The organism is Streptomyces sp. NPDC005784, assembly GCF_042871525.1.
Classification (GTDB): domain Bacteria; phylum Actinomycetota; class Actinomycetes; order Streptomycetales; family Streptomycetaceae; genus Streptomyces.
The window spans coordinates 115,344-228,817 of record NZ_JBIAIQ010000010.1 but is presented as its reverse complement, the minus strand read 5'-3'; the positions used below and the strand labels follow the sequence as shown (position 1 = coordinate 228,817).

General features: G+C 70.0%; 104 protein-coding genes, 5 tRNA genes and 2 pseudogenes (2 of these 111 cut by a window edge). 78 read left to right on the top strand and 33 right to left on the bottom strand.

Annotated elements, in window-relative coordinates:
• From ACFYR3_RS19185 to cimA, 5 genes are all read left to right on the top strand, one after another.
• Positions 1-77, top strand: the end of a protein-coding gene (locus ACFYR3_RS19185) for an urease subunit alpha (RefSeq protein ID WP_389283960.1). It extends 1,600 nt beyond the left edge of the window; only the last 77 of its 1,677 coding nucleotides appear in the window; its start codon lies beyond the left edge, outside the window; the stop codon is at positions 75-77.
• 25 nt (positions 78-102) lie between these two features.
• Positions 103-1,140: an agmatine/peptidylarginine deiminase gene (locus ACFYR3_RS19180; RefSeq protein ID WP_389283958.1), complete on the top strand. Its 1,038-nt coding sequence runs from the start codon at positions 103-105 to the stop codon at positions 1,138-1,140.
• 15 nt (positions 1,141-1,155) lie between these two features.
• Complete coding sequence (locus ACFYR3_RS19175) at positions 1,156-1,746, top strand: TetR/AcrR family transcriptional regulator (protein ID WP_355856397.1); 591 nt, start codon at positions 1,156-1,158, stop codon at positions 1,744-1,746.
• A gap of 134 nt (positions 1,747-1,880) precedes the next feature.
• On the top strand, positions 1,881-2,960 hold the full coding sequence (locus ACFYR3_RS19170; RefSeq protein WP_389283956.1) for a TolB family protein: 1,080 nt from the start codon (positions 1,881-1,883) through the stop codon (positions 2,958-2,960).
• A gap of 308 nt (positions 2,961-3,268) precedes the next feature.
• Complete coding sequence (gene cimA / locus ACFYR3_RS19165; RefSeq protein WP_355856403.1) at positions 3,269-4,873, top strand: citramalate synthase; 1,605 nt, start codon at positions 3,269-3,271, stop codon at positions 4,871-4,873.
• Between the two features lie 122 nt (positions 4,874-4,995).
• Here cimA and ACFYR3_RS19160 read toward each other — a convergent pair whose 3' ends face one another.
• Positions 4,996-6,870, bottom strand: coding sequence for a lectin (locus ACFYR3_RS19160; RefSeq protein WP_355856406.1), 1,875 nt, complete (start codon positions 6,868-6,870; stop codon positions 4,996-4,998).
• A 305-nt stretch (positions 6,871-7,175) separates the two neighbouring features.
• Here ACFYR3_RS19160 and ACFYR3_RS19155 point away from each other — a divergent pair, with 305 nt between their 5' ends.
• Positions 7,176-10,217: a carbohydrate binding domain-containing protein gene (locus tag ACFYR3_RS19155; protein ID WP_389283953.1), complete on the top strand. Its 3,042-nt coding sequence runs from the start codon at positions 7,176-7,178 to the stop codon at positions 10,215-10,217.
• A gap of 69 nt (positions 10,218-10,286) precedes the next feature.
• Here the strand turns inward: ACFYR3_RS19155 and ACFYR3_RS19150 are convergent, their stop codons facing one another.
• On the bottom strand, positions 10,287-10,601 hold the full coding sequence (locus ACFYR3_RS19150; RefSeq protein ID WP_389283951.1) for a hypothetical protein: 315 nt from the start codon (positions 10,599-10,601) through the stop codon (positions 10,287-10,289).
• A 207-nt stretch (positions 10,602-10,808) separates the two neighbouring features.
• On the opposite strand from ACFYR3_RS19150, the gene ACFYR3_RS19145 reads away from it, so the two are divergent.
• On the top strand, positions 10,809-12,161 hold the full coding sequence (locus ACFYR3_RS19145) for a hypothetical protein (RefSeq protein WP_355856415.1): 1,353 nt from the start codon (positions 10,809-10,811) through the stop codon (positions 12,159-12,161).
• A 344-nt stretch (positions 12,162-12,505) separates the two neighbouring features.
• On the opposite strand, the gene ACFYR3_RS19140 is transcribed toward ACFYR3_RS19145, so the two are convergent.
• On the bottom strand, positions 12,506-13,126 hold the full coding sequence (locus ACFYR3_RS19140; protein WP_355856418.1) for a YceI family protein: 621 nt from the start codon (positions 13,124-13,126) through the stop codon (positions 12,506-12,508).
• Positions 13,127-13,417: 291 nt separating this feature from the next.
• Between ACFYR3_RS19140 and ACFYR3_RS19135 the strand changes: the two genes are divergently transcribed.
• From ACFYR3_RS19135 to ACFYR3_RS19125, 3 genes are all read left to right on the top strand, one after another.
• On the top strand, positions 13,418-13,915 hold the full coding sequence (locus ACFYR3_RS19135) for a hypothetical protein (protein WP_389283949.1): 498 nt from the start codon (positions 13,418-13,420) through the stop codon (positions 13,913-13,915).
• 251 nt (positions 13,916-14,166) lie between these two features.
• The gene (locus ACFYR3_RS19130) at positions 14,167-15,774 is read left to right on the top strand and encodes an acyl-CoA carboxylase subunit beta (protein ID WP_389283948.1); all 1,608 of its coding nucleotides are present in this window, start codon (positions 14,167-14,169) and stop codon (positions 15,772-15,774) included.
• 57 nt (positions 15,775-15,831) lie between these two features.
• Positions 15,832-16,026, top strand: a complete 195-nt coding sequence (locus ACFYR3_RS19125) for an acyl-CoA carboxylase subunit epsilon (protein ID WP_261709981.1) — start codon at positions 15,832-15,834, stop codon at positions 16,024-16,026.
• Positions 16,027-16,338: 312 nt separating this feature from the next.
• On the opposite strand, the gene ACFYR3_RS19120 is transcribed toward ACFYR3_RS19125, so the two are convergent.
• From ACFYR3_RS19120 to ACFYR3_RS19085, 8 genes are all read right to left on the bottom strand, one after another.
• Positions 16,339-16,920 carry an ATP/GTP-binding protein gene (locus tag ACFYR3_RS19120; protein ID WP_151472110.1) on the bottom strand — a complete coding sequence of 194 codons (582 nt, stop codon included), beginning with the start codon at positions 16,918-16,920 and terminating at the stop codon, positions 16,339-16,341.
• Positions 16,901-17,500: a DUF742 domain-containing protein gene (locus tag ACFYR3_RS19115; protein WP_356781714.1), complete on the bottom strand. Its 600-nt coding sequence runs from the start codon at positions 17,498-17,500 to the stop codon at positions 16,901-16,903. Before ACFYR3_RS19115 ends, ACFYR3_RS19120 begins: the two co-directional genes overlap by 20 nt.
• Before the next feature lie 95 nt (positions 17,501-17,595).
• Positions 17,596-18,009: a roadblock/LC7 domain-containing protein gene (locus ACFYR3_RS19110; protein WP_261709979.1), complete on the bottom strand. Its 414-nt coding sequence runs from the start codon at positions 18,007-18,009 to the stop codon at positions 17,596-17,598.
• A 10-nt stretch (positions 18,010-18,019) separates the two neighbouring features.
• A complete protein-coding gene (locus ACFYR3_RS19105; RefSeq protein ID WP_389283946.1) occupies positions 18,020-21,244 on the bottom strand; it encodes a nitrate- and nitrite sensing domain-containing protein in 3,225 nt (1,074 codons plus the stop codon).
• Between the two features lie 352 nt (positions 21,245-21,596).
• Positions 21,597-22,172, bottom strand: a complete 576-nt coding sequence (locus tag ACFYR3_RS19100; protein WP_028802395.1) for an ATP/GTP-binding protein — start codon at positions 22,170-22,172, stop codon at positions 21,597-21,599.
• Positions 22,153-22,551 (bottom strand): DUF742 domain-containing protein, encoded by a 399-nt coding sequence (locus tag ACFYR3_RS19095; protein WP_355842487.1) that lies wholly within the window; start codon positions 22,549-22,551, stop codon positions 22,153-22,155. The genes ACFYR3_RS19100 and ACFYR3_RS19095 overlap by 20 nt, the downstream gene beginning before the upstream one ends.
• Before the next feature lie 111 nt (positions 22,552-22,662).
• On the bottom strand, positions 22,663-23,076 hold the full coding sequence (locus ACFYR3_RS19090; RefSeq protein WP_266765867.1) for a roadblock/LC7 domain-containing protein: 414 nt from the start codon (positions 23,074-23,076) through the stop codon (positions 22,663-22,665).
• 9 nt (positions 23,077-23,085) lie between these two features.
• Entirely contained in the window at positions 23,086-26,832 is a 3,747-nt protein-coding gene (locus ACFYR3_RS19085; RefSeq protein WP_389283944.1) for a nitrate- and nitrite sensing domain-containing protein, read from the bottom strand.
• A gap of 603 nt (positions 26,833-27,435) precedes the next feature.
• On the opposite strand from ACFYR3_RS19085, the gene ACFYR3_RS19080 reads away from it, so the two are divergent.
• The 11 genes from ACFYR3_RS19080 to ACFYR3_RS19030 all read left to right on the top strand — a co-directional run bounded on the left by ACFYR3_RS19080 (position 27,436) and on the right by ACFYR3_RS19030 (position 33,847).
• Positions 27,436-27,624: a hypothetical protein gene (locus ACFYR3_RS19080; protein WP_355842481.1), complete on the top strand. Its 189-nt coding sequence runs from the start codon at positions 27,436-27,438 to the stop codon at positions 27,622-27,624.
• 182 nt (positions 27,625-27,806) lie between these two features.
• A complete protein-coding gene (locus ACFYR3_RS19075; RefSeq protein WP_355842478.1) occupies positions 27,807-28,583 on the top strand; it encodes a fumarylacetoacetate hydrolase family protein in 777 nt (258 codons plus the stop codon).
• Positions 28,576-30,045: a glutamate--tRNA ligase gene (gltX, locus tag ACFYR3_RS19070; protein WP_355842476.1), complete on the top strand. Its 1,470-nt coding sequence runs from the start codon at positions 28,576-28,578 to the stop codon at positions 30,043-30,045. The genes ACFYR3_RS19075 and gltX overlap by 8 nt, the downstream gene beginning before the upstream one ends.
• A 194-nt stretch (positions 30,046-30,239) precedes the next feature.
• The gene (locus tag ACFYR3_RS19065) at positions 30,240-31,772 is read left to right on the top strand and encodes a hypothetical protein (RefSeq protein WP_389283941.1); all 1,533 of its coding nucleotides are present in this window, start codon (positions 30,240-30,242) and stop codon (positions 31,770-31,772) included.
• Positions 31,757-32,476, top strand: coding sequence for a FlgD immunoglobulin-like domain containing protein (locus ACFYR3_RS19060; protein ID WP_389283939.1), 720 nt, complete (start codon positions 31,757-31,759; stop codon positions 32,474-32,476). The genes ACFYR3_RS19065 and ACFYR3_RS19060 overlap by 16 nt, the downstream gene beginning before the upstream one ends.
• Positions 32,477-32,511: 35 nt before the next feature.
• The gene (locus ACFYR3_RS19055; protein WP_355842470.1) at positions 32,512-33,246 is read left to right on the top strand and encodes an HAD family hydrolase; all 735 of its coding nucleotides are present in this window, start codon (positions 32,512-32,514) and stop codon (positions 33,244-33,246) included.
• Between the two features lie 90 nt (positions 33,247-33,336).
• Positions 33,337-33,408, top strand: a tRNA-Gln gene (locus tag ACFYR3_RS19050).
• Between the two features lie 43 nt (positions 33,409-33,451).
• Positions 33,452-33,524: transfer RNA gene (locus ACFYR3_RS19045), tRNA-Glu, on the top strand.
• Between the two features lie 62 nt (positions 33,525-33,586).
• Positions 33,587-33,659, top strand: a tRNA-Glu gene (locus tag ACFYR3_RS19040).
• Between the two features lie 14 nt (positions 33,660-33,673).
• Positions 33,674-33,745: transfer RNA gene (locus tag ACFYR3_RS19035), tRNA-Gln, on the top strand.
• A gap of 29 nt (positions 33,746-33,774) precedes the next feature.
• Positions 33,775-33,847: transfer RNA gene (locus tag ACFYR3_RS19030), tRNA-Glu, on the top strand.
• Between the two features lie 315 nt (positions 33,848-34,162).
• Here ACFYR3_RS19030 and ndgR read toward each other — a convergent pair.
• Positions 34,163-34,879 (bottom strand): IclR family transcriptional regulator NdgR, encoded by a 717-nt coding sequence (gene ndgR, locus ACFYR3_RS19025; protein WP_081219617.1) that lies wholly within the window; start codon positions 34,877-34,879, stop codon positions 34,163-34,165.
• A 191-nt stretch (positions 34,880-35,070) separates the two neighbouring features.
• Between ndgR and leuC the strand changes: the two genes are divergently transcribed.
• From leuC to ACFYR3_RS19005, 4 genes are all read left to right on the top strand, one after another.
• Positions 35,071-36,495: a 3-isopropylmalate dehydratase large subunit gene (gene leuC, locus ACFYR3_RS19020; protein ID WP_355842464.1), complete on the top strand. Its 1,425-nt coding sequence runs from the start codon at positions 35,071-35,073 to the stop codon at positions 36,493-36,495.
• 5 nt (positions 36,496-36,500) lie between these two features.
• Positions 36,501-37,094 carry a 3-isopropylmalate dehydratase small subunit gene (leuD, locus tag ACFYR3_RS19015; RefSeq protein WP_355842461.1) on the top strand — a complete coding sequence of 198 codons (594 nt, stop codon included), beginning with the start codon at positions 36,501-36,503 and terminating at the stop codon, positions 37,092-37,094.
• Between the two features lie 278 nt (positions 37,095-37,372).
• Complete coding sequence (locus ACFYR3_RS19010) at positions 37,373-37,603, top strand: hypothetical protein (protein ID WP_355842458.1); 231 nt, start codon at positions 37,373-37,375, stop codon at positions 37,601-37,603.
• A gap of 138 nt (positions 37,604-37,741) precedes the next feature.
• On the top strand, positions 37,742-38,377 hold the full coding sequence (locus tag ACFYR3_RS19005) for an HU family DNA-binding protein (protein WP_355842455.1): 636 nt from the start codon (positions 37,742-37,744) through the stop codon (positions 38,375-38,377).
• Between the two features lie 67 nt (positions 38,378-38,444).
• On the opposite strand, the gene ACFYR3_RS19000 is transcribed toward ACFYR3_RS19005, so the two are convergent.
• Positions 38,445-38,648 carry a hypothetical protein gene (locus ACFYR3_RS19000; protein ID WP_261708243.1) on the bottom strand — a complete coding sequence of 68 codons (204 nt, stop codon included), beginning with the start codon at positions 38,646-38,648 and terminating at the stop codon, positions 38,445-38,447.
• A 50-nt stretch (positions 38,649-38,698) separates the two neighbouring features.
• Positions 38,699-39,337, bottom strand: a complete 639-nt coding sequence (cofC, locus tag ACFYR3_RS18995) for a 2-phospho-L-lactate guanylyltransferase (RefSeq protein WP_355842452.1) — start codon at positions 39,335-39,337, stop codon at positions 38,699-38,701.
• Between the two features lie 144 nt (positions 39,338-39,481).
• Between cofC and ACFYR3_RS18990 the strand changes: the two genes are divergently transcribed.
• From ACFYR3_RS18990 to ACFYR3_RS18980, 3 genes are all read left to right on the top strand, one after another.
• A complete protein-coding gene (locus ACFYR3_RS18990; protein WP_356781719.1) occupies positions 39,482-40,252 on the top strand; it encodes a lysophospholipid acyltransferase family protein in 771 nt (256 codons plus the stop codon).
• Entirely contained in the window at positions 40,249-41,259 is a 1,011-nt protein-coding gene (locus ACFYR3_RS18985) for an NAD(P)H-dependent glycerol-3-phosphate dehydrogenase (protein WP_355842446.1), read from the top strand. The genes ACFYR3_RS18990 and ACFYR3_RS18985 overlap by 4 nt, the downstream gene beginning before the upstream one ends.
• Positions 41,260-41,376: 117 nt before the next feature.
• Entirely contained in the window at positions 41,377-42,534 is a 1,158-nt protein-coding gene (locus ACFYR3_RS18980) for a D-alanine--D-alanine ligase family protein (RefSeq protein ID WP_355842443.1), read from the top strand.
• A gap of 21 nt (positions 42,535-42,555) precedes the next feature.
• Here the strand turns inward: ACFYR3_RS18980 and ACFYR3_RS18975 are convergent, their stop codons facing one another.
• Both ACFYR3_RS18975 and ACFYR3_RS18970 read right to left on the bottom strand, forming a co-directional pair.
• Positions 42,556-43,065 (bottom strand): DUF3515 domain-containing protein, encoded by a 510-nt coding sequence (locus tag ACFYR3_RS18975; RefSeq protein ID WP_389283935.1) that lies wholly within the window; start codon positions 43,063-43,065, stop codon positions 42,556-42,558.
• A 20-nt stretch (positions 43,066-43,085) separates the two neighbouring features.
• Positions 43,086-43,319, bottom strand: coding sequence for an Lrp/AsnC ligand binding domain-containing protein (locus ACFYR3_RS18970; protein WP_328553205.1), 234 nt, complete (start codon positions 43,317-43,319; stop codon positions 43,086-43,088).
• Positions 43,320-43,525: 206 nt separating this feature from the next.
• Here ACFYR3_RS18970 and ACFYR3_RS18965 point away from each other — a divergent pair, with 206 nt between their 5' ends.
• Entirely contained in the window at positions 43,526-44,491 is a 966-nt protein-coding gene (locus ACFYR3_RS18965; RefSeq protein WP_355842437.1) for a thiamine-phosphate kinase, read from the top strand.
• 321 nt (positions 44,492-44,812) lie between these two features.
• On the opposite strand, the gene rpmB is transcribed toward ACFYR3_RS18965, so the two are convergent.
• A complete protein-coding gene (rpmB, locus tag ACFYR3_RS18960; RefSeq protein WP_355842436.1) occupies positions 44,813-44,998 on the bottom strand; it encodes a 50S ribosomal protein L28 in 186 nt (61 codons plus the stop codon).
• A 258-nt stretch (positions 44,999-45,256) separates the two neighbouring features.
• Between rpmB and ACFYR3_RS18955 the strand changes: the two genes are divergently transcribed.
• The gene (locus tag ACFYR3_RS18955; RefSeq protein WP_389283932.1) at positions 45,257-47,215 is read left to right on the top strand and encodes a DAK2 domain-containing protein; all 1,959 of its coding nucleotides are present in this window, start codon (positions 45,257-45,259) and stop codon (positions 47,213-47,215) included.
• 29 nt (positions 47,216-47,244) lie between these two features.
• Here ACFYR3_RS18955 and ACFYR3_RS18950 read toward each other — a convergent pair whose 3' ends face one another.
• Entirely contained in the window at positions 47,245-48,171 is a 927-nt protein-coding gene (locus tag ACFYR3_RS18950) for a DMT family transporter (RefSeq protein WP_355842432.1), read from the bottom strand.
• A gap of 81 nt (positions 48,172-48,252) precedes the next feature.
• Between ACFYR3_RS18950 and ACFYR3_RS18945 the strand changes: the two genes are divergently transcribed.
• Entirely contained in the window at positions 48,253-49,197 is a 945-nt protein-coding gene (locus ACFYR3_RS18945; RefSeq protein WP_389283930.1) for a LysR family transcriptional regulator, read from the top strand.
• Between the two features lie 146 nt (positions 49,198-49,343).
• On the opposite strand, the gene ACFYR3_RS18940 is transcribed toward ACFYR3_RS18945, so the two are convergent.
• The gene (locus ACFYR3_RS18940; protein ID WP_389283928.1) at positions 49,344-52,736 is read right to left on the bottom strand and encodes a tetratricopeptide repeat protein; all 3,393 of its coding nucleotides are present in this window, start codon (positions 52,734-52,736) and stop codon (positions 49,344-49,346) included.
• The gene (locus ACFYR3_RS18935; RefSeq protein WP_389283926.1) at positions 52,733-54,571 is read right to left on the bottom strand and encodes an HSP90 family protein; all 1,839 of its coding nucleotides are present in this window, start codon (positions 54,569-54,571) and stop codon (positions 52,733-52,735) included. Before ACFYR3_RS18935 ends, ACFYR3_RS18940 begins: the two co-directional genes overlap by 4 nt.
• A gap of 166 nt (positions 54,572-54,737) precedes the next feature.
• Between ACFYR3_RS18935 and recG the strand changes: the two genes are divergently transcribed.
• From recG to mutM, 8 genes are all read left to right on the top strand, one after another.
• Positions 54,738-56,954 carry an ATP-dependent DNA helicase RecG gene (gene recG, locus ACFYR3_RS18930; RefSeq protein WP_356781729.1) on the top strand — a complete coding sequence of 739 codons (2,217 nt, stop codon included), beginning with the start codon at positions 54,738-54,740 and terminating at the stop codon, positions 56,952-56,954.
• A gap of 68 nt (positions 56,955-57,022) precedes the next feature.
• Positions 57,023-57,610: a 16S rRNA (guanine(966)-N(2))-methyltransferase RsmD gene (rsmD, locus tag ACFYR3_RS18925; RefSeq protein WP_355842420.1), complete on the top strand. Its 588-nt coding sequence runs from the start codon at positions 57,023-57,025 to the stop codon at positions 57,608-57,610.
• Between the two features lie 26 nt (positions 57,611-57,636).
• Positions 57,637-58,116, top strand: a complete 480-nt coding sequence (gene coaD, locus ACFYR3_RS18920; RefSeq protein ID WP_261708304.1) for a pantetheine-phosphate adenylyltransferase — start codon at positions 57,637-57,639, stop codon at positions 58,114-58,116.
• 99 nt (positions 58,117-58,215) lie between these two features.
• Entirely contained in the window at positions 58,216-59,307 is a 1,092-nt protein-coding gene (locus ACFYR3_RS18915; RefSeq protein WP_355842417.1) for an ATP synthase F0 subunit B, read from the top strand.
• Positions 59,308-59,482: 175 nt separating this feature from the next.
• The gene (locus ACFYR3_RS18910) at positions 59,483-60,127 is read left to right on the top strand and encodes a DUF177 domain-containing protein (RefSeq protein WP_355842414.1); all 645 of its coding nucleotides are present in this window, start codon (positions 59,483-59,485) and stop codon (positions 60,125-60,127) included.
• Positions 60,128-60,129: 2 nt separating this feature from the next.
• Positions 60,130-60,303 carry a 50S ribosomal protein L32 gene (rpmF, locus tag ACFYR3_RS18905; protein ID WP_006139588.1) on the top strand — a complete coding sequence of 58 codons (174 nt, stop codon included), beginning with the start codon at positions 60,130-60,132 and terminating at the stop codon, positions 60,301-60,303.
• A 19-nt stretch (positions 60,304-60,322) separates the two neighbouring features.
• Positions 60,323-61,180: a ribonuclease III gene (rnc, locus tag ACFYR3_RS18900; RefSeq protein ID WP_355842411.1), complete on the top strand. Its 858-nt coding sequence runs from the start codon at positions 60,323-60,325 to the stop codon at positions 61,178-61,180.
• A gap of 287 nt (positions 61,181-61,467) precedes the next feature.
• A complete protein-coding gene (gene mutM / locus ACFYR3_RS18895) occupies positions 61,468-62,328 on the top strand; it encodes a bifunctional DNA-formamidopyrimidine glycosylase/DNA-(apurinic or apyrimidinic site) lyase (protein WP_355842408.1) in 861 nt (286 codons plus the stop codon).
• Between the two features lie 22 nt (positions 62,329-62,350).
• Here mutM and ACFYR3_RS18890 read toward each other — a convergent pair whose 3' ends face one another.
• From ACFYR3_RS18890 to ACFYR3_RS18875, 4 genes are all read right to left on the bottom strand, one after another.
• Positions 62,351-62,797: a helix-turn-helix domain-containing protein gene (locus ACFYR3_RS18890; protein WP_355842405.1), complete on the bottom strand. Its 447-nt coding sequence runs from the start codon at positions 62,795-62,797 to the stop codon at positions 62,351-62,353.
• A 130-nt stretch (positions 62,798-62,927) separates the two neighbouring features.
• Positions 62,928-63,761: an MBL fold metallo-hydrolase gene (locus ACFYR3_RS18885; RefSeq protein WP_355842402.1), complete on the bottom strand. Its 834-nt coding sequence runs from the start codon at positions 63,759-63,761 to the stop codon at positions 62,928-62,930.
• Between the two features lie 387 nt (positions 63,762-64,148).
• Positions 64,149-64,589 (bottom strand): hypothetical protein, encoded by a 441-nt coding sequence (locus ACFYR3_RS18880; protein ID WP_355842400.1) that lies wholly within the window; start codon positions 64,587-64,589, stop codon positions 64,149-64,151.
• A gap of 460 nt (positions 64,590-65,049) precedes the next feature.
• Entirely contained in the window at positions 65,050-65,607 is a 558-nt protein-coding gene (locus ACFYR3_RS18875; protein WP_389283922.1) for a hypothetical protein, read from the bottom strand.
• A gap of 398 nt (positions 65,608-66,005) precedes the next feature.
• Here ACFYR3_RS18875 and ACFYR3_RS18870 point away from each other — a divergent pair, with 398 nt between their 5' ends.
• The 3 genes from ACFYR3_RS18870 (at position 66,006) to ACFYR3_RS18860 (ending at position 67,694) form a co-directional block, all read left to right on the top strand.
• The gene (locus ACFYR3_RS18870) at positions 66,006-66,209 is read left to right on the top strand and encodes a hypothetical protein (protein ID WP_355842394.1); all 204 of its coding nucleotides are present in this window, start codon (positions 66,006-66,008) and stop codon (positions 66,207-66,209) included.
• A gap of 276 nt (positions 66,210-66,485) precedes the next feature.
• Positions 66,486-66,767 (top strand): hypothetical protein, encoded by a 282-nt coding sequence (locus ACFYR3_RS18865; RefSeq protein ID WP_389283920.1) that lies wholly within the window; start codon positions 66,486-66,488, stop codon positions 66,765-66,767.
• Positions 66,768-67,196: 429 nt separating this feature from the next.
• Complete coding sequence (locus ACFYR3_RS18860; protein ID WP_355842388.1) at positions 67,197-67,694, top strand: ATP-binding protein; 498 nt, start codon at positions 67,197-67,199, stop codon at positions 67,692-67,694.
• Here the strand turns inward: ACFYR3_RS18860 and ACFYR3_RS18855 are convergent.
• The 3 genes and pseudogenes from ACFYR3_RS18855 to ACFYR3_RS18845 form a co-directional block, all read right to left on the bottom strand.
• A pseudogene (locus ACFYR3_RS18855) lies at positions 67,691-67,993 on the bottom strand (IS630 family transposase); the annotation flags it as partial. The gene ACFYR3_RS18860 and the pseudogene ACFYR3_RS18855 sit on opposite strands and share 4 nt — an antisense overlap.
• Before the next feature lie 267 nt (positions 67,994-68,260).
• Positions 68,261-68,839, bottom strand: a complete 579-nt coding sequence (locus ACFYR3_RS18850; RefSeq protein WP_389283918.1) for a DinB family protein — start codon at positions 68,837-68,839, stop codon at positions 68,261-68,263.
• A gap of 105 nt (positions 68,840-68,944) precedes the next feature.
• Entirely contained in the window at positions 68,945-69,298 is a 354-nt protein-coding gene (locus ACFYR3_RS18845) for a putative quinol monooxygenase (RefSeq protein ID WP_389283917.1), read from the bottom strand.
• Positions 69,299-69,421: 123 nt separating this feature from the next.
• Here ACFYR3_RS18845 and ACFYR3_RS18840 point away from each other — a divergent pair, with 123 nt between their 5' ends.
• Together ACFYR3_RS18840 and ACFYR3_RS18835 are read left to right on the top strand one after the other, a co-directional pair.
• Positions 69,422-69,829, top strand: a complete 408-nt coding sequence (locus ACFYR3_RS18840) for a tyrosine-type recombinase/integrase (RefSeq protein ID WP_355842379.1) — start codon at positions 69,422-69,424, stop codon at positions 69,827-69,829.
• An 18-nt stretch (positions 69,830-69,847) separates the two neighbouring features.
• Positions 69,848-70,072, top strand: coding sequence for an integrase (locus ACFYR3_RS18835; protein ID WP_355842377.1), 225 nt, complete (start codon positions 69,848-69,850; stop codon positions 70,070-70,072).
• Positions 70,073-70,092: 20 nt separating this feature from the next.
• Here the strand turns inward: ACFYR3_RS18835 and ACFYR3_RS18830 are convergent, their stop codons facing one another.
• Positions 70,093-71,079 (bottom strand): CAP domain-containing protein, encoded by a 987-nt coding sequence (locus tag ACFYR3_RS18830; protein ID WP_355842374.1) that lies wholly within the window; start codon positions 71,077-71,079, stop codon positions 70,093-70,095.
• 153 nt (positions 71,080-71,232) lie between these two features.
• Here ACFYR3_RS18830 and ACFYR3_RS18825 point away from each other — a divergent pair, with 153 nt between their 5' ends.
• The 3 genes from ACFYR3_RS18825 (at position 71,233) to smc (ending at position 75,963) form a co-directional block, all read left to right on the top strand.
• Positions 71,233-71,514 carry an acylphosphatase gene (locus ACFYR3_RS18825; RefSeq protein WP_355842371.1) on the top strand — a complete coding sequence of 94 codons (282 nt, stop codon included), beginning with the start codon at positions 71,233-71,235 and terminating at the stop codon, positions 71,512-71,514.
• Between the two features lie 381 nt (positions 71,515-71,895).
• Positions 71,896-72,099, top strand: a complete 204-nt coding sequence (locus ACFYR3_RS18820; RefSeq protein ID WP_028802434.1) for a hypothetical protein — start codon at positions 71,896-71,898, stop codon at positions 72,097-72,099.
• 207 nt (positions 72,100-72,306) lie between these two features.
• On the top strand, positions 72,307-75,963 hold the full coding sequence (gene smc, locus ACFYR3_RS18815; protein WP_356781751.1) for a chromosome segregation protein SMC: 3,657 nt from the start codon (positions 72,307-72,309) through the stop codon (positions 75,961-75,963).
• A gap of 110 nt (positions 75,964-76,073) precedes the next feature.
• On the opposite strand, the gene ACFYR3_RS18810 is transcribed toward smc, so the two are convergent.
• Entirely contained in the window at positions 76,074-76,415 is a 342-nt protein-coding gene (locus ACFYR3_RS18810) for a DUF4326 domain-containing protein (protein WP_356781752.1), read from the bottom strand.
• A gap of 514 nt (positions 76,416-76,929) precedes the next feature.
• On the opposite strand from ACFYR3_RS18810, the gene ACFYR3_RS18805 reads away from it, so the two are divergent.
• Complete coding sequence (locus ACFYR3_RS18805; protein ID WP_355842362.1) at positions 76,930-78,348, top strand: sugar porter family MFS transporter; 1,419 nt, start codon at positions 76,930-76,932, stop codon at positions 78,346-78,348.
• A gap of 131 nt (positions 78,349-78,479) precedes the next feature.
• Here ACFYR3_RS18805 and ACFYR3_RS18800 read toward each other — a convergent pair whose 3' ends face one another.
• Positions 78,480-79,448: an LLM class flavin-dependent oxidoreductase gene (locus tag ACFYR3_RS18800; RefSeq protein ID WP_355842359.1), complete on the bottom strand. Its 969-nt coding sequence runs from the start codon at positions 79,446-79,448 to the stop codon at positions 78,480-78,482.
• Between the two features lie 284 nt (positions 79,449-79,732).
• Here ACFYR3_RS18800 and ftsY point away from each other — a divergent pair, with 284 nt between their 5' ends.
• The gene (gene ftsY / locus ACFYR3_RS18795) at positions 79,733-80,935 is read left to right on the top strand and encodes a signal recognition particle-docking protein FtsY (RefSeq protein WP_355842356.1); all 1,203 of its coding nucleotides are present in this window, start codon (positions 79,733-79,735) and stop codon (positions 80,933-80,935) included.
• Positions 80,936-81,084: 149 nt separating this feature from the next.
• Here ftsY and ACFYR3_RS18790 read toward each other — a convergent pair whose 3' ends face one another.
• Positions 81,085-81,747 (bottom strand): bifunctional DNA primase/polymerase, encoded by a 663-nt coding sequence (locus ACFYR3_RS18790; protein ID WP_355842353.1) that lies wholly within the window; start codon positions 81,745-81,747, stop codon positions 81,085-81,087.
• Between the two features lie 448 nt (positions 81,748-82,195).
• On the opposite strand from ACFYR3_RS18790, the gene ACFYR3_RS18785 reads away from it, so the two are divergent.
• From ACFYR3_RS18785 to ftsH, 6 genes are all read left to right on the top strand, one after another.
• Entirely contained in the window at positions 82,196-83,671 is a 1,476-nt protein-coding gene (locus ACFYR3_RS18785; protein ID WP_355842350.1) for a hypothetical protein, read from the top strand.
• A 436-nt stretch (positions 83,672-84,107) separates the two neighbouring features.
• Entirely contained in the window at positions 84,108-85,445 is a 1,338-nt protein-coding gene (locus ACFYR3_RS18780; RefSeq protein WP_355842347.1) for an ammonium transporter, read from the top strand.
• Positions 85,442-85,780: a P-II family nitrogen regulator gene (locus tag ACFYR3_RS18775; protein WP_261708276.1), complete on the top strand. Its 339-nt coding sequence runs from the start codon at positions 85,442-85,444 to the stop codon at positions 85,778-85,780. Before ACFYR3_RS18780 ends, ACFYR3_RS18775 begins: the two co-directional genes overlap by 4 nt.
• A gap of 38 nt (positions 85,781-85,818) precedes the next feature.
• Positions 85,819-88,275 carry a [protein-PII] uridylyltransferase gene (locus ACFYR3_RS18770; protein WP_355842344.1) on the top strand — a complete coding sequence of 819 codons (2,457 nt, stop codon included), beginning with the start codon at positions 85,819-85,821 and terminating at the stop codon, positions 88,273-88,275.
• A gap of 231 nt (positions 88,276-88,506) precedes the next feature.
• Positions 88,507-90,060 (top strand): signal recognition particle protein, encoded by a 1,554-nt coding sequence (gene ffh / locus ACFYR3_RS18765; protein WP_355842341.1) that lies wholly within the window; start codon positions 88,507-88,509, stop codon positions 90,058-90,060.
• Positions 90,061-90,203: 143 nt separating this feature from the next.
• Positions 90,204-92,138: an ATP-dependent zinc metalloprotease FtsH gene (gene ftsH, locus ACFYR3_RS18760; protein WP_355842338.1), complete on the top strand. Its 1,935-nt coding sequence runs from the start codon at positions 90,204-90,206 to the stop codon at positions 92,136-92,138.
• Positions 92,139-92,417: 279 nt separating this feature from the next.
• On the opposite strand, the gene ACFYR3_RS18755 is transcribed toward ftsH, so the two are convergent.
• The gene (locus ACFYR3_RS18755; protein ID WP_355842335.1) at positions 92,418-93,275 is read right to left on the bottom strand and encodes an SAM-dependent methyltransferase; all 858 of its coding nucleotides are present in this window, start codon (positions 93,273-93,275) and stop codon (positions 92,418-92,420) included.
• A gap of 201 nt (positions 93,276-93,476) precedes the next feature.
• Between ACFYR3_RS18755 and proS the strand changes: the two genes are divergently transcribed.
• From proS to ACFYR3_RS18665, 18 genes and pseudogenes are all read left to right on the top strand, one after another.
• Complete coding sequence (gene proS, locus ACFYR3_RS18750; protein WP_389283910.1) at positions 93,477-94,892, top strand: proline--tRNA ligase; 1,416 nt, start codon at positions 93,477-93,479, stop codon at positions 94,890-94,892.
• A 251-nt stretch (positions 94,893-95,143) separates the two neighbouring features.
• Positions 95,144-95,740 carry a hypothetical protein gene (locus ACFYR3_RS18745; RefSeq protein ID WP_389283908.1) on the top strand — a complete coding sequence of 199 codons (597 nt, stop codon included), beginning with the start codon at positions 95,144-95,146 and terminating at the stop codon, positions 95,738-95,740.
• A 388-nt stretch (positions 95,741-96,128) separates the two neighbouring features.
• Positions 96,129-96,548 (top strand): 30S ribosomal protein S16, encoded by a 420-nt coding sequence (gene rpsP / locus ACFYR3_RS18740; RefSeq protein ID WP_351123659.1) that lies wholly within the window; start codon positions 96,129-96,131, stop codon positions 96,546-96,548.
• Between the two features lie 2 nt (positions 96,549-96,550).
• Entirely contained in the window at positions 96,551-96,790 is a 240-nt protein-coding gene (locus ACFYR3_RS18735; protein ID WP_003973401.1) for an RNA-binding protein, read from the top strand.
• Between the two features lie 180 nt (positions 96,791-96,970).
• Positions 96,971-97,558 carry a ribosome maturation factor RimM gene (rimM, locus tag ACFYR3_RS18730; protein ID WP_355842326.1) on the top strand — a complete coding sequence of 196 codons (588 nt, stop codon included), beginning with the start codon at positions 96,971-96,973 and terminating at the stop codon, positions 97,556-97,558.
• Positions 97,558-98,379 (top strand): tRNA (guanosine(37)-N1)-methyltransferase TrmD, encoded by an 822-nt coding sequence (gene trmD / locus ACFYR3_RS18725; RefSeq protein WP_389283906.1) that lies wholly within the window; start codon positions 97,558-97,560, stop codon positions 98,377-98,379. Before rimM ends, trmD begins: the two co-directional genes overlap by 1 nt.
• 131 nt (positions 98,380-98,510) lie before the next feature.
• A complete protein-coding gene (gene rplS, locus ACFYR3_RS18720; protein ID WP_355842320.1) occupies positions 98,511-98,861 on the top strand; it encodes a 50S ribosomal protein L19 in 351 nt (116 codons plus the stop codon).
• An 80-nt stretch (positions 98,862-98,941) separates the two neighbouring features.
• Entirely contained in the window at positions 98,942-99,658 is a 717-nt protein-coding gene (lepB, locus tag ACFYR3_RS18715) for a signal peptidase I (protein WP_389283903.1), read from the top strand.
• Positions 99,651-100,724: pseudogene (gene lepB / locus ACFYR3_RS18710) on the top strand (signal peptidase I); the annotation flags it as partial. The gene lepB (ACFYR3_RS18715) and the pseudogene lepB (ACFYR3_RS18710), both read left to right, overlap by 8 nt.
• Complete coding sequence (gene lepB, locus ACFYR3_RS18705) at positions 100,627-101,568, top strand: signal peptidase I (RefSeq protein ID WP_355842315.1); 942 nt, start codon at positions 100,627-100,629, stop codon at positions 101,566-101,568. The pseudogene lepB (ACFYR3_RS18710) and the gene lepB (ACFYR3_RS18705), both read left to right, overlap by 98 nt.
• A 202-nt stretch (positions 101,569-101,770) precedes the next feature.
• A complete protein-coding gene (gene lepB, locus ACFYR3_RS18700; protein WP_355842312.1) occupies positions 101,771-102,544 on the top strand; it encodes a signal peptidase I in 774 nt (257 codons plus the stop codon).
• Positions 102,534-103,058 carry an NUDIX hydrolase gene (locus ACFYR3_RS18695; RefSeq protein ID WP_389283901.1) on the top strand — a complete coding sequence of 175 codons (525 nt, stop codon included), beginning with the start codon at positions 102,534-102,536 and terminating at the stop codon, positions 103,056-103,058. Before lepB (ACFYR3_RS18700) ends, ACFYR3_RS18695 begins: the two co-directional genes overlap by 11 nt.
• A 55-nt stretch (positions 103,059-103,113) precedes the next feature.
• A complete protein-coding gene (locus ACFYR3_RS18690; RefSeq protein WP_069765426.1) occupies positions 103,114-103,422 on the top strand; it encodes a DUF2469 domain-containing protein in 309 nt (102 codons plus the stop codon).
• A gap of 143 nt (positions 103,423-103,565) precedes the next feature.
• Complete coding sequence (locus ACFYR3_RS18685) at positions 103,566-103,937, top strand: YraN family protein (RefSeq protein WP_389283899.1); 372 nt, start codon at positions 103,566-103,568, stop codon at positions 103,935-103,937.
• Positions 103,937-105,562: a YifB family Mg chelatase-like AAA ATPase gene (locus ACFYR3_RS18680; protein ID WP_355842303.1), complete on the top strand. Its 1,626-nt coding sequence runs from the start codon at positions 103,937-103,939 to the stop codon at positions 105,560-105,562. The genes ACFYR3_RS18685 and ACFYR3_RS18680 overlap by 1 nt, the downstream gene beginning before the upstream one ends.
• The gene (gene dprA, locus ACFYR3_RS18675; protein ID WP_355842300.1) at positions 105,559-106,704 is read left to right on the top strand and encodes a DNA-processing protein DprA; all 1,146 of its coding nucleotides are present in this window, start codon (positions 105,559-105,561) and stop codon (positions 106,702-106,704) included. Before ACFYR3_RS18680 ends, dprA begins: the two co-directional genes overlap by 4 nt.
• A 270-nt stretch (positions 106,705-106,974) precedes the next feature.
• Positions 106,975-107,817: an RNA polymerase sigma factor WhiG gene (whiG, locus tag ACFYR3_RS18670; RefSeq protein WP_261708294.1), complete on the top strand. Its 843-nt coding sequence runs from the start codon at positions 106,975-106,977 to the stop codon at positions 107,815-107,817.
• A gap of 156 nt (positions 107,818-107,973) precedes the next feature.
• Positions 107,974-108,531 (top strand): helix-turn-helix domain-containing protein, encoded by a 558-nt coding sequence (locus tag ACFYR3_RS18665; RefSeq protein WP_355842533.1) that lies wholly within the window; start codon positions 107,974-107,976, stop codon positions 108,529-108,531.
• A gap of 278 nt (positions 108,532-108,809) precedes the next feature.
• Here the strand turns inward: ACFYR3_RS18665 and ACFYR3_RS18660 are convergent, their stop codons facing one another.
• Entirely contained in the window at positions 108,810-109,454 is a 645-nt protein-coding gene (locus tag ACFYR3_RS18660) for a M23 family metallopeptidase (protein WP_355842297.1), read from the bottom strand.
• A gap of 270 nt (positions 109,455-109,724) precedes the next feature.
• Here ACFYR3_RS18660 and rpsB point away from each other — a divergent pair, with 270 nt between their 5' ends.
• From rpsB to ACFYR3_RS18635, 5 genes are all read left to right on the top strand, one after another.
• Positions 109,725-110,672, top strand: coding sequence for a 30S ribosomal protein S2 (gene rpsB / locus ACFYR3_RS18655; RefSeq protein WP_355842294.1), 948 nt, complete (start codon positions 109,725-109,727; stop codon positions 110,670-110,672).
• A 96-nt stretch (positions 110,673-110,768) separates the two neighbouring features.
• Positions 110,769-111,605, top strand: a complete 837-nt coding sequence (gene tsf, locus ACFYR3_RS18650; protein WP_355842291.1) for a translation elongation factor Ts — start codon at positions 110,769-110,771, stop codon at positions 111,603-111,605.
• 183 nt (positions 111,606-111,788) lie between these two features.
• Positions 111,789-112,559: a UMP kinase gene (gene pyrH / locus ACFYR3_RS18645; protein ID WP_355842288.1), complete on the top strand. Its 771-nt coding sequence runs from the start codon at positions 111,789-111,791 to the stop codon at positions 112,557-112,559.
• A 173-nt stretch (positions 112,560-112,732) separates the two neighbouring features.
• A complete protein-coding gene (frr, locus tag ACFYR3_RS18640) occupies positions 112,733-113,290 on the top strand; it encodes a ribosome recycling factor (RefSeq protein WP_037625129.1) in 558 nt (185 codons plus the stop codon).
• Positions 113,290-113,474 carry the 5' portion of a phosphatidate cytidylyltransferase gene (locus ACFYR3_RS18635; protein WP_355842285.1) on the top strand. It continues 955 nt past the right edge of the window, so the window shows 185 of its 1,140 coding nt (coding positions 1-185); its start codon is at positions 113,290-113,292; its stop codon lies beyond the right edge, outside the window. Before frr ends, ACFYR3_RS18635 begins: the two co-directional genes overlap by 1 nt.

Below are 113,474 nucleotides of genomic sequence, written 5' to 3'. Positions count from 1 at the left end.
TGGTCACCCTCGACGGCGACCCGCTGCGCTCCGAACCCGCCGACTCGGTCTCCCTCAACCGCCTGTACTTCTTGTAATCGACACAGCCTCTAAGGATCACCCATGTCTGCTGCCGCCGACGGCTTCCGCATGCCCGCCGAGTGGACCCCGCACGAGCGCACCTGGATGGCGTGGCCGGGCCCCAACCCCACCTTCGACAACCCGGAGGACCTCGCCGGGTCCCGGGCGGCCTGGGCGGCGGTGGCCCGCGCGGTCCGCCGCTTCGAACCGGTCACCGTGGTCTGCGGTCCGGGCCAGTCCGCGGCGGCCGCCGAACTCCTCGGCCCCGGCATCGACACCGTCGAGCGGGAACTCGACGACGCCTGGATGCGCGACATCGGCCCCACCTTCCTCACCGACGGGCAGGGTCGACTCGCGTCCGTGGACTGGACGTTCAACGGTTGGGGCGCCCAGGACTGGGCCCGCTGGGAGCACGACTCCAAGATCGGTGCCGAGGTCGCGGACCTGGCGGGGGCGAAGACGTACGCCTCGCGGCTGGTCAACGAGGGCGGCGCGATCCACGTCGACGGCGAGGGCACCGTGCTGCTCACCGAGACCGTGCAGCTCGGCCCGGAGCGCAACCCCGGCTGGACCCGCGAGCAGGTCGAGGCGGAGATCCACGCCCAGCTCGGCACCCGCAAGGCGATCTGGCTTCCGCGCGGCCTGACCGGCGACTACCCCCCGTACGGTTTCGGCACGCTCGGCCATGTCGACATCGTCGCAGCCTTCGCCCGGCCGGGCGTGATCGTCGCGCACTCCCAGCAGGACCCCGCGCACCCCGACCACGAGGTGAGCCGGGAGGTCATCGGGCTGCTCAAGGCGCAGACCGACGCGCGCGGACGCGGTATCGAGGTAGTCGAGGTCCCGGCCCCGACCGTCCTGGAGGCCGACGGGCACTGGGCCGACTACTCGTACATCAACCACTACCTCTGCAACGACGGCGTCGTGCTGTGCGGCTTCGACGACCCGCGCGACGAGATCGCGGCGGGCATCTTCCGGCGGCTCTTCCCCGAGCGGACCGTGACGCTGGTGGACGCACGTACGATCTTCGCGGGTGGTGGTGGCATTCACTGCATCACCCAGCAGCAGCCGAAGGTCTGAAAACGGGAGTCACGGATGGCCGGTGCGCGGAAGAACGCGCCACCGCGCGAGGAGGTCCTCGCCGCCGCCATGGAGATGATCGCCGAGCGCGGTCTGGAGAAGCTCACCATGGCGGCGCTCGGCCGCGAGGTCGGCATGAGCAGCGGCCACCTCCTCTACTACTTCCGCTCCAAGGACGAGCTGCTGCTGCGCACCCTGGAGTGGAGCGAGGGCCGCCTCGGCGCCGAGCGCGGCCGACTGCTCGCCGCGCGCGGAACCGCCCGCGAGCGCCTGGACGCCTACGTCGAGCTGTACGTCCCCGACGGCCACCGGGACCCGCACTGGACCCTCTGGCTGGAGGTGTGGAACCACTCCCAGAACGCGGACGACGACGCCCGCGAACGACAGGTCGCCATCGAGGGCGCCTGGCACCGGGACCTCGTCGCGCTGCTCGCCGAGGGTGTCTCGCGCGGCGAGTTCCGCGCCGTCGACCCGGACCGCTTCGGCGCCCGGCTGCGCGCCCTGCTCGACGGCTTCTCCATCCATGTCGCGATCGGCCTGCGTGGCACCGGCCGTGACCAAGTCCTCTCCCACGTACGGGAGTTCCTCGACGAGTCACTGGGCTGAACGGTGTTCGCGGACGGTCGATCAGACATCCGGGTTGTACGTAATCGAACGCATTGACCCTGGGATCGCGGTGCGGTTGTATCCAGGTGCGCCCCTGGTGCGGGACCGGGGCGGACACCGTCCCGGGGGGCGACGTGAGGAAATCGACGTTGTGGAGCGCCGTCGCGCTGGCCGCAGTGTGCACGCTGACAGGCACGACCGCGCAGGCCGCGCCGGCCGGGATCGCGCGGGTCAGCACGGACACCGGGGGCGGCCAGCTGGCGGGCGCGTCGAGCGGCGCCACGGTCAGCGCCGACGGCCGGTACGCCGCCTTCCTCTCCGCCGACCCGACGGGCGGCTACGACACCCGTCTGTACGTGAAGGACCTGCGCACCGGCGCGCTGAGCCGGGTGCCCGAGGATCTGCTGTACACCACGCACGCGGTGATCAGTGCGAACGGCCGGCGCGTCGCGTACTCCGACGGCAACCGCTATCCGAAGCCGTACGTCTACGACCGCGCGACCGGAGAGACCCAGCTGCTGTGGCCCGCGCAGCTGCCCGACGACAGCCTGTACGAACTGGGCGAGGCCGCCGCGATCAGCGCCGACGGACGCCATGTCGCCTACACGATCGGCAATCGCCACGGTGACGAGTACGCGCGGGTCCTCTACGTCCGCGACCTGGCCACCGGCACCGACGAGCGGATCTCGCCGGTGCCGCCCACGGGCATGATCACCGGCGCCTCGCTCAGTGCCGACGGCCGCACCGTCGCCTACGGACTGCTCGTGCGCGGCGACCGGGGCGCCGCCGTCCAGATCTACAGCGAGAACCGGGACACGGGCGGGACGCGCCGTGTGGATACCGGGGACCCGGCCGGACTCGTCCGCCTCTCCACCGACGGCCGCAGGATCCTGTTCGACTCCACCGCGCAGGACGGGACGACGGGCGCGTACATCCGAGATCTGCGCACCGGCGCTGTCCGGCGGATCGCCGACACCGAAGCCGCGGCCGCCGACGGCACCCTGCGGCACGTCCTGCTGACCGAGGACACCGGCCCGGTGCTGCTCGACCGGCGCACCGGCGCACGGCGCTCCGCCGGACCGGCGGGATCGACCGCCCTGCCCGGCGCGGTGACCCGGAACGGCCGAGCCGTCGTCCTCGCCTCCACCGCCGAGGATCTGGTGCCCGGCGACACCAACGGCGTCGCGGACGTGTTCGTCGTACGTCCGAGCTGACCTTGTAGCCCAGTGCTCGCATCCTGAGACACCCTGTGAGCACGGGGGCGGTATGTGCCAGACTGCCCCCGTGCTCTCGTTCGCCACGATTATTGGCAGCAGGCGCGCCGGTCCGCAGTGACCGCCACGTACGACCAGGTACGGGCGGACACCGTCGTTCTCGACCCGCGCGCAGACCTCTCGCACCCGCGAGGGGTTTTTCGCATTTCTGGCCCACCATCAGCCGGGAGTGCAGCGCGAGGGATCATTGGGGGACGGTGGAGCCGGTCATTCCGGTAGACCGAGTTCAATACAGGAGCCTTGAGACCATGACGGAAACCAGCGAGCTCGACGATGCGTTCCACGTCTTCGACACGACACTGCGCGACGGCGCGCAGCGCGAGGGCATCAACCTCACCGTGGCGGACAAGCTGGCCATCACGCGGCACCTGGACGACTTCGGGGTGGGCTTCATCGAGGGCGGCTGGCCCGGCGCCAACCCCCGCGACACCGAGTTCTTCGCCCGCGCCCAGCAGGAGATCGACTTCAAGCACGCCCAGCTCGTGGCCTTCGGAGCGACCCGCCGGGCCGGTGCCAAGGCCTCGGAGGACCCCCAGGTCAAGGCACTCCTGGACTCGGGGGCCCCGGTGATCACCCTGGTCGCCAAGGCGCACGACCGGCACGTGGAGCTCGCCCTGCGCACCACCCTGGAGGAGAACCTGGAGATGGTCCGCGACACCGTCTCCCACCTGGTCGCCCAGGGCCGCCGCGTCTTCGTCGACTGCGAGCACTTCTTCGACGGCTACCGCGCCAACCCCGGTTACGCCAAGGCGGTCGTCCGGGCCGCCGCGGAGGCCGGAGCCGACGTCGTCGTCCTGTGCGACACCAACGGCGGCATGCTCCCGGCGCAGATCCAGGCCGTGGTCGCCACCGTCCTCGTCGACACCGGTGCCCGGCTCGGCATCCACGCCCAGGACGACACCGGCTGCGCCGTCGCCAACACCCTGGCCGCCGTCGACGCGGGTGCCACCCACGTCCAGTGCACCGCCAACGGCTACGGCGAACGCGTCGGCAACTCGAACCTGTTCCCCGTCGTCGCGGCCCTGGAGCTCAAGTACGGCAAGAAGGTGCTCCCCGAGGGCGCCCTGCGCGAGATGACCCGGATCTCGCACGCCATCGCCGAGGTCGTCAATCTGACCCCTTCCACCCACCAGCCGTACGTGGGGGTGTCGGCGTTCGCCCACAAGGCGGGCCTGCACGCCTCCGCGATCAAGGTCGACCCGGACCTGTACCAGCACATCGACCCCGAGCAGGTCGGCAACACCATGCGGATGCTGGTCTCCGACATGGCGGGCCGCGCCTCCATCGAGCTCAAGGGCAAGGAACTCGGCATCGACATCAGCGACGACCGCGAACTGGTCGGTCGCGTCGTCGAGCGGGTCAAGGAGCGCGAACTGCGCGGCTACACCTACGAGGCCGCCGACGCGAGCTTCGAACTCCTGCTGCGCGCCGAGGCCGAGGGCAAGGCGCGCACGTACTTCGAGGTCGAGTCCTGGCGGGCCATCGTCGAGGACCGCCCCGACGGCAGCCACGCCAACGAGGCCACGGTCAAGCTCTTCGCCAAGGGCGAGCGCATCGTCGCCACCGCCGAGGGCAACGGCCCGGTCAACGCCCTCGACCGCGCCCTGCGGGTGGCCCTGGAGACGCTCTACCCCCAGCTCGCCAAGCTGGAGCTGGTCGACTACAAGGTCCGCATCCTGGAGGGCAAGCACGGCACGTCCTCCACCACCCGCGTCCTCATCTCCACCTCCGACGGCACGGGGGAGTGGTCGACGGTAGGCGTGGGGGAGAACGTCATCGCCGCCTCCTGGCAGGCCCTGGAGGACGCGTACACCTACGGACTGCTGCGCGCGGGCGTGGAACCCGCGTCGTAACCCTCCTCGAACGCGGGAGGGGCGCGTGCTCGAACGCCGGAGAGGCCGAGAACCGCACCCCTCCGGCGTTCACCGCGCTTCAGCCCCTCCGGCGTGCCGGGTGTACCGGGCGTGCCGGACGGTTACTGGAGATGCCACTTCTGGTTGGCAGCCCCCGTGCACGACCAGATCTGTGCCCGCGCGCCGTTCGCCGACGAGTTGTCCGTGACATCCAGACACTTGTTGGCCGCCGTATTCACCACATCACCGGTGGCGGAGTTGTACGACCACTGCTGTGCGGCGGTTCCGTTGCAGTCGTACAACTGCACCTTCGCGCCGTCGGCCGTCGACCCCGATGTGACGTCGAGGCACTTCCCGAGCGAGCGCACCGATCCGTCGGTCTGGACCGTCCAGGACTGCGCGGCGGACCCGTTGCAGTCGTAGAGCTGGACCGCCGTGCCGTTGGCGCTCGAACCGCCCGCCACATCCAGGCACTTGCCGGCCAGCCCGACGAACGCCCCCGACTGACTGCCCCCGCCCGACTGCGTCCCGGACCAGGTGAACGTCGCCGACGTCTTGCCCGGAAGTGAATAAGTCGCGTGCTGGCCACCCCAGTTGATGGTGACCGACTTGGCGGCCGAGCCGTCGTTGTAGGCGATCAGCGCCTTCGACCCGTCCGGGTTGCGCCAGGCGACGTTCGGGACGGCCGAGGACGCCGTGGAGGCGATCCGCTGCGCCCCGGGCCGGACGAACTTCGTGAGATGCCCCATCGTGTAGTACTCGACCGTGTAGTCGACGGTCCCGCTCGCCCCGTCCCCGTTGTGCACGGTGATCAGCCCGGTGCAGGTGCCGCAACCCCCGTTGTGCGGGCCCTTGTTCTGGTCCACGGCGAGCGACCACTTGGTCACCGACTTCGCCCAGTTCCGGGTGTAGTCGACGATGTTGAGCATGTCCTCGCGCTGCTGGTTGGCGATCCAGGTGCCGCCGGAGTGCTCGGTCCCGAAGGCGTCGAGGCCCGGGTACTGGTTGTGCACGCTCGTCTGCTTGGTGACGTCACCGCCGTACCCGTGCCACGCTATCCCGCCGAAGTTGGGGTTCGAGCGGACCGCCGCGTCGTCGACGGTCTGCGCGGCGTAGGAGTCGTACACGTCCCAGTTCCAGTCGTGCGCCAGCACCTTCGTCGACAGACCGGACGCGTTGAGTTTCGGCAGCAGCTCGCTCTTCGTGAAGTAGGCGAGGCCCGAGGCGTTCCAGCTCATCGACGGATAGCCGGAGCAGCACGTCGGCTCGTTCTGGGCGGTCACGTACGACACGGGAACGCCCTGATCCTTGTACGCCTGAAGGTACTTGACGAAGTACGAGGCGTACGCGCCGTAGTCCTCCGACTTCAGCCAGCCGCCGTTCAGCGAGCCGCTGTCCTTCATCCAGGCCGGTGCCGTCCACGGCGAGGCCATCACCGTCAGGGCGGGATTGAGCTGGAGCGCCTGCTTGGTCAGCGGTACCACGTCCGCCAGGTCGTGCGCGATGGAGAACTGCGCCAGGTTCGGGTCGCTCTGCCCGGCCGGCACGTCGTCGTAGCTGTAGCCGTAGCGCGCGAGGTCCGAGGCACCCATCGGGTTGCGCAGGAAGGAGAGCCCGATCCCGTCCGTCGGCGAGAACAGTTTGCGCATCGTCGCGTCGCGGGTGCTCTGCGACAGCGCGCCGCTGCTGTTCATCAGCCAGGCCGCGGTGTCGGTGAAGGAGGCACCCCCGCCGGTGAAGGTCTGGTACCGGGTGTTCTCGTCGACGGTGATGTTCTCGCCGCTGCCGCCGCTGCCCGACTGGAAGGCGAACGGAGCCTGGGCCTGGAGCCCGCGTACGACATGGCGTCCGCCGTCGTCGTCCGTCGTCGTCAGATAGGTGGTGACCTGTTCACCGGCGGCGTGCGCGGGCGTGGCCGCCGTGAATCCCGCGGTGGCGAGCAGCCCGGCGACGATCAGCCGGACCGCCCGAGTGGATCTCCTGGTGGATCTCCTCATGGAGCGCCGCCCTTCTGGGGTGGGGGGGTGGGGGGCGTGCGAGGCGTGAGTAAATGACGACTGGGGGCCCACGTCAAGGGGTTGCGCGTTCATAGTTTGAAGGAACAACTGCCCTGATCCAGACGTGACTTGAGTGTGTACCGGTTCTGACGTGAAGTCTTGACGGGTTGCCGTGACGTCAGTTAACTCACGCCGTGATCTAAGTCGTAAGAAGAGCAAGTGATCACGAGAAGCACGTCTTCAAGAAGCACGTCATCTCAAGAAGCACGTCGTCCGAAGAACGTGACAGTCGAGGGGGGAACCCATTGACCGGGCTCGATCGGAATTCCGTACGAAGAACCGCTCTGCTGGCCGGTGCCGTGCTCATCGCCGGACTGCTGCCGCTCGCTTCGGCGGGAACGGCGGCGGCCGATGATCCCGCGCCCGTCCCGGTCGACCGCTTCGAGGGCGAGGTGCCCTTCGCGAGCCAGCCGGCCGACGGCATCTTCACCTGGGGCAGCGACAGCGACGACCCGCCGAATCTCGCCCTGACCGCACGGTCCGACGCGCCCGAGGGCGCCAAGGTCCTCACCGGCGACTACGACATCAGCGGCTACGGCGGGTTCACCCACGACTTCGCCGCCGGCCAGCCGGCGCACGACTGGTCCGCGCACAAGGGCATCCGCTTCTGGTGGGACGGCCACGACAACGCCAAGAAGATCGCCTTCGAGATCAAGGACGGCGGCGCCAACGGCGAGGCCTCCGAGCTGTGGACGACCTCCTTCACCGATGACTTCACCGGCTGGAAACAGATCGAGATCCCCTTCGCCGACTTCACTTATCGCACGGACTACCAGCCCGTCGGCGGTATCGACCAGGTCCTCGGCCTGACGCAGATGTGGGGATACGCCGTCACCCTCCCGGTCGGCGTCCAGGGGCAGTTCGCCATGGACGACGTCGAGCTGTACGGCAAGGCCGACCAGTCCCTGCGCGCCTCCGTCACCACCGACGCCGCCGTCTACCCGGTACGGGAGGGCGGCACCGCCGCCGTGCGGGTCTCCGTCGCCACCACCGGCTCCGCCCCGATCGACGAGCCCGTGACCGTCGGATACGAGAGCGCGGGCGGCACCGCCGAGCCGGGCAAGGACTACACCCAGGTCAAGGGTGAGATCACCTTCCCGGCGGGCACGACGTCCGGCGCGAGCCGCACCATCACGGTCCCGACCCTGCGTGACCGGTCAGCCGAAGCGGCCGAGACGATCCCCCTCAAGCTCACGGTGACCGGCGCCAAGGCCCCCGCAGAGACCCCGCAGGTCGTCATCGACGCCCACGGACTCCCGTACCTGGACCCGAAACTGCCCGTGAAGAAGCGGGTCGCCGACCTCGTCTCCCGGATGTCCCTGGAGGAGAAGGCCGGACAGATGACCCAGGCCGAGCGCGGCGCGATCGGCGCGGGCGGCGACATCGCCTCCTACGACCTCGGGTCGCTGCTCTCCGGCGGTGGCTCCACGCCGACCCCCAACACCGCCGAGGCCTGGGCGAAGATGGTCGACGGCTACCAACTGCGGGCACAGGCAACGCGGTTCCAGATCCCGCTGATCTACGGCGTGGACGCGGTGCACGGCCACAACAACCTCGCCGGCGCGACGGTCATGCCCCACAACATCGGCATCGGCGCCACCCGTGATCCCCAACTGGCGGAGCGGACAGGCGCGGTGACCGCGTCCGAGGTCCGCGCCACCGGTATCCCCTGGGACTTCGCCCCCTGCCTGTGCGTGTCCCGCGACGAACGCTGGGGCCGTTCCTACGAGTCCTTCGGCGAGGACCCGGCGCTCGTCCAGTCCATGGAGACGATCGTCCAGGGCCTCCAAGGCGCCCGCAGCGGCAAGGACTTGAAGGACGACGACAAGGTCCTCGCCACCGCCAAGCACTTCGTCGGTGACGGCGGCACCGGGTACGGCACGTCCACGACGGGCTCGTACACCCTCGACCAGGGCGTCACCAAGGTCACCCGGCAGCAGCTGGAGGCCGTTCACCTGGCGCCCTTCCGGACAGCGGTCGACCGCGGTATCGGCTCGGTCATGCCGTCCTACTCCTCGCTCGACATCATCGGCGACGGCCAGGGCCCGGTGAAGATGCACGCCCGCGCCGACATGATCAACGGCGTGCTCAAGGGCCGGATGGGCTTCGACGGCTTCGTCATCAGCGACTGGAACGCCATCGACCAGCTCCCCGGCGACTACGCCTCGCACGTCCGCACGTCCGTCAACGCGGGCGTCGACATGATGATGGTGCCGTACTCGTACAAGGACTTCCGCACGACGCTCATGGACGAGGCGAACGCCGGCCGCGTCAGCGAGCGGCGGATCGACGACGCCGTGTCGCGCATCCTCACCCAGAAGTTCAAGCTGGGCCTCTTCGAGAAGCCGTACGCGGACACGAGCGGCGCCTCGAAGATCGGCTCGGCCGCGCACCGGGCCGTGGCCCGGCAGGCGGCCGCCGAGTCCCAGGTCCTGCTGAAGAACACGGACGGCGTACTGCCGCTGAAGAAGTCTCAGAAGGTGTACGTCGCCGGTTCGAACGCCGATGACATCGGCAACCAGACGGGCGGCTGGACCCTCACCTGGCAGGGCTCGTCCGGCAACATCACCAAGGGCACCACGATCCTCCAGGGCATGCGGAACGCCGGCGGTGACGTCACCTACTCCAAGGACGCCTCGGCACCGACCGGCGGTTACGACGTCGGTGTGGTCGTCGTCGGCGAGACCCCGTATGCGGAGGGCGTCGGCGATGTCGGCAACGGCAACGACCTGGAGCTCACCGCGGCCGACAAGGCCGCCGTCGACAAGGTGTGCGCGGCCATGAAGTGCGCGGTGCTGATCGTCTCGGGCCGCCCGCAGCTCATCGGTGACCGGCTCGGCGCCGTCGACGCCCTAGTTGCCTCCTGGCTGCCGGGCACCGAGGGCGACGGTGTCGCGGACGTCCTCTACGGAAGGCGCGCCTTCACCGGGCAGCTCCCGGTCACCTGGCCGAAGTCGCAGGCCCAGGTGCCGATCAACGTCGGTGACACCTCCTACGACCCGCAGTTCCCGTACGGATGGGGTCTCACGACGCTCAGGAACGTACCGGGCGGCGGCACGGCCACCCTCCGGACGCTCGCCCTGGTGGCCTCGGCGGCGGAGCGGTCCGGTGCCGACGAGATCGCCCGCACGGCCGTGACGAAGGCCCGCCTGCTCGTCCAGCGGAAGATCGGCCCGTCGATCACCGCGGCGAACGCGGGACCCTTCGCGGACGCGGACCATCTTCTGCTGACCGGCCACTACGCGGAGGCGGTGGCGAAGCTGACGGAGGCGTACCGAGCGGGGTGAGGAAAAGCGTGGAGGGCCGGCCGGGGCTGAGCACCAGCCCCGGCCGGCCCGCGTTCCGGTCCCTGCTCGTTACGGCACGGTAGGTGCGGCGGGTGCGGCGGGTGCGGCGGGTGCAGCCGGCTCGGCAGGTGCAGCCGGTGCGGTCGTTGCCGTCGCCGCGGCGCTCCGGAGTTCCTTGGCCGCCTTGCGGGCCTGCAGGGCCTTGACCACGGTGTGCACGCGGATCGCGGTGAACACGAGCACCGCGGCACCGAGGAGCGCGCCGAAGGCCGACCCGTCCCGCGCCGCGGCGTAGAAGAGAGCGCCGCTGAAGGGGATGCCGACGGCGATGAGCAGCGGCTCGCGAACCCAGAACGGGAGAACGCGAATGATGAGTCCGATCATCCGGTCACTTCATCAGGTTCATGCCAGAAATCGCTGTGATGGAGGCCATAGTTCCGACAGGTGGAACCGAATCGTTTCGGGACGCCGGCCCATTGCCGATGCCACGACGGGCGGGCTCGGCACCGAGGAGTTCGGCCGGCCCCGGCCGCGGCGGGACGTCACCCTCCCGATGTCCAGTTTTGCTCTGGTTCGGGTAGCTTCAAAGGCATGAGGGCCGTAAGCACCCGAGGACTTCCGGGCCTGTTGGTCGCACTGATGCTCGCGGCCCTGGCGATGGTGTGGTTCCCGGCGCCCCGGGCCGACGCGGCGACCGACGTCTCCACCGTCGCGGCGGCCCTGCGAAAGGGCCCCGTCTATGTGGACCCGGCCGCCTCCGCCCAACTCTCCTCGTCGGAGGCCGACGCCCTCGCCGCCAAGATCAAGAAGGCGGACAAGCCGGTCTTCGTCGCCGTGCTCCCCGCGAACTTCCCCACCCAGAACCTCTTCCAGAACCTGCGCACCGCCACCGGTATCACCGGCCTCTACGAGATCAGGCTCGGCGACCGCTTCGACGCACGCGCCGACTCCTCGGTGATGTCCCGCCCGGCCGTGCAGAACCTCGTCACCAGCGTCCAGGGCGTGTCGGACGCGAACACCCAGCTGAACGAGTTCACCGACCGCGCGCTCGCCAACATCCACGGTTCGGCCCCCGCGAGCTGGGGCGGCGGCACGAACGGCACAGGTGTCTCGGCGGGGGCGCTCATCGCGGTGGGCGCGGTGGCCGTCGTCGGCGGCGCGGGCGCTTACACGGTCGTGCGCCGCAACCGGCGCCGCAAGGAGGAGGAGCAGCGGGCGGCGCTCGACAGGCTCCGCGTGGTCGTGGACGAGGACATCACCGCCTTCGGCGAGGAACTGGACCGGCTCGACTTCCACCCAGCGGAGGCGGGCGCAGACGACGCGATGCGCGCGGACTACGAACGCGGGCTGGACGCCTACGAGCAGGCGAAGTCCTTCATGGCCAAGGCCCGGCGCCCCGAGGACGTACGCGCCGTCACCCAGTCCCTGGAGGAGGGCCGCTTCTCGCTCGCCGTGCTCGCCGCGCGCCGCGAGGGCCGCCCGGTCCCCGAACGCCGGGCGCCCTGCTTCTTCGACCCCCGGCACGGCCCGTCCGTCGCCGACGCGGCCTGGACACCCGCCGGGGGCGCAGCCCGCGAGGTCCCGGTCTGCAAGGCGGACTGGATCCGCCTCGTCGGCGGCGAGGACCCGGCGATCCGCGAGGTCGAGACGGACCACGGCCGCCGTCCGTACTGGGACGCGGGCCCGGCGTACGGCCCCTGGGCGGGCGGCTACTTCGGCGGCGGCGTGCTGCCGGGCCTCCTCGTCGGGACCGTGCTCGGCAGCATGATGGCGAGCCCCGGGTACGGGGCCGCCTACGGCACCGGCTACGGCGACTTCGGCGGCGGTTACGGCGGCGGCGACGTCTCCGGTGCCGACTTCGACCCCGGCGACTTCGGCGGCGGCTTCGGGGACGGCGGGGGAGGCGACTTCGGTGGCGGCGGAGACTTCGGCGGCGGCTTCTGAGCGGCGCCGCGCACCGGGCTTGACCGCCGCCGGCGCTGGGAGCGGCCGGGGCTGTGCCGCTGAAGGTGGTTCGTCGGGTTCATCGGGTCCAGCTTCTCGGGGATGTCGCTCTCGAGCCGCTTGCCGGTGACGCCGGTGATGTCGTTCTTCAGGGTGTACGCGGTGCGGCTGGGCGGGTGAAGTGACGGCGCGCCTGGAGCGGCCGGGCGGGAGAAGCGGCGGCGTGCGGACATGGGAGCGCCCGCCCTCTCCGTACGGGGAGGGCGGGCGGGCGCGCTCGGGATGTCGCCGGAGCGAACGGGTCGGCCGGTGTGGGCCGACAGGGGCCGGTGCGGGCCGGTGACTCAGGCCGCGTTCTTGATCGCCGAGATGTCGAAGTTCAGCTTGATCTTGTCGGAGACGAGGACGCCACCGGTCTCCAGGGCCGCGTTCCAGGTGAGGCCCCACTCGGAGCGCAGGATCTCGGCCTTGCCCTCGAAGCCCACGCGCTCGTTGCCGAACGGGTCCTTCGCGGAGCCGTTGAACTCCAGGTCGATGGTGAGCTCCCCGGTGGTGCCGAGGATCTCCAGGTCGCCGGTGATCCGGTAGTCGTCGCCGCCGAGGGCCTCCACCTTGGTGGAGCGGAACGTCATCGCCGGGAACTCGTCGGTCTTGAAGAAGTCGGCGCTCTTGAGGTGGCCGTCGCGGTCCGCGGAGCCGGTGTCGATGCTGTCCATCTTGATGTCGAGGGAAGCCGTCGACTTGGCCGGGTCGCCGCCGTCCAGGTGCAGCGTGCCCTCGAAGTCGTTGAACTTGCCCTTGACGTTGGTCACCATCGCGTGCCGGGCGACGAAGCCGATCGTCGAGTGGGCCGGGTCGATGGCGTACTCGCCGGTCAGTGCGGCCAGGTCCGGGCTGACCGCCGTGGCCGTCGCGGTGCCCGCGGACTCGGCGGTGTCGGTGGTCTTGCGGCCGAAGATGCCCATGAGGTGCTCCTAGGGGGGACGGGCCGCGGTTCCGGTGAGAGCCACGGCGTCAGTCTGTTTAATGTTCAACGAGATGAACAAGGGCAACCGTAGACCTATTCCGTTCAACATTCAACATCATCCGGAGAGTGGCTCGCGCGTCACGGTGGGTTACACGTGTCCGCCTTCTGGCGAACGCGCGTAGAACTCGGGCACCATCTGCGTGCACCCCCTGCGCAGCCGCCCCACAGGAATCACGGCCGTATGTCCGTACGGCCGCCCGACGGTCCTTCGCAGGAAAGGTCCCCCCAGATGAAACTCAGGTCCGCGCTGACCGCTCTCGCCCTCGTCGTGGCCCCCGGTGTCGCCGTCGTCGGCACCGCCACCGATGCCTTCGCCGTCACCAGGATCAGTCACGCCACCACGACCTCGATGTTCCGCCAGGTCGGCATCACCTGGTCCTCCTCCGGCAACTGCTCCGACCGCAACAACTCCACGTGTACGTCGTTCGAGCAGCTGAACCTCGCCACGGCGCAGGGCGCCCAGACCCTCAAGGGGGCCAGTGGCTGCGCGCTCAACATCACCGGCGGCACCGAGACCGGTCACGCGAGCGGCACCTACTCGCACTGGAACGGCTACAAGCTGGACTACGGCAAGAACACCTGCGTCACCGCCTACATCAAGAACACCTTCAGCTACATAGGCCTGCGCGGCGACGGTGCCCCGCAGTACCAGTCCGGTGCCGGCAACATCTACGCCGACGAGGGCAACCACTGGGACGTCCTCTACTACAACTGCGGCGGCTGCTGAGCCGACGCCCGCGGGGTGCGCGGACCGCCGAACGAGGGTCCGCGTCACCCCGGTGATGGCATGTGCCACTCATGAATGTGAGGCGGCTCTCGGCCGAACGGTTTGTGTGATCTCAACAAGCCCGAGCCCCCCTGGGCAGTCGGATTGCCTGCATGTGATGGCGGTTCTGTTCAGGGGCACCAGGAAAACGGTCCGGAGACTGTGCAGAGTCGACGGGCATGTTTCCTTGGTGGACTTCGTATGGTCGCTACATGACCGTTTTGGACGAGGCCGACACCGCCAGCTCCACGAGCTCCACAGGTGAACCGACGGACGCGCGCGGACGTGTGGCGGAACTGCACGCGATCCGTGCGGAGGCGCTGCGCGGCCCCAGTGAGAAGGCGACCGAGGCGCAGCACGCCAAGGGCAAGCTGACCGCCCGGGAGCGCATCGAGCTGCTGCTGGACGCGGGCTCGTTCCAGGAGGTCGAGCAGCTTCGCCGGCACCGGGCGACCGGTTTCGGCCTGGAGGCGAAGAAGCCGTACACGGACGGTGTCATCACCGGCTGGGGGACGGTCGAGGGCCGGACGGTCTTCGTCTACGCCCATGACTTCCGGATCTTCGGCGGCGCGCTGGGCGAGGCCCACGCCACGAAGATCCACAAGATCATGGACATGGCCATCGCGGCCGGTGCGCCGCTGGTGTCCCTGAACGACGGCGCGGGCGCCCGTATCCAGGAGGGCGTCTCCGCCCTCGCCGGCTACGGCGGCATCTTCCAGCGCAACACCAAGGCCTCCGGCGTCATCCCGCAGATCTCGGTGATGCTGGGCCCGTGCGCCGGCGGCGCGGCCTACTCGCCCGCGCTCACGGACTTCGTGTTCATGGTCCGCGAGACCTCGCAGATGTTCATCACCGGCCCGGACGTGGTCAAGGCGGTGACCGGCGAGGAGATCACCCAGAACGGCCTGGGCGGCGCCGACGTCCACGCGGAGACCTCCGGCGTCTGCCACTTCGCGTACGACGACGAGGAGACCTGCATCGCCGAGGTGCGCTACCTCCTGTCGATGCTCCCGCAGAACAACCGCGAGAACCCGCCGCGGGCCGCCTCCGCGGACCCGGCCGACCGCCGCAGCGAGGTGCTGCTGGACCTGGTCCCGGCCGACGGCAACCGCCCGTACGACATGACCAAGGTCATCGAGGAGCTCGTCGACGACGGCGACTACCTGGAGATCCACGAGCGCTGGGCCCGCAACATCATCTGCGCGCTGGCCCGCCTCGACGGCATGGTCGTCGGCATCGTCGCCAACCAGCCGCAGAGCCTCGCGGGTGTCCTCGACATCGAGGCATCCGAAAAAGCTGCGCGCTTTGTCCAGATGTGTGACGCTTTCAATATCCCGATCATCACGTTGCTGGACGTGCCTGGGTTCCTCCCGGGTGTCGACCAGGAGCACGGCGGGATCATCCGGCACGGCGCGAAGCTGCTCTACGCGTACTGCAACGCGACGGTGCCGCGGATCTCTCTCATCCTGCGCAAGGCGTACGGAGGTGCCTACATCGTCATGGACAGCCAGTCCATCGGGGCGGACCTCACCTACGCCTGGCCGACGAACGAGATCGCCGTGATGGGCGCCGAGGGTGCCGCCAACGTCATCTTCCGCCGTCAGATCGCCGATGCCGCCGATCCCGAGGCGATGCGCGTCCGCATGGTCAAGGAGTACAAGGCCGAGCTGATGCACCCGTACTACGCGGCGGAGCGCGGCCTGGTCGACGACGTCATCGACCCCGCCCAGACCCGCGAGGTCCTGATCAAGTCGCTCGCGATGCTGCACACCAAGCACGCGGACCTGCCCTCCCGCAAGCACGGCAACCCCCCGCAGTAACCCTGCGGATTCTCCGCGGTACCCCCGCGGAAACCTCTCTCATGGAGACTGAAACCTATGAGCAACGCTGACATCCGCGTCGAGAAGGGCCACGCCGAGCCCGAGGAAGTCGCCGCCATCACGGCGATCCTCCTGGCCCGTGCCGCCGCCGCTCCCACTGATGCCGCTCCTGCCCACCGCGCCCACCGTAAGGCGGGCTGGCGCCGTCTGGAGCGGGAGCCCGGCTTCCGGGCACCGCACAGCTGGCACTGAGGGTCTGACTCCGACAGCCCCGTCCTCCCGATGGAGGGCGGGGCTGTGGTGTGTCCTGGAGGCCGCGGACGCCCTCCAGGGCCAACAGGCGGCGTTCCGGCGGGCGTTCGGTATCCCCGGCCGTCTCGCCGCTCAACGGGGCTGTACGGGCCAGGAGTTCGGCCGTAGCCCGTCGCAACAGGCAACAGGCAACAGGCAACAGGCAACAGGCAACAGGCAACAGGCAACAGGCAACAGGCAACAGGCAACAGGCAACGGCCCCTGCTTCTCCGGGTGGAGAAGCAGGGGCCGTTGCCGCGGAAGCGGGATGTGCTAGCGGAGGCGCGCCATGAGGGCGTGCTCGACCAGCGTGATCAGCGCCGACTTCGCGTCCGCGCGGTGGCGGGCGTCCGTCGTGATGATCGGGGCGTCCGGGCCGATCTGAAGGGCCTCGCGGACTTCCTCGGGCTGGTACGGCTGGTTGCCGTCGAAGCCGTTGAGGGCGATGACGAACGGCAGGCCGCTGTTCTCGAAGTAGTCGACCGCGGGGAAGCAGTCGGCCAGACGCCGGGTGTCCACCAGGACGATCGCGCCGATGGCGCCGCGGACCAGGTCGTCCCACATGAACCAGAAGCGGTCCTGACCGGGCGTACCGAAGAGGTACAGGATCAGGTCCTGGTCGAGGGTGATACGGCCGAAGTCCATGGCGACGGTCGTCGTCTTCTTGTCGCCGGTGTGCGTGAGGTCGTCGATGCCCGCCGAGGCGGACGTCATGACGGCCTCGGTGCGCAGCGGGTTGATCTCCGAGACGGCGCCGACGAACGTGGTCTTGCCCACGCCGAAGCCGCCCGCCACCACGATCTTCGCGGACGTGGTGGAGCGGGAAGGCCCTCCGCTAGAGCTTGCGAAGTCCACTGAGCACCCTTTCGAGCAATGTCACGGCTGGCTGGCCGCCGGCGCTCTCGTCGCCGCCCGGCTGATGAATGGCGACCAGGCCCGCCTCCGCCAAGTCGGCGACGAGGATCCTGGCAACACCGAGAGGGATGGTCAGCAGAGCCGAGATTTCGGCCACCGACTTGATCTCCCGGCAAAGGTTGCAGATCCGCTGATGCTCGGGCAACTGGCCCTGCATCTGGTGCGGCTGCGCGGTGGTGTGCACCAGTGCCTCGATGGCGAGCTGGTAGCGGGGCCTGGTGCGGCCACCCGTCATGGCGTAAGGACGCACCAGGGGGTTGCTCGACGACCCGGCGGGCGACGGCTCGGGTGAGCGTCGCTGCGGTTGTACGGGCTGAATACGCGGTGCCGGCGGCTGGTCGTAGGGAGACGGCCCGGGGCCCTGCGGACCCTGGGGCGGGTAAGGCTGCTGCCGCTGGCTGGGCGCGGAGGGAAAGTTGTACCGGTTCGGGTTCTGGGAACCCTCACCCTGGCCGCCCTGCCCCTGGCCGGGGCCGTACGACCAATTGCCCGAAGACGAACCGCCTGGGGGTGTTACCACTTTCTCTCCTCCTCCGACTGTGCCGGGCACCCAACGTGTGGGACCGCGTCCCGAAACCTTACGGCCCCGGGACGCCAATTCGCACCGTCTGTCTATTAGTTGAGAAGGCTGCCCTGGAGCTCCGCACGAAGATCCGGAGTGAGGACCGTGCCGGCACGGTCCACCAGAAGCGCCATCTCATACCCAATGAGACCGATGTCCGCCTCAGGGTGTGCAAGTACTGCGAGTGAAGAACCATCCGAAACGGACATGAGGAAAAGGAATCCTCGCTCCATCTCCACAACGGTCTGGTTCACGTGGCCACCCTCGAAGATACGGGACGCGCCCGCGGTCAATGAGGTCAGACCGGACGCGACGGCCGCCAACTGGTCGGCGCGGTCGCGGGGAAAGCCTTCGGACATAGCCAGAAGGAGTCCGTCGGCGGAGACCACCACTGTGTGGGACACCCCGGGGGTGTTGTCCACGAAGTTGGTGATCAACCAGTTCAGGTTCTGTGCCGCCTGGCTCATCGGGCTCACACTAACGCTCCTGGTTGTAGGTGCTGTCAGGACCGAGGCCCTGACCGTTCGTCTCACTACCTGCATTGCGTCCCCGCTCCACGCCGCGACGCAGGTTGCTCAGCCTGCCCCGGACGTCCTCAGGAGCACGGGAGACCTGGGGGCCGCCCTGGGGGGTCGATTCCGCGGTTCCCTCGACCAGGTTGGCCTTGGGCACCCGCCGCGGCAGACCGGACGAGGTGACCCCGCCCGCCTTGGGCTTCTTGAGCTGCTCGGCGCGCTGCCACCGATCGTCGTTGGACGATCGCCAGTCGTCGCCCGCGCTCCGGGAGGGTGCGGGCGCCGCCTGCTTCCTCGCCGGTTCGGCGGGGCGCTGGCTGTTGCCGCCGGTGGGGGCTCCGCGACGGGGCAGTCCCGCGTCGGTCATCGCGTGGGCGGCCGAGGGGGCCGGTCCCGGACGACTGAAGCCTACGCTGTCCTGCCCGGCCGCGTCAGCGACCTGCGGGGATCCCGCTTCCGGAGCGTAGTCGGGCCGGTACCCGCCCTGGTACGCGTCCTGGTACGTGTCCTGCTGCGGCCAGTCGTCCTGGTAGGACGGCTCACCGAAGCCGGACAGCGTTTCCGGGGCGGCGCCGCCCACTCCCGCGGGCTCCGGCTGGACCGGCTCCGTGTACGAGGGTTCAGGGTAGCCGCCGGTGGACGGGAAGTACGCCTCGTCGTACGCAGCCTGCTGCGGCTCCTCGTACGACGTCTGCTGGTCGTACGTGGTCTGCTGCTCCTCGTGCACACCCTGGCCGCCGTCGTACGCCGGGGCACCGTTGAAGGACGGCTGTCCGTTGTCGTACGCGGGCTGGGCCTCGAAGCCCTCGGTGTACGCCTGGGGGCTCTCGACGGCCTCCACGCCCTGCGCCTGGGCCTCCAGGGCCGCACGGCGCTCCTCGCGCATCAGGGAGCGGCCCACGGGGTCCAGATCGCGGGCGTCGTCCGGGACCTCGTAGCGGCTGTCGTCGAAACCGAGGTCCGCGGCGGTCAGCACGGGCTTCTGCTGCTGCAGGCCCGCGAAGCTCTCGCCCTGGAACGACGGCTGCTCGGGAATGATCTGGGACACGGTGAACTCGTCGCGCATCGGCTGGTAGTCACCGCCGCCACCGTGGGTGATGGCGTCGGGGAGCATGACCAGCGAGGTGGTACCGGCCTGCTCGCCCGAGGGGCGCAGCTGGACGCGGATGCCGTGGCGGTCGGACAGCCGGCCGACCACGAACAGGCCCATGCGCTGCGAGATCGCGGCGTCCACGGTCGGCGGGTTGGCCAGTTTGTGGTTGATGTCCGCGAAGTCCTCGGCGGTGAGGCCGATGCCCTTGTCGTGGATCTCGACCATGATGCGGCCGTCGGGGAGACGGGTCGCGGTGACGCGGACCTTGGTCTGCGGGGAGGAGAACGTGGTCGCGTTCTCCAGGAGCTCGGCGAGCAGGTGCACGAGGTCGGTCACGGCGCGGCCGTGGATCTCGGCCTCCGGGACACCCGAGAGCTCGATGCGCTCGTACTGCTCCACCTCGGAGGAGGCGGCGCGCAGCACGTCGACCAGCGGGACCGGCTGGTCCCAGCGGCGGCCGGGCTCCTCGCCTGCGAGGACCAGGAGGTTCTCGCCGTTGCGGCGCATACGGGTCGCGAGGTGGTCCAGGCGGAAGAGGTTCTCCAGCTGGTCCGGGTCGGCCTCGTTGTTCTCCAGGTCGGTGATCAGGGTCAGCTGGCCCTCGATCAGCGACTGGTTGCGGCGCGAGAGGTTGGTGAAGATCGCGTTGATGTTGCCTCGCAGGAGGGCCTGCTCGGCGGCGAGTCGTACGGCCTCGCGGTGGACCTGGTCGAAGGCGCGGGCGACTTCGCCGATCTCGTCCGTGGTGGTGATCGGGATCGGCTGCACGCGGGTGTCGACCCGGCCGGGGTCGGTGCGCGAGAGCTGGTCGACCAGCATCGGCAGACGCTGCTCGGCGACATTGAAGGCGGCGTTGCGCAGCTGGCGCATCGCACGGCTCATCTGGCGGGCCACCATGCCGGCCAGGATGAACGCGGCGAGCAGGGCGATCACGACGATGGCGCCGGTGATGAAGGCGTCGGTCTTGGCCGTGTCGGAGATGTCCGCGGCCTCGGCCACCGCCTTGTCGGCGAGGTCCGACTCGATCTGGCGGTACGCGTTGTACTTGGCGGTGTTGACCGCCATCCAGTTCTGCGCGGTGACGCCTCCCGCGGCCAGTGTGGCGCGGTCGCTCTCCAGCGGGGACTTGAGCTGTGCCAGAGCCGTGACCATGTCGGTCGGGTTCGACGGCGGCTTCACGTAGTTCGGGTCGGCGGCCGCGGCTTCCCGCGCCTTCGCCGTCAGGTCCGACTTGATCGCCGCCTGGGCCGCTTCGAGCTTGCTCGCGTCGGCCTCGGTGCCACCACCGATGTACTCCTCGACCGCGATGCCTTCGAGGTAGGCGTACGAGGAGAGGGCGACACGCTGGCTGGCGAGGCTGCTCAGACCGGGACCCGGCTTGATCAGCATGTGCATGCCGATGGACCGCTCCAGCGACAGCGCGGCCTTGGACAGCGAGATCGCGTAGACCGTACGGCCGTAGCTGGTGATGTTTCCGGTGCCCAGACCGAGCTCGTTGGCGAACTCCATCAGCGGGTGCTGGATCTGGAGGTAGCCCTCTTCGGTCTTCACACCGGGAAGCTTGGTGGTGTACGCGAGGTTCCGCAGCTGCTCGAGACCGGGCTCGACATTGCGGAAGACGGCGAGGCGGCGCTCCAGGCCGGGCGTCTTCGGCATGTTCTGGGCGGCCTGGTCGAACGCGTCCGCGGCCAGGTCCGTCTGCTTGCGGACCTTGACGACCGTGGGGTCCTTCTTGCCGGCGCCGCTCAGCAGCGGGTAGGCGCTGAGGTCACGCTCGACGAACAGCTTGTCGCCGTAGTTCAGTGCCGCCTGCACCAGGCGCGCCGTCTTCTCGGCGTCCTGCGCCTCCTGCCAGGTGTCGATCGAGCTCTTCACCTGGAAGCCGCCCATGACCAGGCCGACCACCACGGGTATGAGCAGGATCGCGTTCAGCCTGGTCGGCACGCGCCAGTTGCGCGGGGAGAAACGACTCCCGCTCGGCGCGGGCGCCGGCGTGGGCTCCGGGCCGGGCATTTGTGCGGGCGCCGCTCCGCGCGGCGGCGGGGTGAAGTTGCCCCGTGCCGACGGCTCGGGACCGTTCATGCTTCGCCTCACTCGACCAACAACCTCTCGGCGTCGGCACCTACGTTGTGCCGCGGTATCTACCAGCGCCCTTGACTACTGGGCAGTTCAGCGCATTCCAGCACGTCAAGCGGCGCCCTTCCAAACACTCGGAATCGATGATTCCGAGTGGCGCCGGCCACAGATAAAACGGTCATAAAGAGCGAGCCCCGCCAAAAGGCGGGGCTTTCATGAGCGCAGTGGCACCGGCTGACCGCGATGCGTGTCGGGGTCGGTGAAATTCTCTGTCGAAACGTTATGAACACTGTGGCCGACCGTGTCAAATGACACAGTCGGCCTCCAATGCGTCTACGACAACTTCCATATGGAGCTGTCTACTTGGCTGCTACCGCAGCCGGGCCATGAGGGCGTGCTCGACCAGGGTGATCAGAGCGCTCTTCGCATCTGCACGGTGTCGCGCGTCCGTCGTGATGATCGGGGCGTCCGGGCCGATCTGAAGAGCCTCGCGGACTTCCTCCGGGTTGTACGGCTGGTGACCGTCGAAGCCGTTGAGGGCGATGACGAACGGCAGACCGCTGTTCTCGAAGTAGTCGACCGCCGGGAAGCAGTCGGCGAGACGCCGGGTGTCCACCAGGACCACGGCGCCGATGGCACCGCGGACCAGGTCGTCCCACATGAACCAGAAGCGGTCCTGGCCCGGCGTACCGAAGAGGTACAGGATCAGGTCCTGGTCGAGGGTGATACGGCCGAAGTCCATGGCCACCGTGGTGGTGGTCTTGTCCCCGGTGTGGGTGAGGTCGTCGATCCCCGCCGAGGCGGAGGTCATGACGGCCTCGGTGCGCAGCGGGTTGATCTCGGAGACGGCACCCACGAACGTGGTTTTGCCGACACCGAAGCCACCCGCTACGACGATCTTCGCGGAGGTGGTCGCCCGGCCTCCGTCAGAGCTTGCGAAGTCCACTGAGCACCCTTTCGAGCAGTGTCACGGCCGGCACGCCGCCGTTGTTCTCATCGCCGCCAGGCTGGTGAATGGCGACGAGTCCGGCCTCCGCGAGGTCCGCGACGAGGATCCTGGCCACACCGAGAGGCATGGACAGGAGGGCCGACACCTCGGCCACCGACTTCACTTCCCGGCACAGGTGGCAGATGCGCTGGTGTTCGGGGAGGAGTCCCATCAGCTGGCTCGGATCGGCCGTGGTGCTGATCAGAGCCTCTATGGCGAGTTGGTACCGCGGCCGGGTCCGGCCGCCGGTCATCGCGTACGGACGTACCAGCGGCTGGTCGCCCTCGTCCCCGTACGGGTCAGCGTACGAGTCATGAGAGGCGGTGGGCGGGGTCATGAATCCTCCGGGCGGGACAGCAAGTCGGTCAGTCGTGCCGTCTGTTGGGGCCGGTGGGGGGATTGTGGCGGCCGGACGGTGATTTCGTGCGGTGTCTGGATCCGGCGGCGGTCAGTGAAGCAGACTGCCTTGTAGTTCGGCACGCAGGTCCGGCGTGAGGACGGCGCCCGCACGATCGACGAGCAGTGCCATCTCGTAGCCGACGAGACCGATGTCGCACTCCGGGTGGGAGAGGACCGCGAGGGACGATCCGTCCGAAACCGACATCAGGAAGAGGAAACCGCGCTCCATCTCCACGACCGTCTGGGCCACCGCTCCACCTTCGAAGATCCGGGAAGCCCCGGCGGTCAGCGAGGTGAGTCCGGAGGCGACGGCCGCCAGTTGGTCCGCGCGGTCGCGGGGGAAGCCTTCGGACATTGCCAGAAGGAGTCCGTCGGCGGACACGACGACGGTGTGGGACACCCCGGGGGTGTTGTCCACAAAGTTGGTGATCAACCAGTTGAGGTTCTGTGCCGCCTGGCTCATCGGGCTCAACTAACGCTCCTGCTGGTGAGTGGGGCTGGGGAAGCTGCCGGTCTGGCCGTTGGGAGCGGCCTGTCGACCTTGCTGAATGCCCCTACGGAGATTGGTCAGCCGGCCGCGTACGTCATCAGGCGCACGCGAGACCTGCGGACCGCTTTGGTGCTGTTGCTGCTGTGCCGTGCCCGCGACGAGGTTGGCTCGCGGGACGCGGCGCGGCAGGCCTGAGGTGGTGACCCCGCCTGCCGACGGTTTACGGGCGCGCTCTGCCTGCTTGACGAGATCGTCGTTCGGAGAGCTGCGCCACGTGGTAGCGGCCGGTGCGGCGGCCGGTCGCTGCGGAGCCGGGGGAGTCTGCGGTTGTTGGGGGGCAACCTGCGTGAATCCCTGGGAACCGTTGTTCTGGGGGGTGCCGTTGGTGGGAACGCCGTTGGTGGGAGCGCCGTCCGAACCGTTCGCCTGACCGTGGAACCAGTTGGTCTCCAGCGTGTCGTACAGCGGGGTACGGCCGTCACCGGGGTTCGAGGCCGGCGGAAGCGCCTCGGGCTCCTGGCGGACGGGCGGCTGGGGGGTGGCCGGCCGCTCGTACTGCCCGGTGGACGACGAGCCCTGACCGTTGCCGTTGCCGTAACCGGGCGTCGCGTACTGCCCGGTGGACGAGGGGCCCTGGGAAGCCGCGTAGCCCGGCTGGGCGAACTGGCCGGTGGACGACGGGTCCTGGGAGGCACCGTAGCCCTGGGTGGGGAACTGCCCCGTGCCGGCCGGGTTCTGGCCGACGGAGGACTGGTTGCCGGAACTGTAGCCGTACTGGCCGTTGCTCTGGCCGTTGTTCTGCGGCGCGCTCGCGCCGGGGCGCGGGGCGTCGAAGTCGGGACGGGCGAACTCCGCGGTGGAGGCCGGGCCCTGGCGATCGTCGATCCGCGGCATGCGCGAAGTGGACTCGGGGTCCTCGTGGCCACGCGGGGTGTCGAGAGACGTACGCGGAACCGGCGGCTGCGCGTTGTCGTCGCTCCAGCTCGGCGTGCGGGAACCCGTGTTGCCACCGGGCAGCTCGGCACGCGCGCCACCGCGCCCGGGGAGCTGCGGCCGGCGACGGCTGCCCTTGCCACTGGCCGGTGCCTGCGCGGGCGCCGGAGCGGCGGCCGCGGGGTTGCTGTCGCCGAAGGCGTTCTGACCGGCGCCGGATCCGTTGCCGAACGAGTTCTGCTGGCCGCCGGAGGTGTCACCGAAGGCGTTCGGGGAGCCCGATCCGCCGCCGTATCCCTGCTGCGGCATGCCGTTCCCGGCCTGGTAGCCCTGCGGGCTCTGCCCGAAGGCGTTCGCACCGGCCGGAGCCTGCCTGCCCTGCTGACCGGCACCCTGACCCTGCGGACCACGCGCTCCGCCCGGAGCACCCGGGCGACCGCCCTGGTTGCTTGTGGGCAGCGCGGCCCGCGGACCCTGGCCGGCGCCGACCTGTCCGCGCTGCGGCGGGGCCCCGAGGGGACCACCGGGAGCGGCGGGGGCTCCGGCACCGAGCGAGCCGTTCGTCTGACGGGCCGCGGCCAGACCGGCCGAAGCCTGCGCAGCCGCGGGGCCGCCGCCGGAGGCACCCTGGCCCGGCTTGTTCGGCATGGGCTTCTTGCCGCCCTGTGCGACGTCCACCGGCAGCATGACCAGCGCGGTCGTACCACCGGAGTCGGACGGACGCAGCTGGATGCGGATGCCGTGACGCTGCGACAGACGACCGACCACGAACAGACCCATGCGGCGGGAGACGGAGACGTCCACCGTGGGCGGAGCGGCGAGCCGCTCGTTGATCGCGGCCAGGTCCTCGGGGGACAGACCGATACCGGTGTCGTGGATCTCGATCAGCACCCGGCCGTCGGGCAGGGCGTGACCGGTGACCTTGACCTTGGTCTGCGGGGAGGAGAACGACGTGGCGTTCTCCAGCAGCTCTGCGAGCAGGTGGACGAGGTCGTTGACGACCCGGCCGGCGACTTCGGTGGTCGGGACCGAGGCGAGTTCGATGCGCTCGTACTGCTCCACCTCGGAGGCGGCGGCGCGGAGCACGTCGACCAGCGGGACCGGACGGGTCCAGCGGCGACCGGGCTCTTCACCGGCGAGAACGAGAAGGTTTTCGCCGTTACGGCGCATGCGGGTCGCGAGGTGGTCGAGCTTGAACAGCGAGGAGAGCTGGTCGGGGTCGGCCTCGCGGGACTCCAGCTCGGATATGAGCGAGAGCTGACGCTGGATAAGACCTTGGGAGCGGCGCGAGAGGTTGGTGAACATCGCGTTGACGTTGCCTCGCAGAAGGGCCTGCTCGGCGGCGAGGCGGACGGCCTCGCGGTGCACGTCGTCGAAGGCCGCGGCCACCTGGCCGATCTCGTCCCGGGAGTGCACACCGACCGACTCGACGGAGGTGTCGACGTCCTGCGGGTCCGACTCCGAGAGCTGCTTGACCAGCTCGGGGAGGCGGTTCTGGGCGACCCTGGTCGCGGTGTCCTGGAGGCGGCGCAGCGAGCGGATCATGGAGCGGGCCACGACGAAGGCGCCGACGAGCGAGACGCCGAGGACGAGCAGGATCAGTACACCGGAGATGATCGCTTCGCTCTGGGACTGGTTGCGCAGCTCACGGGCCTTCTGCTCCATCTCGCCGAGCAGCGTGGTCTCGATCTTCGACATCTGATCGATCTTGGCGGAGTCGTCGTCGACCCAGTCCTTGTACGAGCGCTTGTTCTGCGTCTTCAGACCGTCCGGGCCGCTCAGTACGCGCTTGGCGTACTGGTCGGCGGACTTGATCGTCGGGTTGTCGCCCTCGATCGCCAGGAGCAGGTCGGCGCTGCCCGAGCCGTAGATGTTCTTGAAGCTCTCGTTCTCGGACTCCTGGCTCTCCTGTGCGGAGAGCGCGTACTGCTGGTCGTTCTTCGAGAGCACACCGAAGGTCTTCGGCTGCTCGGGAAGCGCGGCGGCGATGACGGCGCGCTGGACGGAGGCGTACTCCTTGGCGGCGGAGAAGGACGCCAGCGCACGGGTGCGCTGGATCATCTCCGGGTTGCTGGTCGCCTCGGCCATGTCCTGCGAGAGCGCGAGGAGCTCGGTCACCAGGCGGTGGTACGCGTCCACCGTCTGGGTCGAGTTCTGGGGGTCGGTGTAGGCGTCGCTGCGGATCTTGTTGAGGTTGTACAGCTCGCTGACGACACCGACGAGGCTGTCGTGCACACCGGACAACTGGCCCTTGGCCGTGGCGTCGTCGACCTGCTGCGTGCCTTGGAGGAAGTGCTTCTTCGCGACGTCGGTGGCGTCGCGCACTCCCTTGACGGTGTAGTCGTTGGACAGCGCACCGTGTGCCAGCGGACCGGCCGACTCGTCGCGCTCCTTCTGGAGCGCGGCGGCGAGCTCGGTCGCCTGCTTGGTCATCTCGGTCAGCAGCCGCATGTTGTCGAGCTGCTGGATGTTGTCCATCGACTCGTTGATGCGGAGCGCACCCAGCGAGGTCGCGGCGACGACGGGGAGCGCGAGCAGCGAGACCAGTCGTGTCGAGATGCGCCAGTTCCGCAGAGCTACGCGCGAGCCGGGGCCCGGCGTGCTCTTCGGCGTGGCGGCCGTCGTGGTGGCGGGAGCCTTGGGCTTCGCGCCGGCGCGAGCGGAGTGTTCACCGCTGCCGCCGACCTCTGCCGGTCCCGGGTTCTGGGCGTGCTGGGGCGAGGAACCGCGGTCGGTCCCGCCGCGCGGCTCCGGCTCCGCCGAAGCGCTGCCATCCCTCTTGAAACGTCCCTGCACTAGCGTCGCAACCTCTGGACCAGGCGCCCCTCCGCTGGAACGGCGGGACGGTGTCGGCGTTGTACGAGAGGCACAGATGCGCCTCCCATATGTGGTCTGAGTGACCGGCGCAGGCTCCCCCTATCCCGCCGCCACTCGGCGCTGCGTAGCGCCCCTGCGCGCCGGATTCGTGATTCCGCGGCGGTCCGAGGAATTCCAGCACAGTGCAGGATCTCCAACAAGGCCCGAGTACCAGGCTGTGACCTCCGTGACAGCATGTGAGGGTCACGTCACGAGGTGTGCAAGGGGATCTCGTACATACCGGGCTTATGCCTACGAGCCGTTGGGCTATATACCCTGTCCCAGTCGCGATGATCAGGAGCGGAATGACTGGTTCAATGGAGCAATGTCCGTTTGGTCGGCCCGGGTTGGGGGTCGTGATTGACCGGTTTGTCCCTCGACTAGTGAGGAAACTCACACAGCGATCATGGCGTCTTCACTGCATCGCCCGGGAATTGAATGTTTAGCCTGACGCTTTACAGGGATGGCGAATCCGACAACCCGCGCCTATGTGGGGTTCTTTGACCCCGACCGGCGCCCAGGACGACAAGGTCGAGCAAAACGGTGAAGACGACGATGATGTTCCGCAACATAGCCAATCCGCGACGCACGACGCTGGCGCACCTCGAGGACGCCGATGCCCTGCGGACGCCGGAGCGGCCGGAGCACGCGGTCGACCTTCCCCTGCAGACGGCCAACCCCCGCCGCACCGTCCTCATGGACATCCCGGTCGCGGCCTCCGCCGCGGAGTGAGCGGAGCGCGCACGGTGTGATCGAGGGGGCCCGCGCGCGGCGCGTGGCCCCCTCGGGTCATTCGGCGCCCGGACGGGGGCCTCGCTCACCGTCCCGGCGGATATACGCGAAGTCCGCAGCCCTTGCCGCGTTAGCCTGGAGCGTCAGACTCCAGCCAGCTCAGTGAGGGGCGCAAGGATCCCGTGCGCATCGCCAGATTCTCCATCGACGGCAACGTCGCTTTCGGCGCGGTCGAGGGCGACAAGCCGGACGAGCTCGTCCTCGACATCATCAAGGGCATCCCGTTCGCGGACTTCGAGCTCTCCGGTACGAAGGTCCCGCTGAGCAAGGTCCGGCTGCTGCCGCCGGTGCTCCCGAACAAGGTCGTGGCCTTCGGCCGCAACTACGCGGAGCACGCCAAGGAGCTCGGCAACGAGGTGCCCGACGCCCCGTTCGCCTTCTTCAAGCCGTCGACCTCCGTGATCGGTCCCGGCGACCCGATCCAGTACCCCTCCTTCTCCAGCGAGCTGCACCACGAGGCCGAGCTCGCGGTCGTCATCGGCCGCATGTGCCGCGAGGTCCCGCGCGAGCGGGTCAAGGACGTCATCCTCGGCTACACCTGCGCCAACGACGTCACCGCCCGCGACGTCCAGAAGCGCGAGAAGCAGTGGGCCCGCGCCAAGGGCTTCGACAGCGCCTGCCCGCTCGGCCCCTGGGTGGAGACGGACCTGGACCCCGCCGACCTCACGATCCAGTGCACGGTCAACGGGCAGCAGCGGCAGCTCGGCCGCACCAGCGAGATGATCCACTCCATCGAGGATCTGATCGTCAACATCACCGAGGCCATGACGCTGCTCCCCGGCGACGTGATCCTCACCGGCACCCCGGCAGGGGTCGGCCCCCTGAACGTCGGCGACGAGGTCGCCGTCACCATCGAAGGCATCGGCTCTCTCACCAACAAGGTGATCAAGCGTGGCTAACGTCCGTGTACGTTTCTGTCCCTCCCCGACCGGCAACCCCCATGTCGGGCTGGTGCGCACCGCCCTGTTCAACTGGGCGTTCGCCCGGCACAACGAAGGCACCCTGGTCTTCCGCATCGAGGACACCGACGCGGCCCGCGACTCCGAGGAGTCGTACGACCAGCTGCTCGACTCGATGCGCTGGCTGGGTTTCGACTGGGACGAGGGCCCCGAGATCGGCGGCCCGCACGCGCCGTACCGCCAGTCGCAGCGCATGGACATCTACCAGGATGTCGCCCGCAAGCTGCAGGACGCGGGCCACGCGTACCACTGCTACTGCTCGACCGAGGAGCTGGACACCCGCCGCGACGCGGCCCGCGCCGCCGGCAAGCCCTCCGGCTACGACGGCCACTGCCGCGACCTCTCCGCCGAGCAGAAGGCCGCCTACGAGGCCGAGGGCCGCAAGCCCATCGTCCGCTTCCGGATGCCCGACGAGGCGATCACCTTCGACGACCTGGTCCGCGGCGAGATCACCTACCTCCCGGAGCACGTCCCGGACTACGGCATCGTCCGGGCCAACGGCGCGCCGCTGTACACGCTGGTCAACCCCGTCGACGACGCCCTGATGGAGATCACCCACGTCCTGCGCGGCGAGGACCTGCTCTCCTCCACCCCGCGGCAGATCGCCCTCTACAAGGCGCTGACCGAGCTGGGCATCGCCAAGGAGACCCCGGCCTTCGGCCACCTCCCGTACGTGATGGGCGAGGGCAACAAGAAGCTCTCCAAGCGCGACCCGGAGTCCTCGCTCAACCTCTACAGGGAGCGCGGTTTCCTCCCCGAGGGCCTGCTGAACTACCTCTCCCTGCTCGGCTGGTCGCTCTCGGCGGACCGCGACATCTTCTCCATCGACGAGATGGTCGCCGCGTTCGAGGTCACGGACGTGAACCCGAACCCGGCCCGCTTCGACCTGAAGAAGTGCGAGGCGATCAACGCCGACCACATCCGCCTGCTCGACGTGAAGGACTTCACCGAGCGCTGCGCCCCGTGGCTGCGCGCCCCCTTCGCGCCCTGGGCGCCGGAGGACTTCGACGAGGCGAAGTGGCAGGCGATCGCCCCGCACGCCCAGTCGCGCATGAAGGTCCTCTCCGAGATCACGGACAACGTCGACTTCCTGTTCCTGCCGGAGCCGGCCGTCGACGAGGCGTCCTGGACGAAGGCCATGAAGGAGGGCAGCGACGCCCTGCTCCGCACGGCCCGCGAGAAGCTGGACGCCGCCGACTGGTCCTCCCCGGAGTCCCTCAAGGAGGCCGTCCTGGCCGCCGGTGAGGAGCACGGCCTCAAGCTCGGCAAGGCGCAGGCCCCGGTCCGCGTCGCCGTCACCGGCCGCACGGTCGGCCTGCCGCTCTTCGAGTCGCTGGAGATCCTGGGCAAGGAGAAGACGCTGGCCCGCGTCGACGCCGCACTGGAGCGGCTCACCGCGTAGCCGGCAGCCGTACGACGTACCCACAGGGGGCGGTGTCCACTTCGGACACCGCCCCCTCGGCGTGCACCCATTGGTCGCCCGGAGTTCACTCTTCCTGTCAACTCCCGCTCCCAATGGGGCAGTTGTATGTCCCGTGTGCTCACGAAGCGCCAGTGCGCCGTGTACGGCGCGCTGTGTTTCAGGGGGAGGGGAACATGATCCGTTCACGAAGAATCGCCGCGATGGCCCTCGGCGGGGCCGTGGCCCTGTCGAGCGCCGTGCTCGCCGGGCCCGCGCACGCCGCGCCCGTGGCCGACACGCCCGTGGCCACCGTGCCGCTGAGCAGCACGGTGCCGACCGAGGTCGCCTACACCTGGGCGGGATCCTCCGGGTTCCGCTACCGGCTGCCGGAGGGCTCGGCACCGGCCCAGTCGGCCGACTACCCGGGTGTCGTGCCGCCCGCGCACGCCGGCCCGGACGACCTGTCCAGCGGCACCGACGTGATCACCACCGTCTCCGGTGCCACCGTGACCCAGCAGCACCGCTCCACCGGCGTGACCGCCACGGTCACCGTCCCGTCCGGCCAGACCTACCGGGCCGCCGCCGGCTGGAGCGTGCTCACCCAGGACGCCACCGGCGCCCCGCACGTGCTGCGCGCCGCCGCCGACGGCACGACCACGGACCTCCCGGTCACCGGGCTCCCCAGTGGCGCCCAGCTCACCGGCACCTTCGTCACCGGCGGCTCGGTCCGCCGCCTCGCCGCCGTCTACACCCTGGACGGCACCACCGGCGCGGGCCTCGTGGACCTCGCGGACGGCAGCTTCCGTACGTATCTCACCGCCGTCGGCAGCTCCCCGCAGATCGTGTTCAACGACCGCTGGGTCGTCAACGGCAACAAGGCGATCCGGGTGGACTCCGCCCCCGGTACCGCCCCGGACACCATCACGGCCCCCTACCTCGGTGAGGCCCAGGCCGTGGTCGGCGACCAACTCCTGACCGCCAACGCGATGTTCCTGCCCGGCGGCGCCACCCCCGAACTCACGGCCGTCTCGCTCACGGACGACACGGCCCGCACCCTGCTCGCCCACTCCAAGGGCGCCTACCTGCCCACCCCGGACGGCGGCGCCCTCGCCACGGCGGGACCGTCGAGTGTCGACTGGCACGTCTACCGGGTCACCCCCGCCGAGGACGGCACGGCCACCGCCCGGAAGGTGCTCGACGTACCCGCCTGGCAGACCGTCCCCGACGGCCTGGCGCTCGCCGGTGGTGAGCTGCTGATGTACGGGAACACGACGCGCGTCGGCGGCGTCTACGGCTTCTACGCCGTCCCGCTGGACACCACCGGCCGGCCCACCGGCCTGCAGTCCCGCCGCGGCCCGGCGCTCGCGCCCACGACCTGCCTGGGCGGCGACGCTGCCTGCCCGCAGCTCGAAGCCCTCGGCGACGGCCGGGTGGCCTCGCTGTGGACCGACGCGCAGGGCGGGGAGCACGTCCTGGTCGTCGGACCCGACGCCACGACGCTCGTCAGCGTGCCGACCGCCGACGCGGCCGGCCGTATCGGCACCGGCACCGGCCGCTATGTCCTCTACAACGGCGGTACCCCCGGCAGCCAGAAGGTCACGACTTCCCGCGCGGCGCCACGGCCGGCGAGACCGCGCTCGACCGTCCCCGCACCGCCGCCGCGGTCTGGGGCCAGCGCCTGTGGACCCCCGGCAGCACGCAGGGCACCGTCGTGGCGTACGACCTGAAGGCGAAGAAGAACGTCGCCACCGTCGACACCGGCGCCCCCTGCGCACCCGGCGAGATCCAGGCCGTCGACACCTGGCTGTACTGGACCTGCGGTTCCGCCGGCCCCGCGGGCGTCTACGACCGTGCCGAGGGCCGCGCCATCACGGTCCCGGCCGGCCAGGCCCGCCTCGCCGACGGCTATCTGGTCCGCGAGAACCGCACCACGCACGAGCTGCTGCTCACCGACTTCCACACCGGTACGGCCACCACCCGGACCGTGGCCGTGCTGCCCGCCGGGGACCAGAACACCGGCGGCAGCACCGGCCGCTGGGCGGTCGACCGGTTCGGCGGGAACGTCGCGTATCTCACGGACCGGAGTCGGGTGGCGATCGTCCGGGCCGGCGTGCCGGCCTCGCCGCTCGCGCAGCTGGAGGCCCAGACCGACCCACAGCCCGGAGGGCCGAGCAGCTTGTCCCCGTGGCGGCCCGTGTGGCAGCTGAACAAGCCCGCCGACTGGACCCTGACGCTGAGCAGCGCCTCCGGAACAGTCGTCCGAACGGTGACCGGAGCCACCGCCGCAGCGGCGGTCCGCGCCTCCTGGGACGGCACGACCGATTCCGGCGCCACCGCGCCCCGAGGCGCCTACACCTGGACGGTCACCGCGAACCCGCGCGACGGCGAGGGCCCCGCGCTCACGCTGACCGGCACGACCACGACCCCCTAGGGACAACCGCCCGCACCCGGGGATACGGTCGGTGCATGAGCATCGACGCCGTGGTCTGGGACATCGACGACACGCTCTTCGACTACACGGCCGCGGACCGGGCCGGGATGCGGGACCACCTCGCGGCCGAGGGCCTGCTCGACGGCAGCACGACCGTCGAGCAGGCCCTCACGCGCTGGCGGGAGGTCACCGACGAGCAGTGGGCGAGGTTCTCGGCGGGCGAGACGGACTGGCCGGGTCAGCGCCGGGAGCGCGTCAGGGTGTTCCTGGGGGAGCCGCTGAGCGACACCGCGGCCGACGCGTGGTTCGACCGGTACATAACGCACTACGAATGCGCCTGGAGCCTCTTCCCGGACGTCCTGCCCGCCCTGGACGCCCTCGGCGCCAGCCACCGGCACGCGGTCCTGTCCAACTCCAGCCTCCTCGTACAGGACCGCAAGCTGCGCGTCCTCGGTGTCCACGACCGCTTCGAGGCCATCCTGTGCGCCGCCGAACTCGGCGTCTCCAAACCCGCCGCGGCCGCCTTCCACGCGGCCTGCGACGCCCTGGGTCTGCCACCGCACCGGGTCGCCTATGTCGGGGACCATCCGGAGATCGACGGACAGGGGGCCGCCGACGCGGGTCTGCTCTCGGTCTGGATCGACCGTGACGGCGCCCACCCTGTCGGAGCCGTCGGGCGGACGGGTCCGCATCGCATCGGATCGCTCGCCGAGTTGCCCGCCATCCTTGGCGCGGATACCCGTTTTGGAGCGTGGTCCACCTTCGGGTAATGTTCCTTCTGCGCCGCCGGGAGCGGGCCGAAAGGCCGGAGCCCGGAGGAGCTAGCTAAAACAAAATCCCCTTGTGGGGTTGCGTTTCAGTGGCCTATGGTGTAATTGGCAACACTACGGTTTCTGGTACCGTCATTCTAGGTTCGAGTCCTGGTAGGCCAGCTTGCAGAGCTCATCTGCACACGCGGAGATCCAGATCCGCAACGCCCCCGTTGTGTAGCGGCCTAGCACGCTGCCCTCTCACGGCAGTAGCGCCGGTTCGAATCCGGTCGGGGGTACAGATCCTTCCCGGGGAGGCAGTTCGGGTCGCACCCGCTGCCCCTCATGCAGGATCGCTAGGGCCCCCGTTGTGTAGCGGCCTAGCACGCTGCCCTCTCACGGCAGTAGCGCCGGTTCGAATCCGGTCGGGGGTACGGTTAAACCACCATGGGCTATGGTGTAATTGGCAACACTACGGTTTCTGGTACCGTCATTCTAGGTTCGAGTCCTGGTAGCCCAGCTTCTGATCTGCGGAAACGCACGATTCAGGCCCCCGTTGTGTAGCGGCCTAGCACGCTGCCCTCTCACGGCAGTAGCGCCGGTTCGAATCCGGTCGGGGGTACACGGTCCGAAAGGGTCTCCACTTCGGTGGGGGCCCTTTCGGCGTTCCCGGACGCGTTCTCGTACGCCGGGCCGTCGACCCGGGGGAATCGACTTCCCGCGCCCGGCCGTCGGCCGGGGATCGACTTCCCGCGCGCCGGCCGGTGATCAACTCGGTGTGCATCGCCTTGAGTTCGATCACGCCGGAAAGAGAGCGCGGGGTGTACCGGGGCCCTCGGGGCCGGCACACCCCGCGTACGGGACGATGCGCTTCGGGGAGGGCCTGCCGCGGCGTTGAGGCCGGCCCGTCCCGTCGCGCGCGGGAATGAAGCGAAGGTCAGCCCGTGCGGCGCAGGGCCTCGGAGAGACGGCCGGCGGCGTCGATGACCGCCTGGGCGTGCATCCGGCCCGGGTGACGGCTCAGGCGCTCGATCGGCCCGGAGACCGAGACGGCGGCCACGACACGGTTCGAGGGACCGCGGACCGGCGCGGAGACGGACGCCACGCCCGGCTCGCGCTCACCGATCGACTGGGCCCAGCCCCGGCGCCGTACTCCCGACAGGGCGGTGGCCGTGAAGCGGGCGCCCTGCAGACCGCGGTGCAGCCGCTCCGGCTCTTCCCAGGCCATCAGGATCTGGGCGGAGGAGCCGGCCTTCATGGTGAGGGTGGAGCCGACCGGGACGGTGTCCCGCAGACCGGAGAGCCGCTCGGCCGCGGCGACGCAGATGCGCATGTCGCCCTGGCGGCGGTAGAGCTGCGCGCTCTCGCCCGTGATGTCCCGCAGATGCGTGAGCACCGGGCCCGCCGTCGCGAGGAGACGATCCTCACCCGCGGCCGCGGCCAGTTCGGCGAGCCGGGGTCCGAGAATGAAACGGCCCTGCATGTCGCGCGCCACCATGCGGTGGTGTTCAAGTGCCACGGCGAGGCGATGTGCCGTGGGTCGTGCCAGTCCGGTCGCCGCGACCAGGCCCGCGAGGGTGGCCGGACCGGACTCCAGAGCGCTCAGGACAAGGGCTGCCTTGTCCAGAACGCCGACGCCGCTACTGTTGTCCATGAAACGATACTCGCGTCTCACTCTGTGAAACGCAAGTTCAATTTCCGGTGGAACGCGCCACCCTTGTAGACACAGCGGCCCGCGAACCAACGGGTCCGGCGGACGACGTCCGTTACAAGGGGTACGGACGTTCACCGCCCCGGAAATCTCTAGTTGGGCCGGCGCCACACAAGCCGGCCGGAGGGAAAGCGATGGGTAGGACACTCGCGGAGAAGGTCTGGGACGACCATGTCGTCCGGCGCGCCGATGGCGAACCCGACCTCCTCTTCATCGATCTGCACCTGCTGCACGAGGTGACCAGCCCGCAGGCCTTCGACGGCCTGCGTCAGGCGGGGCGCCCGGTGCGCCGTCTCGACCTCACCATCGCCACCGAGGACCACAACACCCCGACCCTCGACATCGACAAGCCCATCGCGGACCCGGTCTCCCGGGTCCAGCTGGAGACGCTGCGCAAGAACGCCGCCGAATTCGGCGTGCGGCTGCACTCGCTGGGCGACGTCGAGCAGGGCGTGGTGCACGTGGTGGGACCGCAGCTGGGTCTGACCCAGCCGGGCACCACGGTGGTCTGCGGTGACTCCCACACCTCCACGCACGGTGCCTTCGGCGCCCTGGCGTTCGGCATCGGCACCTCGCAGGTCGAGCATGTGCTGGCCACCCAGACGCTGCCGCTGGCCCGCCCGAAGACCATGGCCATCACGATCGACGGCGAACTGCCCGACGGCGTCAGCGCCAAGGACCTGATCCTGGCGATCATCGCCAAGATCGGTACCGGCGGCGGCCAAGGCTACATCCTGGAATACCGCGGCTCCGCCATCGAGAAGCTCTCGATGGAGGCCCGGATGACCATCTGCAACATGTCGATCGAGGCCGGCGCCCGCGCGGGCATGATCGCCCCCGACGAGACCGCCTTCGCGTACCTCAAGGGCCGCGCCCACGCCCCCGAGGGCGAGGAGTGGGACGCCGCGGTCGCGTACTGGAAGACCCTGAAGTCCGATGACGACGCGGAATTCGACGCGGAGGTCGTCATCGACGCCGCCTCCCTGTCGCCGTTCGTCACCTGGGGCACCAACCCCGGCCAGGGCGCGCCGCTTTCGGCGAACGTCCCCGACCCGGCTTCGTACGAAGACGCTTCGGAGCGCCACGCCGCCGAAAAGGCCCTGGAATACATGGGGTTGACCGCCGGACAGCCGCTGCGTGACATCAAGGTCGACACCGTCTTCGTAGGTTCGTGCACCAACGGCCGTATCGAGGACCTGCGTGCGGCCGCCGAGATCGTCGAGGGCCGCAAAGTCGCCGACGGCGTACGGATGCTGGTCGTCCCCGGCTCCGCGCGGGTCGGTCTGCAGGCCGTCTCCGAGGGTCTGGACGTGGTCTTCAAGGAGGCCGGCGCCGAATGGCGGCACGCGGGCTGCTCGATGTGTCTGGGCATGAACCCCGACCAGCTGGCTCCCGGTGAGCGCTCCGCGTCCACCTCCAACCGCAACTTCGAGGGCAGGCAGGGCAAGGGCGGCCGTACGCACCTGGTCTCGCCGCAGGTCGCCGCCGCCTCGGCGGTCGCGGGCCACCTGGCCTCCCCGGCCGACCTGTCCGACGCCCCTGTGCCCGCTGGAGTCTGAGAGCCATGGAAGCATTCACCACGCACACCGGGCGGGCCGTCCCGCTGCGCCGCAGCAACGTCGACACCGACCAGATCATCCCCGCCCACTGGCTCAAGAAGGTGACCAGGGACGGCTTCGAGGACGGCCTCTTCGAGGCCTGGCGCAAGGACGCGTCCTTCATCCTCAACCAGCCCGAGCGCAAGGGCGCCACGGTTCTGGTGGCGGGTCCCGACTTCGGTACGGGCTCCTCCCGCGAGCACGCCGTCTGGGCGCTCCAGAACTACGGCTTCAAGGCCGTCATCTCGTCCCGGTTCGCCGACATCTTCCGCGGCAACTCGCTCAAGAACGGCCTGCTCACGGTGGTTCTGGAGCAGAAGATCGTGGACGCGCTCCAGGAGCTGTCGGAGAAGGACCCCGAGGCCGAGATCACGGTCGACCTCGAGGCCCGTGAGGTGCGCGCCGAGGGCATCACCGCCGCCTTCGAGCTCGACGAGAACGCCCGCTGGCGGCTGCTGAACGGACTGGACGACATCTCCATCACCCTCCAGAACGAGGGCGACATCGCGGCGTACGAGGCCAAGCGGCCTTCGCACAAGCCGAAGACGCTGCAGCTCTGACGCCCAGGGCCGGATCGCGGCCGGGTCAAGACTGATTTGAGCCACCGCAACACCCCTCTGTACCCCCAATCGTGGACGGTTGGGGGTACAGCTGTTTCTGCTCCCGCACGGCTCCCGCGTGCCCCCGAGAAGCATGCCAACTCCCTTAGTTACAAAGGACGTTGCCTGGGTACGCGCAGGGAGGGGCGACTTCCGGCCAGGGTGGTCAGGAGGCCTCCGGGGGGCGGCAGTTACCCCCTGCGCAGGCGACAACTCGCCCCAGATGGCACAATCTGTGCATGGAACGTGACGGCCAACTTGAGCTCTACATGGCAGTCGCGGCCCAACTCAAGGAAGCGCACACAAGAGTGCGCGCACTGCAAGTCCCGGAGGGCGTACGGATGGCGCTGACCCGGAAGCTGCTGGTCATTACGGCCGCGGCCAAGCACGATCTCGCCGATGCGACAAGGCGCCTGGAGCGGTTCACCACCGACCTCGACGAGGGTCGATTCCTCGAAGGGGAACGCTGAGGAACTCCGCTGCGGCCCGAGTTCGTTGCGGCACAAGGGTGATTAGCCCGTTTCGTGTTTGATTTGCGGTATATATCTGCCTAACGTGCGAAAAAGCTTGAACGCATTCGTTCGGGCAATGTCTCCGAAGGGGAAGACGTGAACAAGGCGCAGCTCGTAGAAGCGATTGCCGACAAGGTCGGCGGGCGTCAGCAGGCCGCCGACGCGGTCGACGCGGTACTGGACGCCATCGTCCGTGCGGTTGTCGGCGGAGACCGGGTCTCGGTCACCGGCTTCGGTTCCTTCGAGAAGGTTGACCGTCCGGCTCGTTACGCCCGCAACCCGCAGACGGGTGAGCGTGTTCGGGTCAAGAAGACCTCCGTGCCGCGCTTCCGCGCCGGCCAGGGCTTCAAGGACCTGGTGAGCGGCTCGAAGAAGCTCCCGAAGAACGACGTAGCGGTCAAGAAGGCCCCGAAGGGCAGCCTCTCCGGCGGAGCTTCCGCGACGGTGAAGAAGGCCGCGGCCAAGAAGGCCACCACCGCCAAGAAGGCGGCGGTCAGGAAGACCACGGCGAAGAAGACGGTCGCGAAGAAGACCACGGCCGCCGTGAAGAAGACCGCGGCGAAGAAGACGACGGCGAAGACGGCCGCCGCCAAGAAGACCGCGGCCAAGACGACCACCGCCAAGACGACCGCGGCCAAGAAGGCTCCGGCGAAGAAGGCCACGGCCAAGAAGGCCCCCGCCAAGAAGTCGACGGCTCGCAAGATCACCGCCAAGAAGGCCACCGCCCGCTAGAAGCCGGGCGCACGGGCGCCTCACGCGCCGGGCCGGGCTCCCGTCGGGAGCCCGGCCCGCGGCATGTTCAGAACGTCTGCAGCGTGATCAGGGTGATCCGGCGCTCCGCGCCCTCGCCCTCGGTCTCGATCCGCACGCGCTGGCCCGGCCGCAGCAACCGCAGCCCGCCGGCGTCGAACGCCGGCCCGTCGAAGGGCACCGGAGTGCCGTCGTCGAGCAGCACCTGTCCGCTGCGGGTCTCGGGGTCGTACGTGTACGAGGTCGCCTGCATGGGGGCAGCCTACTGACCGCGCCGCGCGGGGCCCGCCGGCCTGCTGCCGCCTACTGCCCGGGAATCAGCAGCCGTGCCGCCGCGGCGGCCGTGCGAGGGCCCACGCCGAGCGTCAGCGCCGCCCGCAGATCGTCCCGGGTGTCCACGTCCTGACGTACGGAATCCACCGCGTCGAGACGGAGTTCCGCGGCTCCCGAGGCACGATGGCGGGCCCGGGAATCGCCGCCGAAAGCGGGGCCCAATTCCAGGCCCGGGGAAGCGGCCAGGAGAGTGGTGCCGATTGCGGCAGCATCGGCCAGAAAAGCGCGGGGGAATTCACCGGCGGCGGCCAGTACCCGGGCCAATTCCAAAGGCCGCAGAGCGGGCAGATCGGCGTTCAGGGCGGCAACGGCACTTTCGGGATCTCGGGACCGTACGACCCTTGCTCCGTGCGTCAGCGCCGCGTTGAGGCCTCCTCCCGGCTCGTCCGCGACGATGCGCGCGCCCAGCGCGGACAGCTCCCGCCCGGCCAGCACGTCGCCCGTGACGACCGCCACATCCCGGACCGCGGCGCAGGCCAGCGCCGCCGCCACGGTGTCCTGCGCGAACGCGAGGGCGAGGCCGGGGCGCAGTACGTCGGAGGCGGTGTCCGCCAGTCTGCTCTTGGCCCGCGCCAAAGGTTTGAGGGGTACGACCAAGGTCCACCGCACGAGCGCTCCGCCCTCTCCAGTCACGCCCTATTGTGACCCGGTCACCCTGGCGGTCCGGGCGCCGGGGCGTACGGTGTTCTCGACAGACAGGCGGCCTCGGGCGACACTTGTGCGGCCCCCCAGGCTCTAGAGGAAGGTGTCCGCGTGCCCCGCCGCAGAATCGGCTTCTGGTACCGCTTCGCAGCGGTTCTCTGCAAACCGCCGCTGGTGGTTCTGATCAAGCGGGACTGGCGAGGAATGGAGAACATTCCGGCCGAGGGCGGATTTATCACCGCGGTGAACCACAATTCCCACGCGGACCCGTTCGCGTATGCGCACTACCAGTACAACACCGGGCGTGTTCCGCGCTTCCTGGCGAAGGCAGGCCTTTTCAAGAAGGGATTCGTCGGCGCCGCGATGCGCGGCACCGGACAGATTCCCGTCTACCGCGAGAGCACCGACGCGCTGAGCGCGTTCCGGGCCGCGATCGACGCGGTGGAACGCGGTGAGTGCGTGGCGTTCTACCCCGAGGGCACGCTCACCCGTGACCCCGACGGCTGGCCGATGACCGGCAAGACCGGTGCGGCCAGGGTCGCCCTGCAGACCAAGTGCCCGGTGATTCCGGTCGCCCAGTGGGGCGCCAACGAACTGCTGCCCCCGTATGCCAAGAAGCCCAACGTCCTTCCGCGCAAGACCCACCACGTGCTCGCGGGCCCGCCGGTGGACCTCTCGCGCTTCTACGACCGGGAGATGAACCCGGACCTCCTGAAGGAGGTCACGGAGGTCATCATGGCCGCCATCACCGCGCAGCTGGAGCTGATCCGCGGTGAGAAGGCGCCCGAGAACGTGTACGACCCGCGCGAGGTGCGTATCGCGCAGCGCCGCAAGGCCGCGGCCAAGGGAAAAGCACAGCAGGAAGAAGGGCAGGGCACGTGAGCAAGCCGGTCAGGGCGGCCGTCTTCGGGACCGGATCGTGGGGTACGGCCTTCGGCATGGTGCTCGCCGACGCGGGGTGCGACGTCACCCTGTGGGCGCGCCGTCCCGAACTCGCCGACGCGGTCAACTCCACACGGATGAACCCGGACTACCTCCCGGGGATCGAACTCCCCGAGAACCTGCGGGCCACCGTCGACCCGGCCGAGGCCGCGCGCGACGCCGACTTCACCGTGCTCGCCGTGCCCTCCCAGACCCTGCGCGGGAACCTCGCGGAGTGGGTGCCGCTGCTCGCTCCGGACACCGTGCTCGTCTCGCTCATGAAGGGCGTCGAACTCGGCACCGTGAAGCGGATGAGCGAGGTCATCGAGGAGGTCGCCAAGGTCTCCGCGGACCGCGTCGCCGTCGTCACCGGACCCAACCTCGCCAAGGAGATCGCCCAGCGGATGCCCGCGGCCGCGGTCGTCGCCTGCCGCGACGAGGCGGTGGCCCGGCGCATCCAGACCGCCAGCCACACGCCGTACTTCCGCCCGTACACGAACACCGACGTGGTGGGCTGCGAACTCGGCGGTGCCGTCAAGAACGTGATCGGTCTCGCCGTCGGCATCGCCGACGGCATGGGCCTGGGCGACAACGCCAAGGGCTCGCTGATCACCCGCGGCCTGGCCGAGACCACCCGGCTCGGACTCGTCATGGGCGCGGACCCGATGACGTTCTCCGGCCTCGCGGGCCTCGGCGACCTCGCCGCGACCTGCTCGTCGCCGCTCTCCCGCAACCACACCTTCGGCATCAACCTCGGCAGGGGCATGACCCTCCAGGAGACCATCGCGGTCACCCGGCAGACCGCCGAGGGCGTCAAGTCCTGTGAGTCCGTGCTGGATCTGGCCCGCAGGCACGGCGTCGACATGCCGATCACGGAGACCGTCGTCAGCATCGTCCACGAGGGCAAGCCCCCGGTGGTCGCCCTCAAGGAGCTGATGTCGCGCAGCGCGAAGTCCGAGCGCCGCTGAACCGGCTCCGCCGAACGGCCAGGTGGGCGACGCTCCGCAACGGTGGGCACGACGCTGAGCAACGGCCGCCGTGGGGCGCTGACTCACCGCCGGACCAACGGGTACTCTCAACGCGATATGAGCACCGAGAACCTCTCCCAGAACCCTGAGCAGCCGCCTCGCAAGCCGCGCGTGGCCGTCGTCTTCGGCGGCCGCAGCTCCGAACACGGGATCTCCGTGGTCACGGCCGGCGCCGTCCTCAGCGCCATCGACCGTACGAAGTACGACGTACTGCCGATCGGCATCACCCAGGACGGCCGTTGGGCGCTCACCGCGGACGAGCCGGAACGCATGGCGATCATCGACCGCAAGCAGCCCAGCGTCGAGCAGCTCGCCGAGTCCGGCGAGGGCGGCGTGGTGCTCCCCGTCGACCCGGCCAACCGCGAGGTCGTCTACAACGAGCCCGGTTCGGTCCCCAAGGCGCTCGGCGAGGTCGACGTCGTCTTCCCGATGCTGCACGGCCCGTACGGCGAGGACGGCACCCTCCAGGGCCTCCTGGAACTGTCCGGCGTCCCCTACGTCGGCTCGGGCGTGCTCGCCTCGGCCGTCGGCCAGGACAAGGACTACATGAAGCGGGTGTTCACCTCGTTCGGCCTGAAGGTGGGCCCGTACGTGGTGATCCGGCCGCGCGAGTGGCAGCAGGACGAGTCCGCCGCCCGCAAGAAGATCGTCGACTTCGCGGGTGAGCACGGCTGGCCGCTCTTCGTGAAGCCCGCGCGCGCGGGTTCCTCGTTCGGCATCACCAAGGTCGACGACCTCTCGGGCCTCGACGAGGCCATCGAGGAGGCCCAGCGGCACGACCCGAAGATCATCGTGGAGGCGCTGCTGCGCGGCCGCGAGATCGAGTGCGGGGTCCTGGAGTTCGAGGACGGGCCGCGCGCCTCGGTCCCCGCGGAGATCCCGCCCGTGCAGTCGCACGCCTTCTACGACTTCGAGGCCAAGTACATCGACGCGGCCGACGGGATCGTGCCCGCGCCGCTCACCGAGGAGCAGACCGCCGAGGTCCGCCGCCTGGCCGTCGAGGCCTTCGAGGCGGCGTCCTGCGAGGGCCTGGTCCGCGCGGACTTCTTCCTCACCGAGGACGGCGAGTTCGTGATCAACGAGATCAACACGATGCCGGGCTTCACGCCGATCTCCATGTACCCGCGGATGTGGCGCGAGACGGGCATCGGCTACCCGGAACTCGTCGACCGCCTGATCCAGGCGGCGCTGCGGCGGTCCACCGGGCTGCGCTGAGCATCCCGCGGGACCACGGTGTCAGTCGGCGATCCCCTTGGGGATCGCCTTCTTGACGGAGGCGGCCAGGTCGACGAGCACCCCGGAGACATCGGCGCTTCCGGGCACCGTGACCTGGACGTACGCCAGACGCGAAGCGGTGGTGAGGCGGGTCGTCCCGTCGTCCTGCTTCTCCATCAGCCAGTCGACGCCGTTCACACCACCGCCGACCGCCTTCGGGTCGTCGCCGGTCGCGACCTTCGGGTCGACCATCTTCGGGGGTCGCTCGACACCGCAGCGCAGTATGATCGCCGGGCTTCCCCAGCCCGCGGTCAGCGCGGACCGGGGTTCCGGGTCCTCACGGCCCTGGCCGTCCACTGTCCGCGGCAGCACCTTGTCCAGGTTCTGGCACAGCTCGGTGACCTTCGTGTCCGGGCTCGGAACCGCGACGGACGCGCTGTCGTCTGCTGAGGAGCAGCCCGCGATCGCGATCAGCACCGCGAGAGCGGGCGGCCCGAGGAGAGCGGTGTGCCGGTGACGGAAGGAGTTCACCGGCCAAGGGTAGACGGGGGCTACAGGTGCACGACCGGGCAGGTCAGGGTGCGGGTGATGCCGTCCACTTGCTGGACCTTGGCGACCACCATGCGACCGAGGTCGTCGACGGTGTCCGCCTGGGCACGCACGATCACGTCGTACGGTCCTGTCACGTCCTCGGCCGTGATCACCCCCGGGATCTTGCTGATCGTCTCGGCGACGGTCGACGCTTTGCCGACCTCCGTCTGGATCAGGATGTACGCCTGTACCACGGAACCTCCAGGGCGGCCACGAGGATCATGTGGGGAAAAGGAACGCCACGGTATCGCGTTGCCGCTCGCCGCGGGGAGACCCGCGGTGACTGGGGCTCGCGCGCCGGGGTGGAGGGACTGCGCAAGTTGACGGTCAACTCGACCGTACCGAGTACGGAGACGGCTCGCGACCGGGCACGAGCAGCGACAGAGGGAGCACGACGATCATGAAGGGCACCGTGGGCGAGTTGGGGGAGTTCGGGCTCATCCGAGAGCTCACCTCGCGTCTCACCACCACCCCGGCGGTCCGGGTCGGCCCCGGCGACGACGCCGCGGTGGTGGCAGCGCCGGACCGCAGGGTCGTGGCGAGCACCGACATCCTCCTCGAAGGACGGCACTTCCGCCGCGACTGGTCCACCGCGTACGACGTCGGCCGAAAGGCGGCCGCGCAGAACCTCGCGGACATCGCCGCGATGGGCGCCGTACCGACCGCGCTGCTGCTCGGCCTGGTCGTGCCCGCCGAGCTCCCGGCCACCTGGCCCTCCGAGCTGATGGACGGGCTGCGCGACGAGTGCCAGGTCGCGGGCGCGGCCGTGGTCGGCGGAGATGTCGTACGGGGCGAGACCATCACGATCGCGATCACCGCGCTCGGCGATCTGCGCAACCACGAACCGGTCACCCGGGGTGGCGCGCAGCCCGGTGACGTCGTCGCCGTGACCGGCTGGCTCGGCTGGTCCGCGGCGGGGTTCGCCGTGCTCTCCCGGGGCTTCCGCTCGCCGCGCGCCTTCGTCGAGGCCCACCGCCGGCCCGAACCGCCGTACCACGCGGGTCCGGCGGCCGCCGGTCTCGGCGCGACCTCGATGACGGACGTCAGCGACGGCCTGATCGCCGACCTCGGACACATCGCCGAGGCGAGCAAGGTGCGCATCGACATCCGCTCCGGGGACATCGACATCCCCTCCCAGATGAACGACATCGGTCAGGCCGTCGGCGTCGACCCGATCCAGTGGGTGCTCACCGGCGGCGAGGATCACGCGATCGTCGCGACCTTCCCGCCGGACGTGAAGCTGCCGGCGCGCTGGAAGGTGATCGGCGAGGTCCTCAACCCGTCGGCCCTGCCCCAGGTCACCGTGGACGGCGCCCCCTGGACGAGCAAGGGCGGCTGGGACCACTTCGGGGACATCGAGTCCTGAGGCCGTCGCGCCGGATACGCCGCCGGCGCCCAACGTGCTGTCCAGTGGGCGGACTTCGAGGTCCGGAAGGCGAGATGGGGCCACCCGTCGGCCCGGTGGGCGGATCGCGGCGGAAATCCGCCGGGCGGGGGCCGAGTTGTCCGCGTCCGGCTGGCCCGCGCGTGTGGGCCAGCGCCCGTGGGGCCTCCACGGGCGCGGACAGCCCGCAGCTCGATGCCTGGCGCGGTCTTCTCGGTGAATGAGGGCAGCAAAAAACCCGCCCACCGTGAGGTGGACGGGTTCAGTGCAGACGTACCAGCAGTGGCCGCGCGCTAGCGGTTGTCAGCGCGTGACCTTGCCGGCCTTGATGCACGAGGTGCAAGCGTTCACGCGCTTCGGCGTCCCGCTCACCACGGTACGGACGCGCTGGATGTTGGGGTTCCAACGGCGCGGCGTACGGCGGTGCGAAAACGAGATGCTATTGCCGAAGCCCGGCCCCTTGCCGCAGACATCGCAGTTGGCAGCCACGGGTCACTCCAAAAACTTCAGATGCACTTACGGTTGATCCCGGCATGCCGAGAATCAAGATCTAGGATCTGAGTGGCGGTGCCAGGGGGATGGCCCGATCGGATCGGGCAACTGGAGCAGCATACAACGACTGCGTCCGGAGAACGAAACTACCATGACCGGCCGGTTGCCACTCCGCCCTCCTCCGGGCCCTCTACCGGCAGTAACCCTTTCTGGGTCTACGCTGCGTCACACGTCCAGCAGCTCAAGGAGGCGCAGGTGCCGCAGGTGCCGCAGACATTCGATGCTCTCGCGGTGCGCACCTGGTGCGGCCTCGCGCTGGAGGCCCTGGGCCGCGCGCGCGAGGAGATCGACGCGATCAATGTCTACCCGGTTGCGGACGGCGACACCGGGACGAACCTGTATCTGACGGTGGAGTCGGCGGCGGCCGCGGTCGAGGCGGTGTTCGCGGGGTACGAGGCGATGGCCCCTCCTGCGCCGCTTGAGGCCGCCGAAGGGAACGGGGCGTCCGAAGCCGGCTCCGGGACCGCCGAAGGTTCCGGGCCTGCGGGAGGGGGCGGTGTCTCCCTCGCCGATGCCGTGCGCGCGATGGCGCACGGAGCCCTGATCGGAGCCCGGGGCAATTCCGGAACCATCCTCGCGCAGCTGCTGCGGGGCATGGCCCAGGTGCTCGCCGCCGACGGTGAGACCGCTCACACCGACGGCCGGGGCATGCGCCTCGCCCTGCGGAACGCCGCCGACTCCGCACGCAAGGCCGTCGCACACCCCGTCGAGGGCACGGTCCTCACCGTCGCGTCGGCCGCCGCCGACGCGGCTTCCGGCGCCGAAGGGGACTGCGGCACGGTCGCGCTCGCGGCGTACGAGGGAGCGAGCGCCGCGCTCGCCGCGACCACCGGGCAACTCGCCGTCCTGGAGCACGCCGGTGTCGTCGACGCGGGCGGGCGGGGACTGGTGGCGGTGCTCGCGGCCCTGGTGGAGACGTTCACGGGGGAGGCGCCGAGGACGCCCGCGGGGTCCGCCCGCCTCCACGAGCCGGGGGAGGAGACCGTTCCCGATGCCATGGGCGGGGCCGGTACGGCCGGCATCCCGGCGTCCGGAACCGCGGATACCCGGGACGCCCGTCCCGGAGCCACTGGAGCCACTGGAGCCACTGGAGCCACTGGAGGCACCGGAGGCGGCGCGAGTGGGCGTCCCGGTCCGCCCGTGCACGCGGCCGGCGGGCCGGATGTGCGGGACGACGACCTGGCCGACGCGACCGACACCTGCGTGGACGGGGCGGCGGAGGACGGCCATCCCGCCTTCGAGGTCATCTACCTCCTCGAAGCCGAGGACGCGGCCGTGGACCGTCTGCGGGACCGGCTCGACGGCCTCGGCGACTCCCTCGTCGTGGTCGGCGGCGACGGCCTGTGGAACATTCATGTGCACGTGGACGACGCGGGCGCGGCCGTCGAGGCGGGCGTCGAGGCGGGGCGGCCGCACCGTATCCGGATCACCCACTTCGGGCTCGGAGACGTGCACACCGGAGCCGGGGCCGGGCGTCCGCCCCGGGAGCGGGCGCAGCGAGCCGTCGTGGCCGTCGTGCCCGGCGAGGGCCTGGCCGGGCTCTACACGGAGGCCGGGGCGACCACCGTGCTGGCGCGGCCGGGGGAGCCGCCCGCCAGCGGGGAACTCGTGGAGGCCGTACGACGGGCCCACGCGCGCGAGGTGGTGCTGCTGCCCAACGACGCCGACCTGCGGCACACCGCGGCGGCGGCCGCCGAACAGGCCCGCGCCGAGGGCGTCCGGGTCGCGCTGATCCCGACCCGTTCCGCAGTGCAGGGCATCGCAGCACTGGCCGTGCACGAACCGGAGCGCCGCTTCGACGAGGACGTCGTCGCGATGACCTCGGCGGCCGGCGCCACCCGCTACGCCGAGGTCGCTGTCGCCGAGCGGCAGTCCTGGACCATGGCCGGCATCTGCCAGGCCGGGGACGTCCTCGGCCTCATCGACGGCGACGTCGCCGTCATCGGCGCCGACCTCACCACCACGGCGGAGACCGTCCTCGACCGGATGCTCTCGGCGGGCGGCGAGATGGTCACCCTCGTCCTGGGCGACGAGGCCCCCGAGACCATCGCCGCGCACCTGGAGTCCCGGGTACGGGAGTCGTACCTGGCGGTGGACACCGTGGTGTACCGGGGCGGGCGCCAGGGCGCGCTGCTGCTGATCGGGGTCGAGTAGCGGCTTCGGGACGCGGCCCGCGGTGGCGTTCAGACGCTCGCGGGAACCGTGTCCCGCTCGGGGTGTTCCCCGGGCACGACCGCCCGGTGGGCGCGTTCGACGGACTGCCCCCAGTAGGTTCCGGCGACCATGAGCACGGCACCGAGCGCGGTGAGGGCCGTGAGGTGTTCGCCGCCCAGGCCGATGCCGACCGCGACGGCCCAGACCGGCTCGGTACCCAGCAGCAGACTGGCCCGGCTGGCGGAACTGCGCTGCACCGCCCAGGTCTGGGCGAGGAAGGCGAACACGCTGCAGAACAGGGCGAGATAGAAGAGCTGCGCCCAGCCCGCGGCATCCACCCTGCCCAGCGTCGGCAGGGTGCCGGCGACGGGCACCGCGAACAGGGCGGTGCCGACAACCGTCTGGACGGCTGTGACGTGCAGCGGTCGTACGGAATGGCGGGCGGTGAGCCGCCCCACGAGCGCCACGTGGGCCGCGCGGACCAGCGCGGCGGCGAGGATCAGCAGGTCACCGCTCCGGGGTGAGTGGAAACCGCTGCCGGACACCAGGAGCCCGACGGCCAGCAGGCACAGACCGGTGGCGGCGAAGTAGCGAAGCGGCAGCCCCGCCGCGCCGGACGTGCGGTCCAGCAGCGGGGTGAGGACGACGGTGAGGCTGATGATCAGGCCCGCGTTGGCCGCACTGGTGTGCGCGACCCCGTACGTCTCCAGGACCAGGACCGCCGCCTGAGTGACCCCCAGCGCCGCCCCGACGTGAAGCTCGTGACGCGTGCCGCGCCTTGTCCGGCGACGGGCGGCGACGAGGGCGACGCAGGCGACGGCCGAGATGCCGTACCGGGCGAACAGGACGAGCAGGACGGGGAGCGCCGAAGTGGCTGTCTTGGCGGCCAGATAACTGGAACCCCAGACAGCGGCGACAAGGAGAAGCACCGCGTCGGTGCTGCGGACTCGGGACACGCCCCACACGCTCCCCCACACCGACCCTGAAGCCCAGGGCGAAGTTCTTCAGCATCTTTTAAGCATCACTACAATGAGCGGATGAACGAGCGGCAGCTGCGGATCCTGCGCGAACTCGGTGAGCTGGGGAGTGTCACCGCCGTGGCGGAGGCACTGCTGATGACCCCCTCGGCGATCTCGCAGCACCTGCGCCTGCTGCAACGCTCGATTCCCGTCCCGCTCACCGAACGCGACGGACGCCGGCTGGTGCTGACGGACGCCGGGCGGGCGCTGGCCGGCGCGGCGATCGAGGTGGAGAGCGCCCTCGCCCGGGCACGGCACTCCGTGGACGAGTTCGTCGACGAGCCGGCCGGAGACGTGTCGGTGGCCGCCTTCCACAGCGCGGGTGCCACCTTCTTCCCGATCCTGCTGCGCGGCCGGGACCCGCGGGCCCCGCGGCTCGCGCTCGCCGACGAGGACGTGGCGCAGGACCACTTTCCCCGGCTGACGCGGGACTACGACCTCGTACTCGCTCATCACCTCGCGCACGCGCAGCCCTGGCCGCACACCGTCACCGCCACCACGCTGCTGCGCGAACCGCTCGACGTCGCCATGCCGGCCGACCACCCGCTGGCCCGCGAAGAGCGGCTGACCCCGCGTGATGTCGCCGACCTGCCCTGGATCACCGTGCACGACGGATTCCCGCTGATGGCCACCATCGACGCCATCGCGACCGCAGCGAACCGGCGGCTCGACATCGTCCACCGCATCAACGAATTCGCGGTCGTCGCGGAGACCGTCGCCGCGGGAGGCGGGCTCGCCCTTATGCCCCGCTGGACCACGCGCCGGCATCCCGCCCTGGTCCTCAGACCGCTCAGCGGGGTCCACGCCATACGGCGCATCGACGTGCTCCACCGTCCCGAACGCGTGGCACGCAAGGCCGTACGGACGGTGCTCGACGAACTGCGCCGCGCGGCCCAGGCGATCCGGGGCGGCGACGACGCGGATTCCGACGCCGTCGCGACGTCCGCCGCCGGTCCACCGTGAGACGGGCGGCGACGGGATCCTGACGGCGATCTCGACGGGGCGCCGGGACCTTCCCGCCGTACACCCTGATGCCGAGGGGCGGAGATCCGGTACCGAGGCGTCGAGAGCCGATGTCGAGGCGCGGGGACGCCGCGCCTCGGCATCGGTCAGGCCCTGTCGGCCTTCTCCATGAGCGTGAGCATCTGCCCGGCGTCCGCCCGCCGGGCCGCGGCGATCTCACCGTCCAGCCGCTTGCACGCGGCAAGGACCCCGCGCGCGCGTGCCGTGGCGGCCTCGTGCCGTCCCAGGTCGGCCTCCAGCCGGGCGGCCGCCAGTTCGGCGCCCGTCCGGGCGTCGAGCAGGGCGTCCCCGAGGGAGGCGAACACGAGGATCGCCCGGGTGATGTGCCCGAGGGCCTCCTCGAACGCGTCCCGCGTGGCAGCCTCCTCCGCGTCGTTCGGCACGGAACGGGCCACCAGATCCCCGAACTGACGGTGGGTGTGCCCGAGTTCGGCGACGACACGGCGCCGCGCCTCCTCGTCTTCGAGCCCATAGCCGATTCGGGTTCCGATTCTGGAGCTGGAGCTGGAGCTGGAGCCGGAATCGGAATCGGAGCCGGAGCCGGAATCGGTCTCGGCTCCGGTTTCGGGCACTGCTTCGGCTGCGGATCCGGACCCGGTCGCGGCCCCGAGGCGGGCCCCGGTTTCGGCCGTGGTTTCGGCCGTGGTTTCGCTCTGGAGGCGGGCTCCGGTCTCGGTTCCGGTCCCGGCGGTGGTTCCCGTTTCGTCCCCGCCTCCGCTCCCGGGCTCGCCCCCGTCTCCGGCCCCCGCCTCGGTCGAGTCGTCCGGTGAGTCGTCCGGCAGGAACAGGTGTTCCGTCCCCGGCGAGCCCGGGGCAGCCGCCCGGCTCTCCACCGCCGACTCGCACTCCTGGACCGCCGCTCCCATCAGCTCCCGCGCACCGTCGAGTCCTCCGTCCAGCCGGGCTGCGCCCCACGCGCGGGCCCGGAGCGCCCGGACCAGCCCGTGGACGTTGCCCAGCTCGCGCCAGAGGTCGCCCGCACGGGCGTACGCCTGATCCGCCTGGGCGGTCATCCCGGCGTGCCCGAGGGCCTCGGCCGCGAGATGCGCGAGCATCGCGTGGTCGCGCTGCTCGGGCCAGTGCCGGGCGATGTCCGCGGCGCGCAGCCAGTGCTCGGCGGCCTCGCGGTGTTCGCCGAGCTCGGTGAGGCAGTCGCCGAGCCACCAGCGCGTCTGCACGATCGCGCCGTCGCCGTGCATCTCGCCGGTCAGATCCGGCAGCGCCGACTCCAGGATCTCGGCGGCCTCCGCCCACCGGCCCCGGCGGAGCAGGAAACCACCGAGCTGGTGGCGCGCCCAGGCCCCGAACGTGGCGGCGTCGCCCGCTTCGTCGGCCCAGTGCGCGGCCTCCAGTGCATGTTCCGAGGCGGGGCCGAACTGCCCGGTGGCGGCGAGTATCTCGGCGAGCCGGAGATGCAGCTGGGCATGGCCGGCCGGCTCCAGGTGGGAATCGCCGTGGTCCAGCGCTGCGCGCGTCGCCCGCTCCGCCGCCTCCGTGTCGCCGAGGTGCATCGCGATCCCGGCGAGCCGGGAGTCGTACTCGACGGCGAACCACGGCAGCCCCGCCGCCACGAACCCCTCGACGGCGCGCGAGAGGAACTCGGCGGCTCCTTCGGCGTCGTCGGCGCGGGCCGCGAGCTCCCCGAGCATCGCGTACGCCTCGGCGGCCCGCGAAGCCAGCGCCACGTCGTCCCCGGCGTGCGGCTCCGTGAGGGCCAGCAACTCCCGCGCGGCCTCCTCGGCGGCGACCATGACATCGCCCTCGGAACCGAAGCCGAAGCTTGTGCCGGAGCCGGAGCCGGAGCCGGAGCCGGAGCCGGAGCCGGAGTCGGAGTCGGAGAGCGGCTGGCTGCCCTCCGGACCGGCCTCCAGCTCGTCCACCCGATGCATCAGCGTCCGCGCCCGCCCCACCAGCACGGACGCCGTCTGGGACACCTCCGTCCCGCCCTCCGCGAAGAGCGCCAGCACCTGCTCGCGCAGTTCCGCGACGGTGTCCAGGACCTCCGCGGCCCCGCCGGACAGCGCCTGGACGTACGCGGCGCGGGAACGGGCCGCCAGTGCCTCGCCGGGGTCGCCCGCCTCGGCGTACAGCTCGGCGGCCCGATGGAAGAGGCCGGCGCCCTGTGGTCCCTCACCCATCGCCGCGTGATCGGCGATCTCCGCGCGGTCGCGGACCCGCAGTTCGTGGCCCTCGGAGGCGCGCGAGACCGCCGCCCACGCCTCCACCGCGTCCGGGTTGCGCAGCGCCGAGAGCCGCCGGGCCTCGGCGAGCAGCGCGTCCAGGTCGGGTTCGGCGGCCGCGGCCCCGGCCTGCGGCACGGGAGCGGGGGCCGTCGGCGGTACGTGGTGGCCGGTGCGTGCCGGGCGCGCGGAGCGCACGCCCAGCGGCAGCCGGTCGACGAGCGTCGGCTGATCCATGCGGGCGCGGGCGCGCTCGCTGACGTACGACGTGCCGTTGCGGGCGTCGAACCGAGCGGCCAGGTCGAGCACCTCCCCGCGCGCGTGCACGGAGAGTTCCGCCGCCGTCCACCCGCGCCCCGCGGGCCCGGGAACCGGCTGCCCGCCGAGTCCGAGGGAGGTCAGACGGTCCATGGTGAGCGCCACCACCGCCATGAAGTCCAGCTTGCTGCGCGGGTCCCCGGAGTCCGTGAAGTAGGCCGGGCGCTCCGCGAGCAGTTCCAGGGCGCGCGCCTCGTTGCCGGTGAGCGCGCAGAACTCCACATGGTCCGCGTACGCGCCCCGCATGCTCTCCATGGCCCGCACCAGCCGGAAACCGCGCAGATGATGGGCGCGCGCCTCGTCGACGCGCCCCAGGCGCAGCAGCGGCAGCAGGGAGGACGCGAGGACGGTGTGCGGCTCGTGGGCGCAGGTGTACTCGCCCTCCAGCGCTGGCGCCCACAGCTCCAGTGCCTCCACGTCCGCGCCGCGCACCGCCCGCCACCAGCCCTGTCCGTGCAGCTCGCACGCGTGGCAGTCGGCCATCGAGTCACGGTCCGCGGCCATCCAGGCGGTGTACGCCCGCTCGGCGCGCTCCAGGTCGCCCAGGTGGGCGGCGACGCTGAACTCGGCACCGCGCACGGCCCGTTCGGAGTGGCCGGCGAGACGGTAGCGCCGCTCCATCTCGCCGAGCCACTTCTCTATGGAGGCCAGCGGAACGTGCGGCTGGTCGAGCATGCCCGCCGACATCCACTTGAAGACCCAGTGCAGGGAGTGGATCTCGAACTCGTCGAAGTCCTCGGGGTGTTCGTCCCACATGCGCAGCAGGCGCGCGAAGGGGACGAACATCTTGCCCTTCTCGGAGCTGTAGTTGTAGACCTTCAGCTGGTGTCCGAGCGCCTCGATGACGGCGAGCGGGATGTTCAGCCGCTCGGCCTCCACGAGCAACTGCTCCGCGCGCGCGTTGCGGCCGGGCCCCTCCGGCTGCTCGTAGTTGTCCGCCATCGCCCGGCGCAGCGTGTCGAAGTCCATCGCCGGGCTCATCGGCGGTCGTCCTTTCCGGGGTCGGTGTGGGTGGCCCACTCCAGGAGGCCGATGAAGGCGCGGTTGAGGAGCGCCGAGTCCGCGGGCCGCAGCGGGCGCTGGGCCATCAGCAGGGCCTGTCCGTAGAGAGACTCCGTGGCGGTGCCCATCAGGTCAGGATCACCGAGCGAACTGATCCTGCGGATCAGCGGGTTGAGGTGATTGAGGACCAGACGCGCGCGGGGGGTGGTGCCGCGCAGCGAGCCGAGAATGCCCGCCCACAGGTCGTCGGCCTGCTCCTCGGCCTCCGCACGGGCCTGCTCGTGGCGGGCCGCCCGGTCGTCCAGATGCAGGGCGGGCACCGACATGGGGTGGAAGGCGCGCAGGACCACATCGCAGTTCAGCGGGTCGAGTCTGGCCCGCGCGACCCCCAGGAAGGCCGACAGGGCCAGCTCCTCGGCCGGGTCCACCGCGTCCAGATGAGCCGTCACGGTGTCCGCGTCCAGCTCCGAGACGACCGTCCCGGGGCGCACGGCGGGCAACGCCTCGATCAGCTCGCTGTCGTACGTGTAGCCGCCGTTGACGACCCCGACGCCCTGCGCGGAGGCGATCGGCGCGACCTGCCGGTACTCCTCGACGGTCCGCGTGAAGTGCACCACCGGGTGCCGCTGCGCGAACTCCTCCAGGGACAGCCGTCCGTCGGTCGTCTCGAAGGGCAGCCAGGGCAGCATCGTGCGCAGCATCTCCGCGTCGTGCCGCGCCAGCGACTTCACGCCCAGGTGGTGCACCGACAGGAACGCGGCCAGCCGCTCCGGATCGCCCGCCGCGAGACCGGTCAGCCAGGACCGGATGCGCTCGCCCAGCGCCTCCCGTACGGCGGCGAGGGTCTCGTCCTCGTACAGCGACTCGCGCGACGCGGTGGGCCGCAGACTGTCCGTGTCGAGGACACAGCGCACGAAGAACGCCCAGTCGGGCAGCAGCTGTTCGGCCCGCTCGGTGAGCAGCATGCCCTTCAGGTGCACGCGGTGGGTCGCGCGCTGGGCGGGGCTGACCGCCGACGGCAGGACGTAGGCCACGCCCCGGATCCCGGCGAGCGGCACGTCCAGGTCGATCGAGTCCAGCGGAGTGAACCCGAACAGGTCGTGGCAGTGCCGGGCCAGGGCGATCCTTCGGCCGGTGGGACTCGGATAGGGCCGGTCCCAGGGCGCGGGAAGGTCCGCGATCGGCTCGTCGCCGACGCGCACGTCGTACGGCAGCAGCGCCCCGAAGTCGCGTGCCAGCGAGCGCACCCGCTCCTCGCTCAGCCACTCGCCGGCCCCGGCGCGCGCCACCAGGTGCACGGTGGTGCCCGGCTCGGTGTGCGCCTCGTGCGGCAGGGTGCGCACGGTGTACGAGCCGTCGTCGGCCGCCGTCCACTCGACCGGCGCCGCGTCGGGCGTCCGGGCGCTGCGGCTGACCACCCGGATGCGCTCGGCGACGACGAAACACGCCAGCAACCCGATGCCGAACTGGCCGAGGAAGTCCGAACGCGCCGACTCCAGGCCGTCGTTCCGCTTGGAGCTGCGGCCGATGGTCGCCAGCAGGTTGTGCACGTCGGACTCGGTGAGCCCGATGCCGGAGTCCTCCACCCGCAGGGTGCCGCCCTCGGCGTACAGGCGCACGGTGGCCGGGGCGTCCGGCTGCTCGGCGCGCCGCGCGGTGATCGCGTCGACGGCGTTCTGCAGCAGTTCGCGCAGATAGACCTTGGGACTGGAGTAGAGGTGGTGGGAGAGGAGGTCGACCAGACCGCGCAGGTCGACCTGGAACGTATGAGGTGACGGGGAGGCCTGGGACGGCTGTGAGGTCTGGGAGTCCATCGTCGCTGCGCCGGTGGGTGGGGGACGTGCGACGGCGCGGGGTCGGGCGGTCCCGGGGGACGGTGACCGCGAAGAGGGCCGGAGCGCGTCATCCTAGGCCCGGAACGAGCCGTCTGACCAGCGGATTTCCGGGACGTATACGGCAATGTCAGTGCCGTGGTGTGCAATGGATCTCGTGCCCGTGCTCGAAGAACCACTGAAGAAGGCGCTCGGTCCCGCCACCGCGAAGGTGATGGCCGAGCACCTCGGCCTGCACACCGTCGGCGACCTGCTGCACCACTACCCGCGCAGATACGAGGAGCGCGGGCAGCTCACCCACCTCGCCGACCTGCCGCTGGACGAGCATGTGACGGTGGTCGCCCAGGTCGCCGACGCGCGCCTGGCCACCTTCGCCTCGTCCAAGGCGCCCCGCGGCAAGGGGCAGCGCCTCGAAGTCACCATCACGGACGGCAGCGGCCGCCTCCAGCTGGTCTTCTTCGGGCACGGCGTGCACAAGCCCCACAAGGACCTGCTGCCGGGCACCCGCGCGATGTTCTCCGGCAAGGTGTCCGTCTTCAACCGCCGCCTCCAGCTGGCCCATCCGGCGTACGAACTGCTGCGCGGCGAGGGCGACGAGGCCGTGGAGAGCGTCGACAGCTGGGCGGGCGCCCTCATCCCGATCTACCCGGCCACCGCCAAGCTGGAGTCCTGGAAGATCGCCAAGTCCGTGCAGACGGTGCTGCCGAGTGCCCAGGAAGCGGTCGACCCCCTCCCGGACTCGCTGCGGGACGGCCGTGGTCTTGTCACCCTCCCCGAAGCCCTCCTCAAGGTCCACCGCCCGCACACCAAGGCGGACATCCACGACGCCCGCGCCCGCCTCAAGTGGGACGAGGCATTCGTCCTCCAGGTCGCCCTGGCCCGCCGCCGCCACGCCGACGCCCAGCTCCCGGCCGTCGCCCGCGTCCCCGCGCCGGACGGCCTGCTGACCGCATTCGACGCCAAACTGCCCTTCACCCTCACCGAGGGCCAGCAGAAGGTCTCCAAGGAGATCTTCGACGACGTCGCCACCGAGCACCCGATGCACCGGCTGCTGCAGGGGGAAGTGGGAAGCGGGAAGACGATGGTGGCCCTGCGCGCCATGCTCGCCGTCGTCGACGCGGGCGGGCAGGCCGCGATGCTCGCGCCCACCGAGGTGCTCGCCCAGCAGCATCACCGGTCGATCACCGAGATGATGGGCGAGCTGGCCGAGGGCGGCATGCTCGGCGGGGCCGAGCACTCCACGAAGGTCGTGCTGCTCACCGGTTCCATGGGGGCCGCGGGCCGCCGGCGGGCGCTGCTCGACCTGGTCACAGGCGAGGCCGGGATCGTGATCGGCACGCACGCGCTGATCGAGGACAAGGTGCAGTTCCACGACCTGGGCCTGGTCGTGGTCGATGAGCAGCACCGCTTCGGCGTCGAGCAGCGCGACGCCCTGCGCGGCAAGGGCAAGCAGCCCCCGCACCTCCTGGTGATGACCGCCACGCCCATCCCGCGCACGGTCGCGATGACGGTCTTCGGCGACCTGGAGACCTCCGTGCTCGACCAGCTCCCCGCCGGGCGCTCCCCGATCGCCAGCCATGTCGTCCCGGTCGCGGACAAGCCGCACTTCCTCACGCGCGCGTGGGAGCGCGTGCGCGAGGAAGTGGAGAACGGCCATCAGGCGTACGTGGTCTGCCCCCGCATCGGTGACGAGGACGACGACCCAAAGAAGAGCGGCAAGAAGAAGTCCCCCGAGGACGAGGCGGAGAAGCGTCCGCCGCTGGCCGTCCTCGACGTCGCCGCCCAGCTCGCCAAAGGCCCCCTCCAGGGCCTCAAGGTCGAAGTCCTGCACGGCCGGATGCATCCGGACGACAAGGACGCCGTCATGCGCCGTTTCGCCGCGGGCGAGACGGACGTCCTGGTCGCCACGACCGTGATCGAGGTCGGGGTGAACGTCCCGAACGCCACCGCCATGGTGATCATGGACGCCGACCGGTTCGGCGTCTCCCAGCTCCACCAGCTGCGCGGCCGCGTCGGCCGTGGCTCGGCCGCGGGACTCTGCCTCCTGGTGTCCGAGATGCCGGAGGCGAGCCCGGCCCGGCAGCGGCTGAACGCGGTGGCCTCGACCCTGGACGGCTTCGAGCTCTCCCGCATCGACCTCGAACAGCGCCGCGAGGGCGACGTCCTCGGCCAGGCCCAGTCCGGCGTCCGCTCCTCCTTGCGCATGCTCGCCGTCATCGACGACGAGGAGATCATCGCGGAGGCCCGCGAAGAGGCCACCTCGGTTGTCGCGGCCGACCCGGATCTCCAGGGCCTCCCCGGCCTGCGCACCGCCCTGGACGCCCTGCTGGACGAGGAACGGGAGCAGTACCTGGACAAGGGCTGAGCGACGGCGACGGGCCGGCGGCTGAGAGACTGGGAGGAACCGACCCACCCCCAGCGCAAAGGACCCTCATGACCCGCGTGATCGCCGGCCGGGCCGGCGGACGCCGTCTGGCCGTCCCGCCGGGCACCGGAACCCGCCCCACCTCCGACCGGGCGCGCGAGGGCCTCTTCTCCACATGGCAGTCCCTGCTCGGCGGCCCGCTGGAGGGCGAGCGCGTGCTCGACCTGTACGCCGGCTCGGGCGCAGTCGGCCTGGAGGCGCTCAGCCGCGGCGCCGGACACACCCTGCTCGTCGAGGCGGACGCCCGCGCGGCCAAGGTCATCCGCGACAACGTGAAGTCGCTCGGTCTGCCGGGCGCCGAGGTCAGAGCGGGCAAAGCGGAGCAGATCGTCCGGACGGCGGCGCCTGAGGCACCGTACGACCTGGTCTTCCTGGATCCTCCGTACGCCGTCGCGGACGACGATCTTCGGGAGATTCTGCTCACACTCCTGGCCGGGGGCTGGCTCACGGAGGATGCGCTCGTCACCGTGGAGCGCAGCACCAGAGGCGGCGAATTCGGCTGGCCGGACGGTTTCGAAGCCGTCAGGGCCCGTCGATACGGCGAGGGCACGTTTTGGTACGGTCGCGCCGCCTCTACGTGCGAAGACGCACGATGACCGGACCGGAGAGCGAGGGACCACTGTTGCGCCGCGCCGTCTGTCCGGGGTCATTCGACCCCATCACCAATGGACACCTCGACATCATCGCCCGCGCCTCCCCGCTGTACGACGTCGTGCACGTCGTGGTGATGATCAATCAGTCGAAGAAGGGCCTGTTCACGGTCGACGAGCGGATCGAGCTGATCCGCGAGGTCACGGCCGAGTTCGGCAATGTCCAGGTCGAGGCCTACCACGGCCTCCTCGTCGACTACTGCAAGCAGCGGGACATCCCGGCCATCGTCAAGGGCCTGCGCGCGGTGAGCGACTTCGACTACGAACTCCAGATGGCCCAGATGAACTACGGCCTCTCGGGCGTCGAGACCCTGTTCATCCCGACCAGCCCCACCTACAGCTTCCTTTCCTCCTCACTGGTCAAGGAAGTCGCGAACTGGGGCGGCGACATCTCCCATCTGGTGCCGCCGGTGGTCCTGGCGGCGCTCAAGGAGCGGCTGGGCCAGGACTGAGTGCCTGACAGCCCGTCACCCGGTGTCGGGCGGGGCAGCAGTGGTCGTACAGTCGACCCGTCCGTCTCCATCACAGCTGTAGAGAGTGGCGAGCACACGGTGGACGTGCAGAAGAAGCTCGATGAGATCGTCGCGGCGGTCGGCAGCGCCCGTTCCATGCCCATGTCGGCCTCGTGCGTGGTCAACCGCGCCGACCTGCTGTCGATGCTGGAAGAGGTGCGCCAGGCGCTGCCCGGCTCCCTCGCCCAGGCGCAGGAGCTGATCGGCGGCCGCGAGGAAATGGTCGAGCGGGCCCGTCAGGAGGCCGAGCGGATCATCGAGACCGCGCACGCCGAGCGGGGCTCCCTGATCTCCGACACCGAGGTCGCCCGCCGCTCGCAGAACGAGGCCGACCGGATCCTCGCGGAGTCCCGCAAGGAGGCCGAGGAGATCCGTGCCGAGGCCGACGACTACGTCGACTCCAAGCTCGCCAACTTCGAGGTCGTCCTCACCAAGACCCTCGGCTCCGTCGGCCGCGGCCGCGAGAAGCTCCTCGGCACCGGCCCGGGCGTCGACGAGCAGGGGTACGAGGACGAGGACGCCCCGGAGCGCAGTTACGACCCGGAGACCCTGCGCCGCAACGCCGACGAATACGTCGACGTCAAGCTCGGCGCCTTCGAGGCCGTCCTCGCCAAGACCCTGGAGGCCGTCGGCCACGGCCGGCAGAAGCTGCACGGCCGGATCGCCAGCGACGACCTCGGCGATCTGAGCGCCTTCGGGGACGACGGAACGCCCGGCGCGCACACCAGCGACGCCGACTACCTGGCCGGCCTCGCGGAGCTCGCCGACGTGCCCGCCCAGCCCGCCCAGCCCGCCCAGACCCCGGAGCCGGCCGCCCAGCCGTCCTACGGGCAGCAGCAGGAGGCGTACGCCTACCAGCAGCAGGCCGACCCGTACGGCTACCAGCAGCAGTACACCCAGCAGCAGGACGCGTACGGCTACCAGCAGGCCGACCCGTACGCCGCCTACCAGCAGCAGGGCTACGACCAGCAGCAGGCGTACGACCAGAACCAGCAGCAGGTCTACGCCCAGCAGCAGGCCCAGGCCATGGACCAGCAGAACCACGCCCTCGACGAGGCCAGCCTCTTCGACACCAGCATGATCAGCGCGGAGCAGCTGAGGGCGTACGAGCAGGGGCGCGGCGGCCACTGACCACGGGGTCAGGAGGGGCGCGCACCGTCGGCCGAGGCCGGGGGCGCGCACCGGATTGGGCCGAGAGCGAAAGGTCCAGTATCCTGGCTCTTCGGTCGCGTGTACGTCCGCGATCCACGCTGCCCGCGGGACACCAAGGGCGGCGTTCCCTTGAGTTCGAAGATCGAAAGCAGGAATGGCTCTGAACGCCCGCCTCGACCACCGCAATCCTCTCGTGTTCGATACGCACGAGCTGGGGCGGCGTCCTGGCGCGCTCCAGCGCCTGACCCGCACGATCGACGCTCCCAAGGATCTGGGGATCCAGGGTGTCATCGGAGTGCCGGAAGGCGCCCCGATGGAGCTCGTACTCCGCCTGGAGTCGGTCATGGAAGGGGTGCTTGTCACAGGCACCGCCCGTGCATCGGCCAAGGGGGAGTGCGTAAGGTGTCTGGAGCCGCTCGAGCAGGTGCTCGCAGCGGATTTCCAGGAGATGTTCTCGTACCCTGACGCCGATGACCGGAGCCGCCCCAAGGCGGAGCCGGTCGACGACGCCGAGGACGACGAGGACACGCTCTTCCTCGAGGACGGCCTGTTCGACCTCGAACCCGTGCTGCGTGATGCGGTGGTGCTCGCACTGCCGATGCAGCCGGTGTGCCAGGACGACTGCCCCGGCCTGTGCTCCGAGTGTGGAGCGCGGCTCGCGGACGACCCGGAGCACCACCATGACGCCGTCGACATCCGTTGGGCGGCACTGCAGGGACTCGCCGGTTCACTCGAAGATGGCGAGAAGGACGAGTTGAGCGGCGCCGAACCTGGCGTCGACGAGAAGCAGGAGAAGTAGCCGTGGCTGTTCCGAAGCGGAAGATGTCGCGCAGCAACACGCGCCACCGCCGGTCGCAGTGGAAGGCTGCGGTCCCCACCCTGGTTGCGTGCGAGCGCTGCCACGAGCCCAAGCTGCAGCACATCGCGTGCCCGGCTTGCGGCACCTATAACAAGCGCCAGGTCCTCGAGGTCTGAGCGGCTGGTGAGAGGTCTGATGTCTGACGCCAAGGCGGATCCAACCGCCAAGAAAAAGGCGGACAACACAGCCTCGTCCCACACGCTTCTGGAAGGGCGGCTCGGCTACAAGCTCGAGTCCGCCCTTCTGGTGCGTGCGCTGACCCATCGTTCCTACGCGTACGAGAACGGCGGTCTGCCGACCAACGAGCGTCTGGAGTTCCTCGGGGACTCCGTACTGGGCCTCGTGGTCACGGACACGCTGTACCGCACCCACCCCGACCTGCCCGAAGGCCAGCTGGCCAAGTTGCGGGCCGCGGTGGTCAATTCTCGTGCGCTGGCGGAAGTGGGCCGCGGCCTCGAACTCGGCTCCTTCATCCGGCTCGGCCGGGGCGAAGAAGGCACGGGAGGCCGGGACAAGGCGTCCATCCTCGCCGACACCCTTGAAGCGGTGATCGGCGCTGTCTATCTCGACCAGGGTCTGGAAGCGGCGGGCGAACTCGTCCACCGGCTCTTCGACCCGCTGATCGAGAAGTCCTCGAATCTGGGTGCAGGCCTGGACTGGAAGACCAGTCTCCAGGAACTCACGGCGACCGAGGGGCTCGGGGTTCCCGAGTACCTGGTCTCGGAGACCGGCCCGGACCACGAGAAGGTCTTTACTGCTGCCGCCCGCGTCGGAGGCGTCTCGTACGGCACCGGCACCGGCCGCAGCAAGAAGGAGGCGGAACAGCAGGCCGCGGAGTCCGCGTGGCGTGCCATCCACTCTGCCGCGGACGAACGCGCGAAGTCGGCCCAGGCCGCCGAACAGGTGGCTCGTGCCGCCCAGCAGGCGGCTCAGGACGTCGAGGAGACCGCCGACACCTCCTCGACGCCGACCACCGACACGGCCACGGCCTGAATCCTTCATCCAACTGAAGTACCCGCGGTACGAGCACAACTGAAGTAACCGCGGTACGCGCAGCACCTGCAGCAACCCGCAGTACCGGACCCCGTCGCAGCGCACTCGCGCCGCGGCGGGGTCCGCGCGTTGACACGGTCCCGGCCCCGCCTCCGGCCTGGGCCGGCCCCAACTCCTCGGCGGCCGCGTGCCGCTGGGCCGGCACGGACTGCTCGCCGACGGCCGCCGTCGGGCGCGATGTACCCTTCCGGCATCACCGCTCAGCCCGTCCCCTCAGGAGGAGTCCCGTGCCCGAACTGCCCGAAGTCGAAGTCGTGCGGCGGGGGTTGGAGCGCTGGGTCACCGGACGGGTCGTGAAGTCGGTGGATGTTCGGCATCCGCGGGCCGTGCGGCGGCATCTGGCGGGGCCCGACGGCTTCGCGAAGGCACTCGCCGGGCACCGGGTGGGTGAGGCGATGCGCCGCGGCAAGTACCTGTGGCTGCCGCTCGACGACTCGCCGTACTCCGTGCTGGCGCACCTCGGTATGAGCGGCCAGCTCCTCGTGCAGCCGGAGGACGCCACCGAGGAGAAGCACCTGCGCATCCGCATCCGCTTCGAGGACGACCGGGGCACCGAGCTGCGCTTCGTCGACCAGCGCACGTTCGGCGGGCTGTCACTGCACGAGAACACCCCGGACGGCCTTCCCGACGTCATCGCGCACATCGCCCGCGACCCGCTCGACCCCCTCTTCGACGACGCCGCGTTCCACACCGCGCTGCGGGCCCGCCGTACGACGATCAAACGCGCCCTGCTCGACCAGTCGCTGATCAGCGGCGTCGGGAACATCTACGCGGACGAGGCGCTCTGGCGCTCCAAGCTGCACTACGAACGCCCGACGGGGACCATGACCCGGCCGCGCACCGCCGAACTCCTCGGCCACGTCCGCGACGTCATGAACGACGCCCTCGCGGTCGGCGGCACCAGCTTCGACAGTCTGTACGTCAACGTCAACGGTGAGTCGGGCTACTTCGACCGCTCGCTCGACGCGTACGGGCGCGAGGGGGAGCCCTGCCACCGCTGCGGGACGCCGATTCGCCGGCGGGCCTGGATGAACCGCTCCAGCTACTTCTGCCCGCGCTGCCAGCGGGCACCCCGCCCCGGCGCCTGACTTCCGCCTTCTGCCTGACCCCTTACGCCTCGCGCTGGGCCGCGCGTGTCTCGTCGTAGCGTCCGCGGGCCTCCAGGACGTCGTCCATGCGGCCCTCGACGAACGTGATGAGACTCAGCAGCCGCTCGGCGACCTCGCGGCCCAGCGGCGTGAGGGTGTAGTCGACACGCGGCGGGTTCGTGGGCCGTGCGTCGCGGTGCACCAGACCGTCGCGCTCCAGCGCCTGCAGGGTCTGCGAGAGCATCTTCTCGCTGACGCCGTCGACCCGTCGGCGCAACTCGTTGAACCGGAACGTGCCGTCGTACAGCGCTCCCAGCGTGAGCGAGCCCCAGCGGCCGGTGACATGCTCCAGCGTGCCCCGGGACGGGCAACCGCGGGCGAACACGTTGTACGCGAGGTCCTTGCCGTCGGCGCACACGGTGCTCTCGTCACTCTCGGCGCGCTCCGTGATCTGCGCGGACGATTCCATACGACCAGCATACTCAGCCACAGCGCTGCCCAGAGGGTTGCACTAACTTCTGGTTAGCTGTTGTGCGCTGGGAGTCCTGGCCTCGCTTCTGATCAGGTGTACCGGTGTGCGGGGTGTCGCAGGCGGATCGCTAGCCGGACGTCCCGTCGGGCTCGCTTCTTCGGGCGAGGTGCTGGAATTGCCGTTCGTGCACGCCGGGCAGCCAATCCTTGCCGTACGTGGCCGATGGGCCGACCCGCGGGTCGCTGGGGGCGCGGGCGTCACGCAAGGCATGTACGTACGCGCGATCCTGGGCGATCCGTGCGCGCACCTCGTCACCTCGGCCGACGGACCCGTGGCCGGGGACGACGACATCGACGTCGTGCGTCACGTCGTCGAGCAGCCTCAGCGCGGCGAGGTAGTTCTCGACCGGGTCAGTGGTGTCGTTCAGGTCGAGCATCGGAACAAGTACATCCGAGAGCATGTCGCCGGCGACGAGAACCCTGCGTTCCTCGATCAACAGCGCCGCATGGCCCGGGGCATGCGCCTGATGCTCGATGATCCGGACGAGAGGACCGTCCCAGGGAATCCGCGCCGTCTCGGCGGGCAGGCCGGCAATGAGGCCGAGCAGGTCCAGGGGTACCTGCTCGACGATGTCCGGCGGGATCAACGCGGCCACGCGGGCCTTCGCCCCTTCGTCCGACAGCCGATCTCGGACAGTGGCCGCGCAGCGCGCCGTGCCGTAACGAGGCGCCGAGCCGAGCATGGCGTGCCAGAGCAGGTGGTCCCAATGAGGATGCGTAGAAAACCCTGCCACGACGGTCTGGCCCGAATCGGACAGGTCGTTCGCGAGGCAGACCATTTCGTGGTCCTGCACCCCGGCGTCGATGAGCAACACGCCGGCGCGGCCTTGCACGACGACGGCATTGCTCCGCACGAACTCGCTCTCGTGGACCAGCACACCCTCCGCGACCTGCCTCAGCACGGGGGCTCCTTCCGCTCGCGGTTCCCTGCGCCTTCCGCCGCTTGCCAACAGGGCTCCATCGAACATGGCCCCCCGTCACCTGTCCAGCGCGGCATGGTGAGGCTCGTCGTCCCTCATGCCTCCGGGTCAGGGCCCGGAGGCACTCACGGGGCCGGACGGGCGATCCGGCGCCTCCCGGCCACGGCGCGCCCTGACCTCATGCCGTCGGCCAACCCATTCCTGGGCGCGCGTCGGCGCTGTGAGCGGGCCCGTGCCACGTCGAGCAGGCGCGTGATGGCATCGACCAACGCTGCGACCTGCGACTCAGCTGTCGACGGTTGTCAGCGTTGGTCGATGTCGAGCACCCCCGTACGGCCCGGAGACGGCCCGAGCGGGGGTGCTGCGTCGTCACGACTTGGCCGTGCAGCCCTGTGAGCTGTAGATCGAGTCGGCATTGTGCATCTCGATGGACAGGTAGTACGTGTGGTCCTCCGGCAGATCCCCTGTGACGGGTCCGGCGGTGTACCCCGCGGTGTGCCCCTTTGTGCTCGCGACGCGGCCCGTGCTCAGGTGCGCCTCCACCCAGTACCCATCGGACCCCGCGTCCGTCGCGTACAGGGCGTCACCCGGGTTGCCGCCGTAGGGGTCCTGGTCGAACAGCGCCAGGCCGACGTAGTGGCCGTCCTGGTTGTAGGCGACGGTTTCCCACTCGCTGGGCGACGTGAGGTGGACGCACTTGAAGGTGAAGGTCGGAGCCGCACTCGCAGTGCCGACCCCGAGCGTCGTCGCTGCCAGGACGAGCGTCGACACGGTCGCGAACGAAGCGGCGATTCTCCTCTTTCGAGCCATTGAGGCACAACTCCCTTGCTTGAAATTACATTTCGCTGCCCACCTTTGATCAATAGTGGGCAACCTGGGCATCTTATCTGTCCGGAAGTCCCATCAGCACCTGAGAGCCCATCAACCGCCGTGCGTACAAGGTGATTTGGGCTACGACCTGATGCAATCCGATGTCGATGATGGCGCCGGCCGGTTCACCGTCGGGTCCTGTTCCCCTGGCGTACCTGCGTCCTCCAGCCCGACCTCGATGCGCTCGCGCCGACCGCCGCTTCAGGAGCGAGGTTGGGCGATCACGGGCGTGATCTGAGGATTCCCCAGCCTGGGCAGAGCCCGGCGGAACTCACCCTACGAACCCCGGTTCTGCGTGAGTCCCGCCCGTTCTGGCATGAGAGCTGCTGATCCTTTCGCGTCCGCGCTTGCCGCGGGACCGGTCACGAAATGGGCCGGCAATCGACGTCGTGCCGTCCTCTCAGGTGTCCGCGCCGTCGGTGGCCGGCAGGAGTGCGGCCAATTCGGCGTCGTCCGGGCGGTGGACCGCCTCGGCCGCCTTACGCAGCATGGCGCGGTCGACCTTGTCCGCATCGGCGATCAGATGAATCACCACGCCGTCGTCGGGCACCGCGTATTCGTGACTGGCACCTGCCTTGCGGTACCAGGCGTCGCCGTCCTGCTCACAGGTGACCTGCTTGTCCGACACCTCGCCCAGTGGCTGCTTGGGGCAGTTCTCCGCTGTCAGCGTGCCGCGACCCACGAAGAGGCCGAACTTGGTGGCACCCTTCTCGGACCGATACGCGGCGGCGAACTCGTCGTCGTACTCGCCGACCGACTGCTGGAACACGGTGTAGCCGGAGACCTTGGTGACATAGACGAGTTCCGGCTCGACGCCCCAGACGCGCGCGGCGGCGTCGAGGCCGGCGGCCGTCCCGCCGTTCTTGTCCCCGTCACATCCTGTGAGGAGAACTGGCAGCAGGAGAAGGGGGAGCAGCGCACGCGCGGGTCGCATCATCCGCACTTTCCGCATGGACATGCCATAGGCATAACCGGTTGCCGGGTTCCCCCACCCACGTTCCCTGCCCATCGGCCCGCGTCCTGACGGATTGGGTTGAACTGCGGCCAAGCGAGACGGCCGAGGCTGAGGGCGAAATGGTCAGAGCAGCCCGGGAATGGCTCGTCACCGAGAGCACCGCAGACGCCGAGGCTCAGTACTTCGACCGCTGGATCGCGCACGCCGAGACTTGCTCACAGCCGCATCTCTCAAGGTCGTCCCAAGCCCTGCCGGCTGGTGACCCTCTCGATGCGAACCATGGGCGTGACGGTTGCTGAGGGTCGATTGGCTGGCCGTTGGCTTGCCAGAGGTCCTACTCGGTTGACTGTGGTCTGTGCGGTTGCTGTACTCCGCTGCTGTACAGCGACTTCGGGGGACCCGTGACCACACTGCCGGCAAGCGTAGATCGCGACATCGTCGATCACCGGATCATCTTCGCGCTCAAGACGATCCGCGAAGTGTTGGACTGCACGATTCATGAAGCCATTGACGTGTTCGCGGTCCGGTATGAGGAGCTGCGCCGTGATCGTCCGGACGACTTCAGTGTCGGGCCCGAGGAGTACGGCCGGGGCTTCTACTCCTGATCTGCGAACGGTCTTGAAAACCGTCGTGGCGCGAGTCACCGTGGGTTCAGATCCCACACCCACCGCAGGTGAACGGCCCCTGACCAGGTAAATCGGTCAGGGGCCATGCTCGTGGGCATTGTCCGCCAGCGACCGTGACTCCCTGCTGCTTCCCGACCGAACGGGCACAGGAGGGGCACGGGCACAGTCCCAGGTGTACGGAGCCAAACAGGTTACGACTGCCTGATCCGTCCCGCGGTCCCGTGTCCGTCCGCGCGCAACAGTCGTTTCCTGGGCATGACCAAGATCTTCAGTCGAACCCTCGGAGTCGCGGCCGTCGTCGGCGCCTTCGCCCTTGCCGCTGCCGCACCCGCGTCGGCCGACCCCAACCCCATCGGGGACGACATCAGAATCAGCCAGACTGCCAGCGGCAACGAAGGAGCCAACAGCGGAGTCGAGGGGTTGCTCAGCAACCACAGCAGCGGCAACGGCAAGTCTGTCGCCAACAAGATCGTCGACCCATCGAACGGTGCCCTCATCAACACGGTGGAGCGGCTCGGAGGCTTCCTGGTGCTCTGAGCTGGGCCACCGGTCTTCTCCCTCTCCGCCGGTGGTCGTCCATCTGTACCGGTGGAGTCGCGATTCATGGCGGGCACTCGCCCCGGGGAAAGGTCCTCGGCCTGAGCCTTCGGGAATGAGGTCGGCGGAACGGCTTTGGGCGGGAGCTGCCATGGGGCGAGTGATCATGGCCCCGTAAGCTTCCGGCGCGTCGGGCAGTCTGTGGACCTGCCCGGTAAGCACGACGTTGGGGCCATGATCTTCGAGGCTCGCCCCATGGTGGCTGCCTAAAGCCGTGGAGCCGACCACCCCAGCCACAGAGGGTGTCTCCTCGCTGGTGCTCTGACCACATAGGTTCGCCGGGTCGGTCAGGCGTGGTGGGGTCCGTTTCCAGCGGGTGCCCTTGGTCGGCACGGAGTAGGGCGACTTTTCGGGGTCTAACCTGGCTCAGTGACGCAGCGATTGAGCACGGTGGTGCTGATGTGTGGCCTTCCGGGAGCGGGCAAGACCACCTACGCGATGGAGCTGGTGCGACGCGGTCACGTTCGGCTCTCCATTGACGAGGTGGTCTGGCAGCGACTCGGGCAGCGCGACGCCGGCTTGGTGCTGGAGGCCGAGGCATTCGACCAGCTCAAGGAAGAGGTCCGTCGCGAGCAGCGGCAGGAGCTGGTCGAGCTGATGCTGGCCGGGCGCGATGCGGTGGTGGACTACAGCTTCTGGAGTCGCGCCGCCCGCGACAACTACAAGGCGCTGATTGAAAGTCACGGTTGCCGCTGGGAACTGGTCCACCTCAAGGCCGACCGGACGACGCTGGAGCGTCGCCTCGAGGTCCGAAATGGCAAGGAAGGTGCTAACTCCGTCACCGTGGATGAGACGCTGTTCAACCGGTACCTGGCCAACTTCGAGGAACCGAGTGGAGAGGGCGAGCGGGTCTTCACGCAGTCCTAGACCTGGAGCCGTTCGGCGGGGAGGGGACGTCCTCCCCGGTGGAGGCCCTTCTCGCTGCGGATCCGGGCGCGCTCGCGGAGTTGGGCTGCCAGCACGTCAGGATGCCGGGCGTTGCTGTTGCGCCAGCGAAGGCACGCGTGCAGCGCCCGGGTCTGCACGGTGTGGTTGTGGTGGTTGGAGTTGGCGATGGTGAACTGCCGCAGCGGTCCGAAGTGAGCTTGGATCGGGTTGGCCCATGACGCGTAGGTCGGGGTGAAGCACAGCTCGACCCGGTTCTTCTTCGCCCAGCGACGGATCTGTGTTCCGTCTCAACTCACCTTCAGGGTTGGGTACCCGCGAAGGAACTCAACGCGCCACCCATGAGCAGGAGTTGAGCCGTCGGCAACTGTCGTCGGCCCCCCTCGGACGGCTCACAGACAGCCCGGCGCCCGGCCCCGAAGAGCCGCTAGCGCTAGCGACAGGAGCCGCTCACGTTAGCGACCTCGCTAGCGACCGAAGCCGCTCGGGACCAGCACGTTAGCGGTTAGCGAGCCATCCAGTGCTGTGACCGGGAAGGTTCGCCGGGGTCAGCTCGATGAGTCCGATCGCGCTGCTTCCCACCTCCATGAGGTTTGGCGAGGGAAGCCGTCGAGCTCCCCGCGGCCGGTGCACCAGAGAAGTACCTGGGTGGGGTCTCCGGGTGGGGCGGCGGGGAAGAGCCGGTTGAGTACGGCTGCGCTCAGCGGTGCTGGTGGTAGCCAGTCCACGGACAGTCCCCGCGTGATGTCGTGGGTGTGCAGCAGAGTTTCGGCGACGCCCATCGCGGCGAACCCCTCGGGGTCGCACGGCCCCCAGTGCCAGGCACGCAGGGTCGGGCTGGCTGCAGCCAACGCGCTGCTGAGCAGCCCGCCGCAGGCGGTGATGGCCTGGAGTACCTCAGCCGGTGAGGCGGTGGGGCGGACGTTCAGGTCAAAGGGAAGGTAGGCGTCGGCGGGCTGTGCTGCCAGCTGCCCTGCGTAGGCCAGCAGGTCGTGGCCGATGTGCGCTGCGGTTTGCCAGCAGGTCCATTCAAGCGGTCCCGCCGGCACCGTCCAGTCCTCGGCGGTATGAGGGCTGAGCACCTGCAGCATCTCTGCCACGGCGGCGTCAACGTCCCGTTGATCCATGCAGCACCCTCCTTGCGGTTCATGCCGTGCGACTGGGCTGTGCCGGTTGTCGATCCTTCACGCCGTCAGGGATCTGGCAAGCTTGAGTGAGGCCGCGTTGAGACCTCAGTCGGGCCACCTGCTTGCCGAACGCGCGGCGCTCTTCCGGGGGCATTTCTTCGGGTCTCCGTCCTGCGGGATGCCTTTGCCTGCGATGTCGTGCAGGAAGGTCACTTCCTTCGACGTCAGAAAGTGCTCCCGCTCCGCGAGGAAGTGGCGGACATGCGGCTGTTCCTCGCGCGCCTCGAAAGCCTCCCGGTCCGCGTACAGCTCATAGAACACGCGGACGTTCGGCTCGCGGGGGACGTTGTGGTTCACGTACACGAGGGTCCCCGGTTCACCCTCGATCCCCTTCAGCGTCTCGGCTGCAAGGGCGTCGAACCCTTCCGCCGCAGCCGCGTCCCGCGCCGTGAATCGCACGACTTCTCGGCTGCGGTCGAGGACCGGGTCATCCGGGTCAACCCGTGCCGGGCTCGCTCTGTGCGGGCTCCTCGGCTGGAGCCGCGCAAGGTCAAGCCGTGGCCGGCCGGGAGGATCAGGGCCGTGCGGTCGGAGCCGCCGGACCGCTATCAGGCTCTCGTCAACGTCACGGCCGGATGCGGCCTGCGTCAGGGGGAGGCGTTCGGCCTGGCCGTGGAAGACGTCGACTTCCTCGGGGGAGTGGTGCACGTCGTACGGCAGGTCAAGTTGCTGCGGCTGCATCGCCCGGGGTTCACCCCGCCGAAGGGCGGCAAGGAACGTGACGTGCCTCTGCCGGAGTCTGTCGGCTTCGCGCTGGCCAAGCACCTCAAGCGATACCCGGCAACCAGGATCACGCTGCCCTGGAAGACGCTGGACGGTCCGCCCGTTACGGCGTCGCTGATCTTCACCGGGCCCATGGGGTTATCGCTGGACCGGAACCGCTTCAACGACCGCGAATGGCGGCCGGCGCTTCGGGCCGCGGGCGTCTAGACCGGGCGGGACGACGGCATGCACGCGCTGCGGCACTTCTACGCCTCGGTGCTGCTGGACGCGGGGGAGAGCATCAAGGCGGTCAGCGAGTACCCGGGGCACCATGACCCCGGCTTCACCCTGCGGACGTACACGCACCTGATGCCGTCGAGCGGGAAACGGACCCGGGCCGCCGTGGATGGCGTCTTCACGGATGAAGATTCCACGCACGACGGCCCGGACACGGCCCAGGAGGGCACTTAGCCCTCTGACCTGCGGTTACCTCAGTAGCCGAAGTCCTGCGTCCACCAAGGGCCGCCCGTGGCGAAGTGGACTCCGACGCCGAGGGTCTTGAAGTCGCAGTTCAGGATGTTGGCCTTGTGGCCGGGGCTGTTCATCCAGGCGTCCATGACGGCGGCCGCGTCGGCCTGGCCGCGGGCTATGTTCTCGCCGCCGAGGCTGGCTATCCCGGCCTTCGCCGCACGGTCCCAGGGGGTGAGTCCGCTCGGGTCGGTGTGGTCGAAGAAGTCCCGCGTCGCCATGTCCTCGCTGAAGGTCTGGGCCAGGTCCGACAGGGCGCTGTTCGCGGCCACCGGGCTGCAACCGACCTTGGCCCGCTCGTCGTTGACGAGCCTGAGCACCTCGGCCTCGGCGGCGACCTCCGCGGACACGTTCACCGGGGCCTTGGTGACCGGCGCCTTGGTGGCGGTCTTGGCGGGCTTCGGGACCTTGGGGGCCTTCGTCTTCTCGGTGGGCTCGGCGGTCGGCACCGTCGACGGCTGCGTCGTGGTCGGAGCGGCCGACGGCGAAGCGACAGAAGAGGAGGGGGCCGAGGGGGCGGTCGAGGGCGTGGTCGCGCGATTGGCGCCACGGCTCGTCGACGTGTTGTCGCGGGAGTCCGCGCTGCCCGAGGTGCCGCCCTGCTGGGTATCGATGTTGGACGGCGAACTCGCGGCCTGAATGCTGTCGGAGTTGTTGCCGCCACCGCCGAGCGCGTAGTTGTCGCTGCCGGGCAGGACACCGGCCGCGACGGCCACGGTGCCGAGGGCCACGGCCGCCGAGACGCCGAGCAGTCCCGTCTTGACCGGGCTCGGCCCCTTCCGCTTGCGGTGCGAGCGGTTGGAGGCCGCGGACGGGAGATCGGCGACGGCCGCGTAGCCGTACAGGTTCTCCGGGCCGTAGCTTTCCGTGTGGGTACCGCTCGTATCTGTGACTCCGGTGGCGCGCCCTGTGGCGGCGCGGCCGGCGTCGGAGCGTCGGTGGCGTCCCATCTCTTGGGCCTTCCTCGATCTTGAGTCAGCGATCCTCACCCGAACCTCACCCGAAAGAGTGAGTTTCTAGTGAGACTCATTGGGTCGGGACGGTACCCCATGGCGCAAGGGGAGGATGTGCTCCGCGAGACATTGTCCGGTTAGCGTGCAGCCATGAGCGAGGTTGCACGGCTGGTTGTCTGGGTCCGCGGACGGGTCCAAGGTGTGGGTTTCCGCTGGTTTACGCGGGCCAGGGCGCTGGAGATCGGCGGGCTGAGTGGTTTTGCTCTCAATCTCGACGACGGACGCGTCCAGGTGGTCGCGGAGGGCTCGCGGGCCGGCTGCCAGAGCCTGCTCGACTGGCTCCAGGGAGACGACACGCCCGGCCGGGTGGACGGAGTCACTGAGATCTGGGACACGCCCCGGGGGATCTACGACAGCTTCGCCATCCGGTGACGAGGACGGCCTCGACGCCCCGAAAAGATGTCATGGCGTATGCCACCGGCACCCGTCAGTAGCGGAAACGCCCTGGTGGTTGCCAAGAACGGCTCGAAGTGGCAGGCTCCCGAGGTAACGATGATCTCGACGCCCTGAGGGCCCCGCAGGAGTCGCCGCGCCGCCGTTTCAGAAGCCGCGCGACAGTGGGTTGCCCACCGATACGGGGCGTGATCGTGTTGACCGTCAAACTTTTTGGTGAGACGCTGAAAGCCCCGCGCACCTTAGCTGTTTGGCATGTGGAACGGCAGCACGACATCAGCAGTGTCAAGCATCGCGGGTGCGATTCCCTCACGACCCACACCGCTTCGGTCGGTCACTCAGTGTGGAGGACCATCCATCATGGCAAAGGCGCTTCTCGGTTACGTCGGCGGTTCCGACCCGCGACTCATTGCCGAGATGCGACGGCTCCAGCAGCGCGTCCAGGACCTCGAATCCGAGCTTGTACGGATTCAGGCCGAGAACGACGCGCTCGCGGCTGCCGCTTCTCACGACTCGCTTCTCGAGAGCATCGACGTACCCCAGGCGGAGCCTGCGCTCACCTGACCACTGCACGGCACCACGACAGCAGTGGTTGGGCAGCCCGAATCAACCGCTAAGTTGTCAGATTTGCAAGGGACGCCCTTAGGCGTCCCTTCTTTCTTTCCCCCGAACACTCTTCCCCCTCTTTAACGTCTGGTGTGCCCTGCGCGTTCATGGGCGAAACCGCACGTTCATGGAGTGAGACCGGCCCGAAAGGTAGAGTCCAGCGGCGTGCACCTCAAGGCCCTGACCCTGCGCGGGTTCAAGTCGTTCGCCTCCGCGACCACGCTGCGGTTCGAGCCGGGCATCACCTGTGTCGTGGGCCCCAACGGCTCGGGCAAGTCCAACGTCGTGGACGCGCTCAGCTGGGTCATGGGCGAACAGGGGGCCAAGTCGCTGCGCGGCGGCAAGATGGAGGACGTCATCTTCGCCGGCACCACCGGGCGTCCGCCGCTCGGCCGTGCCGAGGTCTCCCTCACCATCGACAACTCCGACGGGGCCCTGCCCATCGAGTACGCCGAGGTCACCATCACGCGGATCATGTTCCGCAACGGCGGCAGCGAGTACCAGATCAACGGCGACACCTGCCGGCTGCTGGACATCCAGGAGCTGTTGTCCGACTCCGGCATCGGCCGTGAGATGCACGTCATCGTCGGACAGGGCCAGCTCGACTCCGTCCTGCACGCAGACCCGATGGGCCGCCGCGCCTTCATCGAGGAGGCGGCGGGCGTCCTCAAGCACCGCAAGCGCAAGGAGAAGGCGCTACGGAAGCTGGACGCCATGAAGGCGAACATGGCCCGCGTCCAGGACCTCACGGACGAGCTGCGGCGCCAGTTGAAGCCGCTCGGCCGACAGGCCGCCGTGGCACGCCGCGCCGCCGTCATCCAGGCCGACCTGCGCGACGCCCGGCTGCGCCTCCTCGCCGACGACCTCGTGCGCCTGCGGGGGGCGCTCCAGTCCGAGATCGCCGACGAGGCAGCGCTCAAGCAGCGCAAGGAATCCGCCGAGGCCGAGCTGAAGAAGGCGCTCCAGCGGGAGGCACTGCTGGAGGACGAGGTACGGCAGCTGACACCGCGCCTCCAGCGCGCACAGCAGACCTGGTACGAACTCTCCCAGCTCGCCGAGCGGGTGCGCGGCACGGTCTCGCTGGCCGACGCGCGCGTGAAGAGTGCCACCTCGGTGCCCGCCGAGGAACGGCGCGGACGCGACCCCGAGGACATGGAGCGCGAGGCCGCCCGCATCCGCGAGCAGGAGGCCGAACTCGAAGCGGCCCTGGAGGCGGCCGAGCGGGCCCTGGAGGACACCGTCGCGCACCGCGCCGAACTGGAGCGCGAACTCACCGTCGAGGAACGTCGTCTCAAGGACGTGGCCCGCGCCATCGCCGACCGCCGCGAGGGCCTCGCCCGCCTGGGCGGCCAGGTCAACGCCGCCCGTTCACGCGCCGCCTCCGCGCAGGCCGAGATCGAACGCCTCGCCGCCGCCCGCGACGAGGCCCAGGAGCGCGCGGTCACGGCCCAGGAGGAGTACGAGCAGCTGAAGGCCGAGGTCGACGGCCTCGACGCGGACGACGCCGACCTCACGGAACAGCACGAGGCGGCCAGGCGGGCCCTGTCCGACGCGGAGGCCGCGCTGACCGCGGCCCGCGAGGCGGCCACCTCGGCCGAACGCAAGCGGGCCGCCACCCAGGCCCGCCGCGAGGCGCTGGCCCTCGGCCTGCGGCGCAAGGACGGCACGGGAGCCCTCCTCGGCGCCACGGACCGGCTCACCGGGGTGCTGGGTCCCGCCGCCGGACTGCTGTCGGTCACCCCCGGTTTCGAGGTCCCGCTCGCCGCCGCGTTCGGCGCGGCCGCGGACGCCATCGCGGTCACCACACCCGCCTCGGCGGCCGAGGCCATCCGTCTGCTGCGCAAGCAGGACGCGGGCCGGGCGGCGCTGCTGCTCGCCGGAGCACCCGAGGAACCCCACGCCGACGCCGGACCGGTGAACGGCGCCTCCATGGACGTACGCCTTCATGACCAGGAACAGGCCCAGGACCAGGACCAGAACCAGACCCGGGACCGGGACAGGGACGGAGAGCGGAGCGACGGGCCGCCGTACGCCGCCGATCTCGTCCGGGGTCCCGCCGAGCTGATGCCCGCCGTGCGGCGGCTGCTGCGCGGGATTGTTGTCGTCGGGACCCTCGAAGAGGCCGAGGATCTGGTCTACGCGCGGCCCGGACTCACCGCGGTGACCGCCGAGGGAGACCTGCTCGCGGCGCACTTCGCGCACGGCGGGTCCGCCGGGGCGCCCAGTCTGCTCGAAGTGCAGGCCTCCGTGGACGAGGCTGCGGCCGAGCTCGAGGAACTGGCCGTGCGCTGCGACGAGTTGACCGCGGCGCAGCGTCTGGCGACCGGACTGCGCACGGAGCGGGCCGCGCTCGTCGAGGAGTTGGGGGAGCGGCGGCGGGCCGCCGAGCGGGAGAAGTCGTCGGTCGCGCAGCAGCTCGGACGGCTGGCCGGGCAGGCGCGGGGCGCCGCGGGCGAGGCGGAGCGGAGCACCGCGGCCGCCGGCCGCGCGCAGGAGGCGCTCGACCGGGCCGTGGAGGAGGCCGAGGAACTGGCCGAACGGCTCGCCGTGGCCGAGGAGATGCCCGTCGAGGAGGAACCCGACACCTCGGTACGGGACCGGCTCGCCGCCGATGGCGCCAATGCGCGGCAGACGGAGATGGAGGCCCGGCTCCAGGTGCGTACGCACGAGGAGCGGGTCAAGGGACTGGCCGGGCGGGCCGACTCGCTCGACCGGGCCGCCCGCGCCGAACGTGAGGCACGCGCGCGGGCCGAACAGCGCCGTGCCCGGCTGCGCCACGAGGCGGCCGTCGCCGAGGCCGTCGCCTCCGGTGCGCGGCAGCTGCTCGCGCACGTCGAGGTCTCGCTCGCCCGGGCCGAGGAGGAGCGCACCGCCGCCGACAGCGCCAAGGCCCGCCGCGAGCAGGAGCTCGTCACCGCGCGGAGCCAGGGCCGCGACCTCAAGGCGGAGCTCGACAAGCTCACCGACTCGGTGCACCGGGGCGAGGTGCTCGGCGCGGAGAAGCGGATGCGCATAGAGCAGCTGGAGGCGAAGGCGCTGGACGAACTCGGCGTCGAGCCGGCCGGACTCGTCGCGGACTACGGCCCCGATCAGCTCGTACCGCCGTCGCTGCCCGCCGAGGGCGAGGAGCTGCCCGAGGACCCGGAGCACCCGCGCAACCAGCCCCGGCAGTTCCACCGTGCCGAGCAGGAGAAGCGGCTCAAGTCGGCCGAACGGGCGTACCAGCAGCTCGGCAAGGTCAATCCGCTCGCTCTGGAGGAGTTCGCCGCGTTGGAGGAGCGCCACAAGTTCCTCAGCGAGCAGCTGGAGGACCTCAAGAAGACGCGCGCCGACCTTCTCCAGGTGATCAAGGAGGTCGACGAGCGCGTCGAGCAGGTCTTCACCGAGGCGTACCGGGACACCGCCCGGGAGTTCGAGGGCGTCTTCAGCCGGCTGTTCCCGGGCGGGGACGGGCGGCTCATCCTGACCGACCCCGACAACATGCTCACCACGGGTGTCGACGTGGAGGCCAGACCGCCGGGCAAGAAGGTCAAGCGGCTCAGCCTGCTCTCCGGCGGCGAGCGGTCGCTGACCGCCGTCGCGCTCCTCGTATCGATCTTCAAGGCGCGCCCCAGCCCGTTCTATGTGATGGACGAGGTCGAGGCGGCGCTGGACGACACCAACCTCCAGCGGCTGATCAGGATCATGCAGGAGCTGCAGGAGGCCTCCCAGCTGATCGTGATCACGCACCAGAAGCGCACGATGGAGGTCGCCGACGCGCTGTACGGCGTCTCCATGCAGGGCGACGGCGTCTCGAAGGTCATCAGCCAGCGACTGCGCTGACGCCCGGGCGCACGCCCCATGCGCCCGGGCCGGCTGACGCCCGCACGCGCGCCCCGCCCGCCCGCGCCCGTGCTCGTGTCTTGCACCCGTGCCCACCCGATGCCGTGGATCTACGGCCCGTCCGGCTCCGGAAGGTCCGCGCCGACGCCGTCGTCGGCGAGTTCGGCGAGCACCTCCGCGTGGCAGCGCTCGGGGACGCACCAGCAGCCGAGCCGGTGGCCGCGCAGGGCGGGCAGCCGGGCCAGCAGCTCCGGACGCGCCAGCAGATGGGCGCGGTACATCTCGACGACCTCCTCCCGGGTGCCGTCGTGGCCCGGACGGAACGGGCTCGCCAGCGGGGACCCGGCCAGGTGCCAGCCGCCCCGGTGCATGGCGCGGCCGACGTACACCACATCGGCGTACGCGGGATCGTCCCGATGACCCTTGAGGTTGACGACCGTGGTGGGCGGCATGACCGGATCCTCGCCGCTCGGGCCGTTGCGGGCAACGCGAACACGGCACGGAGGGGGTCCGCGCGGGCGTACCCCTGGGGCCGGTCGCCGTGTTCCGCACGTCACACCCGGGCGCCGCGCTCAGGATCGGCGCGCCGGAACAGCCCTCGCGGACACCCGCCAGAGCCGGAGACTCCGACGGGCTCGACCGCCCGCGGGGTCGGCCACAGGCAAGCCGACACGCTGCTGATTCCACTGTGTCGGCACGGCGGAATGACGGCGCGGCCCGGTGCGCACGGTGACCTGCGTGGACCATTCGGGCACTCGATGTTCAAGTCTTGAATACAACTTCGTCACATCGGGCTTATTGATTCACATCCAGTCAAGTTTGACTTCGAAACTTGAAGGCATAGTCTCTCCGACGTTCCTTTTACCTTCAGGTGGTGGCCCACGTGAACATGTGCGCCACTGGTACCACCAGCGAAGGGTTTCCCCCCACCCCCGGCAGCGAGGCCGGTGGCCCGAGGAGTTTTACGTGACCAGCGCATCGCAGGCACCTAAGTCAGAAGCCAAGTTGGCTCACCCCGAACATCTCGGGCATGTCATCTTCATCGCGGCGGCGGCCGCCATGGGCGGCTTCCTGTTCGGCTACGACAGTGCCGTGATCAACGGAGCCGTCGAGGCCATCCGCAGCCGCTACGACATCGGCTCCGCGGCCCTGGCCCAGGTCATCGCCATCGCCCTGATCGGCTGCGCCATCGGCGCCGCGACCGCCGGCCGCATGGCCGACCGCATCGGCCGCATCCGCTGCATGCAGATCTCCGCGACCCTCTTCACCATCAGCGCCGTCGGCTCGGCGCTGCCCTTCGCGCTGTGGGACCTCGCCTTCTGGCGCATCGTCGGCGGATTCGCCATCGGAATGGCCTCCGTCATCGGCCCCGCCTACATCGCCGAGGTCTCCCCGGCCGCGTACCGCGGACGGCTCGGCTCGTTCCAGCAGGCCGCGATCGTCGTCGGCATCGCCATCTCGCAGCTCGTCAACTACGCCATCCTGAACGCCGCCGGCGGAGAGCAGCGAGGCGAGCTGATGGGCCTGGAAGCCTGGCAGGTCATGCTCGGCGTCATGGTCATCCCGGCCGTCCTCTACGGTCTGCTCTCCTTCGCCATCCCCGAGTCGCCGCGCTTCCTGCTCGAGGTCGGCCGCCGGGACCGTGCCCGTGAGGTGCTCAAAGAGGTCGAGGGCGACAAGATCGACCTGGACGCCCGCGTCGCCGAGATCGAGCACGCCATGAAGCGCGAGCACAAGTCGACCTTCAAGGACCTGCTCGGCGGGACCGTCTTCTTCAAGCCGATCGTCTGGGTCGGTATCGGCCTCTCGGTCTTCCAGCAGTTCGTCGGCATCAACATCGCGTTCTACTACTCTGCGACGCTGTGGCAGTCGGTCGGCGTCGACCCGACGGACTCGTTCTTCTACTCGTTCACCACGTCGATCATCAACATCATCGGCACCGTGATCGCCATGATCTTCGTGGACCGCATCGGCCGTAAGCCGCTCGCCCTCATCGGCTCGGTGGGCATGGCCATCGGTCTCGGCGCGGAGGCCTGGGCCTTCTCCTTCGACCTGGTCGACGGCAAGCTGCCGGCCACCCAGGGCTGGGTCGCCCTGATCGCCGCCCACGTCTTCGTCCTCTTCTTCGCCCTCTCCTGGGGTGTCGTGGTCTGGGTCTTCCTGGGCGAGATGTTCCCGAACCACATCCGCGCCGCCGCGCTCGGTGTCGCCGCCTCCGCACAGTGGATGGCCAACTGGGCCATCACCGCGAGCTTCCCGTCGCTGGCGGACTGGAACCTGTCCGGCACCTATGTGATCTACACATTCTTCGCCGTGCTCTCCATCCCCTTCGTGCTCAAGTTCGTCAAGGAGACGAAGGGCAAGACCCTGGAGGAGATGGGCTGACCGCCCACGTCGCCGGCGGCTCCTCGGGAGCCCCGGTGACTTCCCGGAACTCGGGGAGAAGGGCCAAGTCCCCGCTGCCCCTCTCCTCGTACTCGTAAAGAGGGCGTGCTGCCCCGGCTCGGACCGTGAGGTCAATCGAGCCGGGGCAGCACGCTCTCGCAGAACAGCCGCAGACTGCGCCAGCCCTCGTCCACGGGCATCCCGCCGGACAGCGGATGCAGGACGAGGTTGTCGAGGCCCTGCGCCACGCACTGGTCGGGCGTCAGGATGCGGTAGACGCCCTCGGCGCGCAGCTCCTCGACCGTGGTGGCCGCCGACCTCACCGCCGAGCGGATGTCACCGGACTGCCAGGAGGCGTACGTCCGCGCCTCGTGGAGGAAGTGGGAGCCGTACGCGGCCCAGGCCCGGTCCGGGTCCTCGGCGATGTGCAGCAGTGGCGTCTCGGCGCCGGGCATCATGGTCCAGCCCTCGGTGCCGTACTCGATGAGCCGCTCCTTGTAGTAGGCCTCGAGCTCGGGCAGGTGCGCGCTCGGGAAGAACGGCAGCCCGAGCCGGGCGGCGCGCCTGGCCGCCGCCCTGGACGAACCGCCCACCAGCAGCAGGGGGTGCGGATCCGAGAACGGACGCGGGGTGACCCGTACCGTGCGGCCCCGATAGGTGAACTCCTCGCCGGTCCACGCCTTCAGTACGGTCTCCAGGAGCTCGTCCTGGAGCTCGCCGCGCCGCTTCCAGTCGACGTCGAAGAGCGCGTACTCCTCGGGCCGGTAGCCGATGCCGGCCACGGTCACCAGGCGACCGCCGCTGAGCAGGTCGAGTACGGCGATCTCCTCGGCGAGACGCAGCGGGTCGTGCAGCGGGCCGATGACCGCGGAGACGGTGACCGCGAGACGCCGGGTCGCCCCGAAGACCGCGCCCGCGAACGCGAACGGCGAGGGCAGCCAGTTGTTGGCGACGCCGTGGTGCTCCTCGGTCTGCACCGTGGTGATCCCGCGGTCGTCGGCGTACGTGGCCATCTCGACGGCCGCCTGGTAGCGGGCACTGAGCGAGGCGGGGGTGGCGTCGGGTTCGACGAGGTTGAAGCGCACGACCGTTACGGGCATGGGAGGCCCCCCTTCGTGTGTGGAGGGGGACGGTAGCTGACGGTGCGTCAGGTTGCCATAGCGGCGGACGCCGGGGCCGGGCCGGAGCGCCGGTCGGATCGACGGGCCCGGTGGGGGTGCCGGACGCGGCCCGCGCCCACCGGCGCGGACCGCGCGCTCCCGGAGCCGCGCGGGGGGCGCCCGGGCCCATCCCGGAGCTCCAAGTGTTCGTACAAAACTACAAGAGTTCCCTTGCGTGGGGGGAAAAGCCTCCCGTGCGGGGGATGACTGATACTGGGTCCGTTATGGAAACCATCATCCTTGCTGTAGTCATCGCCGTGGTGGTGATCGGCGCGCTCGGTGGGCTCGTCGTCGGCAGTCGCAAGCGGAAGCAGCTGCCCCCGCCGCCCCCCGCCGCCCCCGACATCACCGCGCCTCCTGCCGAACCGCACGTCGGCGACGAGGCCGAAGAGCCGCACGACGAACCGCGCCGCACGATAGAGGAGGTGGATCTCCCCGAGGGCTCGGCCGCCGCGCCGGTCGCCGTCGAGGAACCTCCGGCCGTCCCCGCGATCGAGATCCCGGAACCGACCGCCGGCCGCCTGGTGCGCCTGCGCACCCGGCTCTCCCGCTCGCAGAACGCGCTCGGCAAGGGGCTGCTCACGCTGCTCTCGCGCGAGCACCTCGACGAGGAGACCTGGGAGGAGATCGAGGACACGCTGCTCGTCGCCGACGTCGGTGTGCAGCCCACCCAGGAGCTGGTCGAGCGGCTGCGCGAGCGCGTGAAGGTGCTCGGCACCCGGACGCCGGTCGAACTGCGCGGCCTGCTGCGCGAGGAACTGCTCACCCTGCTCGTCCCGGAGTTCGACCGCGAGGTCAAGACCGACTCGAACCTCGACACCCCGGGCATCGTGATGGTCGTCGGCGTCAACGGCACCGGCAAGACCACCACCACCGGCAAGCTCGCGCGCGTGCTCGTCGCCGACGGCAAGAACGTCGTGCTGGGCGCGGCCGACACCTTCCGCGCCGCCGCGGCCGACCAGCTTCAGACCTGGGGCGAGCGCGTGGGCGCCCGCACCGTCCGCGGCCCCGAGGGCGGCGACCCCGCCTCGATCGCGTTCGACGCGGTCAAGGAGGGCATCGCGGAGGGCGCCGACGTCGTCCTCATCGACACCGCGGGCCGGCTCCACACCAAGACCGGCCTCATGGACGAGCTCGGCAAGGTCAAGCGCGTCATCGAGAAGCACGCGCCGCTCGACGAGGTGCTGCTCGTCCTCGACGCGACCACCGGCCAGAACGGTCTGGTCCAGGCGCGTGTGTTCGCCGAGGTCGTGGAGATCACCGGCATCGTGCTGACGAAGCTCGACGGTACGGCGAAGGGCGGCATCGTCATCGCGGTGCAGCGCGAGCTGGGGGTCCCGGTCAAGCTGGTGGGGCTCGGCGAGGGCGCGGACGACCTGGCGCCGTTCGAGCCGGAGGCGTTCGTTGACGCCCTTATCGGAGAGTGACCACTCGCGCGAACGCGTAGGTGCCCGAAGAAGCGCCCGCCCCCACGGCATTGTCGGGGGACGGGCGCTTCGTCCTGTCCGGGTGGTGCGGTCGAGGGAGTCGGCCGCCGTGAGGCGAGGCGGCGGTGGGGGGACCGCTGTGGAGTGATTCAGGCCCGCGAACGGTGTGCCACATAGGCGAGCGTGCCGAGCAGCAGCCGGGCCGGGGGCGGCTTCGTGGCCGAGTCGAGGGCGGGGGAGCGCAGCCAGCGGACCGGGCCGAGTCCCGCGCGGTCGGAGGGCGGGGCGGTGATGAACGTGCCCGGACCCAGGCCGTGCAGGTCGAGGGAGGCGTCATCCCAGCCCATCCGGTAGAGGAGTTCGGGAAGCTCGGCGGCGGAACCGGGGGAGACGAAGAACTGGGCGCGGCCGTCCGCGGTGGCCGTGACCGGGCCGAGGGGGAGGCCCATGCGTTCCAGGCGGACGAGCGCGCGGCGCCCAGCCGGCTCGGCCACCTCGATCACGTCGAACGCCCGGCCGACCGGCAGCATCACCGCGGCACCCGGGAACTCGGACCAGATGCCGGTCGCCTCCATCAGTGTCGCGCCGGCCGGGATCGTCGGTGCGAAGCCCAGGGGGTGCGCACCCGGCGCGGCGCACTCGGCCCTGCCGCACGAGCACGCCCCCGCGGCGGCTCGGGCGCCCGGGACCACGTCCCATCCCCACAGTCCGGTGAACGCGGCGACGGCGGTGCCCTCCGAAGAGCGGCCGCGGCGACGAGCGCCGGTCCGGATGTCGCGCATCGCCCGACTACTGCCGATCGTGAAGCCCATGCCCCCTCCAACGGGTCCGATGCACCGGTGGTTACGTGATGGAACCGGATTGTCACCCTCTGTTCCTGACTGCCCGATATCGCGCGACCCAGACGGCGCCTTGTGGCGTGCGGGGTGGTGCGCTCGGTTCCGTGCGCCCTGGAGTGCACCTCTCTGCCCACCCTTGGCCGTTCCGTGTCAAGTGAATCGCGAGCAGGGCGACCGGAGTTCATTCGAAGGGGTGGCGAATGGTGGCGTTTCACCGATCGCCATGGTTGGACGCGTGATCGTAGGATTACTTTGTGTGCACGAGTCCTGTGGGTTGTCTGTACTCGTGGGTATGCCAAGGGCAAGCTGGTTTCCCGTTCGAAGGGTGAGAACCGCCGGACGCGCGGCCGTATTTACCGGCATTCTGATAGGGCTTGGCGCAGAGCGGCGACAAGTGGTCTCGGGGAGTGGGGGCGTTCCAGTGGGCGGCAACGGCGGAGGCGGGACGAACGCTGACAAGCGCCCCAACGACATGCTCGGCTCGTGGTTTGTGCGCAGCGGCTGGTCGAAAGGCGAGCTCGCGCGCCAAGTGAACCGCCGAGCCCGGCAGTTGGGGGCCAACCACATCTCCACGGACACCTCGCGGGTGCGCCGCTGGCTGGACGGGGAGAACCCGCGCGAGCCGATCCCGAGGATCCTGTCGGAGCTGTTCTCCGAGCGGTTCGGCTGTGTCGTCGCCGTGGAGGACCTCGGTCTGCGCGCGGCCCACCAGGCACCCTCGGTGTCCGGCATCGACCTTCCGTGGACGGGCCCCCAGACCGTCGCGCTGATCAGTGAATACTCGCGCAGCGACCTCATGCTGGCGCGGCGCGGCTTCCTCGGCAGCTCGCTGGCGCTCTCCGCGGGCCCGGCCCTCATCGAGCCCATGCAGCGCTGGCTCGTCCCCGCGCCCATGGCGTCGTACGAGGAGAGCGAACCCCCGGCCTCGACGCGCCGCGGCGGCCGGCTCTCCCAACCGGAGCTGGACCTCCTGGAGTCCACCACCGTGATGTTCCGTCAGTGGGACGCGCAGTGCGGCGGCGGACTGCGCCGCAAGGCGGTCGTCGGCCAGTTGCACGAGGTGACGGACCTCCTCCAGGAGCCGCAGCCCGCCGCCACCGGCAAGCGCCTGTTCAAGGTCGCCGCCGAACTGGCCGAACTGGCGGGCTGGATGAGCTACGACGTGGGCCTCCAGCCCACCGCGCAGAAGTACTTCGTGCTCGCCCTGCACGCCTCGAAGGAAGCGGGCGACAAACCGCTCGGCTCGTACATCCTCTCCAGCATGAGCCGCCAGATGATTCACCTCGGGCGGCCCGAGGACGCGCTGGAACTGATCCATCTCGCGCAGTACGGCAGCCGCGACTGCGCGAGCCCGCGCACCCAGTCGATGCTGTATGCGATGGAGGCCCGCGCCTACGCGAACATGGGCCAGCCCGGAAAGTGCAAGCGGGCCGTCCGGATGGCCGAGGACACCTTCGCCGACGTGCACGAGTGGGACGACCCGGACCCCGACTGGATCCGCTTCTTCTCCAAGGCCGAGCTGTACGGCGAGAATTCGCACTCCTACCGTGACCTCGCCTATGTCGCCGGGCGCAGCCCCACGTACGCCTCCATGGCCGAGCCCCTGATGCAGGAGGCGGTCGACCGTTTCGGCAAGGATTCCGAGCACCAGCGTTCGTACGCACTCAACCTCATCGGCATGGCCACCGTGCACCTTCTGCAGCGTGAGCCCGAGCGGAGTGCGGACCTGGCCAAGGAAGCCCTGAGGATCGGCAAGAAGGTGCGCTCGGAGCGCGTCAACACTCGTATCCGAAAGACGGTCGACACCGCGGTCCGCGATTTCGGGGACCTCGCCGAGGTCATCGACCTCACGGACCAGCTGGCCGTCGACCTGCCCGAGACCGCCGAGGCGGTCTGACACCTGGCCGCCCGAGCGGCCTTGCCCAGTACCCCGGCCGCGGCCGGTCGTCCCGAACTGCCCGACTCGGCTCCCCCATGCCAGGTCATCGGACGACCAGCCGTGGCCGGTTCCGCTGTATGCGGCCCCGGCCGGCTTCGCTCTCGCGGATGTGGCTGGTCACCGCGCGGATGCCTCGCACGGTGGTCGCGGCCTTCCTCGTCGAACAGGCCGCGAGCGCCCTGCCGGAGATTGCGTCACGATAACGATCGGTTCGACCGCAATCCGGCAGTTCATGAATGCGTAACACGCGGAGCGCCTTCGTCACTGGTGCGAAACATCGAGGGGCTTCCACGGAAACCGCGCTGCGTCAATCTCATGGCGCATAACCGGCCCACCCCTCACGACCACTCAGGCTTCGCCCGCACGGGGCCGTACCAACGACGAGGAGACGCCGATGGCACCAGCCATCACCCTTGCCGCAGAGGCACCCAAGCTGTCTGCCGCCAACACAGGGTTCATGCTCATCTGTTCCGCCTTGGTGCTCATCATGACGCCCGGACTCGCCTTCTTCTACGGAGGCATGGTCCGCGTCAAGAGCACCCTCAACATGCTGATGATGAGCTTCATCAGCATGGGGATCATCACCATCCTGTGGGTGCTGTACGGCTTCTCCCTCGCCTTCGGCACCGACAAGGGATCGTTCATCGGCTGGACCTCGGACTGGGTCGGCCTCAGCGACATCGGCCTGACGCAGCTGTGGCCCGGCTACACCATCCCGGTGTTCGTCTTCATGGTCTTCCAGATGATGTTCGCGATCATCACGCCCGCGCTGATAAGCGGTGCTCTCGCGGACCGCGTGAAGTTCACGGCGTGGTCGCTGTTCATCACGCTGTGGGCCACGCTCGTCTACTTCCCGGTCGCCCACTGGGTGTGGGGCACGGGCGGCTGGGCCTTCGACCTCGGCGTGATCGACTTCGCCGGTGGTACGGCGGTCCACATCAACGCGGGCGCCGCGGCGCTCGGCGTGATCCTGGTCATCGGCAAGCGCGTCGGCTTCAAGAAGGACCCGATGCGCCCGCACAGCCTTCCGCTGGTGATGCTCGGCTCCGGTCTGCTGTGGTTCGGCTGGTTCGGATTCAACGCCGGCTCGTGGCTCGGCAACGACGACGGCGTCGGCGCGCTGATGTTCGTCAACACGCAGGTCGCCACGGCGGCCGCCATGCTGGCCTGGCTCATCTACGAGAAGATCCGGCACGGCGCGTTCACCACGCTGGGCGCCGCCTCCGGCGCGGTCGCCGGTCTGGTCGCCATCACCCCCTCCGGTGGCTGTGTCTCCCCGCTCGGCGCGATCGCCGTCGGCGCGATCGCCGGTGTCCTGTGCGCCATGGCCGTGGGCCTGAAGTACCGGTTCGGTTACGACGACTCCCTGGACGTCGTCGGTGTCCACCTCGTCGGCGGTGTCATCGGCTCCCTGTTGATCGGCTTCTTCGCCAGTGGCAAGGGCCAGTCCACGGCCGAGGGCCTCTTCTACGGCGGCGGCCTGACCCAGTTCTGGAAGCAGTGCGCCGCGGTCTTCGCCGTCCTCGGCTACTCCCTGGTCGTCTCCGCCATCCTCGCCTTCCTCATCGACAAGACGATGGGCATGAGGGTCACCGAGGACGAGGAGGTCTCCGGCATCGACCAGGCCCAGCACGCCGAGACCGCATACGACTTCAGCGGTGCCGGCGGCGGCACCGCCCGGACCGCCGCGTCCGCCCCGGCCGACGCGGATGCCAAGAAGGTGGACGCATGAAGCTCATCACCGCCGTCGTGAAGCCTCACCGGCTCGACGAGATCAAGGAGGCCCTGCAGGCCTTCGGGGTTCACGGACTGACGGTCACCGAAGCGAGCGGCTACGGTCGGCAGCGGGGACACACCGAGGTCTACCGCGGTGCCGAGTACACCGTCGACCTCGTCCCCAAGATCCGCATAGAGGTGCTGGTCGAGGACGACGACGCCGAACAGCTCATCGACATCGTCGTGAAGGCGGCCCGTACCGGCAAGATCGGTGACGGCAAGGTGTGGTCCATCCCGGTCGATACGGCCGTCCGGGTCCGGACCGGCGAGCGCGGCCCGGACGCGCTCTGACCGGACCGGCCCGCCAGAAGAAAGACAGGAGTCGCTGGGTGACGAGTACGGACACGCGAGTGGAAGCAGAGGACTCGGGACCCAGCGGCTATGCGGCGGCCCGGCTGCGCCTCCTCCAAGAGGGGGCGCGGTCCGGGCCGCCGCGCCGTGCCGCCCTCGCCGAACTGACGGACGACTGGCTGACCGGCCTGTTCACCGCCGGATCCGAGGGGCTGCGCGGAGTCTCGCTCGTCGCCGTCGGCGGCTACGGCCGCGGTGAGCTCTCCCCCCGCAGCGACCTGGACCTGCTCCTCCTGCACGACGGCGCCGACTCAGGAGCCGTCGCCGCCCTCGCCGACCGCATCTGGTACCCCGTCTGGGACCTGGGCCTCGACCTCGACCACTCGGTCCGTACGCCGGCCGAGGCCCGCAAGACCGCCGCCGACGACCTCAAGGTCCAGCTCGGCCTCCTCGACGCCCGCCATCTCGCGGGCGATCTCGGCCTCACCGCCGGACTGCGTACGGCCGTCCTCGCCGACTGGCGCAACCAGGCGCCCAAGCGGCTGCCCGAACTCCAGGAACTGTGCGCGGAGCGCGCCGAACGCCAGGGCGAACTCCAGTACCTCCTCGAACCCGACCTGAAGGAAGCCCGCGGCGGACTGCGCGACGCCACCGCACTGCGCGCCGTCGCCGCGTCCTGGCTCGCCGACGCACCCCGCGAAGGCCTCTCCGACGCCCGCCGCAGACTCCTGGACGTCCGCGACGCCCTGCACCTCGCCACCGGGCGCGCCACCGACCGCCTCGCACTCCAGGAACAGGACCAGGTCGCCGCCGAACTCGGTCTGCTGGACGCCGACACCCTGCTGCGCCAGGTCTACGAAGCCGCGCGCGTCGTGTCGTACGCCAGTGACGTCACCTGGCGTGAGGTGGGGCGCGTACTGCGGTCGCGCGCCGTGCGCCCGCGGCTGCGCGCCATGCTCGGCGGCGGCAAGCCGGCCGCCGAGCGGTCCCCCCTCGCCGAGGGCGTGGTCGAACAGGACGGCGAGGTGGGGCTCGCCCGCACCGCGCGTCCCGAACGCGACCCCGTGCTCCCGCTCCGTGCGGCCGCCGCGGCCGCGCAGGCGGATCTCCCGCTCTCCCTGCACGCCGTACGGCGCATGGCCGCCGTCGCCCGTCCCCTGCCCACGCCCTGGCCCGCCGAGGCACGCCAACAGCTCGTCACGCTCCTCGGCTCGGGCCGCCCGACCATCGAGGTCTGGGAGGCACTGGAGGCGGAAGGGCTGATCACCCGGCTGCTGCCCGACTGGGAGCGGGTGCGCTGCCGCCCGCAGCGCAACGCCGTCCACATCTGGACCGTCGACCGCCACCTCATCGAGACGGCCGTCCGGGCCTCCGAACTGACCCGCCGCGTCGGCCGCCCCGACCTCCTGCTCGTCTCCGCCTTGCTGCACGACATCGGCAAGGGCTGGCCCGGCGACCACTCCGTGGCGGGCGAGATCATCGCCCGCGACGTGGCCGCCCGCATCGGCTTCGACCGCACGGACGTGGCGGTGCTCGCCACCCTCGTACGACACCATCTGCTGCTCATCGACACCGCGACCCGACGTGACCTGGAGGACCCGGCCACCGTCCGCTCGGTCGCCGAGGCCGTGGGATCGCAGGGCACCCTGGAACTGCTGCACGCGCTCACCGAGGCGGACGCGCTGGCCACCGGACCCGCCGCCTGGTCCTCCTGGCGCGGCTCCCTCGTCGCCGACCTGGTCAAACGGGTCTCGGCAGTCCTCGCCGGAGCGCCCGAGGAGCCCGAGGCCGCAGCGCCGACCGCCGAGCAGGAACGCCTCGCGATCGAGGCCTGCCGCACCGGCGGGCCCGTCCTGGCGCTGCGCGCACAGACCGAACCGGTCGACACCGACGCCGAGCCCACCACCGTCCCGGACGACCCGGAACCGCTCGGTGTGGAACTCCTGATCGCGGTCCCGGACCAGCCCGGCGTGCTCCCCTCGGTGGCCGGCGTCCTCGCCATGCACCGGCTGACCGTCCGCACCGCCGAGCTGCGCGCCCTGGACCTGCCCGACGGTGTCGAGGGCTCGGTCCTGCTGCTCAACTGGCGGGTCGCCGCGGAGTACGGCTCCCTGCCGCAGGCCGCCCGCCTGCGCGCCGACCTCGTACGCGCCCTGGACGGCTCCCTCGACATCACCGCGCGTCTCGCCGAACGCGACGCCGCCTACCCGCGCCGTCGCGGAACGGTCGCGCCGCCGCCCCGCGTGACGGTCGCCCCGGCCGCCTCGCGCCACGCCACGGTCATAGAGGTCCGCGCCCACGACGCCCCTGGCCTGCTGCACCGCATCGGGCGGGCCCTGGAGAACGCTCACGTCCGGGTACGGAGCATGCACGTCTCCACCCTCGGCGCGAACGCCGTGGACGCCTTCTACGTGACGGGAACGAAGGGAGCGCCCCTGCCGGGGGCGGAGGCGGCCTCACTGGCGCGCGCCCTGGAGGAGACGCTGCGGGGGTGACCGCGGGGTCGTTTTGCGCGTTGAGCGGACAGGTGATCCCCGCACCCCGGGGGCGGCCCGGTCGCCGAAAGCCGATCGGGGAGAGATTCCGGGCCTCCTCCCCGCCGCTGCCGGCCTTCGGGGCTTCCGTCCCCGCACGCTGAATGCAGCGGGCGGGGACGATTCGCTTGCGGGGCCGGATACCCTGGAGGGCAGCCCAAGACGCCCCCGACTCCGAGGACCGAAGCCACCGTGTTCGATACCCTCTCCGACCGCCTCAGCGCGACGTTCAAAAACCTCCGCGGCAAGGGGCGCCTCAGTGAGGCGGACATCGACGCCACGGCCCGGGAAATCCGCATCGCGCTTCTCGAAGCCGACGTCGCCCTGCCCGTCGTCCGGACGTTCATCAAGAACGTCAAGGAGAGGGCGCTCGGGAGCGAGGTCTCCAAGGCGCTCAACCCCGCCCAGCAGGTCCTGAAGATCGTGAACGACGAGCTCGTCACGATCCTCGGTGGTGAGACCCGCCGCCTCCGGTTCGCCAAGAACCCGCCCACCGTGATCATGCTCGCGGGTCTCCAGGGCGCGGGCAAGACCACGCTCGCCGGAAAGCTCGGCAAGTGGCTCAAGGACCAGGGTCACTCCCCGCTCCTCGTCGCCGCCGACCTCCAGCGCCCGAACGCGGTGAACCAGCTCAGCGTGGTCGCCCAGCGTGCGGGTGTCGCCGTCTACGCCCCCGAGCCGGGCAACGGCGTCGGCGACCCGGTCAAGGTCGCCAAGGACTCCATGGAGTACGCGAAGACCAAGGTCCACGACATCGTGATCGTGGACACCGCCGGCCGCCTCGGTATCGACCAGGAGCTCATGCAGCAGGCCGCGGACATCCGCGACGCCGTCAGCCCTGACGAGATCCTTTTCGTCGTCGACGCGATGATCGGCCAGGACGCGGTCAACACGGCCGAGTCCTTCCGCGACGGCGTCGGCTTCGACGGCGTGGTGCTCTCCAAGCTCGACGGTGACGCCCGCGGTGGTGCGGCCCTGTCGATCGCCTCGGTCACCGGCAAGCCGATCATGTTCGCGTCGAACGGCGAGAAGCTCGACGACTTCGACGCCTTCCACCCGGACCGGATGGCCTCCCGCATCCTCGACATGGGTGACATCCTCACCCTGATCGAGCAGGCGGAGAAGACGTTCAGCCAAGAAGAGGCCGAGAAGATGGCCTCCAAGCTGGCGTCCAAGAAGGGTCAGGACTTCACTCTGGACGACTTCCTGTCCCAGATGGAGCAGGTCAGGAAGATGGGCAGCATCAGCAAGCTGCTCGGCATGCTCCCGGGCATGGGCCAGATCAAGGACCAGATCAACAACCTCGACGAGCGCGACGTCGACCGTACGGCCGCCATCATCAAGTCGATGACTCCGGCCGAGCGCCAGGAGCCGACGATCATCAACGGCTCGCGCCGCGCCCGTATTGCCAAGGGCTCCGGCGTCGAGGTCAGCGCGGTCAAGGGCCTGGTGGAGCGCTTCTTCGAGGCCCGCAAGATGATGTCCCGCATGGCCCAGGGCGGCGGGATGCCGGGCATGCCCGGGATGCCGGGCATGGGCGGCGGCCCCGGCCGCGCCAAGAAGAAGCAGAAGCAGGCCAAGGGCAAGCAGCGCTCCGGCAACCCGATGAAGCGCAAGCAGCAGGAGGAAGAGGAGGCCGCTCGCCGCGAGGCCGGCGCGCAGGGCGGCAACGCCTTCGGTCTCCCGCAGCAGGGCGCCCAGGAAGACTTCGAGCTGCCGGACGAGTTCAAGAAGTTCATGGGCTGACCTCCCGTCCCGTACGGGAACGACTTTCGTGACGCCCACTGGGGGCGCCCCTCGCCGCGAGGGGCGCCCCCAGTGGCATGAGCGCGGGTGCCGGGTTCAAGAGCGAGGGTGCCGGTGTCCACCATCTGTCGTAGCGTCCACTTATGAGCAACCCCGTGCCGCCGCGCAAGGAACCTGACAAGCCGTGGCGTACCGAGGGCACGCCGCCCGAGCCGACCCCGCCGTCGGGCGGCCGGCGGAAGCTGCCCGGCGGCTGGTGGAGCCTGGCCCTGGCGGCGCTCATCGTGTTCCTGATCGCCAACCTGGTGCTGTCCTTCTACAACAAGGGCAACGAGCCGACGATCTCGTACACGGAGTTCAGCAGGCAGGTGGGCGACGGCAACGTCTCCAAGATCTATTCCAAGGGCGACGCGATCCAGGGGCAGCTCAAGAACTCCCAGGAGAACCCCGAGGGCGACGGGAAATACACGAAGTTCAAGACCCAGCGCCCGGTCTTCGCGGACGACAAGCTCTGGCAGAACCTGGAGAAGCACGACGTCACGGTGACCGCCTCGCCAGTGGTCCAGGAGCGCAGTTTCCTCTTCAACCTGCTGATCTCGCTCGCCCCGATGGCCCTGCTCGTCGTCCTGTGGATCTTCATCGCCCGGCGGATGGGCTCCGGCATGGGCGGCGCCGGCGGCATGCTCGGCCGCAAGACACCCCCCAAGCCGGTCGAACTCGTGCCCGGCGGCAAGCGCACGACGTTCGCGGACGTGGCCGGCATCGACGAGGTCGCCGGTGAGCTCAACGATGTCGTGGACTTCCTGAAGAACCCCGACGCGTACCGGAGGATGGGCGCGAAGATGCCGCGCGGTGTGCTGCTGGCGGGGCCGCCCGGCACCGGAAAGACCCTGCTCGCACGGGCGGTCGCGGGGGAGGCGGGTGTCCCGTTCTTCTCGGCCTCCGCCTCCGAGTTCATCGAGATGATCGTGGGCGTCGGCGCCTCGCGCGTCCGCGAACTGTTCTCCGAGGCCCGCAAAGTGGCCCCGTCCATCATCTTCATCGACGAGATCGACACCATCGGACGGGCACGGTCGGGCGGCTCCGCCATGGGCGGCCACGACGAGCGCGAGCAGACGCTCAACCAGATCCTCACCGAGATGGACGGCTTCTCCGGCTCGGAGGGCGTCATCGTCATCGCCGCCACCAACCGTGCGGACATCCTGGACCCGGCGCTCACCCGCCCCGGCCGCTTCGACCGCGTCGTCAACGTCTCGCCCCCCGACCGCGGCGGCCGTGAGGCGATCCTGGAGATCCACACCCGTGACATTCCGCTCGCCGCCGGCGTGGACCTGACCCAGGTGGCCCGTTCGACCCCGGGCATGACGGGTGCCGACCTCGCCAACCTCGCCAACGAGGCGGCCCTTCTCGCCGTCAAGCGCAAGCAGGAGGAGGTGACACAGGGCGACCTCTCCGAAGCGCTGGAGAAGGTCCAGCTCGGTGCCGAACGCTCGCTGGTCATGCCCTACGAGGAACGCAGGCGCACCGCGTACCACGAGAGCGGCCACGCCCTTCTCGGGATGCTGCGGCCCGGTGCCGACCCGGTCCGCAAGATCACCATCGTCCCGCGCGGCCGCGCCCTCGGCGTCACCCTCTCGACGCCGGACGCGGACCGGTACGCGTACACCGAGGAGTACCTGCGCGGCCGGATCATCGGCGCCCTCGGCGGCATGGCCGCCGAGCACGTCGTCTACGACGTCATCACCACGGGCTCGGAGAACGACCTGGAACAGGTCACGAACCTCGCCCGCGGCATGGTGGCCCGCTGGGGCATGAGCGAACGCGTCGGCCGGCTGTCCGCGCTGCCCAACGACGCCCAGCAGGCCTACGGCCTCGCGGCGGCCCCGGGCACCCTCGACTCGATCGACCACGAGATGCGCCGCATCGTCGACGAGTGCTACGACGAGGCCTGCCAGAAACTCCGCGAGCACAGAGGGCAACTGGACGCCCTGGCGGAGGCGCTTCTCGCGAACGAGACGCTGGAGGAGGCGGAGGCGTACCGGATCGCAGGGGTGCCCAGGGCGCCGAAGGAGGCGTGACCGCCCGGGACTGACCTCGGCAACCGTCCCGGGACCGATCTCGGCAGACGGGCGCGGGACTGACCTCGGCAACCGTCCCGGGACCGATCTCGGCAGACGGGCGCGGGACTGACCTCGGCAGACGGGCGCGGGACTGGCTTCAGCAGACCGCCCTTGGGACCGGACCGGCGTGAGACCGCCCTCGGACCGACTCGGACGGTCCTGAGGCCACCCCTCGGACCGGCCTCGCAAGGGCCTGGGACCGACTTCGGACCGCCCTGAGGCCGCCCTCGGACCGACTCAGACCGTCCGGGCGATCAGGTACCGGAACACGTTCGGCATCCAGACGGTCCCGTCCCGCCGCAAGTGAGGATGCAGCGCCTCCGCCACTTCCTTGTCGACCTGGGCCTGGTCGGTGGCGTCGACCGCGGCGTCGAAGAGCCCTGTGGAGAGCAGTCCGCGCACGGCACTGTCCACGTCGGCGTAGCCGAACGGGCAGGCCACCCGCCCCGAGCCGTCCGGCCGCAGCCCGGCCCGCTGGGCGACCTCCTCCAGATCGTCCCGGCAGGCGGCGCGCCAGCTCGCCGCACCGCGCAGGGGATCGGCCAGCTTGGTGGCGACCCGCAGCACGGCCGAGGTGCTGCACCGCTCCGGTGGTCCCCAGCCGACCAGGACCACGGGAGTGCCCCGGCCGGTGAGCGGCGACGCCTCCGCGAGCAGCGAACCGAGCCCTTCGGAGTCGCCGGCCACGCAGCCGATCGGCTCGAAGGCGGTCACCAGGTTGTACACAGGCGACCCGGCGACGGCCGCGTCCCCGGGAGAGCCGGCCACGAGCCGGGCTTCGGCGCGCGGGGGCGTGTCCCATGCCTGCGGCAGCAGACGTTCCCGTGCGAGGGTCAGCCGTTCGGGTGACGAGGAGTCGACACCCGTGACCGCGGCGCCGCGGGAGGCCGCCATCAGCAGGGCGAGCCCTGCCCCGCAGCCGAGCCCGAGCAGCCGTGTCCCGCCGCCCACTTCGAGTCGCTCGTAGACGGCCTCGTAGAGCGGCACCAGCATCCGCTCCTGGATCTCGGCCCAGTCACGCGCGCGTGCACCCCGGTCCGCGCGGGGCGATGGGCCGGCATGAGGAAGGTGCTGCCGCACGAGCGTAGGTGTCATCGAAAGTGCCCCAATCCGCCGAGAGTTGCTGCCGGGCCCCCTTTTCCCTCGCCCCCGCGCAGGAGGCCCGCACTCCCCCCGTATGTCAGGTAACTCCGCCCTCGACGTGCCGTCCAGGGGTTGCGGGGCCCCGTTTGTGCCCCAGCCGCAAAGGGCGCGAGAATTCACATACCGGCAACGTGGGCCCGTACCATCACCCGCATGGCAAAGGCACCCGTTCTCACGCCCCGGGCGGACGATTTCCCGCGCTGGTACCAGGACTTGATCAACAAGGCCGAGCTGGCGGACAACGGTCCGGTGCGCGGCACCATGGTCATCCGGCCGTACGGGTACGGGCTGTGGGAGCGGATGCAGCAGGAGATGGACGCCCGCATCAAGGAAGCGGGTGCCCAGAACGCGTACTTCCCGCTGTTCATCCCGCAGTCGTACCTGACCCGGGAGGCGGAGCACGTCGAGGGCTTCGCCCCCGAACTCGCGGTCGTCACGCACGGCGGCGGCAAGGAGTTGGAGGAGCCGGTCGTCGTTCGTCCCACCTCCGAGACGATCATCAACGCCTCCTTCTCCAAGTGGGTGCAGAGCTACCGCGATCTGCCGCTGCTGATCAACCAGTGGGCGAACGTGGTCCGTTGGGAGATGCGCCCGCGGGTGTTCCTCCGTACGACCGAATTCCTCTGGCAGGAGGGCCACACCGCGCACGCCACCTACGAGGACGCCCGGGACTACGCCGCGCACATCCACAAGGAGGTGTACGCCGACTTCATGGTCAACGTCCTCGGTATCGATGTCGTCCTTGGCCGGAAGACGGCGAGCGAGCGGTTCGCGGGCGCCATCAACACCCTCACGCTCGAAGCCATGATGGGCGACGGCAAGGCGCTCCAGATGGGCACCAGCCATGAGCTGGGGCAGAACTTCGCGAAGGCGTTCAACACCCAGTACCTGTCCAGGGACGGGAAGCAGGAGCTCGTCTGGCAGACCTCCTGGGGGTCCTCGACCCGCATGGTGGGTGGCCTGATCATGTCGCACGGTGATGACAGTGGGTTGCGAGTGCCGCCCCGGCTCGCCCCAGTACAGGTCGTCGTCCTCGCGATCAAGGGGGACGAGGCGGTTCTGGCCAAGGTCCGCGAAATCGGCGACCGGCTGAAGGCGGCGGGTGTAAAGGTCCAGGTCGACGACCGTACGGACACCCCCTTCGGGCGCCGGGCCGTCGACTGGGAGCTCAAGGGCGTCCCCGTACGCGTCGAGGTCGGCCCCCGTGACCTGGAGAGCGGCACGGCGATGCTGGCCCGCCGCATCCCCGGAGGCAAGGAGCCCGTGACCGTCGACGCACTGGCGGCCCTGCTTCCCGCCGTCCTGGAAGAGGACCAGGCGCTCCTCCTGCGGCAGTCCCGCGAGCGCCGCGAGTCCCGTACCTCGGACGTGTCGACGGTCGACGCGGCCGTGGAGGCCGCCGAGGCGGGCGGCTGGGCGCGCATTCCCTGGGCCGACCTCGGCGAAGAGGGCGAGGCCAGGCTCGCCGAGCACGCGGTGACCGTACGGTGTCTGGTCGCCGAGGACGGGTCGGTGCCGGACGCCGACGACGCACCCGGTAACGTCGCCGTCGTCGCGCGCGCCTACTGAGTGGGACGCGAGGGCGGCCGAAACACCTCTTGCGCATCTGCCGACCACAGGTGCCCCGGCGTGCGGATACCGTCTACGCGCCGGGGCGTACGTGTGCCTACGTACCGCCTTGGTATGAGCTGTGATGCTTCTCCGCAGATCAGCGCACCCGCCCTCGTCAGGACGCATCAGCGGCAACTGACGGGTACGTGCAAATTATTTGGGATGCCCCGGAATAGGAACACAGAGGCACCTCCGCTCGTTCTCATTACGTGAGCACGACACCACCTGTTCTCGCCGCAGAGCTGGCAGGGGCGTGGGCCGATATTCAGCGGTACCACCCCGAACTGCCTGATCTTGCCGCGCCAGAGTCCCTGATCGGAGAATCGTCGTCCGCCTGCGGACACGAGCTCTCCTTCGAACGACTGCTTCACGAAGCAGTCCACGGCATCGCCGCCGCCCGTGGAGTCCGCGACACCTCGCGCGCCGGCCGGTATCACAACCGCAGATTCCTCGCGATCGCCGAGGAGCTGGGCCTCGACCACCCCGAGGAGCCGCATCCAAGCAGTGGCTTCTCGCTGGTCACGCTCAGCCCCGAGGCGAAGCGCCGCTACCGCCCGACCATCGAGCGGCTCCAGCGTGCGCTGAAGGCACACACGGCCGCCACGTCCGCGGACACCGCCCGCTCGTTCCGCGGCCCGGCCGCCCGCCACGGCTCCTCCGGGGGCGGCGTCCGCGTCAAGGCCGTCTGCGACTGCGGGCGCAATGTGCGCGTGGTCCCGTCGGTCCTCGCGCAGGCGCCGATCGTGTGCGGAGGATGCGGCAAACCCTTCCGGATTCCGGAGGTGGTCGGGGCTGCCGTCGCCTGAGGTGCGTGCGACACCGGCGTCTCGTGGGTGCCGGACGAGTACGCGCGGCCCGTGAGCAGTCGTGCCTCCCCCACCTGCCCCTGGGGAAGTGGGGGAATTCAGGAGGCACGAGTGCGCGCGGGCCACGCCTCGCCGACCCGCCAGCGGCCGATCCACGCCGGTCCATGCCTGACGGGCACCCGGAACGCCGGGTGCCCGTCAGGCATGGGCCCGCACACCCTCGGTCCGGGCGGACCGCAGGATGTGGCAGAATGGCTAGCTGTACTCGACAGCCGCATAGGACCCCTCTCTCCTCCGGCTGACGCGTCCATCGGGCACTCGGGTACCGCAACCCCACGCGGCCATCTCTGCGTGCCCAACCCCGTCAAGACCAGGAGACACCACTTCCGTGGCAGTCAAGATCAAGCTGAAGCGTCTGGGCAAGATCCGTTCGCCTCACTACCGCATCGTCGTCGCCGACTCCCGTACCCGCCGTGATGGCCGGGCCATCGAGGAGATCGGTCTGTACCACCCGGTGCAGAACCCTTCGCGCATCGAGGTCGACTCGGACCGTGCGCAGTACTGGCTGGGTGTCGGCGCGCAGCCGACCGAGCCCGTGCTCGCCATCCTGAAGCTGACCGGCGACTGGCAGAAGTTCAAGGGCCTGCCGGCCCCGGCTCCGCTGCTCGTGGCCGAGCCGAAGGCCGCGCGCCCGCTGTTCGACGCCCTCGGTGGCGACGACACGGGCAAGGGTGAGGCCATCACCCAGAAGAAGAAGGCTGAGAAGAAGGACGAGGCTCCGGCCGAGTCCGAGTCGACCGAGGCCTGAGCATGCTCGAGGAGGCTCTCGAGCACCTCGTGAAGGGCATCGTCGACAACCCGGACGATGTGCAGGTCGCCTCGCGCAACCTGCGCCGCGGGCGCGTTCTCGAGGTCCGGGTCCACCCCGACGACCTCGGCAAGGTGATCGGCCGCAACGGCCGCACCGCGCGCGCTCTGCGCACCGTCGTGGGCGCCATCGGCGGCCGCGGTGTCCGCGTCGACCTCGTCGACGTGGATCACGTCCGCTGACGTATCAGGCAGCACCGGCTCGGGCCGGGGAGGGCTTACGAGCCGTCCCCGGCCCGTAGTCGTCTGCGAACCCTCGCAGGCGGTTCCGGACCGCGTGAACGCCCACGCAACCCGGGCGTCCGCGCATCCGCAGTCGTCCATGAAGCATTGCCGTCGGCACACGACAGGAGATCAAGCACAGTGCAGCTGGTAGTCGCTCGCGTGGGTCGTGCCCACGGCATCAAGGGCGAGGTCACCGTGGAGGTCCGCACCGACGAGCCGGAGCTCAGGCTCGGGCCCGGTGCCGTCCTGCTCACCGATCCGGCCTCCACCGGACCACTGACCATCGAGACGGGCCGCGTCCACAGCGGCCGTCTTCTGCTGCGCTTCGCGGGCGTGCGGGACCGCAACGCCGCCGAGGCGCTGCGCAACACCCTGCTGATCGCCGAGGTCGACCCGAACGAGGTGCCGGAGGACCCGGACGAGTACTACGACCACCAGCTGATGGACCTGGACGTGGTCACGAAGGACGGCGAGGAGGTCGGGCGCATCACCGAGATCTCGCACCTGCCCTCGCAGGACCTGTTCGTGGTGGAGCGCCCGGACGGGACCGAGGTGCTGATCCCGTTCGTGGAGGAGATCGTCGTCGAGATCGACCTCGAGGAGCAGCGGGCCGTCATCGACCCGCCGCCCGGACTGATCGACGACCAGGCGGAGGTCGTCTCCTCCAGGGACGCCGAGAACGGCTCCTCCGGGGACGACGAGGACGCCGCGGAGGCCGACGCCTGATGCGGCTCGACGTGGTCACGATCTTCCCCGAGTACCTGGAACCCCTGAACGTCTCGCTCGTCGGCAAGGCCCGCGCGCGCGGGCAGCTGAACGTGCACGTGCACGATCTTCGGGAGTGGACCTACGACCGCCACAACACGGTCGACGACACTCCCTACGGCGGCGGCCCCGGCATGGTCATGAAGACCGAGCCCTGGGGCGACGCCCTGGACTCCGTCCTGGCGGACGGTTACGAGACGGGCGCCCACGGGCCCGTCCTCGTCGTCCCCACCCCCAGCGGGCGCTCGTTCACCCAGCAGCTCGCCGTCGAGCTCTCCGAGCGCCCCTGGCTGGTCTTCACGCCCGCGCGCTACGAGGGCATCGACCGCCGTGTCATCGACGAGTACGCGACGAGGATGCCCGTCTACGAGGTGTCCATCGGCGACTACGTCCTCGCCGGCGGCGAGGCGGCCGTCCTCGTCGTCACCGAGGCCGTGGCGCGGCTGCTGCCGGGTGTCCTCGGCAACGCCGAGTCCCACCGGGACGACTCCTTCGCCCCCGGGGCCATGGCCAACCTCCTGGAGGGCCCGGTGTACACCAAGCCCCCGCAGTGGCGTGGCCGTGAGATCCCCGATGTGCTGGTCAGCGGCCACCATGGGAAGATCGCCCGCTGGCGCCGCGACGAGGCCCTGCGCCGCACCGCGGCGAACCGGCCCGACCTCATCGAGCGCTGGGACGCCTCCGCCTTCGACAAGAAGGACCGCGAGATGCTCTCGATCCTGGGCTGGCAGCCGGATCCCGGCGGCCGATTTTGGCGCAGGCCGGAGGCCGTGGAAGAATAGGCCGCTGCTCTACGTCGTCCGGCGTGCGCCCCTGCCACAGGGGGACACGACGCCCGTCCCGGCGAGGCAGCACCATCTTCGAACCTCTCTCCCGTTGATGACCTGTGGCATCAGCGAAGAAAGCAGACAAAATGACTCACCTGCTCGACTCCGTCGACGGCGCGTCGCTGCGCACCGACATCCCGGCCTTCCGTCCGGGTGACACCGTCAACGTCCACGTCCGCGTCATCGAGGGCAACCGCTCCCGTGTGCAGCAGTTCAAGGGCGTAGTCATCCGCCGCCAGGGCGCCGGTGTCCGCGAGACCTTCTCGGTCCGCAAGGTCTCGTTCTCCGTCGGCGTCGAGCGCACCTTCCCGGTGCACACCCCGATCGTCGAGAAGATCGAGCTCGTGACCCGCGGTGACGTCCGTCGCGCCAAGCTGTACTACCTCCGTGAGCTGCGCGGCAAGGCCGCGAAGATCAAGGAGAAGCGCGACAACTGAGCCCGCGCCGCCGCGGTGATCCGTCGGCGACCGAGCCGGTAAGAAGGTGTCTCAGGGAGGCCGGATAGCATCTGGCCCCGATGGACACCGAAGCACAGCCCGTGGAGCGCGACCGCTCCTCCCGCCCTTCCGCTTCCGAGGAGATCTCGGACACAGCGGGGCCGGAGGAACGGTCGCGTTTTGCGTTCGTCGACAGGTTCGCCGACCGGCTCCCCGGGGGCCGGATCACCCTGACCGTGCTGATCTGTCTGGTATTTCTGCTGCTGATCAGCCGCTTCGTGATGCAGCCGTTCGAAATTCCCAGCGGCTCCATGGAGTCCGGATTGAGGATCGGGGACCGCGTTCTCGTAAATAAGTTGGCGTACCGTTTCGGTTCCGAGCCGCAGCGGGGCGATGTCGTCGTGTTCGACGGCACCGGTTATTTCGGGAACGCGGACTACGTCAAGCGCGTCGTCGGGGTAGGGGGAGACCACGTGGTCTGCTGCGACAAGGAGGGGAGACTCGAGGTGAACGGCCAGTCGGTCGACGAGTCGACATTTCTCTATCGGGGCGACAGTCCGTCCGAGGTGCCCTTCGACATCGTCGTGCCCGAGCGCTCCCTGTTCCTCCTGGGGGATCACCGCAGCCGCTCCCGCGACTCCCGTGATCATCTGGGCTCGCCCGGCGGTGGCATGGTCCCCGTCGGCGATGTCATCGGCAGGGCCGACTGGATCGTCTGGCCCGAGGGCCACTGGACCCGTCTGACGCGTCCCGACGGGTACGCCGCTGTGCCTGCCGCCGGAGGTGCTCATGGGTAACCGTGGACGGGCGCGCGGGGTCTCCGCCAGCGCCGCCGAGAATCTGCTGCCCACCGGGGCCCGGCGCGCCTCCGGGGGCGCCGCCCGGCCCAGCCGGGTCGAGCGGCGCAAGCTCGCGCGCAAGATCAAGCGGCGCAGGCGGCGCTCGGCGGTCAAGGAGATACCCCTCCTCGTCGGCGTCGCCGTGCTGATAGCCCTGGTCCTCAAGACGTTCCTGGTCCAGGCCTTCGTGATCCCGTCGGGCTCGATGGAGAACACGATCCAGATCGGCGACCGCGTCCTGGTGGACAAGTTCACCCCCTGGTTCGGCTCCCAGCCCAAGCGCGGTGACGTCGTCGTCTTCAAGGACCCCGGTGGCTGGCTCACAGCCGAGGACGCCCAGAAGAAGAACGACCCCGTGGTCGTCAAGCAGTTCAAGGAGGGGCTGACCTTCATCGGTCTGCTGCCGTCCGACAACGAGAAGGACCTCATCAAGCGGGTCGTCGGGCTCGGCGGGGATACCGTCAAATGCTGCGACGCGCAGGGCCGGGTGACCGTGAACGGCACCCCCCTGACCGAGCCGTACATCTACGCCGGAGACAAACCGTCGGAATTCGCCTTCGAGGTGAAGGTGCCCGCGGGCCGTCTGTTCGTGCTGGGCGACCACCGGGGCAACTCCGCGGACTCCCGTTACCACCGCACCGACAAGTTCAGCGGCACCGTCTCCGAGAAGTCGATCGTGGGCCGGGCGATGGTCATCGGGTGGCCCATCGGCCACTGGACCCGTCTGCAGGAACCGAACACGTTCTCGACGGTGGCCGACGCGCCTGGAGGGTCGGCCTCCGCTCTGTCTCTGTCGCATAGGGTGGCCTCTGCGGATCCAGATGGATTGATCCCGCTCCCGAGCCCTGCGGAACTCCCGCTCGTTATGGGAGTGGTGGGCCTGCGCCGAATACGGCGCGGGCGGCGGCACGGAGTGAGGAGTGGATGTGGGGGATGTGGCGGTCGGCGCACGGTCTGGGCACGAAGGTCCCGAAGGGCAGCCGGAGCGGCCCGACGATGCGGCTGCCCCTGCCGTAGAGGACGGTTCGGATTCTGGGAGCGGCTCCGAGGACGGGGACGTCTCGACCGGGCGCGCCGAGCGGGACCCGAAGTCCACCAAGCAGCGCTCCTTCTGGAAGGAGCTGCCGATCCTGATCGGCATCGCTCTGGTGCTCGCGCTGATTATCAAGACCTTCCTGGTGCAGGCGTTCTCGATTCCTTCGGACTCGATGCAGAACACCCTCCAGCAGGGTGACCGCGTTCTGGTCGACAAGCTGACTCCGTGGTTCGGCTCCGAGCCGCAGCGCGGAGAGGTCGTCGTCTTCCACGACCCGGACAACTGGCTGGCGGGCGAGCCCACGGCCAACCCGAACGCCCTGCAGACGGTCCTCAGCTGGATCGGCCTGATGCCGTCCGCCGAGGAGAAGGACCTCATCAAGCGGGTCATCGGCGTCGGCGGCGACACGATCGAGTGCAAGAACACCGGCCCGCTGACGGTCAACGGCAAGGCCCTGAACGAGTCGTCGTACGTGTACGCCGGGAACACCCCGTGCAGCCAGGACGAGGACGGCGGCCAGTTCAAGGTCAAGGTTCCCAAGGGCATGATCTGGGTGATGGGTGACCACCGCCAGAACTCGCGGGACTCGCGCTACAACCAGGCGGACAAGCACCACGGCATGGTGCCCGTGAACGAGGTCGTCGGCCGCGCCATCGTCAAGGCCTGGCCCATCAACCGGTGGGGCACCCTTCCGGTCCCGGACACGTTCGACCAGCCCGGTCTGAGCGACCAGGCGGCCGCGGCGGTCACCTCGCCGGGTGCCGTGGCCCTTCTGGGCGCGGCGCCGCTCGTGCTGGTGCGACGCAAGCGCAAGGCGTCCAAGGACGACTGAGACACCTCTCGGCCTTCGGGGCCGGCCCCTCCGGATTCTCCGGGGCGGCCGGCCCCGCTCGTTTCCGCCCGAAGCCGGACAGTGGACCGGGGACCGCGGACGGCGGGCGGCGGCACGAGCCCCACGGATCCGGTTCGCGCCGGTGATCGTGATCCGGCCGGGGGCTGACCCCGGACCGTACCCCCGGGTAAGGTGCGGGCCCATGGGTGGCGAGAGCGCAACACGTACGGCCCCGCGCAGCGGTGGCGCAGGCAAGACCCCGGTGGGCAGCAGGACCGGACAGCGGTTGTCCGGGCTGGCTGTCGCACTGGGCCTGGTGCTGTTCCTGGGCGGATTCGGCTGGGGAGCGGTGGTCTATCTGCCGTACACCGTCCCCACGAGTTCGATGGCGCCGACGATCAAAATGGGCGACCGGGTGCTGGCGCAGCGCGTCGACGGAAGCGACATCCGCCGAGGTGACGTCGTCGTGTTCAAGGACAAGACCTGGGTCACCGGCTCGTCCGTGGTCAAGCGCGTGGTCGCCGTCGGCGGCGACACCGTCTCCTGCTGCACCAAGGGCAAGCTGACCGTCAACGGCAAGCAGATCGACGAACCGTATCTGGCCGCCGGAAGCCTCGCCGAGATCACCGACTTCCCGACCGTGAAGGTCCCGACGGGACGGCTGTTCCTGCTCGGCGACGAGCGGCAGGGCTCCCTCGACTCCACCGCGCATCTGACGGACGCGGCCAGCGGCACCGTGGCGCGCAGCGCCGTGACGGCCCGGGTCGACGCGATCGCCTGGCCGATGAACGGCATGCTCGAACGCCCCACCGGTTTCAAGGTCCTCGGCGGTCTGTCCCAGCCGGGACCGCTCCCCACGATGGTCGCCCTGGTGATCGCCGGCGCCGTGCTCGTGCTGGGCGGCGGGGCGTACGGGCCCGTCGCCAAGCTGGCGGGACGTTCCCGCGCACGCACGGAGTCCGCCGGTGCCCGCTGAGGCGGCGGACCGGGACGAGGGCCCGCAGCAAGACGGGTTGCGCAAGGTCGCCCGGGTCGTCCTGCTCGACCCGCAGGACCGCGTACTGCTGCTGCACGGCCACGAGCCGGACGATCCGTCCGACGACTGGTGGTTCACGCCGGGCGGCGGCCTGGAGGGCGACGAGACCCGGGAGCAGGCGGCCCTGCGGGAACTCGTGGAGGAGACCGGTATCACAGAGGTCGAACTTGGCCCGGTTCTGTGGCGGCGGATCTGCTCGTTCCCGTTCGCCGGGCGGCGCTGGGACCAGGACGAGTGGTACTTCCTGGGCCGTACGACCCAGACCGCCACGGCGGCCGCGGGGCTGACGGACCTGGAGCGGCGCAGCGTCGCCGGAGCGCGCTGGTGGACGTGCCAGGAACTGACCGAGGCACATGAGACGGTGTATCCGACCAAGCTCGCCGGGCTGCTGCGCAGGGTGCTCGACGAGGGTCCCCCGGCCACGCCCGAGGTCCTCGACACGGAAATCGTCTAGGGGCTCTCGGGGCTGGCGCACAATAGGGGGACGCACGGCTGAAGGGGAACATGCCATGAGCGCCGAGGACCTCGAGAAGTACGAGACCGAGATGGAGCTGAAGCTCTATCGGGAGTACCGCGATGTCGTCGGTCTGTTCAAATATGTGATCGAGACCGAACGGCGCTTCTACCTCACCAACGACTACGAGATGCAGGTGCACTCGGTCCAGGGTGAGGTGTTTTTCGAGGTGTCCATGGCGGATGCCTGGGTGTGGGACATGTACCGGCCCGCCCGCTTCGTGAAACAGGTACGCGTCCTTACGTTCAAGGACGTGAATATCGAGGAACTGAACAAGAACGATCTGGAGCTGCCGGGCGGCTGAAAACTCCGGACGGTCGATGACGAGTGGTGATCGCGGTGATGGCTCGTGCGGGTGACGAAGATTTCCACAGTCACCCGCTCGTCCACCAAGATCCAATAGCTGGGTGACACGGCCTCAGTGTTGGTGCCGGAGGTGGTGCCGACATGAAGACATCCGAGGCACGCAACGCACTGGGCGCGTATGGCGAGGAGCTGGCCGCACGACGGCTGACCGGGACCGGCATGACCGTCCTGGCACGCAACTGGCGCTGTGGCAGGACCGGCGAGATCGACATCGTGGCCCGGGACGGCGACGCGCTGGTCGTCTGCGAGGTCAAGACCCGCAGGGTGGGCGCGTTCCAGCATCCGATGGCGGCCGTCACACCGGCGAAGGCCCTGCGACTGCGCGGCCTGGCCGAACGCTGGCTCCAGGAGCACGGCGGAGCCCCGCCCGGCGGCGTCCGCATCGACCTGATCGGCGTCCTGATCCCCGAACGCGGCGCCCCCGTGGTCGAGCACGCGCGGGGGGTGGCCTGATGGGATTCGCGCGTACGTGTTCGGTGGCCCTGGTGGGCGTGGAGGGCGTCGTCGTCGAGGTCCAGGCGGACCTGGAGCCGGGCATCGCGGCCTTCACGCTGGTGGGGCTCCCCGACAAGAGCCTGACGGAGAGCCGGGACCGGGTCAGGGCCGCGGTGGTCAATTCCGGTGCGTCCTGGCCGCAGAAGAAGCTGACGGTGGGGCTGAGTCCGGCCTCCGTGCCCAAGGGGGGTTCGGGCTTCGATCTCGCGGTGGCCTGCGCTGTGCTGGGCGCCGCCGAGCGGATCGATCCCCGCGTGCTCGCCGACATCGTGATGATCGGGGAGCTGGGGCTCGACGGCAGGGTGCGGCCGGTCCGGGGCATCCTGCCGGCCGTCCTCGCCGCGGCGGACGCCGGATACGAGCAGGTGGTGGTGCCGGAGTGCGCGGCGGCCGAGGCCTCACTGGTACCGGGGGTCTCGGTGCTCGGGGTCCGCAGCCTGCGCCAGCTGATCGCGGTACTGGCGGACGAACCGGTGCCCGAGGAGGAACCGGACGAGCAGGGCCGGCCGGACCCGTTGCTGGCCGGCCTGCGCGTGCCCGGTACGGGCGAGGCCACCGGGCTGTGCGGCATCGCAGTGCCGGAACACGACCGGGACCACGACCTCGGCGACGTCGTGGGCCAGTTGTCGGCACGCACCGCTATGGAGGTGGCGGCGGCCGGCGGCCACCACGTCTTCCTCCAAGGACCACCAGGTGCGGGCAAGACGATGCTGGCCGAGCGGATGCCGTCGATCATGCCGCGTCTCTCCCGGCAGGAATCTCTGGAGGTGACGGCGATCCACTCCGTCGCCGGCCTGCTGCCGCCGGGCAAACCGATGGTGGACGTCGCGCCGTACTGCGCACCCCACCATTCCGCGACCATGCAGTCGCTCGTCGGCGGCGGCAAGGGGCTCGCACGGCCCGGCGCGGTGTCCCTCTCGCATCGAGGCGTTCTCTTCCTCGACGAGGCGCCGGAGTTCAGCGGCTTCGCGCTGGACGCCCTGCGGCAGCCGCTCGAGGCGGGGCACGTGGTGATCGCGCGCAGCGCCGGTGTCGTACGGTTCCCCGCGAAATTTCTGATGGTCCTGGCCGCCAACCCCTGCCCCTGCGGGCGCTTCAGCGCGACGAACGACTTCTGCGAGTGCCCGCCCTCCGTCATCCGCCGTTATCAGGCGAGGCTCTCCGGCCCGCTGCTCGACCGGGTGGATCTGCGGGTGGAGGTCGAGCCGGTCACCCGGGCCGAACTCACCGCGCGCGGCGCGCGGGGCGAGTCGACGAAGACGGTCGCGGACCGGGTGCTCGCCGCCCGCGAGCGCGCCGCCGAGCGCCTGAGGGGAACCCCCTGGCACACCAACAGCGAGGTGCCGGGACGCGAGCTGCGCGGTCGCTGGCAGGCACGGGCGGGAGCGATGGACGAGGCCGAGCGGGGCCTTGAGCGCGGGCTGCTGACGGCCCGCGGGCTGGACCGGGTGCTCCGCGTCGCATGGACGGTCGCGGACCTGTCGGGACACGACAGGCCCGACGCCGGGGACGTCGCCCTGGCTCTCCAGCTGCGCACCGGAATCCCGCGCGGGGTACCGATGGCGATCGGCTCGCCGGCATGACGGACGACGAGCGCGGGGCTCGCGTCACGCTCTCCCGGGTCGTCGAACCGGGCGACGAGGTCTGCGGGCGCTGGATTCGAGAAGTCGGTGCCAGGGAGGCCGTTCTGTGGCTGCACGGGGACCTGGGGCAGCCGCGGGGAATGACCGACAAGCGGTGGGCGGGCCTGAGGGCCAGAGCCGGGCGGGCCGACCCGGAGCGGGACCTCGCCCTCGCGCGGGACGCCGGGGTCCGGTTCGTCTGTCCCGGTGAATCCGAATGGCCCGCACAGCTCGACGACCTGGGGGATGCCCGGCCCGTCGGGCTGTGGGTGCGGGGGCGGGCCGGCCTGCGGTTGTGGGCGCTGCGGTCCGTCGCCGTCGTCGGCGCCCGGGCCTGCACCGAGTACGGCGCGCACATGGCCGCCACCCTCGGCGCCGGGCTCGCGGAGCGGGGCTGGGTGGTGGTGTCCGGCGGCGCCTACGGCATCGACGGCGCCGCGCACCGGGGCGCCCTCGGGGCGGGCGGTGCCACCGTCGCCGTGCTCGCCTGCGGTGTCGACCGGCCCTATCCGCGCGGGCACACCCAGTTGATCACCAGGATCGCGGAACAGGGTCTCGTGGTGGGGGAGTTGCCGCCCGGAGAGCACCCGACGCCGAGCAGATTCATCCTCAGGAACCGGGTCATCGCGGCGCTCACCCGGGGCACCGTGGTCGTCGAGGCGGCGTACCGCAGCGGAGCGCTCGTCACGGCCCGTGCGGCCCAGCGGCTGGGCCGGTTCACGATGGGTGTGCCGGGACCCGTCACCAGCGGACTGTCGGCCGGGGTGCACGAACTGCTGCGCGGGGAGGCCGTCCTGGTCTCCGACGCCGCGGAAGTCGCCGAACTGGTCGGTGACATGGGCGAGCTGGCCCCGGAGCGGCGCGGGCCCGTGCTGCCGCGCGACCTGCTGCAACCGGGTGCAAGACGCGTCCTGGACGCTGTGCCGGCGCGGGATCCGGCGGGGGCCGAGGAGATCGCCCGGAGAGCGGCGACCAGCACGGACGACGCGGTCGGGAGACTGTACGAACTCCGAGCACTTGGATTCGTCGAACGACACGGCGACGGCTGGAAGTTGACACGCCAGGCGATGATCTCTGTCCGCGGCGGTCGGGAGGGATGCTGACCGAGCGTGTTCGGCCGTCCGGGGGAACGCCGACACGCCTGGGAATCCTTGTAGTTGGCGGCCCCGATGGTCACACAGGGCGACCGTCGTGACTCCGGGAGACGCCCCGGGGAAAGTTTTCGCGTGCGGGTGACAGCCCGCCCTTCGCGCACTGCGACAGCCCAGTCACGCTACGCTCACAGGAATCCGAAGCAGACACGCGATCTCGGCATGAGGCCGACAGGACACCCAGGCACTCCCAGTTCACGGCAGAACGGCACAAGGCGACGAATGCCCCAGCACACCTCCGGGTCCGACCGGACGGCGATTCCGCCAGCCGCCCGCGACGGCGGCAGCGTGCGCCCTCCCGCGCCCTCGACGCTCGACGAGCTGTGGCGGTCGTACAAGTCGACCGGTGACGAGCGGCTGCGGGAGCAGCTGATCCTGCACTACTCACCGCTGGTGAAGTACGTCGCCGGCCGGGTCAGCGTCGGTCTGCCGGCCAATGTGGAGCAGGCGGACTTCGTCTCGTCGGGGGTGTTCGGGCTGATCGACGCGATCGAGAAGTTCGACATCGAACGGGAGATCAAGTTCGAGACGTACGCGATCACCCGCATCCGCGGCGCGATGATCGACGAACTGCGGGCGCTGGACTGGATCCCGCGGTCGGTGCGGCAGAAGGCGCGCAATGTGGAGCGCGCCTACGCGACGCTGGAGGCGCGACTGCGGCGCACCCCCTCGGAGGGCGAGGTGGCCGCCGAGATGGGCATCGGCGTGGAGGAACTCCACGCGGTGTTCAGCCAGTTGTCGCTGGCCAATGTGGTCGCTCTGGAGGAGCTGCTGCACGTCGGCGGCGAGGGTGGCGACCGGCTGAGCCTGATGGACACGCTGGAGGACACCGCCGCCGACAATCCGGTCGAGGTGGCCGAGGACCGGGAGCTGCGGAGACTTCTGGCACGGGCGATCAACACGTTGCCCGACCGGGAGAAGACCGTGGTCACGCTCTACTACTACGAAGGGCTCACGCTCGCGGAGATCGGCAATGTGCTCGGGGTGACCGAGAGCCGGGTGAGCCAGATCCACACCAAGTCGGTGCTTCAGCTGCGCGCCAAGCTGGCCAGTTTCGGACGCTGAGCCGGGCGGTGCCGTGCGGCCGCGCCGCGCCGCCGCGTCGTCCTGCCGCCGGGACCGCTGCGGCGGACGCCACTGCGGTCGGCTCGGTGGAGTGGTTCCCGTCGGCGGCGGTGCGTCCGTACAGTGGTTGACGTGCCAAGGATTCGAGCGGCCTCCGTGGCCGAGCACCGGTCGATGCAGCGAGCCGCCCTGCTGGACGCTGCGCGGTCCCTGTTGTCCGAGGGCGGGACGGAGGCGCTGACCTTCCCGGCCCTCGCCGAGCGCACCGGGCTCGCGCGTTCCTCCGTGTACGAGTACTTCCGGTCCAGGGCCGCCGTCGTCGAGGAACTGTGCGAGGTCGACTTCCCCGTCTGGGCGGCCGAGGTCTCGGCCGCGATGGCAGCGGCGGACGGCCCCGAGGGGACGGTCGAGGCGTACGTCCGCCGTCAGCTGGCCCTGGTCGGGGACCGGCGGCACCGGGCCGTGGTCGCCATCTCCGCCAGCGAACTCGACTCGGGTGCCCGGGACAAGATCCGGGCGGCGCACGGCGGCCTGGTCACGATGATCGGTGAGGCACTCGCCGAGATGGGGCACGCCGAGCCGCGACTGGCCGCGATGCTCCTCCAGGGCGTGGTCGACGCCGCGGTGCGGCGCATCGAACTGGGCGCCGCCGAGGACCCCTCCGCGATCACCGAGGCGGCCGTGGCGATGGCCCTGAGAGGCGTCCGGGGCTGAGCCCCGCCGCCGTTGGCAGGTGCCGTCGGCCCACGGCTCACGGCTCACGGCTCGTGCCGCGGGCCGCTCGGCCGCCGGCCTGTGGCGCGGCCTCTCGGTTTGTGGTCCACGGCAGCGACTTCCTCGGCTCTTGGATCCGGGCGTGGGCCGTTCCGCCGTCGGCCGGGGACGCGCGCCTCCCGGCTCTGGTCCGCGGCCCGTGCCCCTCGCCTTTGGCCCGTGCCCGCGGGTTCCTCGGCTTCTGGTCCGCGGCCGTGCCCCCGTCGGCTCGTGGCTGGTCAGGGTCGGGTGTTCGTGCCGTTGAGCGGTAGTAGGCGGGACGGGCCCGTGTTCAGGAGCCATGGGGGCAGCAGGGACAGCGGGTCCAGGTAGGTCGTGCCCCTGAGCAGGCCCCAGTGCAGACACGCCGTCGGCCCACAGTGCGCGTCCGCCGCCTCCAGCGTGCCGAGAACCTCGCCCGCGAGGACCTCTTCGCCCTTGTGCACCGATGCCCGCACCGGACCGTACGTCGTCCGCAGCGGGGGCGCCCCCGTGCCCGACAGCTCCACCGAGACGACCCCGCGGCCCGCGACGCGGCCCGCGAAGGACACCCGGCCGGGTGCGACGGCCCGCACCGGGGCGTCCGGGGCGGCCGCGAGGTCGACACCACGATGACCCCGGGAGTAGGCCGTCGCCGGCGGTTCCCAGCCTCGTACGACGAACGGCCGGACACCCACGGGCCAGGCACGGGCGAGCGCCGGGACGGAGGGGTCGGCCGTCGGCGGGGCGGCCGGGACCGGTGACGGGGGAGCCGGTGGCGCGGGGGACGGTGGGGCGGGGCCGGTTCCATGGGCCAGGGCCAACGGGGTCGGCGCGCCCAGGACGGTCACCGTCAGGCCCAGGAGGAGTCCCGGCCAGATACGCGTACATCGGTTCACTCGCATGCGGGAACCGTCCCGCATCGAGCGGATCATGGCCGGGATCTGTGGAGTACCGGCCGGTTGTGGACAGCGGCGTCACCTGCCCCCTCTCGGGTCCCGTACACTTCTGATGGCGATTCGGGTCACCGAGTCGACTTCGCACGCCCCGGCACCTGGTCATCACAGATCGGTGTCAGCGCCTCTCGGTCCTTTGTGGCAAGGCGCAATCGCGGGCGTCAGGCGCGTGAGCCGTCCGGCACACGCGGTACAACCGAGAAACCGAGGAGAACGGCCATGGCCGTCGTCACGATGCGGGAGCTGCTGGAAAGCGGCGTCCACTTCGGTCACCAGACCCGTCGTTGGAACCCGAAGATGAAGCGCTTCATCTTCACGGAGCGCAACGGCATCTACATCATCGACCTGCTCCAGTCGCTGTCGTACATCGACCGCGCCTACGAGTTCGTCAAGGAGACCGTCGCCCACGGCGGCACGGTCATGTTCGTCGGCACGAAGAAGCAGGCGCAGGAGGCCATCGCCGAGCAGGCCACCCGCGTCGGCATGCCCTACGTCAACCAGCGCTGGCTGGGCGGCATGCTCACCAACTTCTCCACCGTCTACAAGCGTCTGCAGCGCCTCAAGGAGCTCGAGCAGATCGACTTCGAGGACGTCGCGGCCTCGGGTCTCACCAAGAAGGAGCTTCTCGTGCTCTCGCGCGAGAAGGCCAAGCTGGAGAAGACCCTCGGTGGTATCCGCGAGATGCAGAAGGTGCCCAGCGCCGTCTGGATCGTGGACACCAAGAAGGAGCACATCGCGGTCGGCGAGGCCCGGAAGCTCAACATCCCGGTCGTCGCCATCCTCGACACCAACTGTGACCCCGACGAGGTCGACTACAAGATCCCGGGCAACGACGACGCGATCCGCTCCGTCACCCTGCTCACCCGCGTGATCGCCGACGCCGTCGCCGAGGGCCTCATCTCCCGCTCGGGCGCCGGTAAGGCCGCGGGTGACAAGGCCGCGGGCGAGCCGCTCGCCGCGTGGGAGCGCGACCTGCTCGAGGGCGAGAAGAAGGCCGACGACGCCGAGGTCCAGACCTCCGCCGAGACGGAGAAGGTCGCCGACGCCGAGCAGGCCGAGGCTCCCGCCGAGGCTGAGGCCGTCGAGGCCCCCGCCGCCGAGGCCGAGGTTGCTGCCGAGGCGCCCGCCGCCGAGGCCCCCGCCGCCGCGGACGCCGAGCAGGCCTGACCCCTCACCCCTTCGGGTTTGTGAACGGCGGGGGCCCACAAAGCCCCCGCCGTTCGTCCCGTAGATCTTCAGACTTCGAGAGAGATTCCAGGAATCATGGCGAACTACACCGCCGCCGACGTCAAGAAGCTCCGTGAGCTCACCGGCGCCGGCATGATGGACTGCAAGAAGGCGCTTGACGAGGCCGACGGCAACGTCGACAAGGCCGTCGAGGCGCTGCGGATCAAGGGCCAGAAGGGCGTCGCCAAGCGCGAGGGCCGCTCCGCCGAGAACGGCGCCGTGGTCTCCATCATCGCTGACGACAACACCTCCGGTGTCCTGGTCGAGCTGAAGTGCGAGACGGACTTCGTCGCCAAGGGCGAGAAGTTCCAGGCCGTCGCCAACGAGATCGCCCAGCACGTCGTCAAGACGTCGCCGACCGACATCGCGGCGCTCCTCGGCTCCGAGATCGAGCCCGGCAAGACGGTTCAGGCGTTCGTCGACGAGGCCAACGCGAACCTGGGCGAGAAGATCGTCCTGGACCGCTTCGCCCAGTTCTCCGGCGCCTTCGTGGCCTCGTACATGCACCGCACCATGCCCGACCTGCCCCCGCAGATCGGTGTTCTGGTCGAGCTGGACAAGGCCGACGCCGACCTCGCCAAGGGCATCGCGCAGCACATCGCCGCCTTCGCGCCGAAGTACCTCTCCAAGGAGGACGTTCCGGCCGAGGTCGTCGAGACCGAGCGTCGCGTCGCCGAGGAGACCACCCGCGCCGAGGGCAAGCCCGAGGCCGCCCTCCCGAAGATCGTCGAGGGTCGCGTCAACGGCTTCTTCAAGGAGGCCACCCTCCTCGGTCAGCCGTACGCGCTCGACAACAAGAAGTCCGTCCAGAAGGTTCTGGACGAGGCCGGTGTCACCCTGAAGCGCTTCTCGCGCATCAAGGTCGGCATCTGAGTCCGTACCGCGATCGACGCGCGACCCCTATAGGGTCGACAGCAGTCGTCCGCGTGCGCCGGCACCCATGCGTGTGTGCCGGACGACAGCAGATCTGACGAGGAGGCCATTGCCGAGTATGGGATGCGAACAACACCCCACCGGCAATGGCCTTCTTCGTATGTGCACCATGAGGAGATCTCCATGACCACCACCCAGGCCGACAAGGGCGAGAAGAGCGACGACGGCAAAGGCGCGGGCCGCTTTCTGCTGAAGCTTTCCGGCGAGGCGTTCGCCGGTGGCGGCGGACTGGGCGTCGACCCCGACGTGGTGCACAAGATCGCCCGCGAGATCGCGGCCGTCGTGCGCGACGGTGCCCAGATCGCCGTCGTCATCGGCGGCGGCAACTTCTTCCGCGGGGCCGAACTCCAGCAGCGCGGCATGGACCGGGCGCGCTCCGACTACATGGGCATGCTCGGCACGGTCATGAACTGCCTCGCCCTCCAGGACTTCCTGGAGAAGGAAGGCATCGACAGCCGCGTCCAGACCGCCATCACCATGGGCCAGGTCGCGGAGCCGTACATCCCGCTGCGTGGCGTGCGGCACCTGGAGAAGGGCCGTGTGGTCATCTTCGGTGCCGGTATGGGCATGCCGTACTTCTCCACCGACACCACTGCCGCCCAGCGGGCCCTGGAGATCGACGCCGAGGCGCTCCTCATGGGCAAGAACGGCGTGGACGGTGTCTACGACTCCGACCCGAAGACCAACCCCGAGGCCGTCAAGTTCGACTCGCTCAGCTACGGCGAGGTCATCACCCGGGACCTCAAGGTCGCCGACATGACCGCCATCACGCTGTGCCGGGACAACAAGCTGCCGATCCTGGTCTTCGAACTCCTGGCGGAGGGCAATATCGCGCGGGCCGTCAAGGGTGAGAAGATCGGCACACTCGTGGGCGACCAGAGCGGCCGAGCCTGACGGGGAACGCTGCGGACCGGGTAGGACTCCCGGTCCGGGACGGACCCCGACCGGGGGATGGACAATGTCCTGCCGGTCCGGAACCGTGCAGGAATAAGACGCGACGCAGCCGGCCGCCGAACCCCGACGAGGAAACAGCTGCCGGGCCTACTCAAGACACGCAGGAGCAAGTGGTGATCGAAGAGACCCTCCTCGAGGCCGAGGAGAAGATGGAGAAGGCCGTCGTGGTCGCCAAGGAGGACTTCGCCGCGATCCGCACCGGCCGTGCGCACCCGGCGATGTTCAACAAGATCGTGGCCGACTACTACGGCGCGCTGACGCCGATCAACCAGCTGGCCTCGTTCTCCGTTCCGGAGCCGCGCATGGCCGTGGTGACCCCGTTCGACAAGAGCGCGCTGCGCAACATCGAGCAGGCGATCCGCGACTCCGACCTGGGCGTCAACCCCAGCAACGACGGCAACATCATCCGGGTGACGTTCCCCGAGCTGACGGAAGAGCGTCGCAAGGACTACATCAAGGTCGCGCGGACCAAGGGCGAGGACGCCAAGGTCTCGATCCGCGCCGTGCGCCGCAAGGCCAAGGACGCTCTCGACAAGCTCGTCAAGGACAAGGAGTCCGGCGAGGACGAGGTCCGCCGCGCGGAGAAGGAACTCGACGACACCACGGCGAAGTACGTCGCCCAGGTGGACGAGCTCCTGAAGCACAAGGAAGCGGAGCTGCTCGAGGTCTGATGAACGACTCTTCCTGGGGGGCGCCGCCACAAGCCGGGTACTGGGGGCCGTCCGAGCAGGGGCCTGTCCAGGGGGCAGCCCCGGCGGGTCCCACGTACGATGCGCATGACGCGCAGCACACTCGGCCCATGCCCACCGTGCCCGACGTACCCGCACATGGCGGAGACCAGGATGACGACAAGGG

Bases quoted from the DNA above. Each gene is read 5' to 3' on its own strand.
- ACFYR3_RS18940 (WP_389283928.1), bottom strand. From the start codon at position 52,736: ATGAGCCCGGCGATGGACTTCGACACGCTGCGCCGGGCGATGGCGGAC.
- rpsB (WP_355842294.1), top strand. From the start codon at position 109,725: ATGGCCGTCGTCACGATGCGGGAGCTGCTGGAAAGCGGCGTCCACTTC.
- ACFYR3_RS19090 (WP_266765867.1), bottom strand. From the start codon at position 23,076: ATGAGCCAGGCGGCACAGAACCTCAACTGGTTGATCACCAACTTTGTG.
- ACFYR3_RS18835 (WP_355842377.1), top strand. From the start codon at position 69,848: ATGCACGCGCTGCGGCACTTCTACGCCTCGGTGCTGCTGGACGCGGGG.
- ACFYR3_RS18825 (WP_355842371.1), top strand. From the start codon at position 71,233: ATGAGCGAGGTTGCACGGCTGGTTGTCTGGGTCCGCGGACGGGTCCAA.
- ACFYR3_RS18890 (WP_355842405.1), bottom strand. From the start codon at position 62,797: ATGGAATCGTCCGCGCAGATCACGGAGCGCGCCGAGAGTGACGAGAGC.
- ACFYR3_RS19160 (WP_355856406.1), bottom strand. From the start codon at position 6,870: ATGAGGAGATCCACCAGGAGATCCACTCGGGCGGTCCGGCTGATCGTC.
- recG (WP_356781729.1), top strand. From the start codon at position 54,738: ATGGATCTCGTGCCCGTGCTCGAAGAACCACTGAAGAAGGCGCTCGGT.
- pyrH (WP_355842288.1), top strand. From the start codon at position 111,789: ATGACCACCACCCAGGCCGACAAGGGCGAGAAGAGCGACGACGGCAAA.
- ACFYR3_RS19135 (WP_389283949.1), top strand. From the start codon at position 13,418: ATGAAACTCAGGTCCGCGCTGACCGCTCTCGCCCTCGTCGTGGCCCCC.
- ACFYR3_RS19175 (WP_355856397.1), top strand. From the start codon at position 1,156: ATGGCCGGTGCGCGGAAGAACGCGCCACCGCGCGAGGAGGTCCTCGCC.
- ACFYR3_RS18880 (WP_355842400.1), bottom strand. From the start codon at position 64,589: ATGGCTCGAAAGAGGAGAATCGCCGCTTCGTTCGCGACCGTGTCGACG.
- ndgR (WP_081219617.1), bottom strand. From the start codon at position 34,879: ATGGACAACAGTAGCGGCGTCGGCGTTCTGGACAAGGCAGCCCTTGTC.
- rsmD (WP_355842420.1), top strand. From the start codon at position 57,023: ATGACCCGCGTGATCGCCGGCCGGGCCGGCGGACGCCGTCTGGCCGTC.
- ACFYR3_RS19180 (WP_389283958.1), top strand. From the start codon at position 103: ATGTCTGCTGCCGCCGACGGCTTCCGCATGCCCGCCGAGTGGACCCCG.
- leuD (WP_355842461.1), top strand. From the start codon at position 36,501: ATGGAAGCATTCACCACGCACACCGGGCGGGCCGTCCCGCTGCGCCGC.
- leuC (WP_355842464.1), top strand. From the start codon at position 35,071: ATGGGTAGGACACTCGCGGAGAAGGTCTGGGACGACCATGTCGTCCGG.
- ACFYR3_RS18790 (WP_355842353.1), bottom strand. From the start codon at position 81,747: ATGGGCTTCACGATCGGCAGTAGTCGGGCGATGCGCGACATCCGGACC.
- ACFYR3_RS18685 (WP_389283899.1), top strand. From the start codon at position 103,566: ATGAAGACATCCGAGGCACGCAACGCACTGGGCGCGTATGGCGAGGAG.
- whiG (WP_261708294.1), top strand. From the start codon at position 106,975: ATGCCCCAGCACACCTCCGGGTCCGACCGGACGGCGATTCCGCCAGCC.
- ACFYR3_RS19140 (WP_355856418.1), bottom strand. From the start codon at position 13,126: ATGGGCATCTTCGGCCGCAAGACCACCGACACCGCCGAGTCCGCGGGC.
- ACFYR3_RS18965 (WP_355842437.1), top strand. From the start codon at position 43,526: ATGAAGGGCACCGTGGGCGAGTTGGGGGAGTTCGGGCTCATCCGAGAG.
- ACFYR3_RS19095 (WP_355842487.1), bottom strand. From the start codon at position 22,551: ATGACCCCGCCCACCGCCTCTCATGACTCGTACGCTGACCCGTACGGG.
- ACFYR3_RS19110 (WP_261709979.1), bottom strand. From the start codon at position 18,009: ATGAGCCAGGCGGCACAGAACCTGAACTGGTTGATCACCAACTTCGTG.
- ACFYR3_RS18660 (WP_355842297.1), bottom strand. From the start codon at position 109,454: ATGCGAGTGAACCGATGTACGCGTATCTGGCCGGGACTCCTCCTGGGC.
- ACFYR3_RS18980 (WP_355842443.1), top strand. From the start codon at position 41,377: ATGAGCACCGAGAACCTCTCCCAGAACCCTGAGCAGCCGCCTCGCAAG.
- ACFYR3_RS19150 (WP_389283951.1), bottom strand. From the start codon at position 10,601: ATGATCGGACTCATCATTCGCGTTCTCCCGTTCTGGGTTCGCGAGCCG.
- ACFYR3_RS18780 (WP_355842347.1), top strand. From the start codon at position 84,108: ATGGCACCAGCCATCACCCTTGCCGCAGAGGCACCCAAGCTGTCTGCC.
- ACFYR3_RS19145 (WP_355856415.1), top strand. From the start codon at position 10,809: ATGAGGGCCGTAAGCACCCGAGGACTTCCGGGCCTGTTGGTCGCACTG.
- ACFYR3_RS18830 (WP_355842374.1), bottom strand. From the start codon at position 71,079: ATGGGACGCCACCGACGCTCCGACGCCGGCCGCGCCGCCACAGGGCGC.
- ACFYR3_RS18680 (WP_355842303.1), top strand. From the start codon at position 103,937: ATGGGATTCGCGCGTACGTGTTCGGTGGCCCTGGTGGGCGTGGAGGGC.
- ACFYR3_RS18775 (WP_261708276.1), top strand. From the start codon at position 85,442: ATGAAGCTCATCACCGCCGTCGTGAAGCCTCACCGGCTCGACGAGATC.
- ACFYR3_RS18810 (WP_356781752.1), bottom strand. From the start codon at position 76,415: ATGCCGCCCACCACGGTCGTCAACCTCAAGGGTCATCGGGACGATCCC.
- ftsH (WP_355842338.1), top strand. From the start codon at position 90,204: ATGAGCAACCCCGTGCCGCCGCGCAAGGAACCTGACAAGCCGTGGCGT.
- ACFYR3_RS18755 (WP_355842335.1), bottom strand. From the start codon at position 93,275: ATGACACCTACGCTCGTGCGGCAGCACCTTCCTCATGCCGGCCCATCG.
- ACFYR3_RS18850 (WP_389283918.1), bottom strand. From the start codon at position 68,839: ATGGATCAACGGGACGTTGACGCCGCCGTGGCAGAGATGCTGCAGGTG.
- ACFYR3_RS18820 (WP_028802434.1), top strand. From the start codon at position 71,896: ATGGCAAAGGCGCTTCTCGGTTACGTCGGCGGTTCCGACCCGCGACTC.
- ftsY (WP_355842356.1), top strand. From the start codon at position 79,733: ATGGAAACCATCATCCTTGCTGTAGTCATCGCCGTGGTGGTGATCGGC.
- ACFYR3_RS19130 (WP_389283948.1), top strand. From the start codon at position 14,167: ATGACCGTTTTGGACGAGGCCGACACCGCCAGCTCCACGAGCTCCACA.
- ACFYR3_RS19125 (WP_261709981.1), top strand. From the start codon at position 15,832: ATGAGCAACGCTGACATCCGCGTCGAGAAGGGCCACGCCGAGCCCGAG.
- tsf (WP_355842291.1), top strand. From the start codon at position 110,769: ATGGCGAACTACACCGCCGCCGACGTCAAGAAGCTCCGTGAGCTCACC.
- rnc (WP_355842411.1), top strand. From the start codon at position 60,323: ATGTCTGACGCCAAGGCGGATCCAACCGCCAAGAAAAAGGCGGACAAC.
- rplS (WP_355842320.1), top strand. From the start codon at position 98,511: ATGACTCACCTGCTCGACTCCGTCGACGGCGCGTCGCTGCGCACCGAC.
- ACFYR3_RS18875 (WP_389283922.1), bottom strand. From the start codon at position 65,607: ATGTCCATGCGGAAAGTGCGGATGATGCGACCCGCGCGTGCGCTGCTC.
- ACFYR3_RS19065 (WP_389283941.1), top strand. From the start codon at position 30,240: ATGATCCGTTCACGAAGAATCGCCGCGATGGCCCTCGGCGGGGCCGTG.
- dprA (WP_355842300.1), top strand. From the start codon at position 105,559: ATGACGGACGACGAGCGCGGGGCTCGCGTCACGCTCTCCCGGGTCGTC.
- ACFYR3_RS18800 (WP_355842359.1), bottom strand. From the start codon at position 79,448: ATGCCCGTAACGGTCGTGCGCTTCAACCTCGTCGAACCCGACGCCACC.
- lepB (WP_389283903.1), top strand. From the start codon at position 98,942: ATGGACACCGAAGCACAGCCCGTGGAGCGCGACCGCTCCTCCCGCCCT.
- trmD (WP_389283906.1), top strand. From the start codon at position 97,558: ATGCGGCTCGACGTGGTCACGATCTTCCCCGAGTACCTGGAACCCCTG.
- ACFYR3_RS18935 (WP_389283926.1), bottom strand. From the start codon at position 54,571: ATGGACTCCCAGACCTCACAGCCGTCCCAGGCCTCCCCGTCACCTCAT.
- ACFYR3_RS18910 (WP_355842414.1), top strand. From the start codon at position 59,483: ATGGCTCTGAACGCCCGCCTCGACCACCGCAATCCTCTCGTGTTCGAT.
- ACFYR3_RS18690 (WP_069765426.1), top strand. From the start codon at position 103,114: ATGAGCGCCGAGGACCTCGAGAAGTACGAGACCGAGATGGAGCTGAAG.
- lepB (WP_355842312.1), top strand. From the start codon at position 101,771: ATGGGTGGCGAGAGCGCAACACGTACGGCCCCGCGCAGCGGTGGCGCA.
- ACFYR3_RS18735 (WP_003973401.1), top strand. From the start codon at position 96,551: ATGCTCGAGGAGGCTCTCGAGCACCTCGTGAAGGGCATCGTCGACAAC.
- cimA (WP_355856403.1), top strand. From the start codon at position 3,269: ATGACGGAAACCAGCGAGCTCGACGATGCGTTCCACGTCTTCGACACG.
- ACFYR3_RS19055 (WP_355842470.1), top strand. From the start codon at position 32,512: ATGAGCATCGACGCCGTGGTCTGGGACATCGACGACACGCTCTTCGAC.
- ACFYR3_RS19000 (WP_261708243.1), bottom strand. From the start codon at position 38,648: ATGCAGGCGACCTCGTACACGTACGACCCCGAGACCCGCAGCGGACAG.
- ACFYR3_RS18865 (WP_389283920.1), top strand. From the start codon at position 66,486: ATGACCAAGATCTTCAGTCGAACCCTCGGAGTCGCGGCCGTCGTCGGC.
- ACFYR3_RS18945 (WP_389283930.1), top strand. From the start codon at position 48,253: ATGAACGAGCGGCAGCTGCGGATCCTGCGCGAACTCGGTGAGCTGGGG.
- ACFYR3_RS19010 (WP_355842458.1), top strand. From the start codon at position 37,373: ATGGAACGTGACGGCCAACTTGAGCTCTACATGGCAGTCGCGGCCCAA.
- proS (WP_389283910.1), top strand. From the start codon at position 93,477: ATGGCAAAGGCACCCGTTCTCACGCCCCGGGCGGACGATTTCCCGCGC.